This window comes from Kitasatospora sp. NPDC048545, assembly GCF_040651155.1.
In the GTDB taxonomy this organism is placed as follows: Bacteria; Actinomycetota; Actinomycetes; order Streptomycetales; family Streptomycetaceae; genus Kitasatospora.
On the sequence record NZ_JBEZIQ010000002.1, the window covers coordinates 285093 to 369816 of the forward strand.

At 73.8% G+C, this 84724-nt stretch carries 84 protein-coding genes and 1 pseudogene; 46 read left to right on the forward strand and 39 right to left on the reverse strand.

The features are described 5' to 3' along the window. Positions 1 to 103 precede the first annotated feature (103 nt). A complete protein-coding gene (locus AB0D10_RS03330) occupies positions 104 to 892 on the forward strand; it encodes a MerR family transcriptional regulator (protein ID WP_360250397.1) in 789 nt (262 codons plus the stop codon). Between the two features lie 142 nt (positions 893 to 1034). Beyond that, positions 1035 to 2012 carry an iron-siderophore ABC transporter substrate-binding protein gene (locus tag AB0D10_RS03335; protein ID WP_360250400.1) on the forward strand — a complete coding sequence of 326 codons (978 nt, stop codon included), beginning with the start codon at positions 1035 to 1037 and terminating at the stop codon, positions 2010 to 2012. 94 nt (positions 2013 to 2106) lie between these two features. Here the strand turns inward: AB0D10_RS03335 and AB0D10_RS03340 are convergent, their stop codons facing one another. Continuing rightward, a complete protein-coding gene (locus AB0D10_RS03340) occupies positions 2107 to 3105 on the reverse strand; it encodes a CPBP family intramembrane glutamic endopeptidase (protein ID WP_360250403.1) in 999 nt (332 codons plus the stop codon). Positions 3106 to 3225: 120 nt separating this feature from the next. Beyond that, positions 3226 to 3927: an NAD(P)-binding domain-containing protein gene (locus tag AB0D10_RS03345; protein ID WP_360250406.1), complete on the reverse strand. Its 702-nt coding sequence runs from the start codon at positions 3925 to 3927 to the stop codon at positions 3226 to 3228. A 114-nt stretch (positions 3928 to 4041) separates the two neighbouring features. On the opposite strand from AB0D10_RS03345, the gene AB0D10_RS03350 reads away from it, so the two are divergent. Further along, entirely contained in the window at positions 4042 to 4500 is a 459-nt protein-coding gene (locus AB0D10_RS03350) for a helix-turn-helix domain-containing protein (RefSeq protein ID WP_360250409.1), read from the forward strand. Positions 4501 to 4671: 171 nt separating this feature from the next. Here AB0D10_RS03350 and AB0D10_RS03355 read toward each other — a convergent pair whose 3' ends face one another. The 4 genes from AB0D10_RS03355 to AB0D10_RS03370 form a co-directional block, all read right to left on the reverse strand. After that, on the reverse strand, positions 4672 to 6309 hold the full coding sequence (locus AB0D10_RS03355; protein WP_360250412.1) for a M4 family metallopeptidase: 1638 nt from the start codon (positions 6307 to 6309) through the stop codon (positions 4672 to 4674). 567 nt (positions 6310 to 6876) lie between these two features. After that, a complete protein-coding gene (locus tag AB0D10_RS03360; protein WP_360250415.1) occupies positions 6877 to 9045 on the reverse strand; it encodes a serine/threonine-protein kinase in 2169 nt (722 codons plus the stop codon). Positions 9046 to 9168: 123 nt separating this feature from the next. After that, a complete protein-coding gene (locus tag AB0D10_RS03365) occupies positions 9169 to 10098 on the reverse strand; it encodes an alpha/beta hydrolase (protein ID WP_360250418.1) in 930 nt (309 codons plus the stop codon). A 264-nt stretch (positions 10099 to 10362) separates the two neighbouring features. Then, a complete protein-coding gene (locus tag AB0D10_RS03370; RefSeq protein WP_360250421.1) occupies positions 10363 to 11121 on the reverse strand; it encodes a dienelactone hydrolase family protein in 759 nt (252 codons plus the stop codon). 108 nt (positions 11122 to 11229) lie between these two features. Here AB0D10_RS03370 and AB0D10_RS03375 point away from each other — a divergent pair, with 108 nt between their 5' ends. Further along, on the forward strand, positions 11230 to 11652 hold the full coding sequence (locus AB0D10_RS03375) for a DUF6191 domain-containing protein (protein WP_360250424.1): 423 nt from the start codon (positions 11230 to 11232) through the stop codon (positions 11650 to 11652). 50 nt (positions 11653 to 11702) lie between these two features. On the opposite strand, the gene AB0D10_RS03380 is transcribed toward AB0D10_RS03375, so the two are convergent. Together AB0D10_RS03380 and AB0D10_RS03385 are read right to left on the reverse strand one after the other, a co-directional pair. Then, positions 11703 to 12104: a VOC family protein gene (locus AB0D10_RS03380; RefSeq protein WP_360250426.1), complete on the reverse strand. Its 402-nt coding sequence runs from the start codon at positions 12102 to 12104 to the stop codon at positions 11703 to 11705. Between the two features lie 122 nt (positions 12105 to 12226). Beyond that, positions 12227 to 13051 carry a (2Fe-2S)-binding protein gene (locus tag AB0D10_RS03385; protein ID WP_360250429.1) on the reverse strand — a complete coding sequence of 275 codons (825 nt, stop codon included), beginning with the start codon at positions 13049 to 13051 and terminating at the stop codon, positions 12227 to 12229. Positions 13052 to 13353: 302 nt separating this feature from the next. On the opposite strand from AB0D10_RS03385, the gene AB0D10_RS03390 reads away from it, so the two are divergent. The 10 genes from AB0D10_RS03390 (at position 13354) to AB0D10_RS03435 (ending at position 26187) form a co-directional block, all read left to right on the forward strand. Further along, entirely contained in the window at positions 13354 to 14382 is a 1029-nt protein-coding gene (locus AB0D10_RS03390) for an iron ABC transporter permease (protein ID WP_360250677.1), read from the forward strand. Positions 14383 to 14444: 62 nt separating this feature from the next. Further along, positions 14445 to 15413 carry an iron ABC transporter permease gene (locus tag AB0D10_RS03395; RefSeq protein WP_360250680.1) on the forward strand — a complete coding sequence of 323 codons (969 nt, stop codon included), beginning with the start codon at positions 14445 to 14447 and terminating at the stop codon, positions 15411 to 15413. Then, positions 15413 to 16393 (forward strand): ABC transporter ATP-binding protein, encoded by a 981-nt coding sequence (locus AB0D10_RS03400; protein WP_360250432.1) that lies wholly within the window; start codon positions 15413 to 15415, stop codon positions 16391 to 16393. Before AB0D10_RS03395 ends, AB0D10_RS03400 begins: the two co-directional genes overlap by 1 nt. 45 nt (positions 16394 to 16438) lie before the next feature. After that, positions 16439 to 17434 carry an iron-siderophore ABC transporter substrate-binding protein gene (locus AB0D10_RS03405; protein WP_360250435.1) on the forward strand — a complete coding sequence of 332 codons (996 nt, stop codon included), beginning with the start codon at positions 16439 to 16441 and terminating at the stop codon, positions 17432 to 17434. A 168-nt stretch (positions 17435 to 17602) separates the two neighbouring features. Then, positions 17603 to 18829, forward strand: a complete 1227-nt coding sequence (locus tag AB0D10_RS03410; protein ID WP_360250438.1) for an ATP-grasp domain-containing protein — start codon at positions 17603 to 17605, stop codon at positions 18827 to 18829. A 98-nt stretch (positions 18830 to 18927) separates the two neighbouring features. Further along, positions 18928 to 20769, forward strand: a complete 1842-nt coding sequence (locus AB0D10_RS03415; protein WP_360250683.1) for an IucA/IucC family protein — start codon at positions 18928 to 18930, stop codon at positions 20767 to 20769. Beyond that, positions 20766 to 21989, forward strand: coding sequence for an MFS transporter (locus AB0D10_RS03420; protein ID WP_360250441.1), 1224 nt, complete (start codon positions 20766 to 20768; stop codon positions 21987 to 21989). Before AB0D10_RS03415 ends, AB0D10_RS03420 begins: the two co-directional genes overlap by 4 nt. A gap of 86 nt (positions 21990 to 22075) precedes the next feature. Next, positions 22076 to 23920 (forward strand): IucA/IucC family protein, encoded by a 1845-nt coding sequence (locus tag AB0D10_RS03425; RefSeq protein WP_360250686.1) that lies wholly within the window; start codon positions 22076 to 22078, stop codon positions 23918 to 23920. Next, positions 23917 to 25119 carry a type III PLP-dependent enzyme gene (locus tag AB0D10_RS03430; RefSeq protein ID WP_360250444.1) on the forward strand — a complete coding sequence of 401 codons (1203 nt, stop codon included), beginning with the start codon at positions 23917 to 23919 and terminating at the stop codon, positions 25117 to 25119. Before AB0D10_RS03425 ends, AB0D10_RS03430 begins: the two co-directional genes overlap by 4 nt. Positions 25120 to 25389: 270 nt before the next feature. Continuing rightward, complete coding sequence (locus tag AB0D10_RS03435; protein WP_360250689.1) at positions 25390 to 26187, forward strand: inositol monophosphatase family protein; 798 nt, start codon at positions 25390 to 25392, stop codon at positions 26185 to 26187. A 137-nt stretch (positions 26188 to 26324) separates the two neighbouring features. Here AB0D10_RS03435 and AB0D10_RS03440 read toward each other — a convergent pair whose 3' ends face one another. The 4 genes from AB0D10_RS03440 to AB0D10_RS03455 form a co-directional block, all read right to left on the reverse strand. Then, complete coding sequence (locus AB0D10_RS03440) at positions 26325 to 27839, reverse strand: pyridoxal-dependent decarboxylase (RefSeq protein ID WP_360250447.1); 1515 nt, start codon at positions 27837 to 27839, stop codon at positions 26325 to 26327. Then, the gene (locus AB0D10_RS03445; protein WP_360250450.1) at positions 27836 to 29305 is read right to left on the reverse strand and encodes a diaminobutyrate--2-oxoglutarate transaminase; all 1470 of its coding nucleotides are present in this window, start codon (positions 29303 to 29305) and stop codon (positions 27836 to 27838) included. The genes AB0D10_RS03440 and AB0D10_RS03445 overlap by 4 nt, the downstream gene beginning before the upstream one ends. 325 nt (positions 29306 to 29630) lie before the next feature. Continuing rightward, on the reverse strand, positions 29631 to 30356 hold the full coding sequence (locus tag AB0D10_RS03450; protein ID WP_360250453.1) for a response regulator: 726 nt from the start codon (positions 30354 to 30356) through the stop codon (positions 29631 to 29633). Next, on the reverse strand, positions 30353 to 32284 hold the full coding sequence (locus tag AB0D10_RS03455; protein WP_360250456.1) for an ATP-binding protein: 1932 nt from the start codon (positions 32282 to 32284) through the stop codon (positions 30353 to 30355). The genes AB0D10_RS03450 and AB0D10_RS03455 overlap by 4 nt, the downstream gene beginning before the upstream one ends. 153 nt (positions 32285 to 32437) lie before the next feature. On the opposite strand from AB0D10_RS03455, the gene AB0D10_RS03460 reads away from it, so the two are divergent. Then, positions 32438 to 33838 (forward strand): cation:dicarboxylase symporter family transporter, encoded by a 1401-nt coding sequence (locus AB0D10_RS03460; RefSeq protein WP_360250459.1) that lies wholly within the window; start codon positions 32438 to 32440, stop codon positions 33836 to 33838. A gap of 253 nt (positions 33839 to 34091) precedes the next feature. On the opposite strand, the gene AB0D10_RS03465 is transcribed toward AB0D10_RS03460, so the two are convergent. Next, the gene (locus AB0D10_RS03465; RefSeq protein ID WP_360250462.1) at positions 34092 to 35069 is read right to left on the reverse strand and encodes a hypothetical protein; all 978 of its coding nucleotides are present in this window, start codon (positions 35067 to 35069) and stop codon (positions 34092 to 34094) included. Positions 35070 to 35334: 265 nt separating this feature from the next. Between AB0D10_RS03465 and AB0D10_RS03470 the strand changes: the two genes are divergently transcribed. Next, a complete protein-coding gene (locus tag AB0D10_RS03470; RefSeq protein WP_360250465.1) occupies positions 35335 to 35619 on the forward strand; it encodes a hypothetical protein in 285 nt (94 codons plus the stop codon). A 179-nt stretch (positions 35620 to 35798) separates the two neighbouring features. On the opposite strand, the gene AB0D10_RS03475 is transcribed toward AB0D10_RS03470, so the two are convergent. The 7 genes and pseudogenes from AB0D10_RS03475 to AB0D10_RS03505 form a co-directional block, all read right to left on the reverse strand. After that, entirely contained in the window at positions 35799 to 36377 is a 579-nt protein-coding gene (locus tag AB0D10_RS03475) for an ATP/GTP-binding protein (protein WP_360250468.1), read from the reverse strand. Between the two features lie 151 nt (positions 36378 to 36528). Further along, a complete protein-coding gene (locus AB0D10_RS03480; protein WP_360250471.1) occupies positions 36529 to 37011 on the reverse strand; it encodes a DUF742 domain-containing protein in 483 nt (160 codons plus the stop codon). 5 nt (positions 37012 to 37016) lie between these two features. Beyond that, a complete protein-coding gene (locus AB0D10_RS03485; protein WP_360250474.1) occupies positions 37017 to 37427 on the reverse strand; it encodes a roadblock/LC7 domain-containing protein in 411 nt (136 codons plus the stop codon). After that, entirely contained in the window at positions 37424 to 40462 is a 3039-nt protein-coding gene (locus AB0D10_RS03490; protein ID WP_360250477.1) for a nitrate- and nitrite sensing domain-containing protein, read from the reverse strand. The genes AB0D10_RS03485 and AB0D10_RS03490 overlap by 4 nt, the downstream gene beginning before the upstream one ends. Before the next feature lie 363 nt (positions 40463 to 40825). Then, positions 40826 to 41554 (reverse strand): annotated as a pseudogene (locus AB0D10_RS03495) (MHYT domain-containing protein); the annotation flags it as partial. Between the two features lie 414 nt (positions 41555 to 41968). Continuing rightward, positions 41969 to 43333, reverse strand: a complete 1365-nt coding sequence (locus AB0D10_RS03500) for a cytochrome P450 (protein ID WP_360250480.1) — start codon at positions 43331 to 43333, stop codon at positions 41969 to 41971. Between the two features lie 213 nt (positions 43334 to 43546). Then, positions 43547 to 44614, reverse strand: coding sequence for an RNA ligase (ATP) (locus tag AB0D10_RS03505; protein ID WP_360250483.1), 1068 nt, complete (start codon positions 44612 to 44614; stop codon positions 43547 to 43549). A gap of 348 nt (positions 44615 to 44962) precedes the next feature. Here AB0D10_RS03505 and modA point away from each other — a divergent pair, with 348 nt between their 5' ends. The 3 genes from modA to AB0D10_RS03520 all read left to right on the forward strand — a co-directional run bounded on the left by modA (position 44963) and on the right by AB0D10_RS03520 (position 47920). After that, the gene (gene modA, locus AB0D10_RS03510) at positions 44963 to 45814 is read left to right on the forward strand and encodes a molybdate ABC transporter substrate-binding protein (RefSeq protein WP_360250486.1); all 852 of its coding nucleotides are present in this window, start codon (positions 44963 to 44965) and stop codon (positions 45812 to 45814) included. Positions 45815 to 45912: 98 nt separating this feature from the next. After that, entirely contained in the window at positions 45913 to 46728 is an 816-nt protein-coding gene (locus tag AB0D10_RS03515) for an ABC transporter permease (RefSeq protein ID WP_360250692.1), read from the forward strand. A 112-nt stretch (positions 46729 to 46840) separates the two neighbouring features. Beyond that, on the forward strand, positions 46841 to 47920 hold the full coding sequence (locus AB0D10_RS03520; RefSeq protein WP_360250489.1) for an ABC transporter ATP-binding protein: 1080 nt from the start codon (positions 46841 to 46843) through the stop codon (positions 47918 to 47920). Positions 47921 to 47996: 76 nt separating this feature from the next. On the opposite strand, the gene AB0D10_RS03525 is transcribed toward AB0D10_RS03520, so the two are convergent. Further along, a complete protein-coding gene (locus AB0D10_RS03525) occupies positions 47997 to 48746 on the reverse strand; it encodes a response regulator transcription factor (protein ID WP_360250695.1) in 750 nt (249 codons plus the stop codon). Between the two features lie 44 nt (positions 48747 to 48790). After that, positions 48791 to 50080 carry a histidine kinase gene (locus tag AB0D10_RS03530; protein WP_360250492.1) on the reverse strand — a complete coding sequence of 430 codons (1290 nt, stop codon included), beginning with the start codon at positions 50078 to 50080 and terminating at the stop codon, positions 48791 to 48793. A gap of 219 nt (positions 50081 to 50299) precedes the next feature. Between AB0D10_RS03530 and AB0D10_RS03535 the strand changes: the two genes are divergently transcribed. From AB0D10_RS03535 to AB0D10_RS03545, 3 genes are read left to right on the forward strand one after another with little or no spacing between them, the layout of a single operon-like run. Beyond that, positions 50300 to 51217: an ABC transporter ATP-binding protein gene (locus AB0D10_RS03535; protein WP_360250495.1), complete on the forward strand. Its 918-nt coding sequence runs from the start codon at positions 50300 to 50302 to the stop codon at positions 51215 to 51217. Continuing rightward, on the forward strand, positions 51214 to 52002 hold the full coding sequence (locus AB0D10_RS03540) for a hypothetical protein (RefSeq protein ID WP_360250498.1): 789 nt from the start codon (positions 51214 to 51216) through the stop codon (positions 52000 to 52002). The genes AB0D10_RS03535 and AB0D10_RS03540 overlap by 4 nt, the downstream gene beginning before the upstream one ends. A gap of 29 nt (positions 52003 to 52031) precedes the next feature. Further along, a complete protein-coding gene (locus AB0D10_RS03545; protein WP_360250501.1) occupies positions 52032 to 52781 on the forward strand; it encodes a hypothetical protein in 750 nt (249 codons plus the stop codon). A 170-nt stretch (positions 52782 to 52951) separates the two neighbouring features. Here the strand turns inward: AB0D10_RS03545 and AB0D10_RS03550 are convergent, their stop codons facing one another. From AB0D10_RS03550 to AB0D10_RS03560, 3 genes are all read right to left on the reverse strand, one after another. Beyond that, positions 52952 to 53623 carry an aminoacyl-tRNA hydrolase gene (locus AB0D10_RS03550; RefSeq protein ID WP_360250698.1) on the reverse strand — a complete coding sequence of 224 codons (672 nt, stop codon included), beginning with the start codon at positions 53621 to 53623 and terminating at the stop codon, positions 52952 to 52954. Positions 53624 to 53783: 160 nt separating this feature from the next. Next, the gene (locus AB0D10_RS03555) at positions 53784 to 54008 is read right to left on the reverse strand and encodes a hypothetical protein (RefSeq protein WP_360250504.1); all 225 of its coding nucleotides are present in this window, start codon (positions 54006 to 54008) and stop codon (positions 53784 to 53786) included. 122 nt (positions 54009 to 54130) lie between these two features. Next, the gene (locus AB0D10_RS03560) at positions 54131 to 55060 is read right to left on the reverse strand and encodes a hypothetical protein (RefSeq protein WP_360250507.1); all 930 of its coding nucleotides are present in this window, start codon (positions 55058 to 55060) and stop codon (positions 54131 to 54133) included. 124 nt (positions 55061 to 55184) lie between these two features. On the opposite strand from AB0D10_RS03560, the gene AB0D10_RS03565 reads away from it, so the two are divergent. Together AB0D10_RS03565 and AB0D10_RS03570 are read left to right on the forward strand one after the other, a co-directional pair. After that, complete coding sequence (locus tag AB0D10_RS03565) at positions 55185 to 55556, forward strand: YbjQ family protein (protein WP_360250510.1); 372 nt, start codon at positions 55185 to 55187, stop codon at positions 55554 to 55556. 215 nt (positions 55557 to 55771) lie between these two features. Continuing rightward, on the forward strand, positions 55772 to 56857 hold the full coding sequence (locus AB0D10_RS03570) for an NAD(P)-binding domain-containing protein (RefSeq protein ID WP_360250513.1): 1086 nt from the start codon (positions 55772 to 55774) through the stop codon (positions 56855 to 56857). Positions 56858 to 56917: 60 nt separating this feature from the next. Here the strand turns inward: AB0D10_RS03570 and paaE are convergent, their stop codons facing one another. The 8 genes from paaE to AB0D10_RS03610 form a co-directional block, all read right to left on the reverse strand. Further along, on the reverse strand, positions 56918 to 58099 hold the full coding sequence (gene paaE, locus AB0D10_RS03575; protein WP_360250516.1) for a 1,2-phenylacetyl-CoA epoxidase subunit PaaE: 1182 nt from the start codon (positions 58097 to 58099) through the stop codon (positions 56918 to 56920). Continuing rightward, positions 58100 to 58696 (reverse strand): 1,2-phenylacetyl-CoA epoxidase subunit PaaD, encoded by a 597-nt coding sequence (gene paaD, locus AB0D10_RS03580; RefSeq protein ID WP_360250701.1) that lies wholly within the window; start codon positions 58694 to 58696, stop codon positions 58100 to 58102. 23 nt (positions 58697 to 58719) lie between these two features. Further along, positions 58720 to 59718 carry a 1,2-phenylacetyl-CoA epoxidase subunit PaaC gene (gene paaC, locus AB0D10_RS03585; RefSeq protein WP_360250519.1) on the reverse strand — a complete coding sequence of 333 codons (999 nt, stop codon included), beginning with the start codon at positions 59716 to 59718 and terminating at the stop codon, positions 58720 to 58722. A gap of 13 nt (positions 59719 to 59731) precedes the next feature. Next, positions 59732 to 60049, reverse strand: coding sequence for a 1,2-phenylacetyl-CoA epoxidase subunit PaaB (gene paaB / locus AB0D10_RS03590; RefSeq protein ID WP_360250704.1), 318 nt, complete (start codon positions 60047 to 60049; stop codon positions 59732 to 59734). A gap of 8 nt (positions 60050 to 60057) precedes the next feature. After that, positions 60058 to 61065, reverse strand: a complete 1008-nt coding sequence (gene paaA / locus AB0D10_RS03595; protein ID WP_360250707.1) for a 1,2-phenylacetyl-CoA epoxidase subunit PaaA — start codon at positions 61063 to 61065, stop codon at positions 60058 to 60060. A 379-nt stretch (positions 61066 to 61444) separates the two neighbouring features. Further along, entirely contained in the window at positions 61445 to 62953 is a 1509-nt protein-coding gene (locus AB0D10_RS03600) for a M20/M25/M40 family metallo-hydrolase (protein WP_360250522.1), read from the reverse strand. A 787-nt stretch (positions 62954 to 63740) separates the two neighbouring features. Beyond that, positions 63741 to 64400, reverse strand: a complete 660-nt coding sequence (locus AB0D10_RS03605; protein ID WP_360250525.1) for a response regulator transcription factor — start codon at positions 64398 to 64400, stop codon at positions 63741 to 63743. After that, the gene (locus AB0D10_RS03610; protein ID WP_360250528.1) at positions 64397 to 65836 is read right to left on the reverse strand and encodes a histidine kinase; all 1440 of its coding nucleotides are present in this window, start codon (positions 65834 to 65836) and stop codon (positions 64397 to 64399) included. The genes AB0D10_RS03605 and AB0D10_RS03610 overlap by 4 nt, the downstream gene beginning before the upstream one ends. Before the next feature lie 393 nt (positions 65837 to 66229). Between AB0D10_RS03610 and AB0D10_RS03615 the strand changes: the two genes are divergently transcribed. From AB0D10_RS03615 to AB0D10_RS03640, 6 genes are all read left to right on the forward strand, one after another. Further along, on the forward strand, positions 66230 to 67147 hold the full coding sequence (locus AB0D10_RS03615; RefSeq protein WP_360250531.1) for a translation initiation factor IF-2: 918 nt from the start codon (positions 66230 to 66232) through the stop codon (positions 67145 to 67147). Between the two features lie 49 nt (positions 67148 to 67196). Then, positions 67197 to 67499, forward strand: a complete 303-nt coding sequence (locus AB0D10_RS03620) for a GNAT family N-acetyltransferase (RefSeq protein ID WP_360250534.1) — start codon at positions 67197 to 67199, stop codon at positions 67497 to 67499. After that, positions 67499 to 68029 carry a (4Fe-4S)-binding protein gene (locus tag AB0D10_RS03625; RefSeq protein WP_360250537.1) on the forward strand — a complete coding sequence of 177 codons (531 nt, stop codon included), beginning with the start codon at positions 67499 to 67501 and terminating at the stop codon, positions 68027 to 68029. Before AB0D10_RS03620 ends, AB0D10_RS03625 begins: the two co-directional genes overlap by 1 nt. A gap of 223 nt (positions 68030 to 68252) precedes the next feature. Then, on the forward strand, positions 68253 to 69266 hold the full coding sequence (locus AB0D10_RS03630; RefSeq protein ID WP_360250540.1) for an aldo/keto reductase: 1014 nt from the start codon (positions 68253 to 68255) through the stop codon (positions 69264 to 69266). A gap of 127 nt (positions 69267 to 69393) precedes the next feature. After that, the gene (locus tag AB0D10_RS03635; protein ID WP_360250543.1) at positions 69394 to 69981 is read left to right on the forward strand and encodes a TetR family transcriptional regulator; all 588 of its coding nucleotides are present in this window, start codon (positions 69394 to 69396) and stop codon (positions 69979 to 69981) included. A 110-nt stretch (positions 69982 to 70091) separates the two neighbouring features. Next, positions 70092 to 71132 carry an ADP-ribosylglycohydrolase family protein gene (locus tag AB0D10_RS03640; protein ID WP_360250546.1) on the forward strand — a complete coding sequence of 347 codons (1041 nt, stop codon included), beginning with the start codon at positions 70092 to 70094 and terminating at the stop codon, positions 71130 to 71132. Here the strand turns inward: AB0D10_RS03640 and AB0D10_RS03645 are convergent. Together AB0D10_RS03645 and AB0D10_RS03650 are read right to left on the reverse strand one after the other, a co-directional pair. Continuing rightward, the gene (locus tag AB0D10_RS03645) at positions 71099 to 71365 is read right to left on the reverse strand and encodes a GlsB/YeaQ/YmgE family stress response membrane protein (RefSeq protein ID WP_360250549.1); all 267 of its coding nucleotides are present in this window, start codon (positions 71363 to 71365) and stop codon (positions 71099 to 71101) included. The genes AB0D10_RS03640 and AB0D10_RS03645 overlap by 34 nt on opposite strands. 258 nt (positions 71366 to 71623) lie before the next feature. Then, a complete protein-coding gene (locus AB0D10_RS03650) occupies positions 71624 to 71890 on the reverse strand; it encodes a GlsB/YeaQ/YmgE family stress response membrane protein (RefSeq protein ID WP_360250552.1) in 267 nt (88 codons plus the stop codon). A 183-nt stretch (positions 71891 to 72073) separates the two neighbouring features. On the opposite strand from AB0D10_RS03650, the gene AB0D10_RS03655 reads away from it, so the two are divergent. Further along, complete coding sequence (locus AB0D10_RS03655) at positions 72074 to 73318, forward strand: glycosyltransferase (RefSeq protein ID WP_360250555.1); 1245 nt, start codon at positions 72074 to 72076, stop codon at positions 73316 to 73318. A 63-nt stretch (positions 73319 to 73381) separates the two neighbouring features. Here the strand turns inward: AB0D10_RS03655 and AB0D10_RS03660 are convergent, their stop codons facing one another. Genes AB0D10_RS03660 through AB0D10_RS03675 form a run of 4 tightly spaced genes read right to left on the reverse strand, consistent with a single transcriptional unit; the run spans position 73382 to position 77234 of the window. Further along, entirely contained in the window at positions 73382 to 74710 is a 1329-nt protein-coding gene (locus AB0D10_RS03660) for an NCS1 family nucleobase:cation symporter-1 (protein ID WP_360250558.1), read from the reverse strand. Then, positions 74671 to 76239, reverse strand: a complete 1569-nt coding sequence (locus AB0D10_RS03665; RefSeq protein WP_360250561.1) for a recombinase family protein — start codon at positions 76237 to 76239, stop codon at positions 74671 to 74673. The genes AB0D10_RS03660 and AB0D10_RS03665 overlap by 40 nt, the downstream gene beginning before the upstream one ends. Before the next feature lie 16 nt (positions 76240 to 76255). After that, complete coding sequence (locus AB0D10_RS03670; RefSeq protein WP_360250564.1) at positions 76256 to 76789, reverse strand: hypothetical protein; 534 nt, start codon at positions 76787 to 76789, stop codon at positions 76256 to 76258. Between the two features lie 13 nt (positions 76790 to 76802). Further along, positions 76803 to 77234: a helix-turn-helix transcriptional regulator gene (locus AB0D10_RS03675; RefSeq protein WP_360250567.1), complete on the reverse strand. Its 432-nt coding sequence runs from the start codon at positions 77232 to 77234 to the stop codon at positions 76803 to 76805. 223 nt (positions 77235 to 77457) lie between these two features. Here AB0D10_RS03675 and AB0D10_RS03680 point away from each other — a divergent pair, with 223 nt between their 5' ends. The 15 genes from AB0D10_RS03680 to AB0D10_RS03750 all read left to right on the forward strand — a co-directional run bounded on the left by AB0D10_RS03680 (position 77458) and on the right by AB0D10_RS03750 (position 84594). After that, entirely contained in the window at positions 77458 to 77679 is a 222-nt protein-coding gene (locus AB0D10_RS03680) for a helix-turn-helix domain-containing protein (protein ID WP_360250570.1), read from the forward strand. Continuing rightward, on the forward strand, positions 77676 to 77867 hold the full coding sequence (locus AB0D10_RS03685; RefSeq protein ID WP_360250573.1) for a hypothetical protein: 192 nt from the start codon (positions 77676 to 77678) through the stop codon (positions 77865 to 77867). The genes AB0D10_RS03680 and AB0D10_RS03685 overlap by 4 nt, the downstream gene beginning before the upstream one ends. A gap of 82 nt (positions 77868 to 77949) precedes the next feature. Next, positions 77950 to 78234 (forward strand): hypothetical protein, encoded by a 285-nt coding sequence (locus tag AB0D10_RS03690; protein WP_360250576.1) that lies wholly within the window; start codon positions 77950 to 77952, stop codon positions 78232 to 78234. Next, the gene (locus tag AB0D10_RS03695) at positions 78234 to 78440 is read left to right on the forward strand and encodes a hypothetical protein (RefSeq protein WP_360250579.1); all 207 of its coding nucleotides are present in this window, start codon (positions 78234 to 78236) and stop codon (positions 78438 to 78440) included. Before AB0D10_RS03690 ends, AB0D10_RS03695 begins: the two co-directional genes overlap by 1 nt. Beyond that, the gene (locus tag AB0D10_RS03700) at positions 78440 to 78883 is read left to right on the forward strand and encodes a hypothetical protein (protein ID WP_360250582.1); all 444 of its coding nucleotides are present in this window, start codon (positions 78440 to 78442) and stop codon (positions 78881 to 78883) included. Before AB0D10_RS03695 ends, AB0D10_RS03700 begins: the two co-directional genes overlap by 1 nt. Next, entirely contained in the window at positions 78880 to 79764 is an 885-nt protein-coding gene (locus AB0D10_RS03705) for a PD-(D/E)XK nuclease-like domain-containing protein (protein WP_360250585.1), read from the forward strand. The genes AB0D10_RS03700 and AB0D10_RS03705 overlap by 4 nt, the downstream gene beginning before the upstream one ends. 31 nt (positions 79765 to 79795) lie before the next feature. Beyond that, a complete protein-coding gene (locus AB0D10_RS03710; protein ID WP_360250588.1) occupies positions 79796 to 80695 on the forward strand; it encodes a hypothetical protein in 900 nt (299 codons plus the stop codon). After that, positions 80692 to 81279 (forward strand): phiSA1p31-related protein, encoded by a 588-nt coding sequence (locus AB0D10_RS03715; RefSeq protein WP_360250591.1) that lies wholly within the window; start codon positions 80692 to 80694, stop codon positions 81277 to 81279. Before AB0D10_RS03710 ends, AB0D10_RS03715 begins: the two co-directional genes overlap by 4 nt. Positions 81280 to 81361: 82 nt before the next feature. Further along, positions 81362 to 82210, forward strand: a complete 849-nt coding sequence (locus AB0D10_RS03720) for an exonuclease domain-containing protein (RefSeq protein WP_360250593.1) — start codon at positions 81362 to 81364, stop codon at positions 82208 to 82210. Beyond that, complete coding sequence (locus AB0D10_RS03725; protein WP_360250596.1) at positions 82207 to 82473, forward strand: hypothetical protein; 267 nt, start codon at positions 82207 to 82209, stop codon at positions 82471 to 82473. The genes AB0D10_RS03720 and AB0D10_RS03725 overlap by 4 nt, the downstream gene beginning before the upstream one ends. Continuing rightward, positions 82463 to 82903 carry a hypothetical protein gene (locus AB0D10_RS03730; protein ID WP_360250599.1) on the forward strand — a complete coding sequence of 147 codons (441 nt, stop codon included), beginning with the start codon at positions 82463 to 82465 and terminating at the stop codon, positions 82901 to 82903. Before AB0D10_RS03725 ends, AB0D10_RS03730 begins: the two co-directional genes overlap by 11 nt. Next, positions 82900 to 83088: a hypothetical protein gene (locus AB0D10_RS03735; RefSeq protein ID WP_360250602.1), complete on the forward strand. Its 189-nt coding sequence runs from the start codon at positions 82900 to 82902 to the stop codon at positions 83086 to 83088. The genes AB0D10_RS03730 and AB0D10_RS03735 overlap by 4 nt, the downstream gene beginning before the upstream one ends. After that, positions 83081 to 83692: a hypothetical protein gene (locus AB0D10_RS03740; protein ID WP_360250605.1), complete on the forward strand. Its 612-nt coding sequence runs from the start codon at positions 83081 to 83083 to the stop codon at positions 83690 to 83692. The genes AB0D10_RS03735 and AB0D10_RS03740 overlap by 8 nt, the downstream gene beginning before the upstream one ends. Further along, positions 83689 to 83961 carry a WhiB family transcriptional regulator gene (locus AB0D10_RS03745; protein ID WP_360250608.1) on the forward strand — a complete coding sequence of 91 codons (273 nt, stop codon included), beginning with the start codon at positions 83689 to 83691 and terminating at the stop codon, positions 83959 to 83961. The genes AB0D10_RS03740 and AB0D10_RS03745 overlap by 4 nt, the downstream gene beginning before the upstream one ends. 156 nt (positions 83962 to 84117) lie before the next feature. Then, positions 84118 to 84594 (forward strand): single-stranded DNA-binding protein, encoded by a 477-nt coding sequence (locus AB0D10_RS03750; protein WP_360250611.1) that lies wholly within the window; start codon positions 84118 to 84120, stop codon positions 84592 to 84594. The last annotated feature ends 130 nt before the right edge of the window (positions 84595 to 84724 follow it).

An 84724-nucleotide genomic window follows, 5' to 3' on the forward strand; every position in this document is an offset into this window, starting at 1 on the left:
CACTGGCATGGTTGGCAGGGTAGCCCTTGCTGACACCGGAGGGAAGAAGCGCGACGGACCCGACCCCGGGAACGTTCCCGCCGACGGACCTATGCTGATCGCCGTGGACAAGGTCAGAGCTGCTGCCGGCGACAGAAAACGCGAGTACCGGGTGGAGGAACTGGCCGAAGCGGCCGGAATCACCACCCGCACCCTGCGTTTCTACCGCGAGCGCAAACTGCTCCAGCCACCCCGCAAGGCGGGCCGGATCGCCTGGTACGGCGAGGAACACCTCTCCCGGCTGCGCATGATCGGCGAGCTGCTGGAACGCGGCCACACCCTGGGCGGCATCGCCGAGCTGATCGGCGCCGGCGAGAGCGGGCGGGACGTCGCCGACCTGATCGGGCTGGAGGCCGCGATCGTCGCCCCCTGGTCGGACGAGACCCCGGTACGCCTGGACTGGGAGGAACTGAAGACCGCGTTCGGGGACCAGCTCACCGAGGAGAACACCGCCGAATCGATCGAACAGGGCTACATCAGCATCGAGGAGGACGGGATCACCCACGTGAGCCGCCGGCTCATGGACGCCACCACGGAACTGGTGGCGGAGGGTGTGCCGCTCTCGGCGGTGCTGGACGCCAGCCGGCGCACCAGGGAACACGTGGACGCCATCGCCGAGATCTTCATCGAGGTGGTCACAGAGCACCTGCTCAGCGCACTGGCCACCGACACCCCGCTGCCGCCCGGCGAAGCGGCCCGGCTCACCGAACGCATCCTGCGGGTACGGCCACTGGCCCGCACCGTCGCCGACGCCCAGTTCACCCTGGCGATGGACCGCCGGGTGCACGCCGAGTACGACGAACTGCTGCGCCAGCGGCGGGAGAACGGAACCGAGGCCCAGGACAGGACCTGACGGGGCCGCGGCGGGCTCCGGGCGCTCAGCGGTGATCCTGCGCCTCCGGAGGGTGCGACCGATCCCTGTGGCTCCAGGCGTGACCCAGTGGCCGCACGGGCAGGAATTCCCGCGCCCCGCACACACGTTGGAGGTGCCGTCGATGTCCAGAACCCTCAGCCGCCGCGCCGCGCTCGGCCTCGCCGCCGGGCTCGCTCCCGGACTGGCGCTCGCCGCCTGCGGGCCCGACTCCCCCGCCCCGAAGGCCGGTTCGTCCGGCAGCGGCAGCACCCGGACGGTCCGGCACGCGCGCGGCGAGAGCACCGTACCGGCGCGGGCCGAACGGGTCGTGGTGCTGGACACGGACGCGCTGGACTCGGTGCTCACCCTCGGTCTCGCCCCGGTCGGCGCCACCACCGTCAGCGCGGGCGCGCCCTTCCCCGCCTACCTCCCCGCCGATCGGCTCGCCGGGACGAAGACCGTCGGCACGATCGGCCAGCCCAGCCTGGAGTCGATCGCGGCACTGCGGCCGGACCTCATCCTCAGCAACCAGGTCCGCGACGACAAGCGGTACGACGAGCTGTCCAGGATCGCGCCGACCGTGCTCTCCAAGACCACCGGGCCGACCTGGAAGGAGAACGTCCGGCTGCACGCCGAGGCCCTGGGCCGTCAGACCGAGGCCGCGGCGGCGGACGCGGCGTACCGGACGAAGCTGCGCGACCTGGTCACCGCGCTCGGCGGGCCGGCCAGGGCCGCGGCCACCCGGGTCGCGATGGCCCGCTTCCTGGCGGGCGCGCCGACCAGGCTGTACCTCAACGACACCTTCGTCGGCTCGGTCTTCAAGGACCTCGGACTCGGCCGTCCCGCCAACCAGGACAAGCCCGGCTTCTCGATGGAGATCAGCCCGGAGCAGGTCGACCAGGCGGCGGCCGACGTCATCTTCTACTCGGCGTACGGGGACGCGGCCGAGTCCGACCAGGGCAAGGTCACCGAGGGCGCGCTGTGGAAGAACCTGGACGCCGTCCGCCACGGGCGGGTATTCCGGGTGGACGACAACCTGTGGATGCTCGGCATCGGGTACACCGGGGCCGGCCTGATGCTGGACGAGGTCCGCAAGGACCTGGCGCCGACGGGCGGGTGACGGTCGGGTGACGGCCGGCCGCGATCCGCCAACCGCCCACCGCCCGGCCACCCACCGCCCGGCGGCTACCGCCAACCGCCCACCGCCCGGCAGGCTACCCCCGGCCGTACCGGGACGGGCGCAGCCGGCCGGTGCACGCGAGGAAGGCCACGAACGCGCCGAGGACGATCCAGCCGGGCCAGCCGCCGAGCCCCATGGTGAGCGGGTCCAGCTCGGCCGCCGGGTCGGCGAACTCCTTGACCATCGACACGCTCATGCTGCTCGCGAAGGTGTGCGCCAGCACGGCCGGGACCACCGACCCCGAACGCAGCCGCAGCCAGGTGAAGACCGGCAGGACGAGCACGCAGCTCACCACGAAGGCGGGCACCGCCACGTACCAGGGCCGCCCCGGGTACTGACCGCCCATCAGCAACGGCGGCAGGTGCCAGAGCGCGAAGGCCGTACCGGTGAGCAGGTACGCCCGGACCAGGGCGCCCGTGCCGTCCTCGGACCCGCCCTCGGTACCGGCCGCGGCCCCGCCCTGGGTACCGGCGCCCAGTCGGACCAGTCGGGGGAAGAGGAAACCCTGCCAGCCGAGTTCCTCGCCGAAGAAGAGCGGCAGCGAGACCGCCATCCCGATCACGCCCTGGACCGCCCAGGAACCGACCGCCCCCGCGTGCAACGCGCCGAACCCGGCGAACGGGTAGCTGCCCGCCAGCGTGCCGAGTACCAGCACCGCCGCCGTCAGCCCGCCGAGCACCGCGACCGGCAGCAGGCAGGCCCGGACCGCGCGGGCCCGGGGGCGGGGCCAGTGCAACGCGAGGGCGTCCCGCACCCCACCGCGCCCACCCGCGCGCCCACCCGCGCGACCGTCCTCGCGACCGCGCTCGACGAAGCGGACCACGAAGAGCGCGGCCAGCGCGGGCGCGAACATCGCTGCGCCGATGCACAGTTGCTCCAGCCCGCCGACCTCCTCCCGGGCGTCGGCCCGCCGGTAGCCGTCGGCCAGCAGCGGCGCCATGGCCGCCCACATCCCGGCGTACGCGAGGACCAGGTAGACCACCAGGCCTCGACGGCGAACAGTGCCCGGCGGAGATTGCGTCAGTAACGTCATGCCGAGGACGCTACGGACCCGAAGCATGCCGGTGGAACCAAGTGCGCTGCCGGTCAGGGGGGTTGTCGGCTGCCGGCGGATGGTCGAGTTTTCTGGGTATCCGACGACCGGTCCGGCGTGCTAGGTCCTGTCCGGGGCCGGACCGGGCCTGGTCGCGGCCTGGTCGTCCATCGCTCCCGGCGCGAGGGCCGGCGACGGGAAGACGTGCCGCGCCTCGCCGCCGGACCACCAGACGCCGATCGCGAACACGGCCGTCGCCTCCAGCAGCCCGGCCCGGTCGAGGCCGCCGCAGTGCACCGGGACGCAGTCCATGGAAGTCACCAGGTCGGCGACGAGCGCGCCGGCCACCGGGTCGTCCACGCAGTAGGGGACGCCGAGCGGGGCGCCGCCTTCGAAGGCCGGCCGCGGCAGGGTCCAGATGCTCTCGTGGCAGATCCCGAACACCTTGGCCACCCGGGCCGTCGGCGCCGCCACGGCGAGCCGGGCGGCGACGGAGTCGGCCGTGCCCTCCGTGGTCAGCCCGGGCCCGGCCGCGCCCGGGGCCATCGGTACGGTGCAGTCGAGGAGGGTCCGCCCGGCCAGGTCGCCCGCCAGCGGCGCGACCACCGGCACCGCCGCTCCGGCCGGGACCGCGACCAGCACGGCTTCCCCGAAGCTCGCCGCACCGCCCAGTCCATCGCCTCCCGACGCGCCGATCGCGACGGCGAGCCGCTTCGCCGCCTCCGGGTCGCGCCCGCCCACCAGGACCTCGTGCCCGGCCCGTACCCAGGCCCCGCCGAGGGCCGCCGCCATGGCGCCGGTCCCGAGAATGCCGATCCGCATGTCCACTCCTCGCCGTCGATGCCCGACCTCAGTCGGTGCGAACTTCCGCACCCGGCACGCTAGGCGGGCCGATGCACACCATCCGGTGCGCATCGGATCGGGCAGGATGGACGCATGGACACCCTGAACCGGAAGAGCGGGAGTGGAGCGGATTCCGGCCCGGCGGCCGACGGTGCCGGCGCAACCGTGGGGCCGGGTCCGGACGGTGATCCGGACGGCACCGTCTTCGCCGCCGACTGCCGTGCCCGGCTGGCCTTCGAGGTGATCGCGAACCGTTGGGACAGCGTGGTCGTCCACGTCCTCGGCGAGCGGGGCCCGATGCGGCCGCGCGACCTGCTCGACCGGATCGGCGGGATCAGCCCGAAGGTGCTCAACGAGGCCTTGCGGCGGCTGGAGTACAACGGCCTGGTGGAGCACCGCCGGTACGCCGAGGCACCGCCCCGGGTCGACTACGCCCTCACCGGCGCGGGCGCAGCCCTGCTCGGGCCGATCCGCGCGCTCGGCGCCTGGGCCGCCGCGCACGGTGATGCGGTCCTCGACGCCCAGGAGCGGCACGGGACACGAGGGGCCTGAGGGCACACCGCGCCACAGCGGGGGGTGTTCCACACGTCCCGGGATGCTCCGCACGTCGCGCGGGGTGCGCCGCGCATGGAGGAGCGGCGGGAACGACGGTGGTCCGCGCACCGTCGCTCCCGCCGCTCACGGCCCTTCCGGCCGGCACCCACGGTCCGGCAGGGCCCCGACTCAGTTGACGTTGACCGCCGTCCAGGTGGCGGCGACCGCGTTGTACTCCGTGCCGCCCGACCCGTACAGGTCCGCCGCCGCGCTGAGGGTGGCCGCACGGGCGCCCGCATAGTCGGTGGTGGAGGTGAAGTACGTGGTCAGCGCCTTGTACCAGATCTGCGCGGCCTTGTCCCGGCCGATGCCGGCGAGCGTCGAGTTGTCGTACGTCGGGCTGTTGTAGTCGAACCCGTTGATGCTCTTCGCGCCGCTGCCCTCGGACAGCAGGTAGAAGAAGTGGTTCGCCACGCCGGAGGAGAAGTGGACGTCCAGGTTGCCGACGTTGGCGTCCCAGTAGTCGGCGGACTGGCCGTCCTTGCTCGGCTGGTCCATGTAACGCAGCGGCTTGCCGTCGCCGTTGAGGTTGATCAGCTCGCCGATCCAGTAGTTCGGCGGGTTGGAGGGCAGCTTGGCGTACCACTCGACCATCGTGCCCATGATGTCCGAGGTGGCCTCGTTGAGGCCGCCGGACTCGCCCGCGTAGTTGAGGTTGGCGGTCGCGGCGGTCACGCCGTGGGTCATCTCGTGACCGGCCACGTCGATCTCGGTGAGCGGGGCCGCGTCGCCGCTGCCGTCGCCGTACGACATACAGAAGCAGTCGTCGCTCCAGAACGCGTTGACGTAGTTGGAGCCGTAGTGCACCCGGCTGAGGGCACCGACGCCGTCGTTGCGGATGCCGTTGCGGCCGAAGGCGTTCTTGTAGAAGTCCCAGGTGGTGGAGGCGCCGAACTGGGCGTCCACGGCGGCGGATTCGCGGTTGGCGGCGGTGCCGTCACCGAAGGTGTTCGTGGTGTTGGCGAACAGCGAGCCGCTGCCCGAGGTGCTGTTGCTCATGTCGGTGGTGGACTGGCCACCGCGGGTGTCGTCCTTGAGCGAGTACTGCCCACCGCTCTGCGCGGTGGTCAGCGGCACCTGGCCGACGAAGACGCCGTTGCCGGTGCCGGCGGCGGTCTGCACCTTCTCGTGGGTGGAGAGCACCTGGCCGCTCGCCGCGTCGGTCACCAGGACCTGGCTGCTCGGGGTGCCGTCGGCGCGCACGCCCTCGACGGTGGTGCGGTAGGCGAGTCGGGGCTCGCCGTCGGTGGCCCAGACCACCAGCTGGGCCTTGCCGGTCTGGTGGACGTCGGACAGCGGCGACTGGTCGGCGTCGAGGGTCACCCCGACGGTGGCCTTGACCGCGCCGGTGGCCTGCGCGGCGGCCTGGTCGGCCGGGAGCTTCGGGGTCACGCTCGGCAGGTCGATCCGTGCGGCGACCGCCTTGGAGACCGACTTCACGGCGCCGTCGGCCTTCTGGTGGACGACCAGGTCGCCGCCGATCACGGGCAGGCCGGCGTAGGTGCGCTCGAAGCGCAGGTGGCGGGTGCCGTCCTTGTCCACGACGGCGTCCTTGGCGACCAGTTGCTCCTTGTCGCCGAGGCCGAGCGCCTTGGCGAGCGGACCGGCCTGGCCGCTCGCCACGGCGAGCGCGGTCGCGTGCTGCTGGGCGGCCTGGGCCTGCAGCGAGGGGGTGGGGGCGGCCTGGGCGGCGGTGCTCACCTGGATCACACCGGTCAGCAGGGCGGTGGCCGAGAGTACGGCGACGGCCGCGAGCTTTCGCTTCACGTACGAGTCCTTCCGGGAAACCGCGCAGGGGCGCGGTCGCACCTCGTCCCGGGGGGCCGGGTCGGCACCTGTGGGGCGGGACGGGCGCTGACGTGCTGGAATCCCGTGCAGTCATGCGGCTCGCCACCGAGGGGTGGGGGTGGGGGCTGCCGCTGGGGATGAACAGAAGCATGACAATCCAACAGATGAAATGACAGGTCTACTTCAGGAGTTGGCCAGGTCCCGCCACCGGGTAAAGAGTCGTCAAGCGACCGGAGAACCGGGGCAATTCATCGCATTCCGCGAACGGTCCTGCCACGAACCACATCCGGCCGCCTGCGCCGACGGCCGCCCGCCCGTCGAACGGGGGTTCGGCGGGCGCCGCCGACCGACCGGCGCTCGACTTTTACATCTGTGTAGAAGTTTCCACACGGTCCCTTGACACCGGGGTGGCGGGGTTCCGCCACCCCGGGCCCTTGCCCCGGCCACTGCTCCTGTGCTATCCGCCTCCCGCGGACCGCCGCGGCCGTCGCTTCAGGGGCCGCCGCGGCCATCGCTTCAGGGAGCGGAGCGACTGCCGCGCCGCCGTCACTGGAAGCGCCACTCCTGGGCCGTGTTGCCGGGGGTGCAGGCGACCATGGTGACCGCGTTGCCCGGGCCGTTGGAGGTCATGCAGACCGAGTTCATGTAGTCGGCCAGCGTGTACGAGCCCGCGGTGGAGCCGTTGCGGACGGTCCAGTTGGTCAGATAGCTGAACCCGCTGCTCAACTCGACCTTCCCGTCCGGGGTTTGGACCAGCTGCGGGCCGCCGTTGTTGCACGCGTTGAAGAGGATCCACGCGCCGGGGTTGGTCGCGCGGACCCAGCCGTACTGCGTGGCGCCGCCGAGCACGATCGGATTGCCGCCGGTCAGGCTGTCGTTGCGCATCCCGATCGGGCGGTCCTCCTTCACGCTGACGACGGTGCTCCAGCTGGTGCCGCCGCAGGACGACGGCCGGCTCGGGCCCTGCGGGGCCGCGGTGGTGGCGCCGCCCGAGGTCTGGGCGGGCGGCTGCGGGTTCTGGTTGACGGGCGGTGCGGGCGGATTGCCGCCGGCGCCGCCTGCGGACTGGTTCGCCTGGCCGCCTGCGGCGCCTCCGCCGGACGCACCACCGCCGGAGGTCGCACCCGTGCCACCGGCCCTGGCGCCGCCCGAGGTGCCACCGGCACCGCCCTGGGCCGGGACCGCGACGGGCGGCGGCTGCTGGTTCTGGGTGCCAGGGGCCGACTGGTCGGGGGTCGGGGTGGCCGCCGGGGTGTCGGTCGGCGGCGGGGTGACGGGCGCGGTGGTGGCAGCGGCCGCCGGGGAACCACTTGCGGGGTTCGCGGGGACGGTCACCACGACGGTCGGCTGGGCGGCCGGTGGCGCTGCCGCGTCCGAGCCACCGGGGCTGCGGTCGATCAGCAGGGCGGTGGCGGTACCCGCCGAGATGATCACGGGGATGATCACCGGCACCAGCAGGGTGCGCCGGGGCCGGCGCCGACCGGCCTCGGTCGGCGCCTGCGGCAGCAGCTTCGCGACCTCGTCCCGCGCGGCGGCGCCCGTCGGCGGATCCTCGTCGCCTGCGCCTGCGCCTGCGCCAGGAACGGCCCCGGCCCCGGCCTGTCCGCCCTCGGCGCCGGCCCCCTTGGCGGTGGCTCCCTTGACGGCGGGCCCCTTGACCGCGGGTCCCTTGGCCGGCGTTCCCGCAGCTGCCGTTCCCGCGGCCGCGTCCGGCGTGGCCGCACCCGCCCCGGCTTCCGCCGCGGGCGCTCCCCCGGCCTTCCCTCCGGTCACGGGCACCGCGCCGGGCCGGAGGGCGATCGTCCCGCTGCCGGCAGGCCCGGACGTGCCCCCGCCCGGGCCGCCCGCCACGCCACCCACGCCACCAGCGCGCCCGACGCCCCCCGCGTGCCTGATCGCCGCCCGGGCCGCCGCCGCCATCGCGGCGGCGTCCGCGAACCGCTCCTCGGGCTTCTTCGCCAGGGCCCGGGCGACCAGGGCCCGGACGGCCACCGGGAAGGTCTCCGGGAGCTCCGGCACCGGCTGGTTGACATGCTTGAGCGCGATCTGCAGCGGGCCGTCACCGGTGAACGGCGGTTCGCCGAGCAGCAGTTCGTAGCAGACCACGCCGATCGAGTAGAGGTCGGTGGCCGGCCCGAGGGCGGCTCCCTCGGCCTGCTCCGGCGACATGTAGAGCGCGGTGCCGATGATCGCGAACGGGGCGGTGAGCTTGGTGCTGGCGAGAGCCCGGGCGATGCCGAAGTCGGTGACGGTCACCCGGCCGTCGGTGCGCACCATCAGGTTGGACGGCTTGACGTCCCGGTGCACGATGTCCCGCCGGTGCGCGGCGTGCAGCGCGTCCAGGGCGCCGGCCACCAGGTCGAGGGTGCGCTCGACGCCCATCGGGCCCGTGTCGGCCAGCACCCGGTCCAGCGGACGGCCGTCGATCAGCTCCATCACGATGTAGGCGCAGCGCTCGTCGCCGTCCGCGCCGCCCTCGCCGTAGTCGTGGACGTGCACGACGCCGGGGTGGTCGATCGCGGCGACCAGCTGGGCCTCCCGGCGGAAGCGCTGGGCGGCGGTGCCGTCCTCGAACAGTTCCGAGCGCAGGATCTTGACCGCCACCTGTCGCGCCAGCACCGTGTCCTCGGCCCGCCAGACCGAGCCCATCGCGCCGCCGCCGATCTTCTCGATCAGCCTGTACCGTCCGCCGAGCACGGTGCCCGCGCCGCCCATACCTCTGACCCCCGTGTGTCGCGACCCTCCCCGACAGGTCGACGGCACACAGTGTGCCAGAGCGTGTCGTGTCCTCAGCAGCCCGTATCCGGGCACCAATTGACCACGACTGTCGGATTCCCGTCAGACCTTCCCGGCGTACCGGGCGTGATCGGACACCTCCAGGACGGCCGCGATGACGGCCCTGGGCCGGTCCGCGTGGACGCCATGGCCGGCGCCGCGCACCAGGATGTGCGTCCCCCGGGTGGCTCCGGACGCGATCCGGGACTGCAGGGCGGTCCAGCGGGACCGCATCACCCCGGGCAGCCCCTCGGTGGCGCTCAGGACCGCCACCGGCACCTCGGGCAGCCGGGAGTCGGAGCGGCGCCGCCTGAGCTCGGGGGTGGCGACGGTCGTCAGCCGGCTCTCGGCGAGGACGGTCCACCGCTGGTGGTGGTGCGCGACCACGACCGCCTCGGCCCGGGCGAGCGGATCCGCCGGCCCTGCCGTCGGCGTGGCCAGCGCCGCGCGGAGCAGCCACAGCCGGTTCAACGCGCCTTCGGCGACGCGGACGGTCGACGGCTGGAACTCCTCGTGCGCAGGGTCCACCAGAACCAGGCCGGCCACCAGCTCCGGCGCCTGCCAGGCGAGGAGCTGGGCCAGCTGGCCGCCCCAGCTGTGGCCGACCAGGACGGCCGGGCCGGCGCCCAGGTGCCGCACCAGGGCGGCGAGGTCGTCGAGTTGGCCGTCCAGTGTCGGGGCCACGACCCGGCCCGCACCACGGTTGGGGTCACTGGCACCGGTCCCGGCCCGGTCGTAGGCCACCACCCTTCCGTGCCGGGCGAGTTCGGGCAGTACGGGCGCCCAGGTGAGCGACGACGTGCCGCAACCCGCGATCAGGACCACCGGCGCTCCGCCGCCCTGTCCGGCCTCCACCCAGCGCAACGCCCGCCCGTCGCGGTCGAGTTCGCCCGTCCGCACTCCGCCGGGCGTCGATTCGGCGATTGCCTGCGCGATGGCGTCCTGGACGCCGCGCAGGCCCGGCCCGGTCCGCGTCCCCCGTCTGTCCTGCATGGTGTGCACGTACGGCCCCCCTGGATCCGTCGCTCCGCTTCGTTCCCCGATGCCGGTGTCCGGCCCTCTCGTCCCCCGTGCCCCGTGTCACGCGGCCGGACTCGGCGTCAGGCATTCGACGTTGTCGGCCTGTTCGCTCCAGTGCCAGAATTCCGCCCGTCCCGCACATGAACGGGAAGCCAACAGATCGGGCGCGGACCGTGCCGCCGGAACGGACACCACCGGACGCGCCGGAGAGCGCGACCGAACCGCACCGGGCCCCGCTCAGGCCGGCAGGACGCGCTTCAGCAGGCCGAGCAGAGCCTCCCAGTGCCGCTCGTCAGCGGCCGCGTCGTAGCGGGCGGTGTCGGCCTGGGTGTAGCCGTGCAGGGCACCGGTGTAGACCTCGGCCCGGTGGCGGACGCCGGCGGCGGTGAGGGCCGCGGCGAGCCGCTCGATCTGCTCCGGCGGCATCGACTCGTCCTCGTCGGCGTGGCCGAAGTACAGCTCCGCGGTGATCCGGCCGGCCCCGAGGTGCGGGCTGTCCGGGCGTTCGGTGGCGAGGTTTCCGCCGTGGAAGCCGGCCGCCAGCGCGATCCGGTCCGGATGACTGGCGGCGGTGCGCAGGGCGAGGAGGGCGCCGCGGCAGTAGCCGGTGAGGCCGACCGGGCCGTCCTGGACCAGCGGGGACCCGGCGAGCCAGCGCAGGTAGGCGTCGGCGTCGCGTTCGGTCGCCTCGGGGGTGAGGGTGGCGAGCAGCGGGACGAGCCGGTCGAAGATCGTGTCGTCCTTCTCCGGGTCGATGAACTCCGGCAATTCGACGACCGGCGCACGGCCGTTCCGGTAGTAGGCGTTGGGCACGAGCACCGTGTACCCGGCCGTGGCGAGGCGGTCGGCCATGCGCTTGAGGTGCGGCCGGAGCCCGAAGGCGTCCATGTAGAGGATGACGCCGGGGTGGGCCCGGCCGTCGTCGGGGTGGGCGAGGTAGGCGTCGGCGGTTCCGTCCGCCGTCCGGATGGCCACGAGGGTTCCGCGCACGGTCATGGTGAGGGCATTCCTTCCGTTCGGGTGACAGCGTATCCGGCGGACTCACCGCCCGGTCCGTCCCCTCCGCACGGGAACACCTGTGCTCCCGTGCCACGTTGAGCGGGCATGGGGCTGATCGTGGGTGCGGTGGCGGCGGTGGCGGCGATCCTGGGGCTGGCCGTGCTGGCGGCGTGGCAGATCCGGGACGAGGCGTCACCGCGTCCACGGCGGCACGGGCCCGGGGTGGGGCTGGGCGCCGGCGGGCTGGACGAGTTGCACGCGCTGTTCAGCCCGGGCAAGCGGATCCAGGTGGAGCAGAAGAAGGAGCAGCTGGCGCTGCGGGACGACGCACACGCGGGATCGCCGCCGCACGTCGGCGTGGACCTGGACCGGGGCGTGGCGGTGCTGCCCCGCTCCGGGGACCGCACACCCGGCCCCGCGCCGTCCGACGGGAGCGCAAGCGGCCCTGCCCTGGGCGGCGGGAGCGGTAGCGGCCCTGCCCTGGGCGGCGGGAGCGGTAGCAGCCCGGCGCCGGGTGGCAAGAGCTGAAGCGGCCCGGTGCCGGGTGGCAAGAGCTGAAGCGGGAGCAGCCCGGCCGGTCACTCCCCCCAACTGCGGGCGCAGAGCACCAGCCGGTAGCCGTCCGGGTCGGCGATCGTCACGCCGAACTCGTCCCAGTACGGGTTGTGGGCCTTGACCCGGGTGCCGCCGGCCGCCTCCAGCCGGGCGACCAGGGCCTCGTCGACCGGCGCGCCGAGGTAGACGACGAACAGGTCGTCGACCGTCGGGGTCGGCTCCAGCGGCCGCTCCGGGTCGTGGGTGAGCTCGAAGTGCCAGGCGCCGCCGGCCGGACCAACCATCAGCAGGTCGTGCTCGCCGGAGACCCGCTCGGTGGTGCGCCACAGCACGTCGAGGCCGAGACCGCCGACGTAGAAGCGCTCGGCCGCCGCGAGGTCGCGCGAGGGACGGGCGATCCGGACCCGCATGGTGGAATCGATCATGCCGGTGACCATAGCCGAAGCCACTGACAACGAACCGGGCCACATCGGGCGGCGGTGGACGACCCGTCAGGAGTCCGCCGAATCCGTCACGGTGGCCGGCACCGACGTCGACGACCGGGCGGTCAGAGCCGCCGCAGCCGCTCCTCGTCGGAGGTCCGCGGACAGGTCAGGCAGGCGACGGCCGCGGGCTTGACCGCGTAGTACATGCAGCAGCCGAGCCGGGTGCGGGTGTGGTGGGCGCGCCCGTCGGGGGTGCGCAGGCGGCGGAAGTCGGCGGCGCCCGGGAGCGGTCGGGTGCCGCCGGGCAGGACGGCGTCGGCGGCGGCGACGGCGGCGTCCTCCTCTCCGAGCATCCGGCCGAGGTACCAGACGGCGGAGGCGAGGTCGTCCGTCACCATGCCCCAGAGCGCCCGGTCGTGGCGTCGGGTGGGTCCGGCGAACGCGGCGAGCACCGGTCCGACGTGCGCGACCACGGCGGCCCGCAGCTCGGCGCGGAGTTCGTCGTCGCCGGGGAGGCTGACATGGCCGCGCGGGCGCAGCGCGAGGGCGCCGGTGGGGGCGTGCAACCAGAGGTCCGCGGGGGCGACGACGGGGACCCGCCGGGCGAGGTGCCAGGGGCCGGCGACGATCAGGCAGGCCGACCAGACGTAGTGGTGCAGCAGCCGGGAGGCGGTGACGTGCGGACGTGGGGCGCGGCCGTGCTCGGCGGCGATGCGGGCCTCCTCGCCGGCCAGGACCGCGGCCAGCGCCGCTTCGTCGGTGGCGAGTCGGGCGCCGGAGTACCAGCCGTCGGCGGCTCGGGGGTCGGGCTCCGTGGCGCCGAGTACACGCAGTTCCAGCACCGGGCACAGTTCGAGCAGCCGCCGGTAGTCGCCGACGAGCCCGGAGGACGCCGTCACCGGGAGGGCGCCGCGGGGCGCGGCGGGCAGGGGTGTTCCGGGAACCATCGACACTCCCGAGATCGATTCCGTATGATCGATTAAGGTGAGGCTCACCTTACAATGCCTCATGTCGCCCGGCGACCACGCGCGACTCGGCACGACGTACGGCGACACATGACCACGCACGACCCGACTCGACACGACCCGACTCGACACGGCACGACACGACACGGCACGACACGGCACGACCTGGCGCGACGCCGCCGGTCGACGCGGCGATCGACACATCGGACCAACCGGGGGTCAACCGGCCGAATCGCCCAACCTTGACGAACTTAGGTAAACCTAACCTAAGATGTTGCCTCGTGTTGAGAACCGACCCGCCGGCCCCCACGGCCCCCGCGCCCCGCGCCTCGACGGTCCGGCAGCCCCTGTTGCTGGCCGCCGGCCTGTGCGCGCTCGTGCTGTGCGCGGCCCTGAGCCTCGCGCTGGGCTCCCGATCCATCCCGCTCGCCACCGTCGTCGACGCCCTCACCGGCACCGCCCACGGCGGTGACGCCGACGTGGTGACGGGCCTTCGGGTACCGCGCACGCTCATCGGACTGGCCGTCGGGGCCGCGCTCGGCGTCGCCGGGGCGGTCGCCCAGGGGGTCACCCGCAACCCGCTGGCCTCCCCGGTCACCCTCGGCATCAACGCGGGCGCGAGCCTCGCCGTGGTCGCCGCGATCTACACGCTGGGCCTCGCCCGCCCGGTCCAATACGTCTGGTTCGCCTTCGCCGGAGCGGCCGTCGCCGCCGTCGCCGCGTACGCGATGTCCCGCCGCGGCGGGGACCTGGACCCGGTCCGGCTCGCGCTCGGCGGCACCGTGCTCACCGTGGTGCTCACCTCCTGGACGTCGGCGCTGATGCTGGCCAGTCACCGCACGCTGGACGAGGCCCGGTTCTGGCTGGCCGGCTCGATCGCCGGGCGCCACCTGGACACCCTCACCCCCGTCCTGCCCTTCCTCGCGATCGGCCTGGTCGGAGCCCTGGCCATCGCGCCCGCGCTCAACGCGCTGGCCCTCGGCGACGAGACCGCGCAGTCGCTGGGCGTACCGGTGGCCCGGATCCGGGCGGCCGGCGGGCTCGCCGTGGTACTGCTCGCGGGCAGTGCGGTGGCCGTCGCCGGACCGGTGGCGTTCATCGGACTGGCCGCCCCGCACCTGATCCGCCCGCTGCTCGGCAACGACCACCGCCGGCTGCTGCCCGGCTGCCTGATCGCCGGTCCGGTACTGCTGCTCACCGCCGACGTGCTCGGCCGGCTGGTGGTCCGCCCCTCCGAGATCGAGGTCGGCATCGTGACCGCCTTCCTCGGCGCGCCGCTGCTCGCGGTGCTGGCCCGGAAGGTGGCCCGGTGACCGCGCTCGTCCTCCCCGCCCGGGCCGTCGCCCGCCGTCGCGCCCGTACCGCCCTCTGGTCGCTGGTCGCCGCCGCGCTGCTGGTGCTGCTCACCGGGATCGCGCTCGGCACCGGACAGGTCGGCATCCCCGTCTGGGACGCGCTGCGTGCGCTCTTCGGACAGGGCGAGCCCGGCAACGTCCTGGTGGTGCAGCAGTTCCGCGCGCCCCGCGTCGTCTCCGCGCTCATCGCGGGCGCCGGACTGGCGCTGGCCGGCTCGATGCTGCAGCGGCTGTTCCGCAACCCGCTGGCCGCCCCCGACACCATCGGCATCACCGGCGGCGCCTCCTTCGGCGCGGTGCTGATGCTCGCCACCGGCGCCTCCCAGCAGCTGATCCCGCTGGCCGCGGTCGGCGGCGGGCTGCTCGCGGCGCTGCTGCTCGGCGGCTTCGCCTGGCGCTCCAGGATGGCCGTCACCCGGCTGGTGCTGGTCGGCCTGGCGGTGCAGCAGGGCCTGGCCGCCGCCGTGAACCTGATGATCGTACGGTTCCCGGCCGAGCTGGCCTCCTCCGCGCTGCAGTGGACCACCGGCTCGCTCTACGGCCGCAACTGGACCGAGGTGTGGATCGGCGGCACCGCCATCGCGGTCACCGCCGTCGGCGTCCTGCTCTGCCGGCGCCGGGTCGCCGTGCTCGACCTCGGCGACGACTCGGCCGGCGGCCTCGGCCTCGACCCGGCCCGCGACCGGCTCTGGCTGCTGCTGCTCACCATCACCCTCGCCTCGCTGGCCGCCGCCCTCACCGGGCCGGTCGCCTTCGTCGCACTCGCCGTCCCGCACCTGGTCCGGCTGCTCGCCGGGCCGCCCACCCTCGGCACCCTCGGTCTCACCGCGCTCACCGGCGCCGTGCTGCTGCTCTCCGCCGACCTCCTGGTGCTCCACGTGATCCCCGTCCACGGTCTGCCGGTCGGTGCCGTCACCGCCACCCTCGGCGCGCCCTGGCTCCTGGTGCTGATGATCCGCCAGGGCCGGCTTCCCCAGAGGAGCAGCTGATGACGTCCGCCAAGACCGCCGCCGAGGCCTCCACCGGGGCCTCCACCGGGGCTCCCACCACGACCCCCTCCGCGGACCCCGCGGAAGGCCCGATCCCGGCGGCTCCGACCGCGGCGGCCAACCGGCTCGCCACCCGGGGCCTCGGCCTGCGCTACGGCGACCGGACCATCGTCGAGGGACTCGACCTCGAACTGCCCGGCGACGCCGTCACCGCGATCGTCGGACCGAACGCCTGCGGCAAGTCGACGCTGCTGCGCGGTCTCGTCCGGCTGCTCGACCCGGCCGCCGGGACCGTCACCCTGGACGGCGCCGACATCCACCGGATGCCCGCCCGGGCGCTCGCCAAGCGGATGGGCCTGCTGCCGCAGCAACCGGTCACGCCGGAGGCCGTCACCGTCGAGGCGCTGGTACGGCTCGGGCGGTATCCGCACCAGCGGATGCTCAGCCCGTGGTCCAAGGCCGACCAGGCCGCGGTCGAGGAGGCACTGGAGCGCACCGGCACCGCCGAACTGCGCGACCGGCAGGTCGACCGGCTCTCCGGCGGGCAGCGCCAGCGGGTCTGGATCGCGCTCGCGCTCGCCCAGGAGACCGACCTGCTGCTGCTCGACGAGCCGACCACCTTCCTGGACCTGCGCCACCAGCTCGACGTGCTCGACCTGGTCGCCGACCTGCACGCCGAGGCCGGGCGCACCGTCGTCATGGTGCTGCACGACCTCGGGCAGGCCGCCCGGTACGCCGACCACCTGGTGGTGCTCAAGGACGGCCGGCTCGCGGCCGCCGGTCCGCCCGCCCAGGTGCTGACGGCCGAGTTGGTCGAGGCCGTCTTCCAGGTGCCCTGCCGGGTCGTGCCCGACCCGGAGACCGGCACGCCGCTGGTCGTGCCCCGGGCGCGGGAGCGGGTGCGGGGCTCCGGATCCGCCTCCGCCACCTCCACGACCTCCACTGCTTCCGCCACGTCCCCGGCGGCCACCGCCGGCTGACCCCCCTCCCCCGTCCCCCCGTTCGACCCGATCCAAGGAACCCCGATGAACCGCCGACTCCCCGTCGCCGTCCTCGCCGTCGCCCTCTCGACCACCCTGCTCGCCGCCTGCGGCAGCAGCGGGGACGGTGCCAAGTCGGGCGGCGACTCCGCGTCCTCCGCCCCGGCCGGAGCCGCCGCCGGATTCCCGCGCAGCGTCAAGCACGCCGCGGGCACGGCCGAACTCAAGAGCCGGCCGAAGCGCGTCGTCGTCCTCGACAGCGGTGAGCTGGACGACGTCACGCTGCTCGGCATCACGCCGGTCGGCGCGGTGTCCCCGCACATGAAGACCGAGGGCGGGTTCCCGAACTACCTCAAGGACAAGATCAAGGACACCAAGGACGTCGGCCCGATGAACGAGCCGAACCTGGAGCTGATCGCCTCCCTCAAGCCCGACCTGATCCTCTCCTCCAAGGTCCGGCACGCCAAGGTGTACTCCCAGCTGAACGCGATCGCGCCGACCGTCCTGGCCGAGACCACCGGCTTCCCGTGGAAGGACAACCTGGCGCTCTACGCCCAGGCCCTCGGCAAGGAGGACGAGGCGAAGAAGGCGCTCGCCGACTACGAGGCGCGGGCGAAGAAGCTCGGCGAGGAGATCAAGACCAAGTTCAACGGCACCATGCCGACCGCGTCGGTGGTCCGCTTCGTGGCCGGCCCGACCCGTCTGTACGCCAAGTCCTCCTACAGCGGCGTCGTACTCAAGGACGTCGGCCTGACCCGCCCGGCCCCGCAGGACGTGGACCAGAACATCCTGGAGGTCAGCGCCGAGCAGATCAACCAGGCCGACGCCGACCTGGTGTTCGTCACCACGGCCGACGACCCGACCAAGACCAAGGAGAGCGAGGTCCAGCAGACCCCGGTCTGGCAGGGCCTGAACGCCGTGAAGAACAACAAGGTGTTCAACGTCCCGGACGAGACCTGGATGTCCGGCATCGGCGTCCAGGCCGCCGACGCGATGCTCGTCGACATCGCCAAGGCCGCAGGCGTGGACGCGCCCAAGTAGTCGCCCCGCGAAACCGGTCACCGGATGACAGCGGCAGCCGGCGGCCGACAACCGACCGCTGACAGATGACAGATGACAGATGACAGATGACAGATGACAGATTTCAACCTCTGTCATCTGTCATCCGTTCCCCCGCCCTCCTCCGCCATCTCCCCGAGGACTCCCTCCATGCGGCTCTACCTGCTCGCCCTGAACCCCACCGACTCGGTGACCGACGGATTCCTGCCCGCCGCCGCGCGGCTCGGGCTCGACGTCACCGTTCTCACCGACTGTGCCGAACCCCACCGGCAGGCCTACGCCGAGCTCCCCTTCGCCGCACCCGAGGTCCTGGAGTGCGACGTGCGCGACTTCCGCGCCGTCCTCAGCCTGGTCTCCCGCCGCGCCCTGGCCTCCCCGGAGCACGCGCCGGACGCGGTGTTCAGCAACAGCGATCACCTGCAGATCCAGACCGCCCTGGCCGCCGAGTACTTCGGCCTCCCCGCCAAGGACTGGAAGGCCGCGCTGCGCGCCAAGGACAAGGGCGAGCTGCGCCGCCACCTCGAACTGGCCGGCCGGGACACCGTCTGGTCCGCCGAACTCGCCCCCGGGCAGGACCCGGCCGAGCTGGACCCGCCGTTCCCCTGCGTGGTCAAGCCGCGCGAGGGGGTGGCCAGCGAGGACGTCACCCTGGTCTCCGACGCCGCCGAACTCGCCCAGCGCTGCAAGGAGATCCAGCACCGCAGGGCCGGCGCCACCCTGGTGGTCGAGGAGTTCCTGGACGGGCAGCTGTACACGCTGGAGACCCTCGGCGACGGCCACCGTCGGCACGTCCTCGGCGGCTTCCGCACCCGGCTCTCCCCGCCGCCGGACTTCATCGAGGAACTGCTCACCTTCGTCCCGGCGCACCCGCAATCGGTGGTCGACCAGGTACTCGCCCAACTCGACGCGCTCGGCGTCGGTTTCGGCGTCTGCCACACGGAGTTCGTGCTCCAGCCGGACGGCCGCGCCCGGATCATCGAGGTCAACTACCGGGCGATCGGCGACCAGTGCGACCTGATGCTCGCCGAGATCCTCGACATCCCCCTGTTCGAGCTCGTCCTCGGGGTCCACCTGGGCCGCGTCCTGCCCGGCGACCTGTCCGAGCGGTGCGCCGCCACCCCGCGCCGGGCCCGCAACGAGTTGATCTGCGCCGACCGCGCCGGCGTCCTCACCACCGCCCCGGGCCCGTACGACGAGGAGCGCGACGGCGTCCGGCTCGCCTACCGCCCACTGCGCCCGCTCGGCGAACGCCACGAGCACTACCGCACCAACCGGGACTACCTGGGCGTCATCTGGGCCGTCGGCACCGACCAGGGCGCGGTGGACGCCGCCGTCGCCCGCTTCCTCGCGGCCAACCGCTGGGAGATCACCCCGTGACCACCGGAGACCGTCCCGCAGCCACCCGGGACCACCCCGCCACCGCCACCCCTCCGGCCGCTGTCCCTTCGTCCGCCGGTTCCTCGGCCGCCGGCCTCATGTCTGCCGGCCCCGCGTCTGCCGGCCCCGCGTCCGCCGCCGAGCAGCTCACCCTCCGGGTGCTCTCCACCCTGCTGCGCGAGGACGTCCTCGGCCTGCGCACCCGCGGCGCCGTGGAGGACCGCCCGGACGGCCCCTGGCTGACCGTCCCCGAGGCCCGCCTCGCCCTGCCGGTGGCCCCGGAGGGCTTCCAGTGCGAGTACGCCGCCCGGCTGCCGCTCCTGGAACTCGACGGGCGCCGCCTCACCGGCCCGGACACCGTCGTGACGGCCCTCTCCGCACTGGCCGAGGCCGAGGACCGGCCCGGCTGGACCGCCTTCGCCGAGGAGTGCCGGCAGACCCTCGCCACCATGGAACTGCACGAGCGGAACCGCGCCGAGGTGCACGACCGGCTGACCGACCTGTACGGTGTCGACCCGGCCGACTGGACCGGCCCCGGCGCCGCGCTCGGCCACGACACCCTGGCCGCCTACCTCGACCACCCGGTCTACCCGACCGCGCGCGGCCGCTCCGGCCTCACCGAGACCGAACTGCGCGCCTACGCACCCGAGTTCCACCCGGCCTTCGAACTGCGCTGGCTGGCCGTGCCGGTCGGCGCGCTGACCGTCCACGGCGAGCGTCCGCTGCCGAGCTGGTGGCCCACCCCGGCCTGGCTCGGCCTCGGCGACCGCTGCCCGGGAGACGGCTGGGCCACCCTGCCGGTCCACCCGCTCACCGTCGGAGCGCCGCTGGACGAGGCGCTGGCCGCCACCGGCCTGGCCGGCCGCGCGGTGCTCGCCGACCGGCCGTACCTGACCGTCGTCCCGACCCTGTCCATGCGCACCGTCGCCGTCGCCGACGACCCCGCCTGCCACCTCAAACTCCCGCTCGCCACCGCCACCCTGGGCCGCCTCAACCGCCGCACCATCAAGCCCGGCACGCTACTCGACGGCGCGGCCGGCCAGCGGCTGATCGAGGCCGTGCTGGAGCGCGAACCGCGGTTCGCCGACCGGATCCTGCACGCCGACGAGCAGACCTGGGCACACGCCGGACACGAGCTGCTGGCCGTCCTGCTGCGCCGCTACCCGGCCGGGCTGGAGCAGGCGGCGACCGTGCCGCTGGCGGCCCTGCTGGCCCCCGCGCCCGACGGCCGCCTGGTCCTCGACCACCTTGCCGACCGCCACCACGGCGGCGACGTCCTGGCCTGCTACGACGCCCTGCTCGAACTGCTGCTGGACTGGCAGACCACGCTGTTCGGCTACGGCATCGCCCTGGAGTCGCACCAGCAGAACACCTCACTGGTGCTCGACCGGGACGGCCTGCGGCTGCTCTACAAGGACGACGACGGCCCGCGCGTGCACACCGCGCGGATGACCGCCGCCCTCGGTGAACTGGCACCCGCCGTCGACGAGTTCGACGACGCGCGGATCTTCGGCGGGGACGACCGCGCGCTCACCGACCTCTTCGCCACCATCACCGGGCACCTGTGCACCGGCTCGCTCGCCTTCGGCCTCGCCGACCACGGCCGGGCCGAACTCATCGACACCCTCACCCTGTTGCGCAAGCGCACGGCGGAGGCCGTGGATCGGCTCGGGCCGGTGGGCGCGCCGCTGCGGGCGGCCCTGCTGGACGCCGAACGCCTGCCCGTCAAGGCCATGGTCACCGCCGGGACGCTGCTCAGCAAGCAGCGCTCGGGCGCCGCCGACATCAACAAGCACTACACCAGCGGCCCCAACTACCTGCGCGACTCCGCGCGCGAGCCCGCACGGGACTCCGCACACGAGCCCGTACAGGAGCACGTTCCGGACTCCGCGCGCGAGACCGCGCGCCACGCCGCGGGCACCGACGGGGCCGTCCGATGACCGTGGAGACACTGCCGCAGCAGTCGCCTCCCTCCGCCGCACACTCCGGCGGGCTCGACCGGCGCCAGGTGCACGCCGTCGCGGCCTGCTACTTCGTCGCCTCCTTCGCCGCGCTCGGCCTGCCGCCGTACCTGACCGCGATCCTGCCCTCGCTCGGCGACCCGCAGGCCCGCTGGGCGGGCGTGCTGTACATCGTGCCGACGGTGTTCAGCGGGCTCGGCGCACCGCTGTGGGGCCGGCTGGCCGACCGCTTCGGCCGCAAGCGGCTGCTGCTGCGCGCCCAACTCGGGCTCACCGTCTCCTTCCTGCTGGCCGGCGCGGCCGACAGCCTGCCCGCGTTCACCCTTGCCCTGGTCCTCCAGGGCTTCCTCGGCGGCACCTTCGCCGCCACCAACGGCTACCTGGCCGCCGCGCTCGACGGGTCCCGGCTCTCCCGTGCGCTCACCCTGATGCAGGGCAGCGCGCGGGCGGCCCTGGTGGCCGCGCCGATCCTGGTCGGGGCGCTCTCGCCGTGGATCGACCCGCACCGCCAGTACCTGGTGATGGCCGTACTCCCGCTCACCGCAGCGGTGTTCCTCTCACTGCTTCCCGAACCGGAATGCCCGGAGGCCCCGACGGCCACCGCCGACCGGGCACCCGTGAAGTCCGCCACGGCGCCGCTCCTGACGCTCTACGTCCTCGAGTTCGCCTTCGTCTTCGCGACGGTCATCTCCTTCCCGTACCTCATCGCGCTCGCCGAACAGCGCCTGCCCGGCGTGGACGGCACCACCACCGGCGTGCTCTTCGCCCTGCCCCACCTGTGCTACCTGGTGTTCGCCGCCCGCACCCACCGGGTGTTCGACTCCCGCCCGCACACCGGCATCGCGCTCGGCTTCGGCCTCGTGGCGCTCGGCCTGGCCGGACACGCCGTCGCGTACTCGCTGCCCGTGTTCGTCGCCGTCCGCCTGCTACTCGGGGCCGGACTCACGCTGGGCCTCGTCTGCCTCGCCGTGCTCGCCGCCGGCGCCGCCAAGGGCCGCCCGCCCGGCCGGATGTTCGGCACCCTCGAACTCGTCTCCAAGGGTGGCGCCGTCGCCGCCGGCGCCGTCGCCGCGCTGGCCAACGGGCGGTTCGGTGCCGCCGCCCCCGTGGTGGCCGGAACCGCCGCCGCCCTGCTGGCCGCCGTCGCGGCCACCGCACTCACCCTCCCGTCCCTGCGCCAGCGCTGGAGTCGCCGATGACCGCCGAACCGATGACCACCGAGCCGATGACCGACCGGCAGATGTCCACCGAGACGACGGCCGACCGGCAGATGACCGCTCAGCCGATGACCACCAGGTCGGCGAACCGCGAGCCGGCCACCTCCACGCCCCGGTCCGGTGAACTCCCCACCTCCACGCCCCGGTCCGGTGAACTCCCCACCGCTGACGAGGCGGTGGTCCACACCCTGCTGAACTGCCTGCTGCGCGAGGTCTCCGCGCCCGAGCACCAGACCGCCGCCGACGACGGCCGCCTGCTGCTGCGCCTGCCCCGGCGCGGCACCCTGCTGCGGGTCGCCCTGCGCCGCACCTCGCTGCTCGGCGCGCACCGCTTCACCGGGCCGGTCGAGGTCGAACGGGACGGCGAATGGGACGCGTTGGGCTGGCCGGAGCTGGCCGAGTACGTCCAGGACGAGCTGGAGCTGCGCACCGGCACCGTCAACGAGGAGTTCCTCGACCAGGTGACGTCAAGTCATGACGGCGTCCTCCAGGGCCTGGAGCACCGCCCGGCCGCCGGGCCCGACCGCTACCTGGAGTCCGAGCAGGCACTGCTGTTCGGTCACCGCTTCCACCCGGCCCCCAAGTCCCGATCGGCCGCCCGCGGCGACTGGCGCCACTACGCCCCGGAGTCCCGCGCCGACTTCCCGCTGCACCACCTCGCCGTCCGCGCCGAGCTGCTGGCCGAGGAGTCGCTGGACCCGGGCGTCAGTGCCCTGCTGGACGGGCTCGGCGAGGTGCCGGCCGGCTACCGGCTGCTGCCCGTCCACCCCTGGCAGTACCAACTGATCGGCGAACAGCCGCTGTTGCGCGAGGCCATGGCCCGGGGCGACGTCCTCGACCTCGGCCCGCGCGGCGAACGGTTCACCGCCACCGCCTCGGTGCGCACCCTGCACGGCGCCGGCGCCTTCCTGAAGTTCAGCCTCAACGTCCGCATCACCAACTGCCTGCGGAAGAACGCCGCCTACGAGCTCACCGGCGCCGTCGCGCTCACCCGGCTGCTCGCCCCGGCGTTCGCCGACCTCGCCCGACGCTTCCCCGACGCCGCGATGCTGCGCGAGCCGGCCTTCCGCACCCTCGCCCTGCCCGGTGCCGACGGCCTCCCCGACCGGGCGCTGTACGAGGGCTTCGGCCTGATCGTCCGCGAGGGCTTCGACGGCGTGCTGCGGCCCGGTGTGACCCCGCTGCTCGCGGCCGCCGTCGCCGACGAACACCCGACCAGCTCCGCCCACATCTCCCGGCTGCTGGAGGGCGGTTCGGACCGGGCCCCGGTCGAGGACTCGGACGGCACGGCCGCGCTCGACTGGTGGCGCGCCTACCTGCGGCTGCTCGTCCCGCCGGTCCTGGCCGCATACTTCGACCACGGCGTGGTGCTGGAGCCGCACCTGCAGAACGTGCTGATCGGCGTGGACGCCGACGGCCGCCCCGTCCAGGTGCTCTTCCGCGACCTGGAGGGCACCAAGCTCGTCCCCGAGCACAACGCCGACGTCCTCGCCGCCCTCCCGACCGAGGTGGCCGGCCCGATGACGTACGACGCCGAGCGCGGCTGGGACCGGGTGGTCTACTGCCTCCTGGTCAACCACGTCTCCGAACTGCTCGCCGCCCTCGCCGACCGCCACCCCGAGCAGGAGTGCGCGCTCTGGCAGACCGTCCGGGACACCCTGGAGGAGTACGCCGCCGCCCACGGCTGCCCGCCCCGGCTGCGCGCGCTGCTCGCCGGCGTCCCGCTGCCCGCCAAGGCCAACCTGCTGACCCGCTGGGAGCGCAAGGCCGACCGCGAGGCCGGTTACGTCCGGATGCCTTCCCCGCTGGCGGGCTCCGTCCTCGCCGAGGCCGCCCGTATGCCCGCCCACGTGTCCACCAACGTGCCCTCCCACCTGCCCGCCCGCCTGCCCGCCGGGAGCGCCGCCCGATGACCGAGACCGTCCGCAGCCACGTCGCCGCCCTCGCGGCCGACGAACTGCCCGCCTACCTCTACGACCTGACCGCGCTGCGCGCACACGCCGCCGCCGTCCGTGCCGCCCTGCCCGAACGGGTCGAGCTCTACTACGCCGCCAAGGCCAACCCGGAAGCACCGCTGCTCGCCACGCTGCGCGACGCCGTGGACGGCTACGAGGTCTCCAGCGGCGGCGAGTTGGCACACGTCCGGGCCGCCGTGCCGGACGCGTTGCTGGCCTTCGGCGGACCGGGCAAGACCCCCGCCGAGATCGCCGCCGCGGTGGAGGCGGGGGTGCACCGCTGGCACGTCGAGAGCGAGCAGGAGCTGCACCGGCTCGCCGCCGCGCTCGCGGACCGGCCGGACGCCGTCGTGGACGTGCTGCTGCGGGTCAACCTGGCGGTCACCACGGACGCGCTCGATGCGGTGCCGCTCGCGATGGGCGGACGGCCGACGCCCTTCGGCCTGGACTCGGAACAGGCCGAGGAGTGCGTCCGGCTGCTCACCGGCGACGGCCCGACGGGTCGGCAGCTGCGCCTGCGCGGCGTGCACGCCCACCTGGCGAGCGGACTGGCAGCGGAGGAACAGCTGTCGGTCGCCGCTCAGATCGTCACCTGGTCGGCCGCGCTGGCGGAGCGGCACGGCTTCCCGCTCGCGGAGGTCAACATCGGCGGCGGAATGGCCGTGGACTACGAGGACCCGGTCGCGCGCTTCGACTGGACGGCCTTCGGCGAGGGCCTGGCAAAGCTGCTCGACGCCCGCCCCGGACTCACCCTGCGGATCGAGCCGGGCCGCGCCCTCACCGCCCACTGCGGCTGGTACGCGACCGAGGTGCTGGACGTGAAGCAGAGCCACGGCGAGGACTTCGCGGTGGTCCGCGGTGGCACCCACCACCTGCGCACCCCGGCGACCCGGGGACACTCGCAGCCCTTCGACGTGCTCCCGGTGGACGCCTGGCCGCACCCATGGCCGCGCCCCGCCGTCACCACCGGCCGCGCCACCCTGGCCGGACAGCTCTGCACCCCGAAGGACGTCCTCGCCCGCGCGGCCGAGGGCGCGGCGGGACTGCGGGCGGCGGACCGCGTGCTGTTCGCCATGGCGGGCGCGTACGCGTGGAACATCTCGCACCACGAGTTCCTGATGCACCCTCGCCCCGGGTTCCACTACCTGGGCGGGTGACGGGAGCCGGTACCTCGTGGCTGACGGGCACCGCACAGCGGCGACGCACAGCGGGCGAGCGACGACGGACGGGTGACAGATGACAGCTGACAGATGACAGCTTTCGAAATCTGTCAGCTGTCATCTGTCAGCCGTCGGCCGTCGACGGCCGTCCGCCACCCGTCAGCCGAGGTCCGCCAGGCTGTCGACTGTCCGCGCCCCCGGCCGCCGCCGCCCTCTTCCCGCACTCGTGGGAGAGTGGTACACAGCGAAGGGAGCGCGAACGTGCTGATGGACAAGGTGGCGGAGATACTCGCCGAGGCGTCGGCCGAGGCGGTGGAGCCGCGTTTCCGGGCGCTGGCCGCCGGCGAGGTGATGGAGAAGGCACCCGGCGAGGTCGTGACTGTTGCCGACCGCGAGGCCGAGGCCATCATCGCCCGCCGCCTGCACGAGCTGCTGCCCGTCCCCGTGGTCGGCGAGGAGGCCGTCGCCGCCGACCCCTCGCTCGCCCGGGCCCTCCACGACGAGCCCGCCGCCTGGCTGGTCGACCCGGTCGACGGCACCGCCAACTTCGTCGCCGGCCGCCCCGAGTACGCGGTGATGTGCTCCCTGGTCCGCAACGGCCGGACCGTCGCCTCCTGGATCTGGCAGCCCGCCACCGCCACGGCGTACCGCGCCGAACTGGGCGCCGGCGCCTGGCGCGACGGCGAGCGCCTCACCCGCCCGCCGGCACCGCGGGACGCCGCCGAGCTGCGCGGCTCGGTGAAGAGCCGTTACCTCGACCCCGACCACCGCCGCCGCCTGCAGGCCAACTGCACCGCCTTCGGCGACGTCTCCCCCGGCCGGCACGCCGCCGGGATCGAGTACCCCGACGTCATCGAGGGCCGCTTCGACTTCCTCCTCTACTGGCGCACCCTCCCCTGGGACCACGCCCCCGGCTCCCTCCTCGTCACCGAGGCCGGCGGCGTCTCCGCCCGCCTGGACGGCAGCCCGTACCGCCCCGAGGCCCCCGGCTGCGAGGACGGCCTCCTGGTCGCCGCCGACCCCCACACCTGGGAGCTCACCCGCGGGATCCTCATGGGCGCCTGACCCGCCCCCCCCCGGACCCGCCCCCACCCTGCGGGCCGGGCCTCGTCCCGACCGGGCTGTACGCCCCTGGCCGTGCACCCCCCGGCCCTGCATCACCCGGGTCGCACCCCGCCTGGCCCGTCACACCCCGTGGCGGGCTATCCGGCGCGTTCGCCCGCCACCTTGCGGCCCGCACCCACCACCTCCCGCAGCAGGGTCCCGACCTCCCCCACCGTCGTGTGCGGGTTCAGCAGTGTCAGCTTCAGCCGCACCCGCCCCGGCCCCTCCCCCGGCAGCTCCGTGCGCCCGACCACTGCCCGCCCGGTGCGCAGCAGCAACCGCCGCAGGCGGCCGTTCATCTCGTCCAGCGCCGCACCGTCCGTCACACCGGGCGGGCGGTAGCGGAAGAGGAGGACCGTGAGGACGGGGTCGGCGTGGAGTTCGAGGGACGCGTCGGCGCGGACGGCGTCGGCGGCGGCCAGGGCGAGGTCGTGGCAGGTGTCGACGAGGCGTCCCAGGCCGTCGCGCCCGAGGGTGCGCAGCGTGACGGCGAGCTTGAAGGCGTCGGCCCGGCGGGTGGTGCGCAGGGAGCGGCCGAGCAGGCTGGGGTAGCCGGCCTGCTCGTCGTCGACCGGGTTGAGGTATTCGGCACGGCGGGCGAGCGAGACGTAGGTCTCGGCGCGGCGGACCAGGAAGACGCCGGCGGCGGCCGGTTGCCAGCCGAGTTTGTGCCAGTCGAGGGAGACCGAGTCGGCGCGGGCGATGCCGTCGAGCAGTGGGGCGAGCCGGTCGGAGAGCAGGGCCCCGCCGCCGTACGCGGCGTCGACGTGCAGCCACGCGCCGTAGCGGGCGGCGAGGTCGGCGGCGGCGACGAGCGGGTCGACGGCGCCGGTGTCGGTGGTGCCGGCGGTGGCGACGACGGCGATCGGGGTCCGGCCCGCCCAGCCGGCCTCGGCCAGTGATCGCTCCAGCTCCTCCTCCCTCATCCGGAGCCGCCGGTCGACGGCGACGGGGACGACGGCGCGTTCGCCGAGCCCGAGAAGCGCGGCGGCGCGCTGGACGGAGAAGTGCGCGGCTTCGGAGGCGAGGATGCAGGGCCGGACGCCCGCCGGGATCCCGTCCAACTCGACGATGCCGTCGAGCTTCTGGTCGCGTGCCAGCATGAGCCCCATCAGGTTGGACTCGGTGCCGCCGGAGGTGAGCACCCCGGTGGAGCGCCGCGGGTCGTAGCCGACCAGTTCGGCGAGTTCGGCGAGCAGCGCGGTCTCCAACGCCGTGGCCGCGGGGGCTTGGTCCCAGGAGTCCTGGGACGGGTTGAGGGCGCTCACGGCGAGGTCGGCCGCGGCGGCGACGGCGAGCGGCGGGCAGTGCAGGTGGGCGGCGCAGGCCGGGTCGGCGGGGTCGGCCGCTCCGTAGGCGAGGAGTTCGGTGAGCCGGGCGAGTGCGCCGCGGCCGCCGGTCGCGGCCAGGGCGTCGGCGACGAGCGCGGCGATCTCGGCGGGGCTGCCCGCCGGCAACGGCCCGGACCGCATGGCGATGCCGGTGTCGAGGGCGTCGAGGACGGTGGCGAGCAGCGGCGCGAGGGCGCCCGGTCCGGCGGCGCCGCCGGCGAGGGCGTCCGACGGGGTCTCGCCGCCGGGCAGCCCGACCGGTCCGGGCCCGAGGCTGCTCACCGCTGCGCCTCCCCCGCACCACCCGCCGACGGCACCGCGGCGGCCCCGGCCGCCGCCCCGGCCCGGGAGCGGGAACCGGTCGACGGCCCGGACCCGGCCTTGGCCGCGGCCGCGATGGCCTCCGCCAGCCGCTCCAGCACCGCCGCCACCTGCTCGTCGGTGATGGTGAGCGGAGGGAGCAGCCGCAGCACCGCGTCGTGGCGGCCGCCGAGTTCGACGATCAGGCCCCGTTCCAGGCACGCCTCCCGCACCCGTACGGCGAGTGCCGGGTCCGCCGGGTGTGCCCCGCAGGCGTCGGCCTCGACCGTGGGGTCGACCAGTTCGACGCCGACCATCAGCCCCCGCCCGCGCACGTCGCCGATGACCGGCAGTTCGTCCGCGAGTGCCCGCAGCCGGGCGGTCATCCGCTCGCCGACGACGGCCGCCCGCTCGACCAGTCCGTGCGCCGCGACGTACCGGAGGGTCGCGGCCCCGGCGGCCATGGCGAGGGTGTTGCCGCGGAAGGTGCCGGTGTGGGCGCCGGGCCGCCACCCGTCGTAGTCCTCGCGGTAGACGACGACGGCGAGCGGCAGGCTGCCACCGATGGCCTTGGAGAGCACCATCGCGTCCGGGACGACGCCGCTGTGCTCGACCGCCCACATCGCGCCGGTGCGGCCGACGCCGGTCTGCACCTCGTCCACGATCAGCGGAATGCCGCGTTCGGCGGTGATCCGGCGCATCTCGCGCAGCCAGCCGTCGGGCGCGGGGACGACGCCGCCCTCGCCCTGGACGGCTTCCAGGACCATGGCGGCGGGCGGCACCACACCGCCGGAGGGGTCGTCCAGCAGCCGCTCGACGTACGTCGCGGCGAGGTCGGCGCCGGCCTCGCCGCCGACGCCGAACGGGCAGCGGTAGCCGTACGGGTAGGGCAGCCGGACGACCTCGCCGCCGCTCGGCAGGGGCTCCTTGACGGCGACGTTGCCGGTGAGCGCGAGGGCGCCGGCGGTCATGCCGTGGTACGCGCCGGTGAAGGCGAGCGCGCCGGAGCGGCCGGTGGCGGTCTGCGTCAGTTTGAGCGCGGCCTCGATGGCGTCCGTCCCGGCCGGGCCGCAGAAGTGCACGCGGGCACGGGTGGCGAACTCGGCGGGCAGGCTGTCGAACAGGGCGCTGGTGAAGTCGTCCTTCTCGGCGGTGGCGAGGTCGAGCAGGTGCAGCGGGGCGCCGCTGTCGAGGGTGCGGCGGATGGCCTCCAGCACCACGGGGTGGTTGTGGCCGAGGGCGAGGGTGCCGGCACCGGAGAGGCAGTCCAGGTAGCGCCGCCCGTCGGCTCCCTCGACCGTCATGCCGTTGGCGCGGACCGGGACGATCGGGAAGGAGCGGGCGTACGTCCTGGCGGCGGACTCGCGGACGCGCTGACGGCGCAGGATGGCCTCACCGGCGGCCGGGGCTCCGGAGGCGGCCTGGACGGGTACGGCAGCGAGCGACACGACAAACCCCCAGGAAAAGTTAGGTAAGCCTAACTTTACCGGTCCTGACCTGGAGGGATGCCAGCGGGGCACCCAGAATCACCCGCGCGAGTGAACCTCTCCCGATTCCGCCCCGCCCCGTTCCTGGACACCCCCGGCCCTTTCCAACGACCGCCGCACCGAAAGGTCACGGCCCGGAAGGTCACGGCCCGGAAGGTCACGGCCCGGAAGGGCACGGAACGCACGCTCGCCCGGGGGAACCACACCCGCGAGGGCCGCGCCCACGGCAGGCAGCACCGCCGAACCGCCGGGCAACCGAGCGGTCACGTCGCCGGCCCCGGAGCGCTCAGGCCTTCGCCTTCCACCGGTAGCAGAGTTCCGGCCGCCCGACGTTGCCGTACTGCGGCTCCCGCACCGCCCGCCCGGTGTCCACCAGGTGCTCCAGGTACCGGCGCGCGGTGATCCGCGAGACCCCGGCGGCAGTGCCCGCGGCAGCCGCCGACAGTCCCGTGGCGGCCTCCCGCAGCACGGAGGCGACCGTGTCCAGGGTCGGCGCGCTCAGCCCCTTCGGCAGGGTGCTGCGCTCGGGGGTGCGGAGCAGGGCGAACGCCTGGTCCACCTCGTCCTGGCCGGTCGCCTCGCCGGTGCGTCCGAGGCTGTCGCGGTAGCGGGCGTAACGCTCCAGGCGGTCGTGCAGGGCGGCGGCGCTGAACGGCTTCAGCAGGTACTGCACGACGCCCGCCGAGACCGCCTGCCGGACCATGGCGAGGTCGCGGGCGGAGGTCACCGCGATGACGTCGGTGCTGTGGCCGGCGGCGCGCAGCGTCCGGCACAGCTGCAGGCCGTGGCCGTCCGGCAGGTAGAGGTCGAGCAGGGTGAGGTCGACCGGGGTCCCGGCGGCGCGGGCCCGGTCCAGGAAGCGCAGCGCGTCGGCGCAGCTGTGGACGGTGCCGGCGGCGTGGAAGCCGGGCTCGCGCTCGACGTACAGGGTGTGCGCGGCGGCCGCGACCGGGTCGTCCTCGACGACCAGCACGGAGATCCCCGCCGGGCCGGCTCCGCCGTGCGGGGTCATGCCGGGACTCCTTCCGATGCGCGCCCGGCACGCCCCTGCCGGTCCGATGCCGGCCCTTGCCCCGCCCGCTCGCCCGGTCGCCCCGGCGGCTCAACCGGCTCAACCGGCTCAACCGAGTCAGCCGCCCCCGCCGACCGGCCGGCCAGCGGCAGCCGGACCGTCAGCACCGCCCCGACTTGCCGCCCGACCTCGACGGTGCCGCCGTTGCGCCGGGCGGCCTGGGCGACCAGCGCCAGGCCGAGGCCGTGCCCGCGGCCGTCCTGCTTGGTGCTCCATCCGCGCCGGAACACGTCCTCGACGGCCGAGGGGTCGATGCCCGCGCCGGTGTCGGCGACCCGCAGCAACAGGCAGTCGCCGTCCGCACCCGCCCCGACGCCGCCGCGCGCACCACCGTCGAGTGCGCCGCCGTCACACGAACCGGCGTCACGCGAACCGGCGCCGTCGATCCGCGCCGTGACGGTGACCTCCGGCGGGACAGGGCTCTGCGCGGCCCCGGCGATGGCGGCGTCCACGGCGTTGTCGATCAGGTTGCCGAGCACGGTGATCAGGTCCCGGGCGGAGAGCCCGGGCGGGAGCACCCCGTCGTCGATCCGGCTGTCCTCGGTGAGGGTCAACTCCACTCCCCGCTCGGCTGCCTGGGCCGCCTTACCGAGCAGCAGTGCGGCCAGCACCGGCTCGCTCACCGCCGCGACCACCCGATCGGTGAGCTGCTGAGCGAGTTCGAGTTCGGCGGTGGCGAACTCCACCGCCTGTTCGTGGCGGCCGAGTTCGATCAGCGAGACGACGGCGTGCAACCGGTTGGCGGCCTCGTGCGCCTGGGCTCCGAGCGCCTCGGTGAAGCCGCGCACGGAGTCCAGCTCGCCGCTGAGCGACTGCAGTTCGGTGTGGTCCCGGAGGGTGACAACCCGGCCGAGGCCGGTGCCGATGGTGGAGGTGTTGAGCACCACGACCCGCTCGGCGGTGAGGTGCACCTCGTCCCGGACCGGCTCCCCGCCCAGGACGGCCGCCACCAGCGCTTCGGGCAGCCCCAGCCCGGCGAGTTCCCGCCCGTCCACGTCGCCGGTCAGGCCGAGCAGTTCGCGGGCGGCGTCGTTGCACAGCACGACGCGGTGCGAGCGGTCGAGCAGGACCAGCCCCTCGCGCACCGAGCGCAGCGTGGCCTGGTGGTACTCGTAGAGGTGACTGAGCTCGCCCGGTCCCATGCCGTGAGTGTGGCGCCGCAGACGGGAGTTGGCGAGGTAGGTGCCGGCGCCGCCGAGCGCGAGCGCGGCCACCGCCACCCCGACCAGGGCCATCAGCGGACCGCTGAGCTGCGCGGAGATCGACTCGACGGTGAGGCCCACGCTGACCAGGGCGACCACCCGGTGCCGGTCGTCCCACACCGGCGTGACCACCCGGACGGACGGGCCGAGCGTGCCGGTGTACGTCTCGCTGCGGGTCTGCCCGGCGAGCGCCCAGTCGATGTGCCCGAGGTAGCGCTTGCCGATCTGTTCGGGCAGCGGGTGGGTCCAGCGGACGCCGTCGGTGTCCATGACGGTGATGAAGGAGACCCCGGTGTCCGTCCGCACCTGCTCGACGTACGGCTGGAGCACCGTGGTCGGGTCGGGGCCGGTCACGGCCGCCCGGACGGACGGCGAGTCGGCGACGGCGTGGGCGACCGCGGTGACCTGGTTGCGGGCCGCGCGCTCGTTCCGGTCGGCGGTGAAGAGGTACGCGAGGACCGCACCGCCCGCGACCACGGCGGCGACGATCACTACCTGGACGACGAACAGCTGCCCGGCCAGGCTGCGGACCAACCGACGCGGCAGCAGCCGCGGCCGGCGCGACGAACCGTGCGGGCGCGACGGACGCGACGGACGCGACGGACGGAGCAGGCGGTGCAGGGGGAGCCGACGGCGCCGGGCGGTGGGGGCGGTGCGCTCGGACATGCCAGCCAGTGTGCACCACGCAGGGCGCGGCGGACCCCGGTGCAGCAACCGTGAACTCTATGAACGCAAACGTGACCTCCGTCACTCCCCGGCCCATAGTCGGATCGGCCCACCACCCGGGGCCGCCAGGACTGCAGGGCGAAGGAGCCGCAGATGTCGATCGCTGGAGCCGCAACGGCGGGGGGACCCAGACGCAAGGACCGGACCCACTACCTCTACCTCGCCGTGATCGCCGCGGTGGTCGCGGGTGTGGTGGTCGGGCTGGCCGCCCCCGGCTTCGCCGTGGAGCTCAAGCCGGTCGGCACCGGCTTCGTCAACCTGATCAAGATGATGATCAGCCCGGTGATCTTCTGCACCATCGTGCTGGGCATCGGCTCGGTGACCAAGGCCGCGAAGGTCGGCAAGGTCGGCGGCCTCGCCCTCGGCTACTTCCTCCTCATGTCGACTGTCGCACTGGCCATCGGCCTCGTCGTCGGCAACCTCCTGGAGCCCGGCGGCGGCCTGCACCTGACCGCCGCGCTCGCCAAGTCCGGCCACGCCCAGGCGGCGGCCGGCGGCTCCCAGTCGACCACCGACTTCCTGCTCGGGATGATCCCCGACACCATGTTCTCGTCCCTCACCCAGGGCAAGGTGCTGCAGACCCTCCTGGTCGCCCTGCTCACCGGCTTCGCCCTGCAGGCGATGGGCCCGGTCGGCGCCCCGGTCCTGCGCGGGATCGAGCACGTGCAGCGGCTGGTCTTCCGGGTCATGGCGATGATCATGTGGGTCGCGCCGATCGGCGCCTTCGGGGCGATGGCGGCCGTGGTCGGCGCCACCGGCACCGCCGCGCTGAAGAGCCTCGCGGTCATCATGATCGGCTTCTATCTGACCTGCGCACTGTTCGTCGTCGTGGTGCTGGGCACCCTGCTGCGCCTGGTCGCCGGGGTCAACGTGTTCGCGCTGCTGAAATACCTCGGCCGCGAGTTCCTGCTCATCCTCTCGACCTCCTCCTCCGAGAGCGCCCTGCCCCGCCTGATCGCCAAGATGGAGCACCTGGGCGTCAGCCGCCCGGTCGTCGGCATCACCGTGCCGACCGGCTACAGCTTCAACCTCGACGGCACCGCGATCTACCTGACGATGGCGTCGATCTTCATCTCCGAGGCGATGGACAAGCCGATGTCGATCGGCGAGCAGCTCTCGCTGCTGGTGTTCATGGTGATCGCGAGCAAGGGGGCGGCCGGGGTCACCGGCGCCGGACTCGCCACGCTGGCGGGCGGGCTGCAGTCGCACAAGCCCGCGCTGGTCGACGGGGTCGGCCTGATCGTCGGCATCGACCGCTTCATGTCCGAGGCCCGCGCACTCACCAACTTCGCGGGCAACGCCGTCGCGACCGTGCTGATCGGGCACTGGACCGGTGAGCTCGACGCCGAGCGCGCCCGCCGGGTGCTGGCGGGCGAGGTGCCGTTCGACGAACTCACCCTGGTCGACAGCCACGGCGCCGACGCCGGGAGCCCGGCACCGGAGGCCTCACCCGAGGCCGTCCCCGCCCAGGGCGCCGCGCCCGCCGCCGTCTGAGCGACCGCACGCCCCCTCACTCCCCCGGTCCGGCGCCTCCCACCAACCCCCGGAAACGGCGCCGGGCCGGGGGTCCTCCTTTTCCCCGGCCCCGGTACGACCAGCCGCGCGCAACCCCGCCGCCAAGACTCCGGGCGGCCACAGCCCGGCGGTCACGACCGGGCGGTCACGGCCGGGCGGTCACAGCCCGGCGGTGTCGACCTTCGCAGTCACGGCCCTCACGACCACGGCCCCCACGACCACGGCCCGGCGCTCACAGCTCCTGCGACCCGCTGACCGCCCAGGCCACCCCGCTGGCCGGATCCTCCAGCGCGACGTGCAGGTGGTGCAGCCCGGCCGCCGGCTCCTGCCAGGTGAAGCAGCGCATCCGTTCCACCAGCGCGTTCACCTCGCCCGACCCCGGCCCGTCCGCCCCGGCCATCGCGACCAGCGCCCGCCACAGCCCCAGCCTCCCGTGCGCGCAGCCCTGCGCCCGCCCGACCGCGGCGGCCCGCACCAGCGCCGGGTAGGCGAGCGCGAACGGCAGGTACCCGCCGACCACCCGTCGGCCGCGAGCCAGCAGGGCGGCCGCCAGCGGGGCCTCACCACGCACGCACACCACGTCCGCCCACGGCGCCAGCGCGCCCAGCTCCCCCAGCGCCCGGGTGATCCGCTGCCCACCGGGCCGACCGTTCGTCCGCGCCACCGACACCGGCAGGTCCACCTCCCCGAGACCCTCCCGACTGGCCGGCAGGGTCAGCAGCGCGCTCCGCGCACCCCCGCCGGGCAGGTACTCCCGCACCCTCGCCGACTCCTCCCACCCCGCCGCCTCCCACGGCTCCAGCCGCAGCGGCACGCCCTCCGGGTCGGGCTCGGCCCCGTAGGAGAGGTCCTCGCCGAGCAGCACCCGGGTGTGCGCGACCAGCCGGCGCACCGGCGCCGGGCCGAGCAGCGGGGCCAGCCTCAGCCAGGAGTGCCGGGTCGCCAGCACTTCCCAGAGCGGGCCGGCATCGTGGTCGGCCACCCCGGCGACCGCGCCCTCGCCTCCGTCCCGGTCGAACAGTCGGACGGCCAGCTCGGGCGGCGCCGCGTAGGCGATCAGGTGGCCGAGCGGCGCGGTCAGGGACGCCGCGGTCTCCTCCCCCGCTTCGACCACGGCGGCCGCCCGGCCCTGCCGGTAGGCGGCGAGCAGCTCGTGCCAACGGCCGTCCTCGGCCAGGGCGCGCAGGCGGCGGTCCTCGTGCGTGATCACGATTTTCAGCGTACGGGCCGGGGGGACGCATCAGCTGACTTGTCGTCAGCTCGGTGCGTCGTACCGCCGGGCGGCGGCAATCCGGCCGGCGTCGCTCCCGGCGGCAGGCGGCGAGCGGCGGGCGCTCCGGACGGCGAGGCGGACGGCAAGGCGGTGGGCGGCGGCACGAAGGCTGACGCCCGGCCGCTATCCGCGACCCCGTTCGCGCTCCCGTTCGAGGACGGCGCGCAGCCGCCCGTGGGCACGACGACGGGTGACGGCCAGGGTGCAGCCCGAGCAGTTCGGCGGCCTCGTCGACGCTGTAGCCGTCGAGGTCGACCAGCGCCACGGCGCGGGCCTGCTTGGCGGTCAGGAACCCATCGGTGAACACCCGGTTGAACTCGGCCGATCGACCACCGGCCGATCGACCGCCCGCCCCGCACGGGCCGAAGCCCTTCCCGGGCCCGCCGTCCATCCGTCGACCACTGCAATCCGCCATGCCGTTCTCCCCGGAAATCGGCACCCGGACGCCCCGCCGGGCCCGGCCACGGCACCATCGGGCGTGTTGTGACGCAGGCCACATCATGGTTCGTCGCCGTCACCTTGCGCAGCCGTTCGCCCACAATGCACCACCGCCTCCGCGGCGGCGGATGACGCATGACAGATGACAGATTTCGAAATCTGTCAGCTGTCATCTGTTCGCTGAAGCCCGTCGCCCGAGCGCCGCCGGCCCTCCGCTCCGACGCCGCCTCACCCCGGGGCCGTCGGCGCGGCATCCGCGAGCAGCCGGGCGGCACGCACCCGGCCGGCGTGCTCCACCAGGTTGATCAGCACCTCCTTGCCCGACGAGCGGTGCCGCGCGTCGCAGAGCAGCACGGGCGTACCGGCGTCCAGGTCCAGCGCGCGGGCGACCTCGCCCGGGCCGAACTCCCGGGTCCCGGCGAAACGGTTCACCGCGACCACGAACGGGATGCCCCGGTGCTCGAAGAAGTCGACGGCCGGGAAGCAGTCAGTCAGCCGCCGGGTGTCGGCGAGCACCACGGCACCCAGCGCGCCCTGGGCCAACTCGTCCCAGAGGAACCAGAACCGGTCCTGTCCCGGGGTACCGAAGAGGTAGACCGCCAAACCCTCACGGATGGTGATCCGCCCGAAGTCCATCGCCACCGTCGTGGTGCTCTTGCGCTCCACGCCGTCGAGGTCGTCCACCCCGCGCCCGACCTCGGTCAGCCGCTCCTCGGTGCGCAGCGGGCGGATCTCGCTGACCGCGCCGACCAGGGTCGTCTTGCCGACCCCGAAGCCGCCCGCCACCAGGATCTTGAGGGCGAGCACGGTGCCGTCGGGGTCCTCCGTCGCGAACGCCCGGGACGCCCGGGACGCCCGGGACGCCCGGGACGGCCTGGACGACCCGGGCGCCGCGGAGGGCCCCGGCGGATCGAACGGGCTGGGCGGGGCGGACGGACCGGACGGGCAGGACCGGTGGTCAGAGTGCGCGGAGTCCATGGATGACCTCCTGGAGGATGCGCTCGTCGGGGAGCAGGGCGGGCGGGACAGGACGGTTGACCCGGATGAGCCCGGCCGCCAGCAGGTCGCCGAGCAGTACGCGCACGACGCCCACGGGCAGGTCGAGTTCGGCGGCGAGCTCGGCCACGGACAGCGGTGTGCCCCGGCACAGCGCGAGGATGCGTGCCTGTTCGGGCCCGGCCGGCGGCTCGGGCGCGGCCGGGGCGAGCGCCGGGTCGGGCAGGTCGCAGACGACGACGGCGATCAGGTCGAGCTGCCGCCCACCGGTTCCGGTGCGCCCCCGGGTCACGGCGTACGGGCGGACCAGCGGGCCGGCCTCGTCGTCGTACCACCGGGCCCGGTGGGCGGCGGCGAGCGGGTTGCGGGGTTGGCGGGCGGGATCGGCCCGCGGGTGTTCCGGATGTCGCCCGGGGGGCGGGCCCTCGGGGGACGGTCGGGGCATCCGGCTCACCAGCCGTCCGCCGCACGCGGCGCCGTGCTCAGGTGCTCGCCGACCCGGCGGACCAGCCTGGCCGTCTCGTAGGCGATCAGACCGAGTTCGGCCCGGGAGTCGGCGAACACGGACAGGCAGGTGCCCTCCCCGGCCGCCGCGACCAGCAGGTATCCGCCCTCCATCTCGACCATGGTCTGGCGGACTTCACCCGCGTCGAAGTACCGGCCGGCACCCTTGGCCAGGCTGTGGAACCCGGAGGCGACGGCCGCCAGGTGCTCACCGTCCTCGCGCGGCAGACCGGCCGAGGTGCCGATGGCCAGTCCGTCGGCGGACAGCATCACGGCGAAGCGCACCTCGGGGGCGCGCCGGACCAGCTCGTCGAGGATCCAGTTCAACTCTCCTACGCGGTGGGTGGTGCCGATCACGGGTGCTCTCCTTCGGGTCGGGGTGGGGTCAGTGGGCCGCGCGGGCCCTGCGGCGGCGGATCGGCGGGCTGCCGGATGGTGGGCCGCCGTGTGGTGGGCTGGTCGGCGGACCGGTCCGCGGGCTGGACAGCGAACCGGTCCGCGGGCCGGTCGGACCGTCCGTCGTCGGGGCGTAGGCCACGCACCCACCCGTTCCGGAAGGCCGCCATCGCCGCACGCGCCGCCTCGGGACTGCGGTTCTCGGGACTGCGGTTCTCGGGGCTCTCGGGATGCCCGGGGCGCTCATGGTCTCCGGGATTCCCGGGGTGCCCAGGGTGCTCAGCGCGCTCAGCGCGCTCAGCGCGCTCAGCGCGCTCAGCGCGCTCAGGCTGTTCGGGGCTCCCGAGTCCGTCGGGTCCGAGACGCTCCGGACCGCGACTCCCCCGGCCGCTGCTTCCCGCGCCGTGGCCCCCGGAGTTGCGCCCCGAGGGGCCCGTACCGGGCGCCGTGGCCGGGCCCGGGGTGGTGCCGGTCGTACGGCCGGTGTGCGCGCCCGGTCCGGCCGGTGCCCCGCGCAGTTGCGGCACGAGGCTCGCCTGACGGGTCCGGCGCGGCAGTTCCCCGGGCCCCGGATCGGGCCTGCGTCCACCGGGCGCCGGGGCGGCCTCCGGTCCGGTGCGGTTCGGCTGCGGCGGCCCGAACTGCGGACGGGCGGCGGCACCCTGGCCCCCGTCCGCAGCCGGGTCTGCCCTCCGGGCCCCGGAGGCCCGGAGGGGAGCGCGGCGCACCGGGCCGGGGGCGTTCCCCCGGACACCGAACGGCAGCAGCGCCCCACCCTCCGGCGGCGGCCCACCCACCGCCGGAAGTCCCGTCTCCCCCGCAGCGCGCGGGGTGTTCCCGCCCGTCGGGGCGAACTCCCGGTCGGGCCGACCCGGATGAGTGCTCCCGACCGGGACCGGCTCGGCGTCATCGTCCGGCCGGACGTCCAACTCGACGACGGGATCGTACGGTTGGTACCGATCGCCCGCCGCCCGGACCGCCGCACCGTCGGCCAGCAGCGTGGTCGGCAGCAGGACCACCGCGGTGATACCGCCGTACGCGGAGGTCACCAGCGAGATCCTGACGTCCTGCCGCCGGGCGAGCCGGCTGACCACGAACAGGCCGAGCCGGTCGCTGTCGAAGAGGTCGGTCCGTTCGGCGGCGGCGATCCGGCGGTTGGCCGCGTTCAGGGCCTCCGGCCCCATGCCGAGGCCCCGGTCCTCGATCTCCAACGCGTAGCCGTTGCCGACCTGTTCGCCCCGGATGTGCACCCGGGTGTGCGGCGGGGAGAACCCGGTGGCGTTCTCGACCAGTTCGGCGACCAGGTGGGCGAGGTCGGCGACGGCGTGCCCGACGACGGCGGCGCGCGGCAGCGGGTGCACCTCGACCCGGGTGTACTCCTCGACCTCCGAGACGGCCGCGCGCACCACGTCCACCAGCGGGACGGGCTTGCGCCAGGCCCGGCCGGGCGCGGCACCGGAGAGGATGATCAGGCCCTCGGCGTGCCGGCGCATCCGGGTGGTGAGGTGGTCGAGCCGGAACAGGTCGGCCAGCTCGGACGGGTCCTCGGTGCGGCGCTCCATCGCGTCCAGCAAGGTGAGTTGACGGTGCACCAGGACCTGGCTGCGGCGCGCCAGGTTGACGAACACCCCGGACACCCCGGACAGCACCTCGGCCCGCTCGACCGCCGCCGTCACGGCCGCCCGCTGGACGGTGCCGAGGGCCCGGTGCACCTGGCCGATCTCGTCGTCCCGGCCGGGCGGCTGCGGCGCCTCGGTCTCGACGTCCACCTCCTCGCCCGCCCGCAGTTTCCGCATGGTGGAGGGGAGTTTGCGACCGGCCAGCTCAAGTGCCTCGTTGCGCAGGCCGATCAGTTCGGTCACCAGGCCGCGCCCGATCTGCACCGAGATCACCAGCGACGCCACCACGCCGAGCAGGCCGAGCAGCACCGCCGTCCCGGCCGGGGTGAACAGGCCGAGGGCGTAGGGGCTCCGGCGCTCGGCGGCGACCCGTCCGGCCTGGTCCTCGACGGCGCGCAGGCCGCTCTCGACGTTCCCGGCGACCATCGCCCACCGGTCCGCCGGCACGGCCGCCACGGCCGCACGACCGTCGGCGGCCGCACGGACCAGGTCCTCGTACCCGACCAGCTCGCGGTGGTCCCGGCCGCCGGTGACGGCGAGCAGCGCCTCCCGGTCGGCGGGGCCCAGGTCGGCGGCCGACCCCCGCTCGAACTCCCGCCGGGCGAACGCCGTACCGGAGAACTCCCGCAGCTGCTCCTCGCCGAGCGCACCGGAGAACCGGGCCGCGCGCAGCAGCGCGTCCTCGCGGGCCAGCAGCTCGCGCGAGCGCGCCAGTTCCAGCAGCACCCGGACGTCACCGGCGGCCGCGTGCTCCTGTTGCGGCGCGGCGGCACCGGCCGCGGCGAGTGCCCGGTCGACGGCCTCGCCGTACGCGGCGTACACCTCGGGCCAGCCGACACTCCGGGCCAGCACCCCTGCGCGCAGCTCGGGCAGGGCCGCGAGGGCGGCGCCGAGGGCGTCCAGGCGGGCGGCCGCGTCGGCGCCGAGGCCTTGGGCGTCGGCGCGGTTGTAACCCCCGTCGGGGTGCCGGGGATCGGGGAACAGCGGGGTGATCGCGCGGTCGGTGGCCGCCGAGGCCTCGCGCAGGGCGGTCTCCCGGGCGGCAGTGGGGGCGGTCGCCGAAGCCGCCAACAGCTGCCCGGCCGCGGTGCGTTCGGCCTGCAGCCCGGCGACCGCCTCGGCGACGGGGGTGAGCACGGTGCGTTGGGCGTCGCGCTGGCGCAGGAGGTCCCAGACGCCCTGCGCGGCGGTGACGGTGGCGAACCCCCACAGGGCGATGATCGAGACGACCGGGACCATCAGCAGGGCGATGATCCGGGCACGGACGGTGCGGGGGCGAAGGCCGCACAGCCAGGCTCCGGGGTGCGGCGGCCGGGCGGGCGGACCCGGTTGGGCACCCCGGCGGGCACCGGGGGCGGCGCCGCGGTCTTCTCGCATCGGTGAGGAGCCTTTCGGGCAGGACGGGGGCTGAGGCGGGACTGGGCCGGGCGGTGCTGGGCGGGGCTCAGCGGGGAGGACCCAGCGGGGAGGGGAGCACGTGCACGGACGGTGTGGTCCCGCCGCTCAGGCCGCTCGGTCGTGCCGCTCCGCGCCGTACCGCTCAGCCCCGGACCCGAGCCCGGACCCGAGCCCGGCCCCGATCCCGGCCCCGATCCCGGCTCTGAGCCCCTCCGCGGTCCCGCCCGAGAGCCCGGCCCCGGCTCCGAACCCGGGGAAGGCCGGCTCCCGCGGTCCGGGTGCGGGACGCGCGGCCGCGGCGGGGAACTCCTCGATGGCCGGCTCGCCGGCCTCCCGGTGGCCGGCCCGTTCCCGCACGGTCGGCGAGAGTGCCACGAAGGCCGAGGCGAGGAAGAGGAACGAGCCGAGTCCGACGGCCAGCGGGAAGACGAATTCCATCGGGCCGGCCCCGCCGAGGCCGGCCCTGGCCGGCTCCAACCGGACATGCACGGCGGCCATCCCGGTGTAGTGCATGCAGCTGACGGCGAGGCCCATGGCCAGTGCGGCGGCCCCGGCCGCGAGGACGTTGCGGATGGTGACGGCAGCCCAGAGCGCGGCGGTGGCGGCACCGACCGCGACCAGGACGGACAGGGCGACCGTCCCGGCGTCGTAGCGCAGACCGGCGTGCATCCGTACGGCGGCCATGCCCAGGTAGTGCATCGCGGCGACGCCGATGCCGGTGGTGACGCCGCCGGCCAGCAGGGCGAGGCCGCGGTGCCCGCCGTAGCAGACGACGGCCAGGCCGAGGCCGGTGACCAGCACCGCGACCACGAGGCTGAGGACGGTCAGCGGGACGTCGTAGCGCAGCTCGGTGCCGTCGACGGTGAATCCGAACATGGCGACGAAGTGCATGGTCCAGATGCCGGAGCCGATCGCGGCAGCCGCCGTGACCAGCCAGTTCCTCCGGGCGGCACCGCTCGCGGCCAGACCGCGCAGCGTGCAGCGCAGCCCGAGGGCGGCACCGGCGCAGGCCATCAGGTACGAGAGGGCAGGGGTCAGCCAGCCGAGGGTGAGGTGGTTGAGGGTGCCCATCGGACCTCCGGTCGACCGGTCGGGCCCGGGGCGGTACGCGGTGCGCCCGGGCACCCGGGCCGGGCGGACTCCGTGCGACCGGCGGCGAGGGCGGTCGGGTCCGTGGTGACCGGGTCTCGTCATATGCCAGCCGCATGTGCGCTTTCGGCCTGGGGTGCGTGGGACGCTATCGAGGGGCCGGAAACGGCCACCCGAAGATCCGAAAAGCTGCCCGCAAATGGCGAGCGATGTGTTCGAATAACCCGGTCGTATGCCCGGACGGCTGACGGAACGGCCAGCGGCCGGCGGCGGACAGCCGGCAGCGACCGATGAACAGCAAACAACGAACGGCGAACAGACGACAGAGTCTGAAATCTGTCATCTGTTCACTGTCATCTGTTCGCTGTCATCCGTCCGCCCGGGCCCGGCCGGCTGTCAGCCCCCGGCCGTCACCCGGATCCGCATCGGGCTCGCCGCCCGCAGGGTGATCCCCTGGGCGAGCGCCACCCGCCGGTCCACGGCCTCCACCTCGAAGTCCCGCAGCAGCAGCCCCAGGGTCAGCACCGACTCCAGCATCGAGAAGTGCTGCCCGATGCACGCCCGCGGCCCCCCGCCGAATGGGAACCAGGCGTAGCGGTGCCGGGCCCTCTCCTCCTCCGGCAGGAAGCGGTCCGGGTCGAAGCGTTCCGGGTCCGCCCAGTGGTCGGGGTGCCGGTGGGTGACCAGCGGTGCGACGACGACCTGCGCCCCCGCCGGGATGACGTACCCGTCGATGACGGTCTCGTCGACCGCCCGCCGGCCGACCAGCGCCGCCGCCGGGTAGAGCCGCATCGCCTCCTTCAGCACCCGCGTGGTGTACGGCAGTGCTTCCAGGTCCGCCGCCGTCGGCGCCCGTCCGGCCAGGACGGTCCGCGCCTCCTCCCGGGCGAGCTTCCGGTGTTCGGGGTGCTTGGCCAGCAGGTGCAGCGCGAAGGCCAGCGAGACGGCCGTGGTCTCGTGTCCGGCGACCAGGAACACCAGGACCTGGTCCCGGAGTTCGGCCGGGTCCAGCCGCTCCCCGTCGTCGTCGCGCGCCCTCCCGAGCAGCGTGAGCAGGTCGTCCGCGTCCTCGTCGCCCCCTCCGCGCGCGGCCCGTTCGGCGATGATCCGGTCGCAGACCCCGTACAGCGCCCGCTGCGCCTCCAGGCCGCGCCGGTTGCCCGGGGTCGGCCAGGTGCGCGGGATGCGGACCGGGGCGAAGCCGCGCTCCTTGACGTACTCGCCGAGCACCGGGAAGTTGTGCGCCACCACGGCCACCGCCTCCTCCACGTCGGCACCGAAGAGGATCCGCGCGACCGTCCGCATCGCGAACCGCGACATCTCCTCCGCGGCGTCCACCACCCCGCCCGGCGCAGCCCGCCAGCGTTCGGCGAGCGACTCCACCTCCCCGGCGACGGCGGCGGCGTAGCCGTCCACCCGGCGACGGGTGAACAGCGGCTGGATCAGTCGACGCTGGCGCTGGTAGTCGCCGTCCTGGCTGGTCAGCAGCCCGTTGCCGACACTGGTCCGCAGTTCGTCGTAGAACGAGTTCTCCTTGCGGAAGTTGGCCGCCTCGCCGGCCAGGACCTGCTGGACGCCGTCCGGGGAGAACACCGCGTGGAACGAGGTCCGCAGGCCGGGTGGTCCGGCCTGGATCCGCACCACGTCCCCGTGGTCACGGCGGGCGGCGAGGTAGGTGCGCAGCGGGCGGCGGGTGAGGTCGAACAGCGATCCGACCAGCGGATGTCCGGCCGGACCGGGTATGGGGGTTTCGGTGGCCATGGCGACTCCTTCTGTAACAGGGATGCGCACCGTCGACTGTACTGACGGGTAGCCAACGCGGGAAGGCGCGAGCACCGGTCCGGGGACCGGCAACTCGCGCCTCCTGTCGGGCACCGACTGCGCACGGCTCGACCGTGTGCGGGCCACCCCGCGCACCGGGCCCACCCGTACGTGGGGCCCGCCCGCGCACCGGGCTCAGCCGCGCACGCGGGTCTACTCGTACTCGGTGCCGCCCTTGCGCGTCAGGTAGGCGTCGCTGACCACCTTGGCGATCGCCCGCCCGCCGGTCACCGGGCTCCAGCGCTCGGTCACCGTCCGCACCACGACGCCTTCGCGCAGGTGGACTTCACGTCCGGAGAAGGTCTCCCGGCCCTGCGCGTGCCCCAGCACGGTCTCCGGGTCGAACGGCCCGCGCCACAGCTCGGGCACCAACGGCAGCTCGCCGTCCAGCAGTTCGGGCGCGGACAGCCAGGTCAACCGACCGCCCACCACCGCCGAGACGTCGAACGCCGCGAACCCGGGCCGCCCGGCGCGCGCCGAGACCCCGTAGTTCAGGTCCTGCACGCCTTCGCCGAAGACCTCGCCGAAGATGCCGACCCGCTCGGCGCCGAGCCGCTCCGCCAGCCGGGCCGCCACCGCCGGGATGTCGTACGCGCGCACCGCCCGCCAGTACAGGTTGCGCTCGTCCTCGGCCAGCGACAGCCCCTTCGCGCCGATCCCCTTGGACGACACCTGCACCTCGCCGGTCCCGGCGGTGTACGTGACCAGGCAGCAGCTGCCGTGCAGCTTCTCGGTCAGCACCACCGGCTCGCCGGGCTCGAAGATGTCGGGGTAGCGCTTGAGGTTCTCGATGTCGACCCAGGGCAGCAGGTCCGGGGCGCCGAGCACATCGCCGTTCATCGACGTGGGCACCGGGGGCTGCCACTTGACCACGCCGAGCAGTTCGGCGAAGTCCGCGCCCTGTTCGGCCGCGGCGGACAGGTCGGTGCCGGCGAGCGCGGCGGGCCGGCAGACGATGCCCTGGGACAGCTGTCCGCGCAGCCGTACCGCCCTCACCCGGTTCGCCCGCGAGCCGGCCAGCTTGCCGGTCAGACCCAGCTCCGCGATCAACTCATCCGGGAGGACGGACTGTTCGGGAATGTAGACGGCGAAGTCCCCGGTCCGGTAGGCGCCCCTCGCGACCACCGCCCGGTAGAGGCCGACCTGTGCGAGCTCCAGAGCATCGGCATTCGGGTGCTCCAGGATGGTCAGCTTCTCGGCGGTGACGCGCAGCGTGGACATGGACGGGACTCCTCCCCTTGACTCGACCGCGGCGGCACGCCTGCACCACCCGGTCGCATGGACGGACGTCCGTGCGTACGGGTGTACACATGTACGGACGGCGACCACTCTGGCCCGTCGACCGCCCCCGGCGCGACGCATTTACCGTCGGCCCGGCCCTCGGAGGCCGCTGCCGGCGCACCCGTTCGAGCCATCCCACAACAGCTCCGAGGCCGCTGGCCGCCCCCGGCTGTGCGAAGTGACAGGGGATTTATCGCTTGCATTTGCGGCACTATGATCGCCGTAATGGCCGCAGCTGCGGTCAGTCCCTCGCGCCCCTCCCGGCGCGCCCCCGGAGGGGAACCACCGATGAGCACCCGTACGACCGGCACCACCCGCAGACTCGCCGCCGCCGCCGCAGCCGCCCTCGTCCTCAGCCTCGGGGTCACCGCCTGCGGCAGCGACGGCGGCAAGCCCTCCGACACCACGGCCTCGACCGCCGCCACCCAGGGCTCCTCCGCCTCGGACGGTGCCGTGCCGAAGGCGAGCGGCGCCATCACCGTCTTCGCCGCCGCGTCGCTCAAGGAGACCTTCTCCGAACTCGGCAAGAAGTTCGAGGCCGCCAACCCGGGCAGCAAGGTCACCTTCAACTTCGGCGGCAGCTCCAGCCTCGCGACCAGCATCAACTCCGGTGCCCCGGCCGATGTGTTCGCCGCCGCCAGCCCGGCCACCATGAAGACCGTGTCCGACGCGGGCGGCGCGAGCGGCCAGCCGACGACCTTCGTCAGGAACACGCTCACCATCGCCGTTCCCAGGGGCAACCCCAAGCACGTCGCGGGCCTCAAGGACCTCACCGCCTCCGGCGTGAAGGTCGCACTGTGCGCGAAGGAGGTGCCCTGCGGCGCCGCCGCGCAGACCGCGCTCAAGGCCGCCGGGCTCGACCTCACCCCGGTCACCCTGGAGCAGGACGTCAAGGGCGCGCTCACCAAGGTCGAACTCGGTGAGGTCGACGCCTCGCTGGTGTACAAGACCGATGTGCAGGCCGATGCTGCGAAGATCGACGGCGTGGACTTCCCCGAGGCCGCCAAGGCCGTGAACGACTACCCGATCGCCGCGCTCGCCAAGGCGCCGAACAAGGACGGCGCCGCCGCCTTCGTCGCGTACGTCCGGTCGCCCGAGGCCGAGCAGGTGCTGACCGCGGCGGGCTTCCAGGCGCCGTGAGCGACCGCACCACCGGATCCGGCAGGAAGCGCCCCGACCGGGGCCCCGGCCAGGCCGGGGGCGGCCAGGCCCCGGCCGCCGGCGGCACGGCAGGACCCGTGCGGGCCCTGCCGCGGCGCCGGCGCCGGTCGCGCGGCACCCGCGTCCCGGTCACCCTGCTGCTCCCGGCACTGCTCGGACTGGCCTTCCTGGTCCTGCCGCTGGTCGGCCTGCTGGTCCGGGCGCCGTGGAGCGACCTGTCCGAGCAGCTCACCAGCCCCGCCGTCTGGGACGCGCTGCGCCTGTCCCTGATCAGCGCGACGGCGGCCACCGCCGTGTCCCTGGTCCTCGGCGTCCCGCTGGCCTGGCTGCTCGCCCGCACCGAACTGCCGGGCCGCCGGGTCATCCGGGCGCTGGTCACCCTGCCGCTGGTGCTGCCGCCGGTGGTCGGCGGCGTGGCGCTGCTGCTGGTGCTCGGGCGGCGCGGGATCGTCGGCTCCTGGCTGGAATCGGCCTTCGGCCTCACACTGCCCTTCACCACCACGGGCGTCGTGATCGCCGAGGCCTTCGTCGCGATGCCGTTCCTGGTGATCAGCGTCGAGGGCGCGCTGCGGGCCGCCGACCCCCGCTACGAGGAGGCCGCCGCGACCCTGGGCGCCTCCCGGCTGACCGCCTTCCGGCGGGTCACCCTGCCGCTGATCGCGCCGGGGATCGCCGCGGGCGCCGTCCTGGCCTGGGCCCGGGCGCTCGGCGAGTTCGGCGCGACGATCACCTTCGCGGGGAACTTCCCCGGCCGCACCCAGACCATGCCGCTGGCCGTCTACCTGGCCATGGAGTCCGACCCGCAGGCCGCGATCGCGCTGTCACTGGTGCTGCTGGTGGTCTCCGTCGCCGTCCTGGTCGGGCTGCGCGACCGCTGGCTGTCGGCGCCGTGACCCGCCCCGCCGGGACCCCGGCCGCGGCGGTGGCGCCACGGCCCGCCCGCAGCTCCCCGGCCATCCCTCCACACGCCTGGACGCCGACTCCCAACGCCTGGAAGCCGACCCGATGAGCACCGACAGCCCTGCGAGCGCCGCCGCCCTCGACGCCCGACTGCGGGTCGACCGGCCCGCGTTCACCCTCGACCTCGACCTCACCGCCGCCTCCGGCGAGGTGGTCGCGCTGCTCGGCCCGAACGGCGCCGGCAAGTCCACCGCACTGCGCGCCCTCGCCGGCCTGCTCCCGCTCACCGACGGCCACCTGCGCCTCGACGGCCGCACCCTGGAGGACCCGGCCGACCGGGTGCACACGCCCGCTGAGGAACGCCCGGTCGGCGTGGTGTTCCAGGACTACCTGCTGTTCCCGCACCTCAGCGCCCTCGACAACGTCGCCTTCGGCCCGCGCTGCCAGGGCCGCCCCAAGCGCGCCGCCCGGGCCGAGGCCGCCGTCTGGCTGGAGCGGATGGGCCTGGCCGACCACGCCGCCGCCCGCCCCGGTCGGCTGTCCGGCGGCCAGGCACAGCGGGTGGCGCTGGCCCGGGCGCTCGCCGCCCGCCCCCGGTTGCTCCTGCTCGACGAACCACTGGCCGCTCTGGACGCCCGCACCCGCCTCGACGTGCGCTCCCAACTGCGGCGCCACCTTGCCGAGTTCGAGGCAGTGGCGGTACTGGTGACGCACGACCCGCTGGACGCGATGGTGCTGGCCGACCGGCTGGTGGTGATCGAGCACGGGCGCGAGGTGCAGTCCGGCAGCCCGGCCGAGGTCGCCCGGCGGCCGCGCACCGACTACATCGCCCGCCTGGTCGGGCTGAACCTGTACCAAGGCCGGGCCGAGGGCACCCGCGTCACGCTCCCGGACGGCACCGTGCTGGCCACCACGAAGGAGCTGGACGGCCCGGCGTTCGTCGCCTTCCCACCGTCCGCGGTGACCCTCTACCGGGAGCGTCCGCAGTCCAGCGCGCGCAACCTGTGGCGGGCCGAGGTCGCCGGTCTGGACCTGCACGGCGACCGGGTCCGTGCCGAGCTGGCCGGCGACCTGCCGATGGCCGCCGACCTCACCCCGGCCGCCGTCGCGGAGCTGGAACTGGCCCCCGGGGTGACGGTCTGGGCCTCGGTCAAGGCCACCCAGACCCACGCCTACCCGGCCTGATGAGCCGCCCGCCGGCCCGGGCCTCCGCCCGCCGGCCTGAACCTCCGCTCGCCCCGCTCGCCGGGGCCCACCGGTGCTACTCCGACGGCTCGACGAACCCCGACTCGTACGCGGCGATCACCGCCTGGGTACGGTCCCGCGCGCCCAGCTTCGCCAGCACGCTGCTGACGTGCGTCTTCACCGTCTGCACGCCGAGGAACAGCCGCTCGGCGATCTCCCCGTTGCTGAGACCGCCGGCGACCAGCCGCAGCACCTCCGCCTCGCGCTCGGTCAGCGCCGCCCGCTCCATGGCGGCGCGGGCGGTCGGGTTGCCGTGCCCGGCGGCCAGGCGGCGGATCGCGGCCGGGAAGAGCAATGACTCACCCGCAGCCACCAGCCGTACCGCCTGCGCGATCTCGGCCGGGCGGGAGCGCTTGAGCAGGAAGCCGTCGGCGCCCGCGCGCAGCGCCTGGTAGACGTAGTCGTCGTTCTCGAAGGTGGTCACGACCAGGATCCGCGGCGGCCGCTCCCCCGGGGTCCCGGTTCCCGATCCGGTTCCCGTTCCGGGGCCGGTACTGATGCCCGTGCCCGTGCCCGTCCCGGTCCCGGTCCCGGTCCCGGTCCCGATGCCCGTGCGCAGCAGCTCACGAGTGGCCGCCAGTCCGTCCATCACCGGCATCCGGACGTCCATCAGCACGACGTGCGGGCGCAGCGCGCGGGCCATCGCCACCGCCTCTGCACCGTCGGCGGCCTCGCCGACCACCCGCAGGTCGGGCTGCGCCTCCAGGACGGCCCTCAGCCCGAACCGGACCAGCTCCTCGTCGTCGGCGAGCAGGACGTCCGTCATCCCCGCAACCCCGCCGGCCGGACCGTCAGCCACAAGATCGTTCGTCACGAGCCCAAGCGTAGGGGCAGCCGGACCCGCAGCACCCACTCCCCGCTGCCGTCCTGCGACGCCCCTGCCGCAGCCTCCCCGCCGAGCAGCGCGGCCCGCTCATGGATGCCCCGCAGGCCCTTGCCGCCCTTGCGCGTTGCGGTGGCCGAAGGCCGTCCCGGGCCCGCCGGGGCCCGGACCCCGCCGGCCGGGGAGCGCGGTCCGCCGGACGAGGAGCGTGGTCCGCCGGCCAGGGGGCGTGGTCCGTTGCCGGCCAGCCGGTTGGCGCAGCTCAGCTCCAACTGCCCGCCCCGGACGGCGATGCGAACCTCGACGGGCTCTCCCGGTGCGTACTTGAGCGCATTGGTGACGCCCTCCTGGACGATCCGGTAGGACTCACGGGAGAGCACCCCGGGCAGCGAACCGGCCGCCACCTCGACCCGCGCCTCGACCGGGCTGCCGGCCGCGCGGGCGGTGTCGAACAGCGCCGGCAACTGGTCGATGCCGGGCTGTTCGGTGGCCGTCCCGTTCGCCCCGGGCGGGGTCTCGCGCAGCAGGACGAGGGTGCGTTCGAGGTCCTCCATGGCCTGGCGCCCGGTCTCCTCGATGACTTCGAGCACCTTGGCGACGAACGCCGGATCCCCGACCTCGCGCGCCGCACCCGCCTGAAGGACAGTCACCGTCAGTGCGTGGCCGATCGAATCGTGCAGCTCCCGGGCCAACCGGTTGCGTTCCAGCAGCCGTTCGGCCCGCAGCTCGGCCGCCGCCAGTCGCTCTGCCGGGGACGGACCCAACAGCCTGACAGCCATGGCCAGTTGCAGGTGACCTGCGCCGACCACCAGCCAGCCGAAGCCGAACAACGCCACCGGCAGGAGCAGGAGGTAGCGCGGCCCCTGCGGTCCGGCCAGCAGCTCGCCGGCCGCGTTGACGCCGAACGTGATCGCCATCCCGACCGCCGAACCGAGCGCGACCCGGCCGATCAGCCAGAGCGCGGTGCGCCACCGGTCGGCGCGGCTGCGGGAGGACTCGGCGGCGATGTCCTGCTCGCGGTCGGGCACCAGCAGCAGCCGGGCCTGGACCCCCTCCGCCCGCCGCGCCGCCGGGATGAGCGCGACGAGCACCAGCAGCACGGAGTCCACGGCGGCGCTCTCCAGCAGGATCCGCGGGAGGGAGAGCCGGTACGTCCCCGGATAGACCAGCAGCACGACGCCCGCGAAGATCCACCCGACCAGGAGGTGCAGCAGCCGCGCGTACGTGGCACCGGCCAGCAACGGCGCAAGGATCCTGGGCACGGCGATCTTGGTCACCTGGCCATCCTGCCAGGCCACCGGAGCCTCCCGGATCCCGCTCCGGGTGCGAACACCCTCCCTCCCGGGAGGGAGACGCCTCCACTCCGCGGCGGGATCCGCCGGTCCGGCCCGGTCCGGTCGAATGTGACCACCGGCCGGAACCACCGGCAGCGGCAACGACACGGCGCGACGCCACCACGCAGCGCCACCGTGCAACGACCGGAGGGGAGCACGCCCGTGATCGAGATCCAGGGCCTGACCAAGGAGTACGACGGACGGCGGGTCGTCGACGACCTGTCCTTCGAGGTCCGCCCCGGCGTGGTGACCGGCTTCCTCGGCCCGAACGGCGCGGGCAAGAGCACCACCATGCGCCTGGTCCTCGGCCTGGACCGGCCCACCTCCGGACGCGCCCTGATCGACGGCCACGCCTACGCCGAACTCCCCCACCCGCTACGGCAGGTCGGCGCCCTCCTGGACGCCCACGCCCTGCACGGCGGCCGGACGGCGCGCGGCCAACTGCGCTGGCTCGCCGCGAGCAACGGCATACCGGAGCGCAGGGTCTGCGAGGTGCTCGCGCAGGTCGGCCTGGCGGACGCGGCCGGGCAGCGGATCCGACGTTTCTCCCTCGGCATGCGCCAGCGCCTCGGAGTGGCCGCCGCGTTGCTCGGCGACCCTGCGGTGCTGCTCCTCGACGAACCGGTCAACGGCCTCGACCCCGAGGGCATCCGCTGGATCCGCACCCTGCTGCGCGACCTCGCCGCCGAGGGCAGGGCGGTACTGGTCTCCTCCCACCTGATGAGCGAAATGGCCCTCACCGCCGACCACTTGGTGGTGATCGGACGCGGCCGGCTGCTGGCCGACGCCGCCACCTCCGACTTCATCGACCGCCACGGCCGCACCCGGATCCGGGTGCGGGCGGTCGATCCGGCCAAGCTGGCCGCGCTGCTCGGCGGCGCCGGTCACGACCTCGACGCCACCCGGGTCGACGGCGGCGCCTGGGAGGTGAGCGGCGCCGAACCCGAACGGATCGCCGCGCTCGCCGCCGCCAACGGCGTGGTGCTGTACGAGATCGCGACCCAACAGGACTCCCTGGAGGAGGCGTTCATGCGGATGACGGCGGACAGCGTCGAGTACCGGACGGAGACCGCCGCATGAGCGCCGGCCCCCTCGGCGCGACGGCCCCGGGCACCTCACGGTCGCCCCACGCCTTCGACGCCTTCCGTGCCGAGCGGATCAAGCTCACCACCCTCCGCTCGCTCTGGGTCACCCCGCTGCTCGCCGCCCTGCTCACCGCCGGGGTCACCACGGCGATCGGCGCGGCCCTCGGCGCCAAAGACCACACCATCACCGACGACCCGAGCGTCGGCGTCTTCTACGGCCTCAACTTCGGCCAGGCGGCCCTGGCGTGCTTCGGCATCCTGCTGATCGGCCAGGAGTTCAACACCCGCATGATCGACGTGTCGCTCACCGCCGTCCCGCACCGCGGCCGACTGTACGGCGCCAAGCTGGCGTTGGGCGCTCTGGTCGGCCTCGCCGTCGGCGTCGTCGGCACGGCGGGCGCCTTCGCGGGGTACGCGGCCACCGTCCCCGGCGCCTGGGACGGGCCCGCCCTGGTCCGCAGCGCCGTCGCCGGGGTGCTCTACCAGGCGCTGCTGGTGGTGCTCTGCCTCGGGGTGACCGCTCTGCTGCGCAACCTCACCGCCGCCATGGGGCTGCTGGTCCCCACCGTCTTCCTGCTCTCGCCGCTGCTCAGCGGCGTGCCCGGAGTCCGCCGGGCGGCGCAGTTCCTGCCCGACCGGGCCGGCCAGTACGCGCTGCGCTACGTCGACGACCCACAGGTCGGGTACGGCCACTGGACCGGACTGCTGATCATGACGCTCTGGACGGCCCTGGCCGCGTACGGCGGCCTGCGCGCGATGCGCCACCGCCCCACCAAGTGACCCCGGGGGAACGGGAGATGGGAGAGAGCATGAGTACGCTCATCGGCGCCCTGCGGGCCGAACGGATCAAGTTCACCACGCTGCCCTCGCAATGGGCGGCACCGCTGACCGCCCTGGTGCTGACCGTCGGCATCACCGCCGCGGTCAACGCCGCCTACGGAGCCAAGGACCACACCCCCGGCGAGGACCCGGCCGGCGGGATCTACTACGGGCTGCTGTTCGGCCACGTCGCCGTGGCCTGCTTCGGAGTCCTGCTGATCGGGCAGGAGTTCAACACCCGGATGATCGGCGGTTCGCTCACCGCCGTCCCTCGCCGCAGCCGGCTGTACAGCGCCAAGCTCGTGCTCGGCGCCGGACTGGGCCTGCTGCTCGGGCTGGCCTCGACGGCGGGGTCGTTCCTGGCCGTGGACGCCGTCGGCGGCGTGGACCTCTCCACCCCCGGCCTGAGCCGCAGCTTCCTGGCCGGCGTGCTCTACCACCCGATGATGGTGCTGATCTGCCTCGGACTGACCACGATGCTGGGCAACTTCAGCGCCGCACTCGGACTGCTCACCCCCATGGTGTTCCTCGGCACCACCTGGCTCGCGGCCATCCCCGGCGTCCGCGAGGTCGGCCAGTTCCTGCCCGACCGGGCCGGCCTCCACGCGATGCGCACCCAGCCCGAGCCGGGCGTCCACTACGGACACTGGACCGGACTGCTGATCATGGCGCTCTGGACGGCCCTGGCGTCCTACGGCGGCCTCCGCGCGATGCGGCGGTACGAAGCCTCCGGTTCGTAGCAGCAGACGGGGACGTGGTGCCGGCGAACAGATGACAGCTTTCAGATTTCGACATCTGTCATCTGTTCGCTGTCATCTGTTCGCTGTCATCTGTTCGCCGTCGCTCGTCCGCCGCCATCGACCCTCCGACCTCGGCACCGGCCCTCAGCACCAGCCCTCGGCACCGGCCCTCAACGCAACGCCGGGTGCTCCGCGATCACCGTGCAGCTGCCCGGGGCGATCTCGGTGAATCCGGCGTCCTGGACCACCGGCAGTCCGCTGCGGACCAGTTCCTCCCACGCTCCCGGTGCGGCCGTCCGCACCGCGAGCGCGAAGCCGGACTCCGCCCACTCCTTGCGCTGCGCCTCGTCCAGCCGCCACCAGGCGAGCTGGGCGGCGTGCCCGGTCTGCGCCATCGTCTTGCCTGCGCTCATCTCCAGCTCCGGATTGAGCCACAGCACCGGCACCCCGGACCCGGGCGCGCCGACCTCGGCCGTCTCCTCCAAGTCCGTCCCGGAGACCTGAAGCTTGGCCAGCTCCTTGGGCCAACCGTCCAGCGGGACCGGCGGGAACACCCGCACCTCAGCCTCCCGCCCCCGCACCGTGACGCCCGGCAGCTCGCCCGCCCGCCGCCACTCCCCGCCCCGGGCCCGCCGGACCACCTTGCGGATCCGGGCGTCCTCCCAGGCCACGACCCGCTCGGCCCACTCGCCGTCCTCCTCGGTCACCCGCGGGTCGGACAGCAGCGTGAGCACCGCCCGGGCCGAGGTCTCCAGCGCGTCCGTCCGCCCCGGCGGGGTGGCCCGCTCCATCCGGACGACCAGCGGCAGCACGTACTGCGGCCGCGCGTCGCGGCCCTCCAGGGCCGGGGAGTCACCGGAGCCCGGGTCAGCCGGGGACGGCGCAGCGGACGAGGTGGACGGAGCAACGGGAGCCGGGGCGTCGAACGGAGAAGTCACCCGTCCAGCATGCCAGTCCCGCCCCACCCCGCTCGGCCCGCCCCGTTCGTCCCGCCCCACCCGGTCAGCGCAGCCGTTGGCGCAGCTCGTCCACGGCTGCCCGGATCCCCGCGCCGTAGGCGTCCTCGGGCAGCACGTCCAGGGTGCGCACGGCCCGTTCGAGCTGCTCGCGCGCGAGGTCGGGCTCGCCGGGCTTGAGGTGGTCCGAGGCCAGGTTGAGGTGCAACGACGGGTAGAAGGCGCGCACCTGGCGGGCCGGCTCGTAGGTCCGGGCGCGCTCGGCGGACATGTCCACAGCCTGACCGCCCGTCCGCCGGACCGCCCCGCCCGTCCCGGTCGGCCGGTCGGCTCCGGTCGGCCAGTCGGTCGGTCGGCTCCGGGCTGCCCGTTCCCGACGGGTCCGACGCCCGGTCAGCGCCGGTAGCCGCGCTGCGGGTCGCGCTCCTCCGCGTCCTCGTACATCAGGAACCAGCCCTCCGGGTGCGTGGCCGCCAGCAGCATCTCCGTCCGCTGCTCCGAGCCCAGCTCCGGGTCGCCGTCGTCCGGCCCGTAGACGCCGAACAGCTCGTCGTTGCAGCCTTCCCAGTCGTAGTCGTAGAGGTCGGCCGGAAGGTCGCCCATCATGTCCGCCACCGACTCGGGCTGCGCGCCGAGCAGCGCCCGGGCGTCCACCAGCGCCATCCGCAGGGCGAGGTCGTCGGCCAGGCAGCGCGGTAGCGGCCACTCGCCGAGCGCGAGGTCGTCGGCCAGGTCGTCGAAGGCCCGGGCCATCGCGCGCCGCCAGCCACGGTGCATTCGCCAGGTGCGCTGGGGCAGTCGGCCGAAGACCGTCCAGTCGGTGTCGTCTCCGTCGGCGACCGGCTCGTCCCCGTGCTCGTCGAGGTCGTCGTAGGCGGCGTCGGCCAGGCCGAGCAGCTGCGCGTGGAGCAGGCAGGCGGTGCGCGGGGTGAGCGTCCAGTCCGCGCCCGCGCCGCCGTCCTCATCCTCGCTCTCCAGCGGGAACAGCTCGGCGAAGTCCGGTGAGAAGTCCTCGGTCACGCTGATCTCCAGCGTGCCGCCGACCGCCTCGATCCCGGGGATGGCGGCCACCAGCCGGTCCGGGTGCAGCAGCGCGCCGAGTGCCGCGTTGGCGTCCTCGGCGACCTCGCGCAGCAGTTCACGGCGCTGGCCCGCCGGGTCGATGCCCTCGAAGTCCAGCTCCTCGACGGCCCTGATCGCGGCCGCGCGCAGGGCTGGCCAGTCGGTGATCCGCAGGCCCAGCACCACCGTCGCCTCGATCTCCTGCGCGCCGGAGTCCTCCGCCGCGCCCGGCCCCTGTGGATGATCGCTTCGCTCGCCCATGGGGCTACGGTACGGCTTTTCGGCCGCCCGATCACCGGTCCGGACCAGCTTCCGGAAGCCTTCTCGGCCACGACCCGGTCCGGCCTCTGTCACTCGGACGCCTCGCATGGGCAGGATGGGCCCCATGGCTGACATCAACGAGTACGGCGGCGGGCAGGGCCCGAACGCCGACGTCCTGGTCGTGACCACCAATGACATCCCCGGATTCCGGGTCGACCGCGTGATCGGCGAGGTCTTCGGACTGACCGTCCGCAGCCGCCACATCGGCAGCCAGATCGGTGCCGGCCTGAAGTCCCTGATCGGCGGTGAGCTGCGCGGTCTGACGAAGACCCTGGTCGAGAGCCGCAACGAGGCGATGCAGCGGCTGGTCGAGCAGGCCAAGGCGCGCGGCGGCAATGCTGTCCTGATGATGCGCTTCGACGTCACGGAGGCGGCCGACGTCGGCACCGAGGTCTGCGCCTACGGCACCGCCGCGGTGATCTCCCCGATCGCCTGAGCACCCACCGCCCACCGCCCGCAGCCCCCCGCGCGCCACCCCCGCGCCCTCCGCCCGGATCGAGGAGGCGGTGGAACCGGCGGGAACAGTCGCCGCGCCCCGAATGTTTCACGGGCGTGACTGTTTACGGTGCAACGAACGACGGTGCAACGCAGGCCCGTGCAACGCAGGCTCGTGCGACCGACGACGGTCCGACGAGCGCCGCGCGGCAGCGCGTGGACGTCCTGGTGGTGGGCGCCGGGCAGGCAGGCCTGTCCGCCGCCTACCACCTGCGCCGCCGCGGCTTCGCCCCGCACCGGGCGGGCGCCGACGGCGGCTTCGTCGTGCTCGACGCCGACGCCGCCCCCGGCGGCGCCTGGGCGCACCGCTCGCCGTCCCTGCGGATGGCCACCGTGCACGGCTTCCACGACCTCCCGGACGCCGAGCTCCCGCCGGTCGTCCCCGAGGCCCCCGCGCGCGAGGTGGTGCCGGGGTACTTCGCGGCGTACGAGGCCCGGCACGCGCTCCCGGTCGTACGCCCGGTCGCGGTGCGCGCCGTGCGTGCCGAGTCCGAGCGCCCGGACTCGCGGCTACTGGTGGAGACAGACCGCGGCACCTGGTCGACCCGCGCGCTGATCAACGCCACCGGCACCTGGACCCGCCCGTTCCTCCCGCACTACCCGGGCCACTTCACCGGCCGCCAGCTGCACTACGCCGACTACCGCGGCCCGGAGGAGTTCGCGGGCAAGCGCGTCCTGGTGGTGGGCGGCGGCGCCTCGGCGATCCAGGTGCTGTCCGAGGTGGCGGCGGTCGGCGAGACGGTCTGGGTGACCCGATCCGAACCCGTCTACCACGACGGGCCGTTCACCCCCGAGTACGGACGCGCGGTGGTGGCCAAGGTCGAGGAGCGGGTCCGGCAGGGCCTGCCGGTGCGCAGCGTGGTGAGCGTGACGGGACTCGGCCCGTCCGTGGCCTACCGGCGCGCCGAGGAGCTGGGCGCGCTGCACCGCCGGCCCGTGTTCGACCGGCTCACCGAGCACGGGGTCGCCTGGGGCGACGAGGAGTCGGCGGTGGACGCGATCGTCTGGGCGACCGGATTCCGGCCCGAGGTCGGCCACCTGGCCCCGCTCGGTCTGCGCTCCCCCGGCGGCGGCATCGCGCTCACCGGCACCCGCGCCACCGCCGATCCGCGCGTGCACCTGGTCGGCTACGGCCCGTCCGCCAGCACGGTCGGCGCGAACCGGGCCGGGCGCGCGGCCGTCAACGACCTGGTCAAGCTGCTCGGCGAGCCGGCGCAGCAGCCCGCCCCGGCGGCGGTCTGACCGCCCTCCGGTGGCCGGCCGCCGGCCGCGCGACGGGCTGCGCAGCCCGGCCGCATCTGCTCAGCGGTCGTAGTCGACCGTCACCCGGTCGGTGACCGGACGGGCCTGGCAGGTGAGGACGTAGCCCGCGGCCAGTTCCTTCTCCTCCAGGGCGAAGTTGCGGCGCATCTCCACCTCGCCCTCGGTGACCAGGGCGCGGCAGGTGCCGCAGACGCCACCCTTGCAGGCGAACGGCAGGTCGGGGCGGGAGCGCTGCGCGCCGTCCAGGATCGAGCGGTCGCACGGGAGGGTGAGGGTGCTGCCGCGGCCGTCGAGCACGACGGTGACCTCGCTGTGCGCGCCGGTCTCGCCGTCCGACGAGGCGTCCGTCCGGTCCCAGTCCTCGTCGCGCTCCGGCAGCGGCTCGTCCTCGGCGTGGAACAGCTCCTGGTGCACCCGCTCGCCCGGCACGCCAAGTTCGGCGAGCAGGTCCTTCGCTCCCGTGACCATGCCGAACGGGCCGCACAGCCACCAGTGGCCGACGTTCCCGACGTCCACCAGTGCCGCCAGCAGCGCCCTCACCCGCTCCGGGTCCAGGCGGCCGCTGAGCAGTTCGGCGTCCCTGGTCTCCCGGGAGAGCACGTGGACCAGCTGGAAGCGGCCGAGGTAGCGGTCCTTCAGGTCGGCCAGCTCGTCGGCGAACATCACGGTGTCGCTGCGGCGGTTGCCGTAGAGCAGGGTGACGGTCGAGCGGCGGTCGGCGGCCAGCACGGAGCCGGCGATCGACAGCATCGGGGTGATGCCGGAGCCGGCCGCGAGCAGCACGTGATCGGCGGGGACGCCGAGTTCCGGGGTGAAGAGGCCCGACGGCGTCAGGACCTCCACCTCCTCGCCGGACCGCGCCTCACGCACCAGCCAGCGCGAGAACAGCCCGCCCGGCACCTCGCGGACGGCGATCCGCAGCGGGCCGCCGACGGGGGCGCAGATCGAGTACGAGCGGCGCTCGTCCACGCCGTCCACCAGCTTGCGCAGCGTCAGGGTCTGCCCGGGGCGGAAGGCGAACTCCTCCGCCAGCTCGTCGGGCACCGCGAAGGTCACCGCGACGGCGTCGTCGCAGAGCCGCTCCACCCGGTCGATCCGCAGCCCGTGGAAGGTGGGGCGGCGGGCCGGGCGGATGCCGGTCGCCCGGGTGCCGGCGGCGGGCGAGGCGGCGTCCGCGACGGCGGCGGAAGGCGAAGCGGCGGCGGGCGAGGCGGCGGGCATTCAGATCTCCTTGACGCGTTCGAAGGGCTCCCGGCAGGCGCGGCAGCGCCAGAGCGCCTTGCAGGCGGTGGAGCCGAAGCGGGACAGCTCCTCCGTCTCCGGGCTGCCGCACTGCGGGCACGGCACGGGTGCCGCGCCGGTGGCGGCCCGGGCCGCAGCTCCGGTCGCGGTACCGGTCACGGCTCCGGCGCGGGTCGGGCCGAGGGCGAGTGGGACCGGTCCGGCCGCGCGGACGGCGGAGGTCGGGCGCGGCGGGGCGATGCCCGCCTCGGCGAGCTTTCGGCGGCCCTCGGCGGTGATCAGGTCGGTGGACCACGGCGGGTCCAGCCGCAGCCGCACCCGGACGTCCGGGTACCCGGCCGCACGCAGCCGGCGGTCCACGTCGGCGGCCATCTCGGCGACCGCGGGGCAGCCCGAGTAGGTCGGGGTCAGCCAGGCGGTGACCGCGCCGGTGCCGCCGTCCACCTCGACCCCGGCCAGGACGCCCAGGTCCGCCAGGGTGAGCATGGGCAGCTCCGGGTCCGGGACGGCCCCGGCGACCGCCCGGGCCGGCTCGCGGGCGGTGTCCGCGGCGGCGACGCCCGCGGTTCCGGTCACCGCGTCGGCGGCGAGCTGCCCGGTCACCACGTCGCCCCCGGGTGTGCGCGGGCCACCACCTGCAGTTCGGCGAGCAGCGGACCGAGGGCCTCGGTGTGCACGCCGTCGCGGCCGGCCCGGCCGAGGACGGTGGCCAACGGCGGCACCTCCGGCACGGTCAGTCCGGCCTCGGCGAGGACCGCCCCGAGCGCGCCCAGCACCGGCTCGCGCAGGGTCGCCGGGTCGACGCCCACCCGCAGCTCCACCGGGTGCGCCGTGAACAGTTCCTCCAGCAGCGGCCACACGGCGTCCAGCCCGGCCTGCATCCGCTCGGCGGAGTGGGGCGTGCCGTCGCCGAGGCGCAGCGTCCAGGCGGTGGCGTACTCGCGGTGGTAGGCCAGCTCCTTGACCCCGCGCGCCGCGACCGCCGCCAGCACCGGGTCGGGGTGCGCGCTCAGTGCCTCGTACAGGGCGCCACGCGCGGTGGCGAAGAGCAGCAGCCGGGCGATCGAGTAGGCGAAGTCGCCGTTCGGCGTCTCCACCAGCCGGACGTTGCGGAACTCGTGCTCCTCGCGCCAGTACGCCAGGTCGTCCTCGGTGCGGCCGGTGCCGTCCGCCTGACCGGCTCGGGTCAGCAGCAGGCGGGACTGGCCGAGCAGGTCGAGGCCGAGGTTCGCCAGGGCGACCTCCTCCTCCAGCTCGGGCGCCCGGGTGCACCATTCGATCAGCCGCTGGGCCAGGATCAGGGCGTCGTCGCCGAGCATCTGGCAGTAGGCGGCCAGGTCCGTGCCGTCCGTCCCGGCGGGCAGGGCGGTGTCGACGCCGAGCAGCGGGTCGGCGAAGCCCGTCCCGTACGCCCAGCGGCCCTCGCCCTCGGGGCCGGGGGCGGCCTCGGCCAGGCTGAGGTAGACGTGGTCGTCGTGACCCGCATGGTCCCCGTGGTCCCCGTGGCCCGCGTGGCTCTGCTGGCCCGCGTGGTCCTGGTGGTCCCCGTGGTCGGGGCCGGAGGCGGTGTGCTCCTGCGTGGCGGTGTGGTCCTGCATGGCGGTTCCCCCGTCAGATGTGCGGGACATCCTCGGGGATGTCGTAGAAGGTCGGGTGGCGGTAGACCTTGTCGCCGCTGGGCTCGAAGAACGGGTCGCGCTCGTCCGGGGTGGAGGCGGTGATCGCGTCCGAGCGGACCACCCAGAGGCTGACGCCCTCGTTGCGGCGGGTGTAGAGGTCGCGGGCCGCGAGCAGGGCCATCCGGTCGTCGGCCGCGTGCAGCGAGCCGACGTGCACGTGGTTCAGGCCGCGCCGGGGGCGCACGAACACCTCGTACAGCGGCCAGCCGGCCTTGGACCCCGCCGTGGGCACCGCCTTGGACTCGGCCATGGGCTCGGTCACTTTCCGTTCTCCTGTTCCGTGGCGTGCTGGACGTGCTGGGCCTGCGGCCCGGCCGCGGCGGACTGCTCCGCAGCGCGCTTGGCCGCGTAGGCGACGGCCGCCTCGCGCACCCAGGCGCCGTCCTCGTGGGCGGCGCGGCGGCGTTCGACCCGCTCTGCGTTGCACGGGCCCTGACCGCGGATGACCCGGTTCAGCTCGGACCAGTCCGGCTCGCCGAAGTCCCAGCCGCCGCGCTCCTCGTTCCGGCGCAGCTCGGGGTCGGGCAGGGTCACGCCCAGGTGCTCGGCCTGCGGGACGCTCATGTCGACGAACCGCTGCCGCAGCTCGTCGTTGCTGTGCCGCTTGATCCGCCAGGCCATCGAGCGGGCGGTGTTGGGCGAGTCCGCGTCCGAGGGGCCGAACATCATCAGCGACGGCCACCACCAGCGGTCCACGGCGTCCTGGACCATCCGGCGCTGGGCCTCGGTGCCGCGCATCAGCGTCATCAGGAGCTCGTAGCCCTGCCGCTGGTGGAAGGACTCCTCCTTGCAGATCCGCACCATCGCCCGGGCGTACGGGCCGTAGCTGCAGCGGCAGAGCGGCACCTGGTTGCAGATCGCCGCGCCGTCCACCAGCCAGCCGATCACACCGACGTCGGCGAAGGTGAGGGTCGGGTAGTTGAAGATCGAGGAGTACTTCTGGCGGCCGGAGATCAGCTTCTCGGTCAGCTCGGCGCGATCGACCCCGAGGGTCTCGGCGGCGGCATAGAGGTAGAGGCCGTGACCGGCCTCGTCCTGGGCCTTGGCGAGCAGGATGGCCTTGCGGCGCAGCGAGGGGGCCCGGGTGAGCCAGTTGCCCTCGGGCTGCATGCCGATGATCTCGGAGTGGGCGTGCTGGGCGATCTGCCGGATCAGGGTCGCCCGGTAGGCGTCGGGCATCCAGTCCCTGGGCTCGATCCGCTGCTCGGCGGCGACGACCGCCTCGAACCGGTCCTCCGGCGCCTGCGCGGGAACCGGCTCGGCCACCTCTGCTGTCACCACGGTCCCCTCTCGTGTCCTGCGCGCCGGTCCGCCCGGGGCCCGGGCACCAACCGACTGACCGTTCGGTCGGTACCATTCTGCGCGGCGGGGCGGAGGGATGGCAAGGCACGAAACAGATAACAGCTGACAGATTTCGAAATCTGTCAGCTGTTATCTGTTATCTGTCAGCTGTTCGCCGTCGCCCGTGAGCTGCGGCAGCCGTCGGCTGTGAGCCGTGGCGGCGGTCGGCCATGAGCTGCGGTCGGCGGTCGGCCGTGTGTCGCAGCAGTCGCAGCCGTCGTCAGCCGCCACCCCTCGGCCGCTACCCGCCGTCCGCCCGGCCACCCGACTCGGGCGGCGGGCCGCCACCGGCGCACCACCCCGCTCAGCCCTCCGCGCGGTCCCGCAGTCGCGGCAGCGGTACGGCGAGGAGCGCCGCCAGCAGCGCGATCCGGGGGGCGATCTGGTCCAGCCGGATGTGCTCGTGCCGGGCGTGCGCCCCGGCCCCGACCGCACCGAACCCGTCCAGGGTCGGGAGCCCGCGCGAGCCCGGAAGGTTGGTGTCCCCCGCCCCGCCGGCCGGAGCGCCGTCCAGCGGCTGCCCGAGCACCGCCGCGAGCGAACGCACGTGCCGCAGCAACGGGTTGCCGGTCCGCTCGGGCCACGCCGGACGGCTGGACAGCACCTCCGTCCGCACCCTGGCCCCCGGGCGCAGCGCGGTGAGCCGGGCGAGGTGGTCGAGCGTGCGGCGCTGCGCCTCGGCGGTGGAGAACCGCAGCCCGAGCTCGGCCTCGGCCCGGCCCGCAATCACGTTGGCCCGCGAACCCCCGCTGATCCGGCCGGCGTTGAGCTCCGTACCGGGCTGGCCCGCGAGGCCGCGGACCAGCACGAGCTGGTCCACCAGCTCGTCGACCGCCGACACCCCGTCGTGGGCGTCGTTGCCGGCGTGCGCCTCGCGCCCGGTCACGGTGAGCCGGACCCGGGTACTGCCGCGCCGGGCGGTCTTCAGCCGGCCGTCGGGGTGCGGCGGTTCGAGCCCCAGCACCGCGGCGGCGCCGCGCAGTTGGCGCTCGACCAGGCGCCGCCCGTCCGGACTGCCGACCTCCTCGTCGGAGACCACGACCAGCCGCACGGTCCGGTGCGGCCGCTCCCCGAGGTCCGCGAGCAGGGCCAACGCGCCCTCCAGGATGGCGAGTCCGCCCTTCATGTCGACCACGCCGGGCCCGGTGAGCCGACCGTTCTCCTCGGTGACCGGCCAGTCCGCCAGGGTGCCCGCCGGCCAGACGGTGTCGTGGTGGCCGACGATCAACAGGTGCGGCAAGGACTCGTCCCGTCCCTCCCACTCCAGGACGAGGTGGTCTCCGGCCGGGCCGGGCTCGCGCCGGGCGGTGGCACCGGTGGCACGGAAGCCGGACGCCAACTCCTCGGCGAGGGCGTCGAGTCGGGTGGCGTCCCCACTGGGCGACTCGATCCGGGCGAGGTCGGCGCAGCGGCGTCGGACGGCGCCGGCAAGGGTACGGGCGCGGACACTGAGCGCCTGTGGCAGGCCGGGCAGTGCCGCGGTGACCGGCGCGCTCCCGGCGGGGGCGGTGGTTCTGGAAGCGGCGGCCGGCCCGGGGTTCGTGCCGACTGCCGGGGTCGGCACGGGCGAGGTCTGGGCGGGCGACATATGGGCAGGCGAGGACTGGGCGGGTGAGGACTTGGCGGGCGAGGTCTGGGCCGACGGGGGCGGCGGCGCCGAAGGAGCGGGCGCCACGGCTGCGGTGGCTGCCGCGGTGACGGCGACGGCGGCGAGGGCTTCGCCGTCGGCGGCCGCCGGGACGGTGGACGGGTTCCGGTCGGTTTCCGCGGCGGCACCCGGCGCGGCGGACGACCCGACGATCTGGGGACTCAACGCGCGCCTCCGCGGCCGCCGCCGGTATTCAGCGGTCGGGACGGCCGACCGCTCCCGCCCGGGTACCAGGCCCGGCCGGACCGCGCCGTGCGGCCGGGATGATCGGCGGCCCTCCGGAACGGTCCGTCTGGCCCAAGTGCGGTGGAACGGCTGGGCGGCGTGCTTGGCATGTGTGTCCTCCTCGCTCGATCCGGTGGCCCCGGTCCGCCCGGAGCCCCGTGGACGGCGGCCTCCCGGCGGCGGGCGCAGTGGCCGGACCGCCGCAGGGAAGCCGAGATGTGAGCCTAGAAGAACCGTTCGGTTTCCTGCGAGGTGGCCCTGCTCCCAGCGTGCCGGTACCGGGCCCGACCTCGGGCACCCGTCGGGGAACGGCGACGGGCGCACGGCGCGCGGGCCTGGATCGGCGCGCGGGCGCGGTCGCCGGATCGCGCCCATCTCCACCATGGACCCGCCGCCCGACTTCGGCAGCGCAAACCGCCAAGGCACGGCATTTCCACGCCGGATGGGTGACAGCGGCTCAGCCCGCGGTACGAACCGGGAGCACGCGACGGCTCAGGGAAGCCCGACCGGACACCGGGCCTGACTCCGGGGGAACCTCCGGGGAACACCCGCGTGAACACCGGCCGATGGGATGCCCCGACGAGCCCGCCGTGCGCCGTCACCGGACGCAGCGCCGCCTCCCGGGGGCCCCGCAGCCGCCCAAGGCTCCACCGCCACCGGGCGTTCCGCGACCGCACGTGCCGTCGTCGCGGGTACCGCCACCGCGGGGCCGGACCGGCCGTCGCCCTCAGGGGCTGTCCCCGACCAACCCGGCATCGCGTGCCAGCAGCGCGGCCTGGACGCGGTTGCCGACGCCGAGCCCGGTCAGGATCCGGCTGACGTGCGCCTTGACGGTGCTCTCCCGCATCCCCAGGACGCCCGCGATCTCCGCGTTGGAGAGCCCGTCGGCGAGTTCGCGCAACACGTCGGTCTCGCGCGGGGTGAGTCCGGCGACCCGGCCGCGGGCGGCGACCGACCGGGGCGCGCCGACCCTGTGGTACCGGTCGATCAGGCGTCGCGCGGCCGCCGGGTGCAGCATCCCCTGTCCGCCCGCGACGACGTGCACGGCCCGGGCGATGTCGGCGGGCGGGGTGTCCTTGAGCAGGAAGCCGTCGGCCCCGGCGGCGAGCGCTTGGTACACGTACTCGTCCAGGTCGAAGGTGGTGAGCGCGATGACCCGCGGGGCGTCGGGCAGTTCACGCAGTCGACGGGTGGCGGCGATGCCGTCGAGCCGGGGCATCCGGATGTCCATCAGCGCGACGTCGACCCGTCGGCTGCCGGCGATCTCGACGGCCTGGAACCCGTCGGCGGCCTCGGCCACCACGGTCAGCGCCGGGTCCTGGGCCAGCAGGTCGACCAGTCCGAGCCGGACCAGCGCGTCGTCGTCGACCACCATCGTGCGGATCATGCGGTCTCCTCCGGCTGCTGCGTCGGCGGCTTCGGTCGCCGCTCCGGGTGCCTCGCTTGCGTCGGGTGCGTCGGGTGCGTCGCGTGCGTCGGGTGCCGCTTCGGCGGCCCGGGCGGCCCGGGGACTGCAGGCGGCTCGGACAGCTCGGACGCCTCGGGCACCTCGGATGCCTCGAACAGCTCGGGCTCCTCGGGCTCCTCGGCTCGTATCGGCGGCCGCGGACGGCCCGGCGCCGTCCCCGGCGGGCGGCCCGGCCCGGGCAACCGGGCGGAGATCCGGAAGCCGCCGGTGCCGTCCGGTCCCGCGTCGAGGTCACCGCCGAGCGCGCCGACCCGTTCGCTCAGCCCCACCAGGCCGTACCCGCCGCCCGTGCCCCGACCGTCGGACGGCGCCCCGGCCGGACCGTTGCGGACCTCGACCGTGGTCGCCGGCTCCCCGTAGCCGACCCGGACGGTGACCGGCGCGGCCGTCGCGTGCTTGCGGGCGTTGGTCAAGGCCTCCTGGACCAGGCGGTGCACGGCCAGCCGGTGGGTGGTCGGGACGGCCTCCGGGTCCCCGGAGAGGGCCAGTTCGACCCGCTGCCCCGCCTGGGTCGCCTCCCCGACGAGCTCGGCGAGGTCACGCAGGGCGGGTGCGGGGACGGACCCGGCTCCGCCCGGCGCAAGCGGCTCGCCCCCGCCGTCGGCCCTGTCCGGCGGGTCGGCGCGCAGTACTCCCAGGACGTCGCGCAGGTCGTCGAGCGAGCGGGCGGCTGTGGTGCGCAGCAGTTCGAGCCGGTGGCCGAGCCGGTCCAGGTCGTCGGCGACCGTGCCGGCCCGGGCCTGGTCCCGCAGCACTCCGGCGTGCAGCACCAGCAGGCTGAGACGGTGGGCCAGCACGTCGTGCATCTCCCGGGCGATCCGGGCGCGTTCGGCGGCCCGGGCCTGTTCGGCGCGCAGCTCGCGCTCACGGCGCAGCGCGTCGACCTGCTCGTGCAGGGTGTGGATCAGCACCCGCCTGCCGTGCAGCCACAGGCCGACCGACAAGGCGGCGGCCTGGACGAGGAGTTGGGCCCCGGTGGTACCGGCCCAGCCGACGGGCGAATCCGCGCCGGACCCGCTGGCCACCGCGATGACCGCTCCCCCGGCCACCGCCGGGCCGGTCCGGCCGAGGTAGGCGAGGTGGAAGACGCTGAACAACCCGGGGAAGGCCCGGTCGAACACCCCGGCGGTGAGCACCGGCAGGACGGCGGAGGCGACCGGGTAGCGGCGGGCGAGGAACAACGAGAGCGAGGCCAGCGCGGCCACGGCCGTACGCGGTGCGCGCAGCGGACCGTCCGCCTCAAGCCACTGCACCACGGCCTCCTCCACGGCGAGGGCGAGCAGGCCGAGCAGCAGCACCGTGTCGGTCCACGCCCGGTGGTCCGGGCCGTACCAGCCGAGCAGGCTCCTGCGCATCGGACCCCTCCTCCCGTCGACCCGAAGGCCTTCCGTCCGCCTGCGGTCCTCCTGGCGGCGGCTTCCTCCGCCCTGCTGCCGCCAGTCCCCCGCTTCCACCGCTTCCACCGCTTCCACCGCTTCCACCGCTTCCCCCCACCCCTCCGCTCCTCGTGCTCCTTCTGCCCTCTCTCCTCCTGTTCACCGCATCTGGCTTCGGCCCGTCCCCGACCCGGGGCGAGGAACTCGGGCCCGGGGCTCGGGACTCGGACCCGGAACTCGGGCTCGATGCCAGGTGCGTCCGGCATCGAGCCGCCCCTGTCCTCCGGCCACCCGCACCCTCGACTTTCGTCGGGGGCGCCTGTCACTGACCGGCCGATCCGCGGCGGTCCGGCCCTGCCTAGCGTCGATGACATGACGAACGACCAGCTCGGGCGCCGCCCCGACTCCACCTCCCCGAAGCGGAGTTCATCCTCCGCGGGGGACCATCTGCTGTTCCTCGCCGAGGCCCTGCGCACCTTCCACGACACCGGCGCGCTGGCCCCGAGCGGCCCGGACCTGGTGAACGCCCTGGTCGTACCGGTCCTCAGCCGTCCGAACCGTCCGATCTCGGTGCTGGAGGTCGGCGCCGGCACCGGCGTCGTGACCCGCCGCCTGGTCCGGGTGCTGCGCCCGGGCGACCGGTTGCACGTCGTCGAGGCGAACCCGCGGTTCGCCGACCGGCTGCGGGAGGACCCGGTGCTGGCCGCCCGCCACCCGGGGGCCGGGCTGCGCATCTCCGGCTGCCGGGTCGAGGAACTGCCGCACTGCCGGACGGCGGTGGCGGCACCGGGAGCCGGACCGGAGGAACACGGGGAGCGGTATGACGCGATCGTGTCCGGACTGCCGTTCACCAACTTCCACCCCGCGCGGGTGCGCGAGATCCTCGACCTCTACCTGCGGCTGCTGACGCCCGGCGGCGAGCTGACGTACTTCGGGTACCTCGGCACCACGACGGCGCGCACCCTCACCTCGGGGCCCCACCGGAGCGCCCGTCACCGGGCGGTGGTGCGACTGCTGCGGCAGTTCGAGGCGGCGTACGGGCTCGGCGGGCGCACGGTGTGGCGCAACCTCCCGCCCGCCCGCGCCCACCTCCTCCGCTCCCCGGGCGGGCACGAGGACTGGGGGACGCCCGGGGGAACGGTCACCGCCCGCAGCGCGACGGCCCGGGCCGCGGCGACCGACGGCGCGACGACCGACGGCACCTCAACCGAAGGCGCAGCAACCGAAGGCACCTCAACCAACGGCACCGCGAGCGAGCCGACGGGCGGGGCGGCCCCCACCGCTCGATGATGGACCGGGGCCAGGCCCGGCTCCGACTCTCCGGCAATGAGGAGCCGCGATGACCCTCTCGGTCCGCGACGTGGAAGACCGGCACCGCTTCGAAGCGTGGGTGGACGACGAGCTCGCGGGCTTCGCCGAGTACCTGCGCAGCGACCACCTGGTGGTCTACCCGCACACCGTGGTCGAGCCCGCCTTCGAGGGCCGGGGCATCGGCAGCGCGCTCGCCCGCGCCGCACTGGACGACGCCCGCGCCCGCGACCTGCCCGTCCTGGCCACCTGCACCTTCATCAAAGGCTGGATGCTCAGGCACCCCGAGTACACCGACCTCGCGTACGAGAACCGCAGCCGGGTCGCCGACTGATGGCCGACGAACCAACCGGCGAACCAACGGGCGAACCGGCAGGCGAACCGGCCGACGGCGGGGAGAGCGCCCGGGAGAGCGCCCACGAGAGCGCCCGGTGGGGCGACCGGGGCGGCGACCGGGGCGGCGGCGCCCGCACCTACGAGGGTGCGGGCATCGCCGTCAGCTTCGACGCCCGGGTCTGCCGGCACGCCGCCGAGTGCGTGCGCGGCCTGCCGGAGGTGTTCGACACCGGGCGGCGGCCGTGGATCACACCGAACGCGGCGGTGCCCGAGGCCGTCGCCGAGGTGGTGCGGCGCTGCCCCACCGGCGCGCTGCGCTACCGGCGGGCCGACGGCGGCCTTGAGGAGCCGGACCGGCCGACCACGGTGCTGCGGACGGCGGACGGACGGCTGCTGGTGCGCGGGGACCTGCGGGTGACGGGCACGGACGGCGAGGTGCGGGACACCCCGCGGGCGATGCTCTGCGGCTGCGGGCTCAGCGGCGGGCAGCCGTACTGCGACCGGTCGGGAGCGTGCCGCAACACCTGACGGATGACGACCAACAGATGACAGCCGACAGATTTCAACTTTCAGATGACAGACGACAGCGAACAGATTTTGAAATCTGTTCGCTGTCGTGGCATAGTGACACCCGGGCCACCCTGCCCGCGCCGCCGCGCCCCGCCGTCAGTGCCGCGCCGCCACACCACGGCGCCGCCGCACTCCCGCGCCGCCCGGCGTCGCACCCGCCCCTTGGACCTCGGAGTCACCCATGTCCTCGCACACCCGCCCCGCGCAGCGCCCGCTCGGCACCACCGGGCCCGTCACCTCGACCCTCGGCCTCGGCTGCATGGGCATGTCCGACATGTACGGCCCGGCCGACGAGGCCGAGAGCATCGCCACCATCCATGCCGCCCTCGACGCCGGGATCACCCTGCTCGACACCGGTGACTTCTACGGCATGGGCCACAACGAACTGCTGATCCACGAGGCGCTGCGCGGCCGCGACCGCGACCGCGTGCAGATCAGCGTGAAGTTCGGCGCCCAGCGCAGCCCGGACGGCCAGTGGCTCGGCTACGACACGAGCCCTGCCGCCACCAAGACCGCCCTCACCTACACCCTGCGCCGTCTGCGCACCGACTACGTCGACGTCTACCGCCCGGCCCGCCTCGACACGGAGGTCCCGATCGAGGAGACCGTCGGTGCCATCGCCGACCTGGTGAAGGCCGGCTACGTACGCCACATCGGCCTCTCCGAGGTCGGTGCCGAGACCTTGCGCCGCGCCGCCGCCGTCCACCCGATCAGCGACCTGCAGATCGAGTACTCGCTGCTCACCCGCTCGATCGAGGCCTCCGTCCTCCCCGCCGCCCGCGAGCTCGGCATCGGCATCACCGCGTACGGGGTGCTCTCCCGCGGCCTGCTCAGCGGCCACTGGAGCCCGGAGCGGGCCCTCGCCGGGACCGACTTCCGCAGCCATAGCCCGCGCTTCCAGGGCGAGAACCTGACGCACAACCTGGCACTGGTGGAGGAGCTGCGCGCGATCGCCGCCGAGAAGGGCGCGAGCGTCGCCCAGGTCGCCATCGCCTGGGTGGTCTCGCGCGGGCAGGACGTCGTCCCGCTGGTCGGCGCCCGCCGCCGGGAGCGCCTCACCGAGGCCCTCGGCGCCCTCGACGTCACCCTGACCGGGGCCGACCTCGCCGCCATCGAGGCCGCCGTCCCGGCCGGCTCCGCCGCAGGTGACCGGTACGCTGCCGCGCAGATGGCCCGTCTGGACAGCGAGCGCTGACCTCCCCGGGCTCTCCGCACACACGCAGCTCCACCGGTACCTCAGCTCCACGGCTCCACAGCGCCGCAGCTCCACAGCACCGCAGCACCAACCGACCGACCGCACGACCCTAAGGACGGACCTCCCCGTGACCACGGACACCACACTCACCGCCGAGCAGATCCTGATCGCGGCGGAGGACGTCCTCCGGCGGTTCGGCCCGGCCAAGGCCACCGTCGTGGATGTCGCCCGGATCCTCGGCGTCAGCCACAGCAGCGTCTACCGCCATTTCGGGAGCAAGGCCGCGCTGCGCGAGGCGGTCACCCAGCGCTGGCTCGACCAGGCGCACCACGAGCTGGCGGCCATCTCCACCGAGGGCGGCCCCGCCGCCGATCGGCTGCACCGCTGGCTGACGACGCTGTTCGCGGCCAAGCGGAAGAAGGCGCTCGACGACCCGGAGCTGTTCGCCACCTACATGGTGCTGGTCGACGAGAACAGCGGCACCGTCGACGCGCACATCGACACCCTGGTCCGGCAGATCGGACAGATCTTCCAGGACGGCGTGGACGCCAAGGAGTTCAAGCTCGCCCACGTCCAGAACACGGCCCGCGCCGTGTTCGACGCCACCGCCCCGTTCCACGACCCGGCCTACGCGGCCACCTGGTCGTCGCCGGGCGCGGACGACCGCTTCGAGGCCGTGTGGAAGCTCGTCCTCGGCGGCCTCGCGGCCAGGTGAGCCACCCGCACCCTCGGTCGAGGCGCCGGCACCCGGGCGGAAACCCGGTGGCCGGCGCCTCTGCCGTCCGGCAGACTGCCGCGCACAGTCGGTCTCACTCGGAGGATGACATGCGTGCGGCCGGACCGGTCCTGGACAGCCTGCAGGGGCTCGCCCTCGGCGACGCCTTCGGCGATCGCTGGTTCTCGGTCCCGGTGGACGAGGCGCCCGCCGCACTGGCCGCGCGCCTGACCCGCCCCGCGCCCTGGCACTGGACCGACGACACCGCGATGGCCCTGGTCCTGGTCCATCACCTGGCCGTCCACGGTGCGGTCCGACAGGACACGTTGGCCGGGGAGTTCGCCGCCGAGTACACGCGCGAGTACGACCGCAAGTACGGCCCGTCGATGCACCGGGTACTGCGCGGCATCGAGGCGGGCGATGACTGGCGCACCGTCACGGCGGGCCAGTTCGAGGGCCAGGGCTCGTACGGGAACGGTGCCGCGATGCGGGTCGCCCCGCTGGGTGCCTGGTTCGCCGATGACCTGGACGAGGTTGTCCGGCAGGCCGAACTGCAGGCGCTCACCACGCACTTCCACCCGGAGGCGGTCGTCGGCGCGGTGGCGGTGGCCCTCGCGGCCGCGTTCGCCGTCCGGAGCCGGGGCGAAACCCCGCCCGGCCGAGCCGAGTTGCTGGCCGAGATCGCCGGACGGCTGCCCGACAGCGACGTCCGGTCCGGCCTGCGGGTCGCTGCCCGGATGCCCGGGCGCACCAGCGTCCGGCACGCCGCCACCGTGCTCGGCTCCGGGGCCCTGATCTCCGCCCCGGACACCGTCCCGTTCGCCCTCTGGTCCGCCGCCGGGCACCCGGACTCGCTGCCCGGGGCGATCTGGCACACCCTGGAGGGCTGGGGCGACCAGGACACCACCTGCGCCATCGCCGCCGGGGTGGTCGCCGCCCGCACCGGGCTCGCCGGTGTCCCGGCCGCCTGGCTGCACGCCCGCGAGGACCTACCGGGCTGGGTGGCGGAGGTGTCCGCGGACACCGGACGACGCCCGGACACCCGAGCGCACGAAGCGGCCGCGGCAGCCGGGCCGACCGCGGCAGCCACACCGACCGCGGCAACCGGGCCGGCCGGTCAGCGCCGGACGATGCGGACGAGCACGCCGTAGAGGAACAGCAGCACCACCGCGCCGCCGATCGCCGACACCCAGGTCGTCAGGTCGAGGAAGCTCACCTTCACCGTCCCGTGCATCCAGTGCGAGACGATCCAGGTGCCGACGTAGGAGCCGGTGATGCCGATCAGGGTGGTGCCGATCAGACCGCGCTCGCCCTTGCCCGGCATCGCCATCCTGGCCAAGGTCCCCGACACCAGGCCCAGCACGATCCACGCCATCCAGCTCATCAGTCGCCCCTCGCGTCATCGGCGTGACGGTCCCGTCGAGACTCCGGGCCCGGTCCGAAGGACGCGGGAGGGCGCCGCATGGTTTCCGGCGCCCGTGAGGAACGACGCGAACCGGCCACCCGGCCGGCCTCGTGAGCCGGCGAATCCGCACCGTTCCTCGTGTCCCCGGCAGTTCCTCGCAGCGTCTCGCAGCTCCGCCCGACTCCTCGCGACTCCTCGCGACTCCTCGCGACGCCTCGCGACGCCTACCGGCTCCTCCTAGCGGCGCGAGTTGCCGAACAGCAGCCGGTAGGCGATCAGCAGCACCAGGGCGCCGCCGATCGCCGACACCCAGGTCGCCCCGTCGAAGAAGTGCGCGTTGATCGACCGGTGCATGAAGTGCGACGCGATCCAGCCGCCGACGAAGGACCCGGCGATGCCGATCAGAGTGGTCACGATCAGGCCGCCCGGGTCCTTGCCCGGCAGCAACAGCTTGGCCAGCGCTCCCGCGACCAGGCCCAGCACGATCCACGCGACGATGCCCATCCGTCCGTCCTTCCTGTCCACCGACGAGACGGCCCCGTTCCGTCCGCTCTGCCCCGAAGGACGCCGCCGCCCGCCGCCCGGTTCCGACGCCGCCGCGCGGAGCACCCGAAACCGGCCGCCGCCCCCTTTCCCGCCGTGCGTGGCGTCCTTCCGGCGAGCCGCCGGCGCCGGAATACTGCGGCCATGCGCATCCTGATCGCCACCGCCGGGTCCCGCGGTGACGTGGCTCCCTTCACCGGGCTCGGGGTCCGCCTGCGGGCGGCCGGCCACCAGGTGGCCGTCGCCACCCACACCACCTTCGCCGAATCCGTACGGTCGGCGGGGCTGGAGTTCCGGCCGCTGCCGGTCGACCCGCGCGCCGAACTCGCCTCCGACCGGGGGCAGCGGCTGTTGCAGGCCGGCAGCGGCCCTGCAACAGTCCTCCGACTCCTGCGACTTGGCCGGAAGTTCATGCCCGCGCTGGGGGACGCGATCGTCGAGGCCGTCACCCTCGGCACCGACCTCCTGCTGACCACCGGCACCACCAGCGCGCTCGGTCAGGTCGCCGCCGAGGCGGCCGGCCTTCCCACCATCGGGCTGTTCCTCCAACCCATCTCCCCCACTCGGGAGTTCGCGCCCGCCGTCACCGGTACGCGATCGCTCTCCAAGCCCGGCAACCTGCTCGCCGGCCACACCGTCCAGACCGCGACCGACCAGCTGTTCGCCCCGGCCGTCCGCGGACTGCGCCGCCGGCTCGGCCTGCCGTCGCGCCGCATCTCCCGGGCCCGACGCGACCACCCGGTCCTGCACGGCTTCTCACCGACGGTCGTCCCCCGCCCGGCCGACTGGCACCCCCGGCTGGACGTGGCGGGCTACTGGTGGCCGGCCGCCCGGCCGGACTGGCAACCCCCGGACCGGCTCGTCGACTTCCTGGCCGCCGGGCCGCCCCCGGTCTTCGTCGGCTTCGGCAGCCTGGTCGTCCCGGACCCCGAGCAGCTCAGCGCCACCGTCCTCGCCGCCGCCCGCGCCGCCCGGGTGCGCCTGCTCCTGCAGGAGGGCTGGAGCGGCCTGACCGCCGAGGACTCGGACACCGTCCTGACCATCGGCGACACCCCGCACGACTGGCTGTTCCCCCGCACGGCCGCCGTGGTCCACCACGCCGGAGCCGGCACCACGGCCGCCGCCCTCCGCTCCGGCACCCCCACGGTGCCCGTGCCCGCCCAACTGGACGCCCCCTTCTGGTCCGCGCGGCTCACCGCCCTCGGCGTCTCCCCCGGCCCCGTCCCGCTACGCGCCCTCACCGCCGCCCGCCTCGCCACCGCCCTCCGCCGCACTCTCGACACCCCCCACTACCGCACCCGGGCCCGCGTCCTCGCCGCCGCCCTCACCACCGAGGACGGCGCCGCGAAGGTCCTCACGGCCGTCGAGCGCGCGGCGGCGGACCGGTGACGGGCCGACACCGCGGTGAGCGCCGACAGCGGTGAGCGCCGCCCCGCCGCCGCCCTTCGACCGCTACCGTCCGGCCGGCACCTTCCGCCGCCGCCCGCCACCCCCGGCCTCGGGCCTCCGGACGAGGCCGAGCAGGACGTAGAGGGTCGCCGAGGACGCGAGGCCGACGGCCCAGCCGTAGTCGGCGAGCGGCTTGAGGAGGGGGACGAGGCCGTCGGCCGGGAAGGGGCCCTGTTCGACACCGTGGGCGTCGACGGTGGAGTAGGAGCCGCCGACCGCCAGCAGGCCGCCCACCAGCAGCGCCGCGACGGCACGCCGGTTCCAGCCGCCCGCGTACCAGTACGTCCCGCCCGGCCGGTAGAGCTCGGCGAGTTCGAGCCGGGTGCGGCGCAGCAGCCAGTAGTCGGCGATCAGGACGCCGGCGACCGTTCCGAGCAGGCCGCCGACGACGCCCAGCCAGGTGTAGATGTAGACGTGCGGGTCGGAGATCAGCCGCCACGGGAAGATCGCGATGCCCACGACGCCCGTGATCAGGGCCCCGGTGCGGAAGTTGACGAACCGGGGCAGCAGGTTGGCGAGGTCGTAGGCCGGCGAGACGACGTTGGCGGCGATGTTCACCGACAGGGTCGCGACCAGGACGGTCAGCAGTGCGAACAGGATGCCGGCCGGGTTCTCCATCTTCGCGGCGAGCTGGATCGGGTCCCACACCGGTTCGCCGTACACGGCCTGGGAGCCGGAGGTGACGAGCACGGACAGCAGCGCGAAGAACGTCATCGTGGTCGGCAGCCCGAGCGCCTGGCCGCGGATCTGGGCCCGCTGGCTGCCGCCGAAGCGGGTGAAGTCAGGGATGTTGAGCGAGAGGGTGGACCAGAAGCCGATCATGCCCATCAGTGCCGGGAAGAAGACCTTCCAGAAGTCGCGGCCCCACCCCAGCGCGGACGGCTGGTCGAGCAGCGGCCCGAACCCGCCCGCCTTGACGGTGATCCACGCCAGCAGGGCGAGCGCGCCGACGATGACGAACGGCGCCGCCCAGTTCTCGAAGCGGCGCAGCGCCTCCATGCCGCGGGCGATGACGGCCATCTCGATCAGCCAGAACAGCAGGAAGGAGAGCCACTGGGTCCACGGGTAGCCGGCGAACTCGCCCGCGGTGCGCCAGGATTCGCCGAGCAGCTTGCCGGCGAGCAGGAAGATGCCCTCCCCGCCGATCCAGGTCTGGATGCCGAACCAGGCGCAGGCGACCGCCGCCCGCAGGAGCGCGGGCAGGTTGGCGCCGCGCAGCCCGAACGAGGCCCGGGCGAAGACCGGGAAGGGGATGCCGTACTTGGTGCCCGCGTGCCCGGTTAGCAGTACCTCTAAGGGACAAAATCCTCGGGCTCTGCCGTCTGCGCCCAAACCGGCACCACAGCCACGCCCTTGTCGGAGGTGACCCGCACCTCTCGAATCACCTTCCGGAGAACCGAGTTGAGCCGCTCCACGGGAAGAGAATGCCACTCGGCAAGCAGATCTGCCGCAAGCGCAGGCGCCTCTCCACGGGCACTTGCGCGGCCCTGTGCCACGGCACTCTGGCCCCTCACCTCCGCCAACTCGGTCGCAGCTTCAGTCTTCTCTCGCCGCAGCTGAGCGAGTGTTTGCTTGAATTCTGCTTCGAGCGCGGCATCATCGTCCTCGATGAGCGCATAGGCCCGCATGTGCCTCACGACGGCGCGCTCCAGCTTCTCGACCTTGACCGCTAGTTGCCCAGCCCGCGCCTCCTCGGTAGAGCCATTGAGGACCCCGTCGGCAGCCCGGTCAGCCTCGGCGTTGATCTCATCAGCAATCGTGCGCAGCCACGCCAAGACGCCGTCCTCGACGGCGGGGTAGGGCAGGCTGACTCCAGGGCAGCGCGATGTGCCGTAGCGGCGACGGATGTTGCAGCGCACGTACGAGTAACTGCCAACCGTGCCCTTCGTCATGGCCCCGCCGCACAGGTCGCATCGCAGAATGATCGAGAACGGGGAGGCGGGCTTCCGGGCTCTCGGGGGTGTCACCTTGACGAGCTCTCGGCGCTGCTTGTAGCTGGCCCACAGGTCTTCGGAAATGATCGGCGGGAGCACCTCGTCGTTGTCGACCTTGAGGTGAACATGGTTCGGGCAGCCGCTCAGATAGGGCTCGCATTGGCAGCTCTGCGAGTGCACGCGCAGGTATCCGGCTGCGAACCCCGAGTCCATGCAGCCACGTACGCTCTCTCCGTGCCACGCCTCTCCGCGGGTGGTGGTGATTCCGGCGGCGTTGAGCCGGCGGGCGATCTTGTCGAACCCTGCCGCTCCGTCGGCGTACAGCCGGTACATCTCGGCGACGGCCGGCGCCGTCGCCGGGTCGAGTTCGTACCGCTCGCGCTGCAGGGTGAACGTGCCGTCCGGGTGCGGGAGCTTACGCGGGTGCCAGATGTACCCAAAGCGACGTCCGCCGCCGGAGGGGAGCCCGTGCGTACGGCGCCATTCGTGGGTCTCTTTCCACTGTTCGCCGGCGCGGTCGCTCTCGAACGCGGCGACTTCCAGGAGCATGCCGCGCTGGAACCGGCCGATCGCGGTGCGGGCGTCCACTTCCTCGGTGGAGGAGACGAGTTGGCCTCCGGCGCGCTCCAGGCGTTCCAGGTTGACGGCGTTTCCGTGGCGCTGGCGGCCGAACCGGGAGTACTTCCAGGCGGCGATCTCCTTGGCGGTGCCGTCCTCGATGTACCCGATGGCTTTCATGATCTTGCGTCGGAAGTTCCTGCCGGTCGCATCGAGGTCTACCACCCAGTGCACGATTCGCCGGCGGCGGCGCTCAGCCCAGGCCTCGATCGAGGCGCGCTGCAGCTCCGGGGAGATCATTTCTTCGCGGGCGGTGCTGACTCGGATGTAGCCGATTGCTGGGATGAGGTCCTCGTCGTCGCTCGGCACAGGGGCTCCCCTTAGGTTATGACAAATGGCCGCTGCCCAGGGTCGGATCTGATCCTGCGGAGGGCGCGGGCAGCGGGATGATGGTGGCCATGCGGCCCGGCTGGTTGTGAGCCTCGGCGATACCGCGCTGGCCGTGGGCGAATCCGATCCGGTACCCCTCCCGTTTCAACGCTCCCCGGGTGGCCTCGGTTTCGAGCTGGAGCCGTTCGCGTTCCTCGGCGAGTCGGCGGGCGGACCGGGCTTCAATGTCGGCTGCTTCCCGGCAGAGTCGTTCGGCATCTGCATCGACGATGGCGCGGGCGGCTATGTAGCGGGCGTACTCCGAGGCCGCGTGTTCTTCGGCGAGGTGGAGGCGTCTACGCTCTATGGCGGTGTCGGTGACGGCAGCGTGGATGATGCGAGTGACCATGGCTGCGGCGCCAACGATGGCGAAGATCAGTCCGACGATGGCCAGGGCTTCGTCATGCTGGATGACCGCGGCGCCGGCTGTTACTGCGCATACGGGTATGGCAGCTCCTGCGAGCCCCGCGGTTGTCGTCCTTGTGGTCATGCATCCTCCCCCGCTATTGGGCTACAGCATCACCATCCCCCTCGGTGGCGGCGTGCAGGTGGCGGCGGTTCTGCTGAGCCAGTTCTCGCATGAACAGCGCGCGCTCCGTGGGGTCGGTGAGCCCGAGCTCGTCGGCCGCCTGCGCGGGGGTGATGGGGTGAAATCGTACGTCTGTTGGCTGGCCGAGTGTCAGAGATGCGGCGGAAATGATTCCACTATCAACGAGCATCGTCACGACCGGCACGCCGACGGCGTCGGCGATCGGTTCGAAGTGCTCGGGGCTGGGGACCGCATCGCCGGTGAGCCACCGTCCGACAGTGCTGGCGGATACGCCTACGGCCTGAGCCAGGGCCTGTCGGCCGCCGCCGCGCTGCCTGTCGATGTCGAGGCCGGCTGCTCGCATGGCGTCTCGGAGCCATGCGGCGTACGTCTCTGAAAGTGTCATGTTCGCCTCCCGGTCCGGAGGATAGCTGAGCGACTAGCCCCTCCGGCAGTAGTTCCATAAGTGGAATATAGGAGGTGGGAGCTATCAAGCCAGCACCGGGGTCCAACACTCCACAAATTCCACATCCGGAAGTACTTGCCGACACGCCAATCGAGGGCTAGCTTTACTTCCACATCCGGCACTAATGCCGATGACGGAAGCACCACGCTTACGAGGAGCGCACGTGCGACTCAACGTCGAGTACCTCCGAGAGGCTGCAGCTCAGGCCGGTGACGGCAGCGACTACACCATCGCCAGGCGTCTGAACGTCAGCCAGTCGACCATCTCCCGCTGGGTCAACGGGAAGTGCAGCCCGAGCGCCAGAGCTCAGGCCAGCATCCGCGGGGCCTACGGGGTCAGCCTCGATGACCTCATGATCGGCAACGACATCCCGGCCGCGGCATGACCAGCCGCGAAATCGCCCTGATGGAGGCTGGCCGAAACCTGGCCGGCGCGCGACAGGAGCGCGACACCCTTACGCCCCGGGCCGCAGCCGAAGCCGCCTGGTACCCGGGCCACCGCCTCGGCTCCGTCGAGGCCATCGAGGCACTCATCCTGCGCCAGCGCGCTGGATACCAGCAGCAGGCGGCCTAGCACCACGGGCCGGGCTGCGGGTGGTGGACAGACCACCGCAGCCCTTCTGCCCCACCCACAACGAGCAACGAGGAGGCAGGCCGTGACCACACAGCCTACCAACGTCCAACCCCCTCAGGTGATGTCGCTGCAGCAGGCGCTGGAGGCCGGCCTGCTGGAGGGCTCGCTGATCGTCTCCGCCCAGTCCGTGGTGGACCGCTTGGAGGCGCTGACGGCCCGTCCGGGCCGATTCACGAACTCGATCGAGGCCGCGCACCTGATCGGCTCGATGCAGGCCACGATCGAGGGCCTCATGCACGAGCTGTACGTCGCCCGCCTGCACGTGCAGGGCCTGGAGCAGCTGCTGGGTGTCGAGGAGGCGGCGTGATGAGCGTCTACACGGAGGAGCAGGCGGCGGCGGTCCGGCGGATGGCCGAGCACGCGGCGGAGCTGCCGACGTGCGGGCTGACGCCCGGCGAGGAGGCCCTGATGGGCCGGTACCTGGACGCCCACGGTGACCCCACCGAGTGGGACACCGACACGGCCGCTCTGTGGGTGACCGTGCACAACGATCTGATCGGCGGTGCTCTGTGATGGCCGATTTCTCGAATCCCGTGGCTCGGCGCGCGGCCCGCCTGCTGGCCGAGTGCTACGGCGCCCCGCTCGCCCGCAACGTCACGGCCCTGCTCGACCGTGAGGGCCTCCTGGCCCGGGCGGCGGACCGGATCAACGCCGCGTTCCCGGTGTGGGTGCGGCGCCGGCAGCTGGGTGTGGAGCTGGACGTGACGCCGCTGGTGTCCGCGCTGATCGTGTCGCTCGCGGCCGAGGCTTCCGAGGATTCGGAGGGGGTCGGTCAGGAGTTGGCGGACCTGTACGCGGTCTCGGGCCCGGAGCGTGACGAGCTGGTGCAGATCCTGCTGGACCGGCTGGGCGGCGCGAACATGCTGCTGTCGAACGTCGGTGCCGAGGATCTCGCGGCGAAGTTGCTGATCGCGACGGGGAGTCACGTTCCTCAGCAGCGCAAGGGGGCGGCGTGACGACCACCGTGCAGGCCGGGGCTCAGACCCCGGCCGGCGGGCCCATCGTCACCAGACCTGGCGTCTACGACATCACCGCCGAGGCCTACCACGCCGACCGCAGCTCGCTGTCTTCAACCGGCGCCCGGAAGATCCTCAACTCGACGCCGGCGAAGTTCAAGTACGAGCTCGACCACCCCGATCCGCCGAAGAAGGCGTTCGACATCGGCACTGCCGCGCACCGCCTGATTCTCGGGGACGGCCCCGACCTGGTTCTCGTCGACCACCTGGTGTGGAACACCAAGCAAGCCAAGGCCGAGGTTGCCGAAGCCCGCGAGGCCGGGGCGGTGCCGCTGAAACGGGACGAGTGGGAGCAGGTTCACGCAATGGCCGCGGCCCTGCGTCGTCACCCCCTGGCCGCGGCCCTGTTCGACCCGGACTTCGGCAAGCCCGAGCAGTCGCTCTTCTGGACGGACAAGGTCACCGGAGTCCCGTGCCGGGCCCGTCTGGACTGGCTCGACAACGCCCGGGGCGGCCGGCTACTCCTGCCGGACCTGAAGACCGCGAACGACGCCTCAACGGCGAAGTTCGAGAGGTCCGTCCTCGACTTCCGCTACGACCAGCAGGCCGACTTCTACATGGACGCCGTCCTGCAACTCGAACTCGCAGACGACGTCAGCTTCGTGTTCGTGGTCCAAGAGAAGCAGCCCCCCTACCTGGTGAACGTCATCGAGCTCGCCACGCCGTGGCTACTGATGGCCGCCGACCGCAACAAGCGGGCCCGCGAGATCTACGCCGAGTGCACCGCAACGGGCATCTGGCCCGGCTACGGACACGAGGTCTCAATGGCTTCCGCCCCGGAGTGGCTGCAAGCCCTGCACGAACGCGGGTACCGCTCGTGACCGCCCCCAAGACCCTCAGAGGACTCGTTCCATGACTGACCTCGCCATCCCCGAACCCCGGCCCGCTGCCGTCGCCGTCCAGCCGACGGCCGCCGCGGTCCCCGGGAAGTCCATCGCCGACTGGGCCCACGAGGCAGACCTCGCCTACCAGCTCGCCGACCGCCTGTCGACGACGTCGTTCATCCCCTCGACGATGCGCGGCAAGGTCGGCGACATCACCGCCTGCCTACTGGCGGGCAACGAGCTCGGCCTGCCGCCCATGGCCGCGCTGAAGTCCATGGATGTCATCCATGGGACACCGGGCCTTCGGGCCCACGCCATGCGGGCACTCCTGCAGTCCCGTGGCCACGAGATCGAGCTGGTCGAGTCGTCCGACACGGTGTGCCGGATGCGCGGTCGCCGAAACGGCTCGGAGGCGTGGCAGGAGGTCGTGTGGACGATTGCCCGGGCTCAGCTGGCCGGGTTCGTGGCGAAGAACTCGAACTACAAGTCGCAGCCGACGAACATGCTGGTTGCCCGCGCGACGGGCGAAATCTGTCGGCTGGTCGCATCCGACGCCCTTCACGGCGTTCCTTACACCGTGGAAGAGCTGCGGGACTCACAGCTGCAGATCACGGCGGTGCAGGCAGGCGCGCCGGTGACGGCAGCGGAGATCCTGTCGCGTCGCGGGCCGGCCCCGCAGGAGATTGCGCCCGCGGATGGCACTGACGCCGAGGCAACCGGCGACACCGACCCGGTTGACGGCGAGGTGTACGACGAGGCCGCGAAGCTGTGGGACGACATCCTCGACGCTGCCGACGACAAGCACGGCTGGTCGCCGGAGCAGACGGAGCGTGAGTTCCTGAACGGCTCCATGGGAGTCCCGGCCGCCCTGGCGCCCCTCGAAACCCTCCGGGCCTTCCACGCGCACCTGACAGGCGGTGCGTCGTGACTATCGATCACGCTAAGGAGGCTTCCCGGCTGCTGTCGCAGGCGTCGTACCGGGCCAGCGACCAGTCGGGTGCCCGGTTCGCTGACCCGGAGACCGCTGCGATCCTCGCCTCAATGGCCCAGGCGCACGCCACGCTGGCGCACCTGCCACAGCAGCAGGTCGACGCGCAGGAGCAGCTGCACAGGTTGCTCAGCGTCGTCGTCGAGCACGCAGTGAAGCTGGCAACCCATTGGCAGCCCGAACTGCGCCAGGCCTCTGGGGAATTCATGCGCGACCTCGATGGCGCCGGCGTCGAGATCGACCGGCTGGTCGACGAACGCTCCGAGCGGACTGGTCACGGGCCGCGGCTGTGCGACATGTTCGGCAAGCGCTACGACCTGATGAAGCAGTGGCTCGACCGCAACGGCAAGCGGTGGGAGCACACTGGCGGCTGGTCCGACGTGGGTGGCCCCATCATGCGCCGGGACGAGCCGAACGGCGACGCGATGGTTCTGTCCGAGCTGATCCGCGAGTACGGGCCGATCAACACGGCTGCCGCGCCCCCGATGGCGCCCGTTGTTGAGCCCGAAGACCCCCCGTTCTAACCGGCTGGCGGGACCGCGCCCGCTCGTAACAGGCGCGGTCCCGCACCACCCATCATCCCCCAGCCCTGGCAGGAGGAACAGAATGCACAACCCGTGGCACCTCAACCGCATGGCCGCGCTCGACTTCGAGGCCAGCGACAAGACCCCCGACACGGCGCGCATCGTGTCCTGCGCGCTGATCCACCTCGGCGGCGGCATGCCGACCGAGCACCGCACCTGGCTGGTCAACCCCGGAGTCGCCCAGGAACCCGAAGCGATCGCCGTCCACGGACTCACCGACGAGTACCTCGCCGAGCACGGCATGCCGGCCGACCGGGCCGTCGCCGAGATCGCGCAGGCCGTTGCCGAGGCTGTTGGTGTCGGCATCCCGCTCGTCGGCCACAACATCGGCAGCTACGACCTCACACTCCTCGACCGAGAGACGCGCCGTCACCACGGCGCCGGGCTGGAGGAGATCACCGGCCCGCTGACCCGAGTCATCGACACGATGACGCTCGACCGGCACGCCGCCCCGTACCGTCGCCGCGTCTCCGCGACGCAGGGCCCGTATCAGCTGCGCACGACCGTGGAGACATACGGGCAAGGCAACGTGCTGGCCTGGGACGAGGAGCAGGCCCATGGCGCCGAGTACGACGCCCACAAGGCGGCGCAGGCCGCGTGGGTCATGGGCGTCATCGCGCACAAGCCGACCGCCGAACGCCCCGCCTGGGTGGGGGCGTTGCGGAACCGGCGCGGCCCGTACGACCGGTTCGACGACCCCGCGTGCGACATCGACGAGCTGCACCGGCGGCAGGTCGGCTGGGCAGCCCGGGACGCCGCGTCGCTGCAGTCGTGGCTCCGCTCGGACAAGGCGGGCGAAAAGCGGGACCCCGCGGCGGTCGTGGACGGGTCGTGGCCGCTGCGACCCATGCCCCTGGCGGTGGCGGCGTGACCACGCGCACTGAGATCACCGAGCTCACCAACGTCGAGGCCGACCTGGTGACGCACATCGCCCGCGGCCACGACTTCCCGCAGATCGCCCGCGAGATGGGCATCACCGTGTACGCGGCCCGCCTGATCAGCCGGGACCTCTTCGAGCGGCTCGGGGCCCGCAACGCCGCGCACGCCATCGGAATCGTCGTCGGCCTCGGGTTGATCCCGGCCGATGTCGCCACCAGCTCCACCACCCAGACCGGAGGACACGATGTTCGGTAGACGCCGCCTAGCCGAGAAGGACGAGCGCATCGCCTGGCTGGAGAGCCGCGTGGCGCAGCTCAACATGGCCCTCGGCGCGAGCCGCAACGAGGAGGCGGTGAGCTTCCGCAGGTCGGAGCGGTTCGCCGACGACATCATCGCCGCCGAGAAGAAGCTCGCGGCTGCGCGGATTGAGAACGCCACTCTGATCTTCCGGGCGGAGGACTGGGCCGAGGCCGCCATCGGCCACGCCGCGCGTCTCGGCCGAGCGCTCCGGGCCTGCGCCCGCTACCGGACCGAGATCCAGCGCCTGAACCGCGAGCTGCGGGCCGCCCGCCGGGACTTCGCCGAACGGCAGATCGCCCTCGAAGACCGGCTGCACGCCCTCCAGGCCGCCAACGAGCAGCACTACCGAACGTCCGCCGCACCGGCAGCCCAGATCGCCGCGTGACCGCCGCATTCTGCCTGGCCCTCCTCTGGTGCACCCACACCGGCGTCAGCACCGTCCAGGCCTACCACCACCTCGACCAGAAACGGCCCGTGCTCACCCGATACGCGCTCGCACTGGCCCTCCTGGCCGGCACCGCCCTCGCCCTCATCGCCTACGCCCTCACCGCATGGAGCACCCGTGACTGACACCGCCCTCCTCCCGCCTCCGGGAGGCACCCTCACCCACGGACCGACCGTCATCGGCCTCGACACCAGCCTCACCGCCACCGGCATCGCCTCATCCCTCGGCTGGTGCGAAACCGTCGGCCACACCGACAAGAAGAACCCGATCACCAAACTCCCCCACCACGAGCGCATCACCGCGATGCGCAAGGTCTCCGCGGCCGTCCTGCTCAACCTCGGACGCCCCGACCTCGTCGTCATGGAAACCCCCGCCCTGTCCCGCACCGGCGGAGGCAGCCACGAGCGCGGCTGGCTTTGGTGGCGGCTCTACGAGTACCTCACGGACTCCGAGATCCCCGTGGCCCTCATGGATCCGCGGCAGCGCATGCTGTACGCCACCGGCAAGGGCGCGGCCACCAAGTCGGCTGTGGTGGATGCCGTCGCGCGACGCTGGCCGGCTTGGTCTACCGGTGGGGACGACAACCAGGCCGACGCCGTCGTCCTGATGGCCGCGGGCCGGGACTACCTCGATCACCCGATCGCCGTGATGCCGACCGCGAACAGGGCCGCGTTGACCAAGGCCGTGTGGCCCGAAGGGGTCCGAGGCCACATCGGGGGCCACCGATGAACTGGGAGGAGTTCGCGACCTGCCACGTCGAGAACGTCGACGGCGACCTGTTCTACCCGACCTCGTACTCCAGCCCCGAGGGCAAGGACCAGGTCGAGGAGGCCCGCAGAGTCTGCGGCCGCCGCCCCGTCGCCGACGCCTGCCTGCAGGACGCCCTCGACAGGGAAGGCCAGAAGGACGCCAAGAACCGGCACGGCATCTGCGGCGGACACACCCCAAGCGAGCGAGTCCGTCTCAGCAGGAAACGCCGCCTCGCAACGGCAGCATGACCGCGGTCCTGGACTGGGGCGACCGTTCCCACCGGGCGGCCCAGTTCAGACCGTGCAGACACTGCGGCGAACTCACCTACCTACGCGACGAGGAACGCCGCCCCTCTCACAAGGTCTGCGCCGAGCAGGCCCCCAGTACCGACACGAAGGACAGCCATGGCCGGAGACACCCAGATCACTCTCGTCGGCAATCTCGTCGACGACCCCGAGCTGCGCTTCACCCCGTCCGGTGTTGCCGTCGCGAAGTTCCGCATCGCGTCCACCCCCCGCACCTTCGACCGTCAGACGAACGAGTGGAAGGACGGCGAGAGCCTCTTCCTCACGTGCAACGTCTGGCGGCAACCGGCGGAGAACGTGGCCGAGTCCCTGCAGCGCGGCATGCGCGTCATCGTGCAAGGCCGACTCGGGCAGCGCTCGTACGAGAAGGACGGCCAGAAGCGGACCGTCTTCGAGGTCGAGGTCGACGAGGTCGGCCCGTCGCTGAGGAACGCAACAGCGAAGGTCACCAGGGCCAACCGCACACAGGGCGGGCCGCAGCAGGCGGGCCGGAGTAAGGACCCGTGGGGCCAGTCGGAGCGAGCTACGCAGGGCGGTTGGGGCGCGCCCCAGGGCCAGGCCGAGCCTCCCTTCTGATCCCGCTCCCACCGCGAGCCAATCCAACGTCCCCAGGAGTCTCAATGACTGAGTCAAGCCGTCTGCGCGACCGGATCGGGGGTGAAGACCCGGTTGTCGCGCAAGAGTGCCCACAGGACGCTGACCCGGC

Bases quoted from the DNA above. Each gene is read 5' to 3' on its own strand.
- AB0D10_RS03385 (WP_360250429.1), bottom strand. From the start codon at position 13,051: ATGGTTCCCGGAACACCCCTGCCCGCCGCGCCCCGCGGCGCCCTCCCG.
- AB0D10_RS03430 (WP_360250444.1), top strand. From the start codon at position 23,917: ATGACCGAGACCGTCCGCAGCCACGTCGCCGCCCTCGCGGCCGACGAA.
- AB0D10_RS03365 (WP_360250418.1), bottom strand. From the start codon at position 10,098: ATGCAGGACAGACGGGGGACGCGGACCGGGCCGGGCCTGCGCGGCGTC.
- paaB (WP_360250704.1), bottom strand. From the start codon at position 60,049: ATGGCCGAGTCCAAGGCGGTGCCCACGGCGGGGTCCAAGGCCGGCTGG.
- AB0D10_RS03685 (WP_360250573.1), top strand. From the start codon at position 77,676: ATGACCAGCCGCGAAATCGCCCTGATGGAGGCTGGCCGAAACCTGGCC.
- AB0D10_RS03410 (WP_360250438.1), top strand. From the start codon at position 17,603: ATGCGGCTCTACCTGCTCGCCCTGAACCCCACCGACTCGGTGACCGAC.
- paaE (WP_360250516.1), bottom strand. From the start codon at position 58,099: ATGCCCGCCGCCTCGCCCGCCGCCGCTTCGCCTTCCGCCGCCGTCGCG.
- AB0D10_RS03490 (WP_360250477.1), bottom strand. From the start codon at position 40,462: ATGCGAGAAGACCGCGGCGCCGCCCCCGGTGCCCGCCGGGGTGCCCAA.
- AB0D10_RS03640 (WP_360250546.1), top strand. From the start codon at position 70,092: ATGCGTGCGGCCGGACCGGTCCTGGACAGCCTGCAGGGGCTCGCCCTC.
- AB0D10_RS03555 (WP_360250504.1), bottom strand. From the start codon at position 54,008: ATGTCCGCCGAGCGCGCCCGGACCTACGAGCCGGCCCGCCAGGTGCGC.
- AB0D10_RS03500 (WP_360250480.1), bottom strand. From the start codon at position 43,333: ATGGCCACCGAAACCCCCATACCCGGTCCGGCCGGACATCCGCTGGTC.
- AB0D10_RS03335 (WP_360250400.1), top strand. From the start codon at position 1,035: ATGTCCAGAACCCTCAGCCGCCGCGCCGCGCTCGGCCTCGCCGCCGGG.
- modA (WP_360250486.1), top strand. From the start codon at position 44,963: ATGAGCACCCGTACGACCGGCACCACCCGCAGACTCGCCGCCGCCGCC.
- AB0D10_RS03710 (WP_360250588.1), top strand. From the start codon at position 79,796: ATGACTGACCTCGCCATCCCCGAACCCCGGCCCGCTGCCGTCGCCGTC.
- paaC (WP_360250519.1), bottom strand. From the start codon at position 59,718: ATGCAGGACCACACCGCCACGCAGGAGCACACCGCCTCCGGCCCCGAC.
- AB0D10_RS03625 (WP_360250537.1), top strand. From the start codon at position 67,499: ATGGCCGACGAACCAACCGGCGAACCAACGGGCGAACCGGCAGGCGAA.
- AB0D10_RS03540 (WP_360250498.1), top strand. From the start codon at position 51,214: ATGAGCGCCGGCCCCCTCGGCGCGACGGCCCCGGGCACCTCACGGTCG.
- AB0D10_RS03350 (WP_360250409.1), top strand. From the start codon at position 4,042: ATGGACACCCTGAACCGGAAGAGCGGGAGTGGAGCGGATTCCGGCCCG.
- AB0D10_RS03520 (WP_360250489.1), top strand. From the start codon at position 46,841: ATGAGCACCGACAGCCCTGCGAGCGCCGCCGCCCTCGACGCCCGACTG.
- AB0D10_RS03675 (WP_360250567.1), bottom strand. From the start codon at position 77,234: ATGACACTTTCAGAGACGTACGCCGCATGGCTCCGAGACGCCATGCGA.
- AB0D10_RS03380 (WP_360250426.1), bottom strand. From the start codon at position 12,104: ATGATCGATTCCACCATGCGGGTCCGGATCGCCCGTCCCTCGCGCGAC.
- AB0D10_RS03435 (WP_360250689.1), top strand. From the start codon at position 25,390: ATGGACAAGGTGGCGGAGATACTCGCCGAGGCGTCGGCCGAGGCGGTG.
- AB0D10_RS03480 (WP_360250471.1), bottom strand. From the start codon at position 37,011: ATGCCCCGACCGTCCCCCGAGGGCCCGCCCCCCGGGCGACATCCGGAA.
- AB0D10_RS03425 (WP_360250686.1), top strand. From the start codon at position 22,076: ATGACCACCAGGTCGGCGAACCGCGAGCCGGCCACCTCCACGCCCCGG.
- AB0D10_RS03525 (WP_360250695.1), bottom strand. From the start codon at position 48,746: ATGACGGACGTCCTGCTCGCCGACGACGAGGAGCTGGTCCGGTTCGGG.
- AB0D10_RS03375 (WP_360250424.1), top strand. From the start codon at position 11,230: ATGGGGCTGATCGTGGGTGCGGTGGCGGCGGTGGCGGCGATCCTGGGG.
- AB0D10_RS03670 (WP_360250564.1), bottom strand. From the start codon at position 76,789: ATGACCACAAGGACGACAACCGCGGGGCTCGCAGGAGCTGCCATACCC.
- AB0D10_RS03360 (WP_360250415.1), bottom strand. From the start codon at position 9,045: ATGGGCGGCGCGGGCACCGTGCTCGGCGGACGGTACAGGCTGATCGAG.
- AB0D10_RS03415 (WP_360250683.1), top strand. From the start codon at position 18,928: ATGTCTGCCGGCCCCGCGTCTGCCGGCCCCGCGTCCGCCGCCGAGCAG.
- AB0D10_RS03400 (WP_360250432.1), top strand. From the start codon at position 15,413: ATGACGTCCGCCAAGACCGCCGCCGAGGCCTCCACCGGGGCCTCCACC.
- AB0D10_RS03345 (WP_360250406.1), bottom strand. From the start codon at position 3,927: ATGCGGATCGGCATTCTCGGGACCGGCGCCATGGCGGCGGCCCTCGGC.
- AB0D10_RS03700 (WP_360250582.1), top strand. From the start codon at position 78,440: ATGGCCGATTTCTCGAATCCCGTGGCTCGGCGCGCGGCCCGCCTGCTG.
- AB0D10_RS03460 (WP_360250459.1), top strand. From the start codon at position 32,438: ATGTCGATCGCTGGAGCCGCAACGGCGGGGGGACCCAGACGCAAGGAC.
- AB0D10_RS03655 (WP_360250555.1), top strand. From the start codon at position 72,074: ATGCGCATCCTGATCGCCACCGCCGGGTCCCGCGGTGACGTGGCTCCC.
- AB0D10_RS03750 (WP_360250611.1), top strand. From the start codon at position 84,118: ATGGCCGGAGACACCCAGATCACTCTCGTCGGCAATCTCGTCGACGAC.
- AB0D10_RS03720 (WP_360250593.1), top strand. From the start codon at position 81,362: ATGCACAACCCGTGGCACCTCAACCGCATGGCCGCGCTCGACTTCGAG.
- AB0D10_RS03645 (WP_360250549.1), bottom strand. From the start codon at position 71,365: ATGAGCTGGATGGCGTGGATCGTGCTGGGCCTGGTGTCGGGGACCTTG.
- AB0D10_RS03545 (WP_360250501.1), top strand. From the start codon at position 52,032: ATGAGTACGCTCATCGGCGCCCTGCGGGCCGAACGGATCAAGTTCACC.
- AB0D10_RS03620 (WP_360250534.1), top strand. From the start codon at position 67,197: ATGACCCTCTCGGTCCGCGACGTGGAAGACCGGCACCGCTTCGAAGCG.
- AB0D10_RS03370 (WP_360250421.1), bottom strand. From the start codon at position 11,121: ATGACCGTGCGCGGAACCCTCGTGGCCATCCGGACGGCGGACGGAACC.
- AB0D10_RS03730 (WP_360250599.1), top strand. From the start codon at position 82,463: ATGTTCGGTAGACGCCGCCTAGCCGAGAAGGACGAGCGCATCGCCTGG.
- AB0D10_RS03610 (WP_360250528.1), bottom strand. From the start codon at position 65,836: ATGCGCAGGAGCCTGCTCGGCTGGTACGGCCCGGACCACCGGGCGTGG.
- AB0D10_RS03405 (WP_360250435.1), top strand. From the start codon at position 16,439: ATGAACCGCCGACTCCCCGTCGCCGTCCTCGCCGTCGCCCTCTCGACC.
- AB0D10_RS03745 (WP_360250608.1), top strand. From the start codon at position 83,689: ATGAACTGGGAGGAGTTCGCGACCTGCCACGTCGAGAACGTCGACGGC.
- AB0D10_RS03420 (WP_360250441.1), top strand. From the start codon at position 20,766: ATGACCGTGGAGACACTGCCGCAGCAGTCGCCTCCCTCCGCCGCACAC.
- AB0D10_RS03455 (WP_360250456.1), bottom strand. From the start codon at position 32,284: ATGTCCGAGCGCACCGCCCCCACCGCCCGGCGCCGTCGGCTCCCCCTG.
- AB0D10_RS03560 (WP_360250507.1), bottom strand. From the start codon at position 55,060: ATGGGCGAGCGAAGCGATCATCCACAGGGGCCGGGCGCGGCGGAGGAC.
- AB0D10_RS03340 (WP_360250403.1), bottom strand. From the start codon at position 3,105: ATGACGTTACTGACGCAATCTCCGCCGGGCACTGTTCGCCGTCGAGGC.
- AB0D10_RS03695 (WP_360250579.1), top strand. From the start codon at position 78,234: ATGAGCGTCTACACGGAGGAGCAGGCGGCGGCGGTCCGGCGGATGGCC.
- AB0D10_RS03630 (WP_360250540.1), top strand. From the start codon at position 68,253: ATGTCCTCGCACACCCGCCCCGCGCAGCGCCCGCTCGGCACCACCGGG.
- AB0D10_RS03505 (WP_360250483.1), bottom strand. From the start codon at position 44,614: ATGTCCACGCTGCGCGTCACCGCCGAGAAGCTGACCATCCTGGAGCAC.
- AB0D10_RS03450 (WP_360250453.1), bottom strand. From the start codon at position 30,356: ATGACCCCGCACGGCGGAGCCGGCCCGGCGGGGATCTCCGTGCTGGTC.
- AB0D10_RS03565 (WP_360250510.1), top strand. From the start codon at position 55,185: ATGGCTGACATCAACGAGTACGGCGGCGGGCAGGGCCCGAACGCCGAC.
- AB0D10_RS03615 (WP_360250531.1), top strand. From the start codon at position 66,230: ATGACGAACGACCAGCTCGGGCGCCGCCCCGACTCCACCTCCCCGAAG.
- AB0D10_RS03605 (WP_360250525.1), bottom strand. From the start codon at position 64,400: ATGATCCGCACGATGGTGGTCGACGACGACGCGCTGGTCCGGCTCGGA.
- AB0D10_RS03650 (WP_360250552.1), bottom strand. From the start codon at position 71,890: ATGGGCATCGTCGCGTGGATCGTGCTGGGCCTGGTCGCGGGAGCGCTG.